Raw genomic sequence first — 111,822 nt, 5'->3', positions numbered from 1 at the left:
ATGCAAGGCCCGGTCCGCCGGGCGGGCTATCCTTGTGTGCGGGCGGCTAACCTTTGCATTCGGCGCCAAGCGCCCGTATCTTGCCCGGCTTGCCTGTCACGCAGCCAATTTCGAGGTTCCTGCAATGAGTTTGAGCGAAGCGCGTTTTCATGATCTGGTCGACGCGACCCAACAGGCCCTGGAAGACCTGTTCGACGAGAGCGATCTGGACCTGGACATGGAGAATTCCGCCGGCGTCCTCACCATCAAATTCGACAATGGCAGCCAGCTGATCTTCAGCCGCCAGGAGCCGCTGCGTCAGTTGTGGCTGGCCGACCGCTCCGGTGGCTTCCACTTCGACTACGACGAAGAGAGCGGCAAATGGGTGTGCGAGAAGAGCGAAGAATTGCTCGGCGAGATGCTCGAGCGCATCGTCTGGGAGCGGGCCGGCGAGAAGCTGGACTTCGACGAGATCTGACATGACTGCCCCAGCCCGGCCGCCCAAGCCGCTTTACAGCAATGTCAGCCCCGCAGTGCCATCGCCGTGCATCAGCGTCTGCCGGCTGGACGAACAGCGCGTGTGCACCGGTTGCCACCGCCACGTCGAGCATATCCGCGAGTGGCGCTCGGCCGATGACGAGCGGCGCAGGCAAATCTGCCGCGAAGCCGAGGCCCTGCGCGCACGGGCTTGAGTATTTGCCCCGCTGTGGTAGTGTCAGGTTGTGCGTCGCCGACGCAAAAGCATCGACAAACCCCGCCCCTGGGCGGGGTTTTGCTTTATCTGCCCATAGCAAAATGCCTGTTCAATGGAGTCTGACTGGATCATGAGCACCAAGCCTTCCCTCATCCTCACCCGATTGGACGTACAGCGTCTCGAGCGCCTGATCGACAGCCTCGACGAAAGTACCCCGGGTGTGCTCGCCCTGCAGGACGAGCTGGACCGCGCCGAGCAGGTTGTCGGCCATGAGGAGGTACCGGCCGGCGTGGTGACCATGAATTCGCGTGTGCACTGCCGAGAAGAGGCCAGTGGCAAGGACTATCACTTGACCCTGGTTTATCCGAAGGATGCCGGTGGCGAAGGCAAGGTCTCGATCCTGGCGCCGATTGGTTGCGCGCTGCTGGGCTTGTCGGTAGGCGAGCAGATCGACTGGCCAGCGCCGGGTGGCAAGACGCTGAAGCTGAAACTGCTGGATGTGGAGTACCAACCGGAAGCCGCGGGTGACTTCGACCTCTGATTGATTGGCGTCTTCTCAAGGCTCCGGGGATGCCCGCACCTGGAACAGCCCATCATTGAGCGCCTGTTCCAGTTCGCGCTTGTAGCGCAGGTACAGGACGGTCGAGCCCTGTTCGTCATCGAGCAGCTCGGACAAATCCAGATCAGTGATGTAGCAGTGATAGTGCCCGGCGCTGCGGCGTTGGCTGAGAATCTCACGGGCGACGACTGTGTACAGCTCGTCGCCGTGATCCAGCTGCGAAAATTCCTGCTGGTTGCAATACAGCGTGACATGCACGCCATCGCCCGTACCTGCCTGAAGAATGGCCTGCACTTCATAGTACGGCTGTGGGCTGCTGTCGCTGGGGTTCGGCCGAGGCTCGATGCTGCGCGCCTTGCCTGGGCCTGAGGGCAGCAGCTGGGCATACTCGATGAGCAGCGGCGCTTGCTGCACGCTGTCGAGCGGCATGCGGGCGTCATGGCGCATCAGTACCGATCGTAAAAACCGCTGCAGCGGCAGCAGCAGGTGGTTTTCATCGTGCAGAGGCAGTCGTTGCTGCCACAAGGCATTGTATTCATCCAGCACATACAGGTCGGCCCAGCCGTCGAGCAGGCGGTAGAACACTTGAATGCAGCCGGGGCGGCCCTGTTCCAGCACCAGCGGTAGGTCGTGGTCCTGCAGGGCGTTGCCATCCAGGTGCAATGGGCTGTAGGCGCTGCGTTCCTCGCTCAGGTAATCCAGCACCGCGTCGTGATCCGCCAGCGTCGCCAGGCTCACCTGGCCGGGGAGCAACTCCAGCACATGGGTGTATTGCGCCACCTGCAGCAGGTAGCGGTGGTTCTGGCGCTGGTCGATCAGCAGTTGTACGGTGTCGAAAATTTCTTCGACCCGCTGGCTGATGGCCTGGGCGCGATTGTGGCAATTGCAGCGCACTCGCACGCGCGGGCGGTGGCTGCGCTGGCCGAGGCTGTTGAGGAAATCGCGCAGGCAGCGCAGCAGAGCGTGCTCGCCGTCATAGCGTTGCACCAGCACCTCGTTCCAACTGTTGAGGGTGACTTGGTCGAGGGTCAGCACCAGGTTCTCGCGCACGCCGGCATAACTCAGCGAGTCGGTGCGCTCGGTGGTCATCAGGATGTTCAGATCGCGATGGTGGCGCAGTGGGTCGACGCCGACGTTGACCAGTAACAGGATCTCGTCGGCCACGCTCGGCTGCAGCAGGCGTACTTCGCTGACGGTTTCCAGCGGCAAGGGGATGCTCTGCTGCAGGCTACCGATCAGGTTGAACAGCTCGAATTCGCTCAGGTCGCTGTCACCTGGGTGCAGCGCCAGGCGCGTGGTGTTGTCGATGACACCGTTGCGGTGGGCCCAGGTCAGCAGTTCGAGCAGCTCGCGGCAGCGCTTGATCGGGCTGAAGTGCTCCCACTCGTGCACCCCCAGATTGCCGTTGTACAGGCCCCAGTGGTAGCTGCCGGGCTCCTTGCGGTTGGGCGACTGGACCAAGGTCAGGGTATCTTCGGCGAGGTCCGGGGCAATGCCTGGGTTGATCACCTCGATCTTGCCGGCGCGGCGCTCGAAGGCTGCGTACAGGCGCCGACCCAGCACATTCAGGTCGCGTTGGTCGGCGCGGCTGCTGGCATTCTGGTTTTGCGCGAACTGACTGAGGAAGCGGTAGCTGTGATTGAGTTCGGCCACCAGCTCGCGGCGCTCCAGTGCAACCTGGCGCACCTTCCACTGGCTGCGGCTATCGAGCAAGGCCAGCTGGCGCTCGTCCCAGCCCCACTCGTCGGTCAGGCGCTGCAGCAGGCTGCGCTGCCAGCCGCTGTTGCGCGCGCGGTCGAGGCCGCCGAGCCGCTTGTTGACCTTCAGATACAGGCTGCGCCTCACCAGCTCCAGACGCGCGGTCTCGCCGCGTTGCTGCAGGTAGTGCTCGATGCGCCGGTAGACCATCACATAAGGGTCAAGCGTGTCGAGGTCGAGATGGTTGGCGAACACTGCCTGCTTGTAGTCCAGGCTCAGGCAGCGCACGGCCGGGTGTTCGCTGGCGTAGACCTCGGTCAGCAGCAGCTTGAGCAATGACTTGTAAGGCGAGTCGATACCTTTGTACAGCTGCCACAGCCCGGCACCGACGAATTCGCCGGGTGGGATGTAGGCCATGTTGCCCAGGTCGAGGGCGTCGGTGCTGCGGATGAAGCGCTTGGACAGCAGGGTTTCGGTATAGCGCTGGTAGTTGCGCTCTTCATAGACCGGCACCAGCCACCACAGCGGCGTGCGCCCGGCCAGCCAGATGGCGGTGCGGTAGAACTCGTCGAGCAGCAAATAGTGCTGGGTGGTGCCGCAATCGTCGGAGCTGAGTTGGCTATCGCGCAAGCCTTGGGCAAAGTTTTGCGGGTCGATCAGGAAGCAGTGCACTTCGGCGCCCAGACTGGCCGCCCAGGTTTCCAGCAGCTGGCATTTGCGTCTCAGCTCCCCCTGCTGGCTTTCATCCAGGCCCGGGGCGTGGCAGACCCACAGGTCCATGTCGCTCTGTTCGGCCTGGGCCAGCGAGCCCAGGCTACCCATCAGGAACAGGCCGTGGATCGGGCGATTGGGGTTGCCGAGGCGGGTTTTATAGGTAAATGAACGGGCCAGCCGCTGGCCTTCGGCGACAAGGTCAGCATCGGGCTCGAAACCCGACACGCCGGCCGGCGTGCTGCCGGAGACGTAGCCGGGTAGCAGCGGGTGGTTGACGTGGAACAGCAGCGGCAGGAGAGTCAGCACTTGTTGTTGACGGGTCGATAACCCGTCCATGGCGCGCTGCAGCCTGCCTGCGTTCAGGCGCAGAAAGCGCGCACGCAGATTCGCCAGCACCTTGCGGTCGATGCCTTCGTCGAGGTCCGGGCGGATTTCGTGGTTCATTGCGCACTCAGGGCAGGCAGGGGAGCTGTGGCGAGTTTAGCCTGAGTGGTGCAGTCGGATAAGCGGCAAATGGGTTTTTGACGTCAATTTTTCAGCGGCTGTGCCGGCCTCTTCGCGGGCAAGCCCGCTCCCACAGGTACTGCGCTGTTCTTGAAGGTAGCGCAAGTCTTGTGGGAGCGGGCTTGCCCGCGAAGAGGCCGGTACAGACTTATGCAGGCTGTGGGGACTTGAGGATGGTCAGCAACAGCTGCACGCTTTGCGCCGCATCATTCCCGAGGCTGGTGAGGTAGCCGCCATCGGGCTGGTCGGTGAGCTCTTTTTCATGAAGGCGCTTGGCGGCGGCGATCATGGCGGGGGAAGCATTGCTGCCAACTTTGATGCCTTCCTGGTGGCTGTCCAGGTTGAACAGGGCAAGCACTTCCAGTTCGGCGATCAGTTCGGGGGTGAAGGACATGGCGACTCCTGACTTCCAGACAAGGATGGCGGCACCGCCAGCGGTGCCTGATCCTGGAGTGTAGTCGGGTTATTCGACCTCGCCTTGATCTGCCTCAGGTGGCAGCTCGGGCAGCGCGCGCAAGGCGTTTTCGTACCACTCGGTATCGAATGCGCGGTCTTCTTCGAGCAGTTTGTCGATCTCGATGGCCAGCACGTGGGCCATGAGGTTGAGGATGTCTTCGCGCTCGTAGCCGACCAGCGTCAGCTTGTTGAAGGTGGCCTTGGCTGCCGGCGGCTCGCCGCTTTCGATCTGGTTCTCGATGGCTTGGGTCAGCGTCGCCTCGGCGAAGGCTTCGTCGTCGTTGTCGATGTCGGTGGGCTCGCTCATGGCGCTACTCCTGTGGTGGGACGCACAGTTTGCCACGCTCGCGCCGGCAATGCCCGGTCATCGAGCCGGTGCATGACGCTGGCCATGCGCAGGTACAGAGGCTATAAAAGCCCGGCCATCCCCTTACGGCCTGGAGGCTGTTACCCATGCTCAAGCTTCACGGATTCTCGGTCAGCAACTACTACAACATGGTCAAGCTGGCCCTGCTTGAAAAAGGCCTGCCGTTCGAAGAGGTCACCTTTTACGGTGGCCAGGCGCCGCAGGCGCTGGAAGTCAGCCCGCGCGGCAAGGTGCCGGTGCTGGAGACCGAGCACGGTTTTCTCAGCGAGACCAGCGTGATTCTCGACTACATCGAGCAGACCTGTGGTGGCAAGGCGCTGCTGCCGGCCGACCCGTTCCAGCAGGCCAAGGTGCGCGAGCTGCTCAAGGAGATCGAGCTGTACATCGAGCTGCCGGCACGTACCTGCTATGCCGAGTCGTTCTTCGGCGCGGCGGTGGAGCCGTTGATCAAGGAGCGTGCGCGCACCGAGTTGCTGGCGGGGTTTGCCACGCTCAAGCGCAACGGCCGTTTTGCACCTTACGTGGCGGGTGATGAACTGACCATAGCCGACCTGATGTTCTGCTTCTCGGTCGATCTGGCCTACGCCGTGGGCAAGAAAGTGCTGAACATCGACTTCCTGGCGGATTTCCCTGAAGCGAAAGCGTTGCTCGAGTTGCTGGGGAAAAACCCGCACATGGCGCGAGTCGTAGCGGACAAGGAGGCGGCGATGCCGGCCTTCATGGAGTTGATTCGCAGCGGCAAGCGCTGAAGAAGGGAGAGGAGGGCTGCATTACAGCCCTCCAATGGCGGTCAGCGCGAAGCCAGTAGCGCCTTGCCGCGAACGACAGCAGCTCTGACTTGCGCTGGCGCCGTACCACCAATGTGGTCACGGGCATTCACCGAACCTTCCAGGGTCAGCACGGCGAACACGTCCTGCTCGATCTGGTCGCTGAACTGGCGCAGCTCGTCCAGGCTCATTTCGGCCAGGTCCTTGCCGGTGTCGACGCCATACTTCACGGCGTGGCCGACGATCTCGTGGCAATCACGGAACGGCAGGCCGCGGCGCACCAGGTAATCGGCCAGATCCGTGGCGGTGGAGAAGCCGCGCAGGGCAGCTTCGCGCATGATCGCGTGCTTGGGCTTGATGGCCGGGATCATGTCGGCGAAGGCGCGCAGCGAGTCGCGCAGGGTATCGGCGGCGTCGAACAGCGGTTCCTTGTCTTCCTGGTTGTCCTTGTTGTAGGCCAGTGGTTGGCCTTTCATCAGGGTCAGCAGGCCGGTCAGGGCGCCGAACACGCGGCCGGTCTTGCCACGCACCAGCTCTGGGACGTCCGGATTCTTCTTTTGCGGCATGATCGAGCTGCCGGTGCAGAAACGGTCAGGCAGGTCGATGAACTGGAACTGCGCGCTGGTCCACAGCACCAGCTCTTCGGAGAAGCGCGACAGGTGCATCATCGCCACGCTGGCGGCGGCGCAGAATTCGATGGCGAAATCACGGTCCGAAACGCCGTCCAGCGAGTTGCCGCCCACGGCCTCGAAGCCCAGCAGCTTGCAGGTCAGCTCGCGGTCGATCGGGTAGGTGGTGCCGGCCAGTGCGGCGCTGCCCAGGGGCATGCGGTTGGCGCGCTTGCGGCAGTCGACCAAGCGCTCGTAGTCGCGGCTGAGCATTTCGAACCAGGCCAGCAGGTGGTGGCCGAAGGTGACTGGCTGGGCGGTCTGCAAGTGGGTGAAGCCCGGCATGATGGTCTCGGCTTCACGCTCGGCCTGTTCCAGCAGGCCCTGCTGCAGGCGGGTGATCTCGGCGAGGATCAGGTCGATCTCGTCGCGCAGCCACAGGCGGATATCGGTGGCCACCTGGTCGTTGCGGCTGCGGCCGGTGTGCAGTTTTTTGCCGGTGATGCCGATGCGGTCGGTCAGGCGTGCTTCGATGTTCATGTGCACGTCTTCGAGGTCGACGCGCCAGTCGAAATTGCCGGCTTCGATTTCACCCTGGATGGTGGTCAGGCCGTCGATGATGGTGTCGCGCTCGCCGACGCTGAGAACGCCAACCTGCGCCAGCATGGTGGCGTGGGCGATCGAACCCATGATGTCGTGGCGGTACAGGCGCTTGTCGAAATCGACCGAGGCGGTGAAGCGGGCGACGAAGGCGTCGACGGGTTCACTGAAGCGGCCGCCCCAGGACTGATTGGTCTTGTCGGTGCTCATGGATTCACTCGTTGGAGGCGTGATCGAAAAAGTGGCGCCGATAATAGCAGGCTTGAGCCTGTCGCCGAAGGACGCCGGTCGAGAGAAATCGTCAGCAAACCTTGGCCGGGGCGGGCGAAGACGATATTCACCGATTGAACGGCAGTGTTCCACGGACCGTCTACAGTTGGACAAAGGACTGGCAGCGAATCTGCCGGCTCAGTGAATCTTTGGCCTTCGCATCGGTCTAGAGCGTGACCGCAGTGTCGCTCGACCTGCATCTGTCTACGCTATACCTGTGCGAGACTCACTCAGGAATCCAGAGCAATTATGAATGTCCTGATCGTTGATGACGAATCCCAAGCCCGTGAACGCCTGTCGCGGCTATTCGGGGACCTGGAGGGGTACACCGTGCTGGAGCCCAGCGCCACCAACGGCGAGGAGGCCCTGGCTTTGATCGATAGCCTGAAGCCCGATGTGGTCCTGCTGGACATCGGCATGCCGGGCCTCGATGGCCTGCAGGTGGCGGCACGCCTGTGCGAGCGCGAGGCGCCGCCGACGGTGGTGTTCTGCACCGGCGACGACGAGTACGGCGCCGAGGCGTTCAAGGACAGCACCCTCAGCCATGTAACCAAACCGATCCAGCCGCAAGGCCTGCGCGACGCCCTGCGCAAGGCCGAAAAACCCAACCGCGCCCAGCTGGCGGCGCTGACCCGGCCTGGCAGCGAAGGCGGTGGCCCGCGCAGCCATATCAGCGCGCGGACCCGCAAGGGCATCGAGTTGATCCCGTTGCCCCAGGTGATCTATTTCATTGCCGACCATAAATACGTGACCTTGCGCCACGAAGCCGGGGAAGTGCTGCTCGATGAGCCGCTCAAGGCCCTGGAAGATGAGTTTGGCGAACGTTTCGTGCGTATCCATCGCAACGCGCTGGTCGCCCGCGAACGTATCGAACGCCTGCAGCGTACGCCGCTGGGGCATTTCCAGCTGTTCCTCAAAGGCCTGGATGGTGATGCCCTGACCGTCAGCCGGCGGCATGTGGCTGGCGTGCGCAAGATGATGCAGACCCTCTGATTTTGCATGGCACGGGCTTCGCCCGTGTTCGCGGGGCAAGCCCGCTCCCACAGGTCGGGCGCTACTCTCTTTGGCAGTGGTAGACCTGAGGGAGCGGGCTTGCCCCGCGAAGAGGCCTTTCCTGCTGACCCACATCTGCTAGCGATCCCGACGGAGCTGTTATCATCGGCGGTATTCCTAAGCATCGGGGCGTTCCATGTCCACTCGCGAAATCCGCATTGCCACCCGTAAAAGTGCCTTGGCCCTGTGGCAGGCCGAATACGTCAAAGCCCGCCTCGAACAGGCGCATCCCGGTCTTCTGGTGACCTTGGTACCCATGGTCAGCCGCGGTGACAAGCTGCTCGACGCGCCGCTGGCAAAAATTGGCGGCAAGGGCCTGTTCGTCAAGGAGCTGGAAACCGCCCTGCTGGACAACGAAGCCGACATCGCCGTGCATTCGATGAAGGACGTACCTATGGACTTCCCTGAAGGCCTGGGCCTGTACTGCATCTGCGAGCGCGAAGACCCGCGTGACGCGTTCGTGTCCAACCGCTTCGCCAGCCTTGAGGCATTGCCTGCCGGCAGCATCGTCGGCACCTCCAGCCTGCGCCGCCAGGCCCAACTGCTGGCGCGTCGCCCGGACCTGGAAATCCGCTTCCTGCGCGGTAACGTCAACACGCGCCTGGCCAAGCTCGATGCCGGCGAATACGACGCCATCATCCTGGCGGCGGCGGGGCTGATTCGCTTGGGGTTCGAAGACCGTATCACCTCCAGCATCAGCGTCGACGACAGCCTTCCGGCTGGTGGCCAGGGCGCCGTAGGCATCGAATGCCGCAGCGCCGACAGCGAGATCCACGCGCTGCTGGCACCCCTGCACCATGCCGATACTGCCGACCGGGTGGTCGCCGAGCGTGCCTTGAACAAACACTTGAATGGCGGCTGCCAGGTGCCGATCGCCTGCTACGCCGTGCTCGAAGGCGAGCAGTTGTGGCTGCGTGGCCTGGTGGGCCAGCCAAGCGGCGGAACCCTGCTGGTTGCCGATGCTCGCGCCCCGCGGTCGTCCGCCGAAGCCTTGGGCGTGCAGGTGGCCGAAGACCTGCTGGGCCAAGGTGCCGAGGCCATCCTCAAGGAAGTCTATGGCGAGGCCGGGCACCCGTGAGTTCTTGGCGCCTGTTGCTGACCCGGCCTGAAGAGGACTGCGCGGCGCTGTCGCGGAGTTTGGCAGCGGCTGGCGTGGTCAGCAGTTGCCTGCCCTTGCTGACAATCGAGCCGGTCACGTTGAATGATGTGCAGCGTCGGCAGATCGCGGCATTGGGGCAGTATCAGGCGATTATCGTTGTCAGCAAACCGGCAGCCAGATTGCTACTGGACCAACAGCGGCGAGCAGGTCTGCAGGCCCCTGCAGACGGCTGGTTTACCGTAGGCGAGACAACGGCGGCGGTGCTGCAGGCCGCCGGTCTGAAGGTGACTTTCCCTACGCAAGGTGACGACAGCGAAGCCTTGCTTGCGCTACCGGGCCTGCGCGAGGCTGTCGCTGTTCCTACAGCGCGCGTCCTGATTGTCCGTGGTGTCGGAGGTCGTGAACTGCTGGCCGAGCGTCTTGCAGAGCAAGGTGCTAGTGTCGAATATCTGGAACTGTATCGTCGCTGCCTGCCGGCGTACCCGGTCGGCACGTTGATGGGCCGCATTCAAGCGGAACGCCTCAATGGCGTAGTGGTCAGCAGTGGGCAGGGTCTTGAACACCTGCAGCAGATGGCCGCCAGCGACTGGCCGCAGGTGGCGCGCCTGCCGTTGTTCGTGCCGAGCCCTCGGGTCGCCGAACTGGCCAGGGCCGCAGGGGCCCAACAGGTTGTGGATTGCCGTGGCGCGAGTGCCGCGGCCTTGCTGGCAGCCGTGCAGCGCAGCGCTGCACCTGCCTATTAAGGCGCTACGCATCAAAGCGATGCGCCCCCATGCAAAGGATGGATACGTGAGCGAAACTGTCTTGTCCCACAATGATCAGCCGTCGGCGCAGGAGCCGGCGCAGCCTGTCACCCCCCCACCCGCCAAACGTTCCGGCACCGGCCTGGCCTTGCTGGCGCTATTGGTCGGCGCGGCCGGGGTCGCCGTGGGGGGGTGGGGTGTCTGGCAGGTACGGCATCTGCAGGGCAGTGAGCTGAGCCAGGGCGAGCATCTCGAAGCGCTGAACCAGCGTGCCGCGGCCCTGCAGCAGCGTGAACAGCAGATCAGCGCCCAACTGGCCACGCTGCCGGCAGCCAGCGAACTGGAAGACCGTCGCCGCCTGGTGGCGCAGCTGCAGGGTGACCAGCAACGCCTCAGCCAGCGCCTGGAAACCGTGCTGGGCGAAAGCCGCAAGGAGTGGCGTCTGGCCGAGGCCGAGCACCTGCTGCGCCTTGCTACGCTGCGGCTATCGGCCCTGCAGGACATTACCAGTGCCAAAGCGCTGGTCGAAGGTGCCGACGAGATTCTGCGCGAGCAGAGCGACCCTGGTTCTTTCGCCGCCCGCGAGCAGCTGGCGCGCAGCTTGGCCACGCTCAACAGCACCCAGCAACCGGACCGTACCGGCTTGTACCTGAAGCTGGCCGCTCAGCGTGAACTGGTGCAGCAGCTCAGTGCCCAATCCCCCGAATTCGACAGCAATGCCGACGCGCTCGGTGCGCTGACCGCCGATGGCGACGCCGCCAGCCGCTTGTCCCAGTGGTGGGCAGAGATCTCCAAGTACTTCCAGATCGACTTCGACGCCGACGACAATGTACGGCCATTGCTGGCGGGGCAGTCGCTCAACCAGCTGCGCCTGGCCCTCAGCCTGACCATCGAGCAAGCCCAATGGGCGGCACTCAATGGCGAGGCCAAGGTCTACAACCAGGCGCTGGATGATGCGCGCAGCGTGCTACTGGCCAACTTCAACGCGGACAACCCACAGAGCAAGGCGATGCTCGACAGCCTCAACGCGCTGGCCGAGCAGCCGGTGTCGGTGGTAACCCCCGACCTGAGCGAAAGCCTGGCTGCGGTGCAGGCGTATATCCAGCGTCGCCACCTGCCTGCCGAGGGTGAAGGGGGCAAGCCATGAAGCGTGTCTACCTGCTTGCCGTCGTGGCAATCGTGGTTGCTGCTGCGCTGGGCATCGCGGTGGCCAAGCACAGCGGCTATGTGCTGATTTCCTACGGTAGCTTCCGCTACCAATCCGGGCTGTGGGCGGCGCTTGCAGCGCTGGTTGCCGTGGTAGTGCTGTTGTGGCTGCTGCGTTACCTGGTTGGCCTGGTGCTGACCTCCAGCGGCGTGGTCAACCCATGGTCGCGACGTAACCGCAGCCGGCGCATCCGCATCGCCATCGAGCAAGGCCAGCTGGATCTCGCCGAAGGTCGCTGGGCCAGCGCCCAGCGTCATCTGCACCGCGCGGCCGAGGCTGAGCGCCAGCCGTTGTTGTACTACCTTGGTGCTGCGCGTGCCGCCAATGAACAGGGGCGTGCCGAAGACAGTGACAACCTGCTGGAGCGAGCGCTGGAGCGCCAGCCCCAGGCGGAGCTGGCGATCGCCCTGACTCACGCGCAGTTGCAGATGGACCGCGGCGAAAGCGAGGGGGCCCTGGAAACCCTGCTGGCCATGCAGGAACGGCACCCGCACAACACTCAGGTGTTGCGCCTGTTGCAGCGCCTGTATCTTGAACGTGGCGACTGGTCGGCGCTGATCCGCCTGCTGCCCGATCTGCGCAAAGGCAAGGTGTTGCCGGCTGCAGAGCTGGCTGCCTTGGAGCAGCGCGCATGGGGCCAGAATCTGGGCCTCGCGGCGACCCGTGGTGACGATGATCAGAGCGCCCGTCAGGCGCTGGAGCGCGCCTGGCAGCAGTTGACCACGGCGCAGCGTCAAGAGCCGCGACTGGTGCTGGCCTATGCCGAGCAATTGCGGCAGGTAGGTGCCCAGGGTGAAGCTGAACAGGTGCTGCGCACCGCCCTCAAGCGTGAATACGAAAGCCATCTTGCACGCCTGTACGGCCTGGTGCGTGGCGATGATCCCGCTCGCCAGCTGCAAACCGCCGAAGGCTGGCTCAAGGCGCATCCGCAAGACCCCAGCTTGCTGCTTACGCTTGGTCGCCTGAGCTTGCAGAACCGCCTGTGGGGCAAGGCCCGCGACTACCTGGAAAGCAGCCTGCGCATGGAGCGCAATCCGGAAGCCTGCGCAGAGCTGGCCCGGCTGTTGGCCGGATTGGGCGAAACCGAGCGCAGCAACCAATTGTTCCAGGAAGGCCTCGGCCTGCTGGACGAGCGTTTGTTGGCTCTGCCGCTACCAGAGGGGGTGCGGGCCTGAACAAATCGTGAGCCCGCACTGGCTGCGGGCTCACGGTCATTGGTGTCTTATCCCGCATTGCACGTTCTTTCTGCAGTCGCTTTCATAAGAAATTTCCTACTGCCCGAGAAGAAGTTTCTAAGGCCACGCGGTGACATCTCTCTGCTGTCGCGCCTTGAAACAAAGCCTGCGTTTCCTCTACCGTTTCAAGCCAATTCATTTACCCTTGGACGTTCACCGCCCATGTTGCCGGCCCGCCTGCGCACGTTCTTTCTCCCTGCCTGCCTTGCCTCGTTGGCGGTGCTGATCGCGTCCTTCTATCTGGAAATCAGCCTGGGTTTGGTGCCGTGTCTGCTGTGCTTCAGCCAGCGCTTTTTGCTGGGCGTGTACGCAATGATCTGCCTGTGCGCGACCTTGCACGCACCCGGCACGATCGGGGCACTTCGGTATGGGCGGGCGGCCGTGGCCTGCGCGGCTGCTGGCGCCTTGCTGGCGGCCAGGCATGTGTGGTTGCAGGGGGCGGTCGGAGGCGGCCACGCCTGCCCGGCCTCGTTGCGCCAGGTGATGGAAGGCTCATGGAGCGAAGCTGCCCGGCAACTGGTACTCGGCGGCCCTGACTGCAGGTCATTGACCTGGAGTTTTCTTGATCTGACCTTGCCCGAATGGAGCCTGCTGGTCTTTCTGTTGCTTGCCGCGCTGCCCTTGACCTGCCAGCTGGCGTATCGTTTCCGCACCCTTGGCAAAGCTTGACCCACCGCAAGCGTTGGTCGATAGCACGACCAGTGGTGGTGCGGCAGGGTATTAAACACTTGTATGAACTTTGTCGGCTGCGTACCTTGATGGTCAGCACGTGCAGGAATAATCTCCCAGCACGCATACCGAAAATACAACTGCTCGATGCCGTCCTGCTGATGTCACCTTCGTGCTGCACGGTCGTGGTGCGAGGTGCAGCGGCATCTACCCAGAAGGGAAGAGATCGCCATGCTCGATAGTTGTCAGAACGCCCAGGAACGCTGGGGTGGGGTTCACAAGCTGATCGACCGCTGGCTCAAGGAGCGAGAGGAGCTGGTGCAGGCTTTTCGTTCCTTGCGCGATGCCAAGCCGGCGTTTGCGGACAAGGACAAGAACCGTGATTTTTGCGCGGTGCTGGTCGACTACGTGTCAGCCTGGCATTTCGAAGTCAGCGAGCAACTGGTGACCGAGGCCAAGGCGTTCGGTGACGAAAAAGCGCTGAAGCTGGCCGAAGAGATCACCCCGCGCATCAATGACATCACTCAGATTGCGTTGGCCTTCAACGATCACTGCGAAAAGGGCGAGTGCAAAGACACCGAACGTTTCGCCGAGAAGCTGGGCAAGCTGGGCAGCCTGCTGCATGAACGCTTCGAACTCGAAGACTGCCTGATCGAGGTGCTGCATAACGCGCACAAGGAAGAAGACGCGGTCGAGGCGTAAGGTTCGACGTCAGTCGCCGACCGCCAGCAGCTCGATTTCGAACACCAGTGGCGTGTAGGGCGCGATCAGGTCACCTGCGCCCTCTGCGCCGTAGGCTTGTGCCGAGGGGATCACCAGGCGCCATTTGGCTCCGGCCTTCATGTGCGGCAATGCCACCCGCCAGCCTTCGATCACCGAATTCAAGCTGAACCACTGCGGCTGCTGGTTCTGGTCGAACACGGTGCCATCCGGCAGCTTGCCCACATAGCGAACCTGGACCTTGCCATTGGCCTTGGGCGGCGCGCCGTTACCACTTTTCAGTTCACTGTAGAGCACGCCTTCAGCCAGCTCGTGCACGCCCGCGCGGGCCCGTTCATTGGCCATGAAGCGCGCTTCCACGCCCTGTAGCCTGGTCACTTCGGCTTGCTCGGCAGCCTTGCTGGCCTGTTCATCGTGCTGCTGGAGGATGGCCTGCATACGCGCCTGGTCGAGTTTCAACGGTTGATTCTGATAGGCCTGACGCAGGCCTTCGACCAGTGCGTCCAATTGCAATCCCGGCACCTCCTGGCGCAGGCGCTCACCGAGGCTGGCGCCCAGGCTGTAGGCCAGGTCGTGATCGTTGGCGGGTGGCGTTTCGCCGGCGGCAAATGCCACAGGAGTCATCAGGCTCAGGCCGAGAATAAAGTAACGAGGCATGCTCAACTCCAAGCTCAAGTAAATATCGGCAACGATTTGTTAAGCAACTACACTTGCACGGAGCTGCAAGATAACAACTTTGCCCAGGCATGCAACGCGGCGCTGATGAGACTGTCAACATGCCCTAGCGGCGGTAGCAGCAGAAGCATAGTATGAGCCGCAATCTCGTCAGCCAGGAGGTAAACCATGTCGGCCAAGAAGAAGCCAGTTAGTACGCCGTTACACCTGCTCCAGCAACTTTCGGGCAGCCTGCTCGAACACTTGGAAGATGCCTGCTCGCAAGCGCTGGCTGATGCTGAAAAACTGCTGGCCAAGTTGGAAAAGCAGCGCGGCAAGACCCAGGAGAAACTGCACACCGGGCGCCTGAAGTTGCAGGACGCGGCCAAGGCAGGCAAAGCCAAGGCGCAAGGTAAAGCGCAGAAATCCATCGGTGAACTTGAGTCGTTGCTCGACTCGCTCAAAGATCGTCAGACGCAAACCCGCACCTATATTCAGCAACTCAAACGCGATGCTCAGGACAGCCTGAAACTTGCCCAAGGTGTTGGCAAAGTGCGCGAGGCCGCGGGCAAGGCACTGGATCAGCGTGCGGTGGCCGCCAAGTCGGCTAAATCGGCTGCTGGAAAAGCCCCTGCCAGAACTGCCGCCAAGCCTGCTGCAAAGGCACCAGCGAAGACTGCAGCCGTCAAGGCTCCAGCTCGCGCCGCAGCGGCCAAGCCTGCTGCCGCCAAGGCGCCTGCCAGGGCTGCCGCCAAGCCTGCAGCGAAGCCAGCTGCTGCGAAGGCTCCGGCAAGAACTGCTGCGGCCAAGCCAGCTGCCAAACCTGCTGCTGCCAAAGCACCGGCCAAAGCCGCCGCCAAGCCAGCCGCCGCCAAGGCGCCGGCTAGAACTGCCGCCGCGAAGCCTGCTGCCAAGCCAGCCGCAGCTAAAGCGCCCGCCAGGACGACTGCCGCCAAGCCAGCAGCTGCCAAGGCTCCGGCCAAGCCTGCGGCTAAACCTGCCGCCAAGCCTGCGGCCAAGCCAGCTGCCAAAGTCCCTGCGAAACCCGCCGCCGCCAAACCGGTTGCCAGCAAGCCTGCCGCACCTTCGGCCAGCCCAGCGGTGACCAACTCGGCTACACCGGTAGCTCCTGCGGCCCCGGCGAGCACCCCGGCTCAGACGCCGTCTTCGGCCTCCTGAAGCCCTGCGGCCGCGACGCGCAGCTGCTCCAGCGCGTCGTGGCCACGGGCCTGGTCGGGCGCCAGCCAGGCCAGCCAGTCATCTACAGGCTCACGCGAGCCCGTAGACCATTGTTGCGTGCAGGCCTCGAGCCGTTGCAGCAGTTGTTTTTCAGCCTGCAGTTCCAAGCCTTTCAGCTGTTCACGCAACGCCGCCAATTGCGGGTCGTGCTGCGCCTGGGTTCGCCATTGCTGGCGCAAGCTGCGTAGCGGCGTGACCACCTGCTTTTGCCAGGGCTCGGCGATCGCTTGCATGGCCTGAACGCGCTCGGCGTTCGGCGCAACCCCACGCCTTTGCAACCAGGTCGCGCACAGCAGCAGGCAAACATCGCCACCCAGCGCCTGCACGCTCAGGCAAGCTTCTTCAATACCCGGCCGGGCATACAAGGCCAGCGCGTGATTCCACAGGTCGGTGTGCATGATTCGACTTACGCTCCGGGTCGAGGAAGCTGGTAGACTCCGCGACCATCATGATCAGACTATCCAACCTCACTTTACAGCGTGGTCCGCAGCGCTTGCTAGAAGGCGCCGAGATGACCCTGCACGCCGGCCACAAAGCCGGCCTGATCGGTGCCAACGGCGCCGGAAAATCCAGCCTGTTCGCCTTGCTGCGCGGTGAGCTGTCGCCCGACTCCGGCGACTGCCAGCTACCCGGCGATTGGCGCATCGCCCACATGCGCCAGGAGGTCGACACCCTCGATCGTCTGGCAGTGGACTACGTGCTCGATGGCGACGCGCGCCTGCGCAAGGTTCAGGCCGAACTCGCTTTGGCCGAGACGGCCCACGACGGCACCGCCCTGGCACGCCTGCACAGTGAGCTGGAAAGCGCCGACGGCTATACCGCCGACGCCCGCGCGCGCAAGTTGCTGGCTGGCCTTGGCTTTACCAACGAGCAGATGGACCGCCGCGTCGGCGACTTCTCCGGTGGTTGGCGGATGCGCCTGAACCTGGCCCAGGCGCTGATGTGCCCGTCCGACCTGCTGCTGCTCGACGAGCCGACCAACCACCTGGACCTCGATGCGATCCTGTGGCTGGAAGACTGGCTCAAAGGTTACCCAGGCACATTGCTGCTGATTTCCCACGACCGTGATTTCCTCGATGCCGTGGTCGACCACGTGCTGCACGTCGAGCAACGCAAGCTCAACCTGTACAAGGGCGGCTACAGCGCCTTCGAACGCACCCGTGCCGAGCGCCTGGCGCAGCAGCAGCAAGCCTACGAGAAGCAGCAGGCCCAGCGGGCGCACATGGAAAAGTACATCGCCCGCTTCAAGGCGCAAGCGACCAAGGCCCGCCAGGCGCAGAGCCGGATCAAGGCCCTGGAGCGCATGGAAGAGCTGTCGGCGGCGCATGTCGATTCGCCATTCGACTTCGTCTTCCGCGAGTCGCAGAAAATCTCCAGCCCGCTGCTGAGCCTGTCCGAAGGCTGCCTGGGCTATGGCGACAAGGCGATCCTCGACAAGGTCAAGCTGCAACTGGTGCCGGGTGCCCGTATTGGCTTGCTTGGCCCTAACGGCGCCGGCAAGTCGACCCTGATCAAGAATCTCGCAGGTGAGCTCGAGCCGCTGTCCGGCCGGCTGGTACGCGGCGAGAACCTGGCCGTTGGCTACTTCGCCCAGCATCAGCTCGATTCGCTGGACGACAAGGCCAGCCCGCTGCTGCACCTGCAGCGCATCGCTCCGACCGAACGCGAGCAGACCTTGCGCGATTTCCTTGGCGGTTTCGACTTCCATGGCAACCGCGTCGACGAGCCGGTGGTGAACTTCTCCGGGGGTGAGAAGGCCCGCCTGGCCTTGGCGCTGATCGCCTGGGAGCGGCCGAACCTGTTGCTGCTCGACGAACCGACCAACCACCTGGACCTTGAGATGCGCCTGGCGCTGACCATGGCATTGCAGGAGTTCGCCGGTGCCGTCGTGGTGGTCTCCCACGACCGCCATCTGCTCAAAAGCACCACCGACGATTTCCTGCTGGTGGCCGATGGCAAGGTCGAGCCGTTCGATGGCGACCTGGACGACTACAGCCGGTGGCTGGTCGAGTACCGCCAGCGCAGCGCGCCGGTGAGCAACGCCCCGGTCAACCCGGACAAGACCGACAAAAAGGCCCAGCGCCAGGCCGCCGCGGCCTTGCGTCAGCAACTGGCACCGCACAAGAAGGCTGCCGACAAGCTCGAAGCCGAGCTCAACCAGGTGCATGCGCAACTGGCCGAGATTGAAACCGCGTTGGGCGACAGTGGGCTGTACGAGGCGGCGCGCAAGGATGAACTGCGTGACCTTCTAGCGCGGCAGACCAAGCTCAAGCAGCGTGAAGGCGAGCTTGAGGAAGGCTGGATGGAGGCGTTGGAGACTCTGGAAAGCATGCAGGCTGAGCTGGAAGCATTGTCCTGATTTGATGTTGCCAGTGCCGGCCCTTTCGCGGGGCAAGCCCGCTCCCACAAAAGTACAGTGCATACCGTTCAATGTGGGAGCGGGCTTGCCCCGCGAAAGGGCCGGCACTGGCAACAAAAATCTCCCAGAATTTACTGGTCATTTTTTCGCCACTCCCTTAGCTTAACGTTTTGCAACATTTGTTCGAGCGAGGTGTGTGATGTCGATGGAAGTGTGGTTGGGCTTCTTTGCCGCGTGTTGGGTGATCAGCCTTTCACCTGGAGCCGGGGCGATTGCCTCGATGTCCAGCGGCCTGCAGTACGGTTTCTGGCGCGGCTATTGGAATGCGCTAGGCCTGCAGATTGGCCTGATCGTGCAGATCGCCATCATCGCCGCCGGTGTCGGCGCTGTCCTTGCGGCATCCGCCACCGCCTTCACCCTGATCAAATGGTTCGGTGTCGCTTACCTGGTCTACCTGGCCTACAAACAATGGCGCGCGTTACCGATGGACATGACCGAAGATTCCGCGGTGCGGCCGATCGGCAAGCCGCTGAGCCTGGTGTTCCGTGGCTTTCTGGTCAACGTCAGCAACCCCAAGGCCCTGGTGTTCATGCTGGCGGTGCTGCCGCAGTTCCTCAACCCGCATGCGCCGCTGCTGCCGCAGTATGTGGCGATCACGGTGACCATGATCAGCGTCGACATGCTGGTGATGGCGGGCTACACCGGCTTGGCTGCGCGGGTGCTGCGCATGCTGCGTACGCCCAAGCAGCAGAAGCGTTTGAACCGTACCTTCGCCGGGCTGTTCATTGGCGCGGCGACTTTCCTCGCCACCTTGCGCCGCGCGCCAGTCTGATTCACTGCAGGGGCCTCATCCAGGCCCCTGTCACTTGTCCCTGTCCATCATCCCCTTGAGCAGATCCAGCGGCATCGGAAACACGATGGTCGAGCTCTTGTCCCCGGCAATCGAGCCCAGCGTCTGCATATAGCGCAGCTGCATGGCCCCCGGCTCTTTACTGAGCATCTGCGCGGCCTGCATCAGCTTTTCCGACGCCTGCAATTCGCCTTCGGCATGGATCACCTTGGCCCTGCGTTCGCGCTCGGCCTCGGCCTGGCGGGCGATGGCGCGGACCATCGATTCGTTGAGGTCGACGTGCTTGATCTCGACGTTGGCGACTTTGATCCCCCAGGCATCGGTCTGTGCGTCCAGCACCTGGCGGATGTCCAGGTTCAGCTGTTCACGCTCGGCCAGCAGCTCGTCCAGTTCGTGCTTGCCCAGCACAGCGCGCAGGGTGGTCTGGGCCAGCTGGCTGGTGGCGACCAGAAAGTCCTCGACCTGGATGATCGCCTTTTGCGGATCGAGCACACGAAAATACAGCACCGCATTGACCTTCACCGAGACGTTGTCGCGGGTGATCACGTCCTGCGGCGGCACGTCCAGCACCACGGTGCGCAGGTCGACCCTGACCATCTGCTGGATCACCGGGATCAGCAAGATCAGCCCCGGCCCCTTGACCTGCCAGAAGCGCCCCAGCTGGAACACCACGCCGCGCTCGTACTCACGCAAGATACGAAACGCCGACAACAACAGCACGCCCAGCAGCATCAGCAGGGCGCCGAAACCCAGTTGCACGAACATCGTCAGTCTCCTTGCACGGTAGGGGCGGCAGCGCTCACTTCCAGCATCACGCCATGCCGCGCGGTGACCCGCACGTTCTGGCCAAGCTGCAGCGGCGTGGTGCACTGCACCTGCCATTGTTCGCCCTGGGCCTGTACCGAGCCGCAGAACGGGTTACCTGCATCCACCTGGGTGACGCTGACCAGGCTGCCGACCAGGCCGGCATCGCCGCTGACCAGCGCGCGCTTGCGCGCCTTCAGGGCCATGCCCAGCACGCCGCCGATCAACACCGCCGAGACCAGCGCCAGGGTGGCGATTAGCGCCAGGGGTATGCCGAAGCCGGGGGCGTCGGTGTCGATCAGGATCACCGCACCTACCACGAACGCGACAATTCCGCCAAAGCCGACCACGCCAAAGCTGGGCAGAAACGCCTCGGCGATCATGAAAGCGATACCCAGCAGGACCAGCGCCATGCCAGCGAAACTCACCGGCAGCAGTTGCAGAGCATACAGCGCCAGCAACAGGCAGATGCCACCGACCACACCACCCACCCCTGAGCCTGGGTTCATGAACTCGAACAGCAGGCCATACACGCCGATCATGATCAGGATCAGCGCCACGCTAGGGTTGGTGATCACCGCCAGCAGGCGCGTGCGCCAGTCCGGCAGGTGCTCGACCACGCTGGCGTCGCGGGTTTGCAGCAGGCGCGGCTGGTCTGCGGCGAGCAGCGTCTTGCCGTCGAGCTGGCGCAGCAGTTCCGGCAGGTCATTGGCCTGCAGATCGATCACCTTCTGCTTGAGCGCTTCACTGGCCGACAGGCTGACCGCCTCGCGCACGGCCTTTTCCGCCCAGTCGGCGTTGCGCCCGCGCAACTGCGCCAGGCCACGGATATACGCTGCGGCATCGTTGACCTGTTTGCGTGCGAGGGTCTCGTCATCGCTGCCGGGTTTCGCCGGACCATCCTTGGGCGCGCCACCGACCTGCACCGGCGTGGCCGCGCCGAGGTTGGTCCCGGGGGCCATGGCCGCGACGTGGCTGGCGTAGAGGATGTAGGTGCCGGCGCTGGCGGCTCGTGCGCCGCTGGGGGCAACGAAACTGGCCACCGGCACAGGGCTGGCGAGAATCGCCTTGATGATCTGGCGCATGGCGCTGTCCAGCCCGCCCGGCGTGTCCATGCGGATCACCACCAGTTGCGCACCCTGATCCCGCGCCTGGTCCAGGCCACGCAGCACGTAGTCGGCGCTGGCCGGGCCGATGGCATCGTCGATGCTCAGTACCCAGACTGCGCCAGGCGCGGCCTGGCTGCCCGGCGCGAGGCCTAGCATCAGCACCAGCAACCACCAGCGCCAGCAGCGAGCGATCACCTGTCGTCACCTTGTTCGCCTCTATCTCCGAAGTTTAGTCATGCCTGCCCGGGCACGGCCTAAAATTGGAGAGGGGGGCGAAACCGGAGGTGCATCATGCGAATGGCCAAGACCCTGCAGCAGCGCCTGGACCAGGCCAACTGCGATTACGACATCATTCCCCATCCCCACTCGGCGACTAGCCTTGAGTCGGCGCGCACCGCAGGTGTGCCAGCCGAGCGGGTGGCCAAGTCGGTCATGCTCGACGATCGTCATGGCAACTACATCATGGCGGTGCTACCGGCCAACCGGCACTTGGACATGAGCAAGGTGCGCATGACCGGCGCCTGGCAAATGACCCGTGAAAGTGGCCTGCCGAGCCTGTTCGGTGATTGCGAGCGCGGCGCCATTCCGGCAATGGGTGACGCTTACCAGATAAAGATGCTGCTCGATTCGAGTCTTACCCGCCAGGGCGATGTCTACCTGGAGGCGGGTGACCACGATCACCTGATCCACATGAGCATGGAGCAGTACCTGAAACTGGTACCGCAAGCCGAAGTACGCGAGCTGTGCTGATGTTCTCAAACCCATGCCGGGCCGGCGTCGTGGACGGCCTGCCCGGCACACAGGAGGAATCATGGAAGCACCGACCCATCCGTTTTCCGAGCTGTTCAAGCAGTTGGGCTTGCCCGACGATCCGCAGAGTATCGACCAGTTCATTACCAGCCATTCACCGCTGAAAAACGAAATCAAACTGGTGGATGCGCCGTTCTGGACCGACGCTCAGCGTGCATTTCTCAAGGAAAGCATCATTGAAGATGCCGATTGGGCGGTGCCCTTCGATCAACTCAACGAAGCGCTGCGCCGCCCCCGAAAATAAAGCGCCGAGCGGCACCTGACGAGTGTTGGGCCGTTGCTATGCTCAGGAAAACAATAAGGGGATAGGCGCCATGAAAGATCCCTACGCATCAGGTTTCTGGTGCTCCGTGACGATCCTGGGCACGCTGACGGCCGGCTACTTCTACGGCATCCGCCATACGCACCAGATGAACCAGGCCGTGCAGTTCCTCTACGCCGCTGCCGCCGTTACTGCGGCGGTGGCGTTGCTGGGGCTGACGTGGATTGCCTGGCAGCAGCTGCACCTGAACAAGCGTGAGGTGATCCAGGGGCGAACGTTGCTCACCATCTGGAATACCAAGGTCGCGCTGCGCCGGGTGGAAACGGTGTTCGACCGCTATTTCTGGGGCAGTTACTGGCATTCAGGGCGGACCTTCGAGGAGGTCATGGGCGAGCTCAAGGGCACGCCGCTGGAGCAGAGCCTGGAGGCGCTGAAACGCCAATGCCGGACGCTCGACCGCGAAGTCCACGACCATCATCACCACTGGCTGGCCAATGCCCGCGACCTGTCCAGCGTGGCCACAGCCATGGCCCGCGAGCGCTATCAGCTGGATTTGTGTGAGCCATCGAGCACCGGCCATGGCAATACGGCCGTGCTTAACCGGGACTTGGAAGTGCTGGTGTATACCTGGTCGGCGCGCCTGCGCAGCTTCGACCATCAACTGGACGAGCTGGAGCGCGCCTACCACTGAGGCGAGATCATTCGCCGCGGATGTATTGCTCCAATTGCTGAATCAGGTTGGCCTGTTCGGCGATAGTTTCCTTGACCAGGTCACCGATCGACAGCAGGCCCAGCAACTCGCCATTGCTGACTACCGGCAAGTGACGCAGGTGGCGGTTGGTCATCAGGTTCATGCAGTACTCGAGGTTCTGCTTGGGTTCCACCGTGACCACCGGCGCGCTCATGATTTCCCGCACTGGCGTGGCCGCCGAAGAACGGCCCTTGAGCACCAGCTTGCGCGCATAGTCACGCTCACTGACGATCCCCACCACTTTGCCGTCCTCTACCACGGGCAGCGCACCGATGTTTTTTTCTGCCAGCTTTTTCAGGGCCTCCAATACCGACTCATCAGGGCCGATGGTGTGCACGGTCTGATGGTGCAGCTTGGTCTTGAGGATTTGTTCGACGTTCTTCATACAGGCCTCTGCGGGTGGAAAAGTCGGGCTCTTGGAGTAAATAAAGCATCCAGCACGACGCTCTGCACGGCAATGCAGGAAACGGCATGGAGGCGATTGAAAAACGTCATGGGCGATCGTCTCCGTCGGCCTCTTCGCGGCTAAAGCCGCTCCCACAGGGCAGGTGAAAACCCCAGTGGGAGCGGCTTTAGACGCGAAGAGGCCGGCACAGCTGGCTCAAAGCTTCGGCATTTGCCCAATCCGCGCAACCATCTCGCTCACCACCTGCAAGTCCAGCATGAACTGCTCCACGGTCTTGAACTCGTTATCGTTGTGCCCGGTGTATTTCACATCCGGCATCGCCAGGCCGAACTGCACGCCGTTGGGCAGGTCGTGCACCGAGGTGGCGCCGGCAGAGGTGCCGAAGGCGTGCTCCATGCCCAGGTTCTCGCTGGCCACATCGAGCAGCGCCTTGACCCATTCGCCCTCGGGGTTGCGGTACATCGGCTCGTCGAGGCTGTAGTCGAAGGCGACCGAGGTGTGGCTCTGGCGGGTCCATTGACCCAGCTTGTCGGCCAGTTCGTCCTTGATCGTGGCCAGCGGCTTGCCTTTGGGAATGCGCAGGTTGACTGCCAGCTTGAGGCCTTTTTCATCCACGCCGACAAAGGTCGGTGAAGCGGTCAGTGGGCCCATGAATTCATCCTTGAAGTCCACGCCTAGCTTCTTGCCCAGGTAATCCAGGCCCCAGTTGTCGGCGGTGTAGCGGGCGGCATCGGTGAAGTGGTTGTGCTTGAGCGGCACCTGCTGGCCGAGGCCGTTTATGAAGCCAAGCATGCGCGCCACTGGGTTGACCCCGGATTCCGGCTCGGAGGAGTGGGCCGATACCCCTGTCACGGTGAGCAGTACGTGTTTGCCATCGACCTTGGCCGCAATGCTGAAATCGCCGCCATTGTCCTTCACGTACTTGGCGCCGGCTTGTTCGAGCTGCTCGGCCAACCGTTCCGGGTTGTCGCTGACCAGGGTCGCCACCGAGGTGGTGGGGATCTGGTTGGTCGCCAGGCCGCCGGTGAGGTTGATGATCTCCGCGCCTTTGCCGCTGCCTGGGCGCTTGCTGAAGCTGGCCATGACCGTGCCGTAGCCTTTCTCGGCAATTACCACCGGGTAGCCGCCATCGAGCGCCAGGTTGTAGGCGGGGGTGGGATTGCGTTCGAAGTAATAGGGGATGGCATCACCGCTGGTTTCTTCCGTGGTGTCGATCAGCAATTTGAACTGCCGGGCCAATGGCAGGTTTTCGTCTTTCGCCACCTTCAGCGCGTACAACGCGACGACGATGCCGTTCTTGTCGTCTTCGGTGCCACGGCCGTACATGCGGTCGCCGACCAGGGTGACCTTGAAGGGGTCGAGTTTGGTGCCGTCGGCCAATTTCCAATTGTCTGGATTGACCGGCACCACGTCGGCGTGGGCATGAATGCCGACCACGTCTTTGCCGGCGCCCAGCGAGATCTCGTAGACACGGTTGTCGACGTTGCGGAAAGCCAGACCAAAGCCCTCGGCCAGCGCCTTGATCTTGTCGGCGATCTTCAGGAACTCGGGGTTCTCGTGCTGCGGCAAGCCGTCGACGCTGAAGGTGGGAATAGCCACCAGTTCGCGCAGGGTTTCGGTGGCAGCCTTGCCATATTTGATGCGGGTGTAGAGGCCAAGCAGGCGGTTGATTTCATTTTGTTGCTCGGCGTTCAGCTGCTTGCCGGCGAGGTAGGCGTCGAGGGTTGCGCCAAGGTTGTCGGCCTTGGCCTGCTCGCTGTCTTTGAGTTTGCCGAGGAACTGCTTGAAGTCGCTTGGGTCGGTGCCATCGAAGGCTTTGACGATGGCGGCGGACTGCTGTTGGGTGAGGTTGGCCTGAGCGGGCTGAGTGAACAGGCCGATGCTGGCCAGCAGCAAGGTGGTTGCGGTGAGTTTTTTCAGAGGCATGGAGGCGCGCATTCCTTCGCGAATCATTGTTATGGGATACCCGTCGAGAAAACGGGAAGGTGCCCACGCTAACACCAATGACCCATGGCACGGGAGTGCCAGAAATGCGATATGTCGCACAAACGAAAAAGCCCCGGGCACAGGCCCAGGGCTTTTTGATATGGCGCACTCGGCGGGATTCGAACCCACGACCCCTGCCTTCGGAGGGCAGTACTCTATCCAGCTGAGCTACGAGTGCAACGCGCACGCATGATACCCATCTGATCCGGTGGCGTCCATCGCCTTGATCTGTGGCCCTTTTTCCTCTGCTATTGGCGGGCCCTTTCGCGGCTGAAGCCGCTCCCACAGAGATAGCACTAATCCAGTGGGAGCGGCTTTAGCCGCGAAGAGGCCGGCACAGGCGAAAAACGCATCTATCCATATGCAATAAAGGTATTTACACGCCAGTTCTTATGCCCGCTATTATCTGGTCACAACTTGTTATAACAAGTCCCCACTCAGCGAAGAGACCCATGGCCGAACTCCTCCCCCTGTCCCCGGTACCGCTCTATACCCAGCTCAAGGAACTGCTGCGCGAACGCATCCTCGACGGTGCCTACGCACCACACAGCCGCATGCCTTCTGAAAGCGAACTGGGCAAGGCGTTCGACGTCAGCCGCATCACCGTGCGCCAGGCCTTGGGCGACCTGCAGAAGGAAGGGCTGATCTTCAAGATTCATGGCAAGGGCACCTTCGTCGCCAAGCCCAAGGCGTTCCAGAACGTCAGCACGCTGCAGGGCCTGGCCGAGTCGATGACGCAGATGGGCTACGAAGTGCTCAACCGCCTGCGCAGCTTGCGCCATGTACCGGCCAATGCGCTGGTGGCGGCGCGGCTGCAGGTCGAGGAGGGCAGCCTGGTCACCGAGATCCGTCGGGTGCGCCTGATCAACCGTGAGCCGGTGTCGCTGGAAATCACCTGGTTGCCCAAGGCCGTCGGCGAAAAGCTGGAAAAGGCCGACCTGGTCACCCGCGACATCTTCCTGTTGCTGGAAAACGACTGCGGTATCGCCCTCGGCCATGCCGACCTGGCCATCGACGCGGTGCTGGCCGACAGCGACCTGACCCAGGCGCTGGATGTGGAGGAGGGCTCGCCGATCATGCGCATCGAGCGCCTCACCCATGCCGCTGACGGCACGCCGCTGGACTTCGAACACCTCTATTACCGCGGCGATGCCTTCCAGTACCGCCTGCGCATCGACCGCCAGAAGGGGGGCAAGGCATGAGCATCGAGACTCAGGACTACGACATCATCGTCATCGGCGGCGGCACCGCCGGGCCGATGGCGGCGATCAAGGCCAAGGAGCAGGACAAAAGCCTGCGCGTGCTGCTGCTGGACAAGGCCAACGTCAAGCGCAGCGGCGCCATCAGCATGGGCATGGACGGCCTGAACAACGCAATCATCCCCGGCCACGCCACGCCCGAGCAGTACACCAAGGAAATCACCGTAGCCAACGATGGCATCGTCAATCAGGCCGCCGTGTATGCCTACGCCACGCACAGTTTCGAAACCCTCGAACAGCTCGACCGCTGGGGCGTGAAGTTCGAAAAGGACGAGACCGGCGACTACGCGGTGAAGAAGGTCCATCACATGGGCGCCTACGTGTTGCCCATGCCCGAAGGCCATGACATCAAGAAGGTGCTCTACCGCCAGCTCAAGCGCGCCCGGGTCGAGATCAGCAACCGCATGGTCTGCACCCGCGTGCTGCTCGATGGTGAAGGGGCGGCGGCCGGTGTGCTGGGTTTCGATTGCCGTAGCGGCGAGTTCCGCGTGGTCCGCGCCAAGGCCGTGATCCTCGCCTGCGGTGCCGCCGGGCGCCTCGGCCTGCCGTCGTCGGGCTACCTGATGGGCACCTATGAAAACCCGACCAACGCTGGCGATGGCTATGCCATGGCCTACCACGCGGGTGCCGAGCTGGCCAACCTGGAGTGCTTCCAGATCAACCCGCTGATCAAGGATTACAACGGCCCGGCCTGCGCCTACGTGACCGGCCCGCTCGGCGGGTATACCGCCAACAGCAAGGGCGAGCGCTTCATCGAGTGCGACTACTGGAGTGGGCAGATGATGTGGGAGTTCCACCAGGAACTCGAAGGCGGCAATGGGCCGGTATTCCTCAAGCTCGACCACCTGGCCGAGGAAACCATCCAGAACATCGAAGAGATTCTGCACAGCAACGAGCGCCCCAGCCGTGGCCAGTTCCATGCCGGACGCGGCACCGACTACCGCCAGCACATGGTCGAGATGCACATTTCCGAGATCGGTTTCTGCTCCGGGCATTCGGCCTCGGGGGTTTGGGTCAACGAGAAGGCCGAGACCAGCGTCAAAGGCCTGTATGCCGCAGGGGACATGGCTGCAGTGCCGCACAACTACATGCTCGGCGCCTTCGCCTACGGCTGGTTCGCCGGTGTGAACGCGGCGCACTACGTGGCCGGGCGCGAGCTGGCCGAGGTCGATGTCGCTCAGGTCGAGCGCGAACGTGAGCGTGTATTCGCGCCGTTGCACCGTGAGCACGGCCTGCCGCCAGCGCAGGTCGAGTACAAGCTGCGGCGCATGGTCAACGACTACCTGCAACCGCCCAAGGTGACCAAGAAGATGGAGATCGGCCTGACGCGTTTCGCCGAAATCGAGCGCGACCTTGCGCAGATGAAGGCCAACAACCCTCACGAGCTGATGCGCGCGATGGAGGTAACGGTGATCCGCGACTGCGCCGAAATGGCCGCTCGCGCGTCGCTGTTCCGCGAAGAAAGCCGCTGGGGCCTGTACCACCACCGGGTCGACTTCCCCGAGCGCAACGATGGCGACTGGTTCTGCCATTGCCACCTGAAGAAGGGCGAAAACGGAGCGATGACCAGCTTCAAGAAAGCCGTCGAACCCTACCTGATCGCCCTGGATGCCGAGGAGCAGACCGCCTACGACCGCCTGCGGGTAAAGGCGGATGCAGCATAGGCAACATCAAACCCTGTGGGAGCGGGCTTGCCCCGCGAACACCGGCGCAGCCGGTGCCATACACCGTGGTGTTTTCTTCGCGGGGCAAGCCCGCTCCCACAGGGCATTGTGCAAGCTTCTAGATAAAGTGCGCCTATGAAGGCCCGAGGAAACCGTGAAATGGCCTACCAGCCGCAAGAAATCTTCTTCCGCAGCAGCGCCCCGGTGACCATCGACGAAGACAAGTGCATCGCCGAAAAAGGCTGCACGGTGTGCGTCGAGGTCTGCCCCATGGACTTGCTGGCCATCAACCCGGCCACGCAGAAGGCCTACATGGCCTTCGACGAGTGCTGGTACTGCATGCCCTGCGAGAAGGATTGCCCCACCGGTGCGGTGAAGGTCGACATCCCGTACCTGCTGCGCTGAACCACGCCTGCCATCCGGCCAACCACCGGACGCCCACCTGCAATGCCCCTCGTTTCCCACCACCCAAGCCCGGTGGCGGAGACGACCTCAATACCTATAACGATTCGAGGGGAACACCCATGCGCCTTGTAGCAACCGTGGCCGGCCTCGTGCTGGCAATCACTGGCCTGAACGCCAGCGCCGAAACCATTCGTATCGCCATCGGCACCCAGGACACCACCATCAACTGCGCCACAGGTGGGCTGCTGATCCGTGAGCTGGGCCTGCTGGAGAAGTACCTGCCGCATGACGGCAAGTACAAGGATGCGCAGTACCAGATCGAATGGAAGAACTTCACCAGCGGCGCGCCGCTGACCAACGAGATGGTCGCCGGCAAGCTCGACTTCGGCGCCATGGCCGACTTCCCTGGCTCGTTCAACGGCGTCGCCCACCTGGATGCCGGCAAGCGCAGCCTGTTCATCAGTGTGCTGTCGGGCAGCGTGCAGGGCAGCGGCAACGGCATCGTCGTACCCGCCACTTCCGCCGTGCAGTCGCTGAGCGAACTCAAGGGCAAGACCATCTCCGTGCCGTTCGCCTCCACGGCCCACGGCATGCTGCTGCGCGCTGTCGCCGCGCAAGGCTGGGACCCGCAGAAAGACGTGAGGATCATCGCCCAGGCCCCCGAGATTGCAGGCTCCGCCTTGCGCAGCAACCGCATCGAGGCGCACGCCGACTTCGTCCCATTCGCCGAGCTGTTCCCCAACCGGGGCTTCGCCCGCAAGATCTACGATGGCGCCCAGGCCAACGCGCCAACCTTCCACGGCGCGTTGGTGGATGCCGAGTACGCGAGCAAATACCCCGAAGTGGTCACCGCCTACCTGCGTGCAAGCCTTGAGGCCGACCGCCTGATCGCCGCCGAGCCGGAGAAGTACAGCGAGCTGATCGAGAAGGTCACCGGCATCGAAGCCGAGGTCAATTACCTGTTCCACGGCCCACTGGGCCTGCAGACCCGCGACCTGACCTGGAAGCCTGAGTATCGCCAGGCCGTCGCCACCTCCATCGACACCCTCAAGCTGCTGAAAAAGACTGACCGCGGGCTCGATACCCGCCAGTTCATCGATGACCAGTACATCCGCGCCGCCTTCAAACAGGCGGGTGTGGATTACGACAAGGCGCTGAAGAATTATGACCCGCTGCCGCTCAAGGCCGTGGATGCGCTGACCGGCAAACCGATCACCGATTTCAGCCGCCTGGCGCAGATCTGGGTGCGCGGTGAAGACAAGGTGCGCCATTACGCATCACCCGAGGCCGCGCTCGGTGCCTTGGCTCAGCTGGAGCAAGAGGGCAAGGACATCCGCGCCATCTACGCCCAGGCTGCCGACAGCGGCATCAAGTTGCTGGCCAACCAGGCCTGGTTCGTGCGCAACGGCAAGGGCGAACTGGCCGCTTTCCTGCTCAAGGACCAGGCCGAGCAGTACGCCAAGGCCCATGGCGGTGAAGCGCTGGACTTCGTCAGCGCCAACCAGAAGCTGGTCGCCCAGCGCTGACCGGGAGGCATCGTCATGACTCGCAAACGCTGGTCCGTGCGCCTGGCATCGTTGCTCGCCTGCCTGCTGTTCTGGCAGGTGGCTGCCGCTGCCAAGCTCGACTTTGGCCTGTTCACCTTCACCTACGTACCGACGCCCAGAGCGGTCTTGGAGGCGGCCTGGCAGTTGCTCTCTTCCAGTACCTTGCTCGCGCATCTGGGCAGCAGCCTGTCGCGGGTGTTTGCCGGTTATGGCGTCGCGGCATTGTTCGGCGTGGCCCTGGGGCTGCTGATCGGCCGTTCGAAATGGGCCGAAGACACCCTTATGCCGCCACTTGAGGTGCTGCGGCCGATCCCGGCGGTGGCCTGGATCCCGTTGGCAATCCTGATGTTCCCCTCGTCGGAGCTGTCGATGGTGTTCATCACCTTCACCGGCGCGCTGTTCCCGATCCTGCTCAACACCGTGCACGGCGTGGAGGCGGTCGACCCGCGCCTGATCGCCTCGGCACGCAGCCTGGGGGCGGGGCGCTGGGCGATCCTGCGTGAGGTGGTGATGCCCGGCGCGCTGCCGAGCATCGTCACCGGCCTTGCCATCGGCATGGGCACTTCCTGGTTCTGCCTGGTCACCGCCGAGATGATCTCTGGGCAGTTCGGCATCGGCTATTACACCTGGGAGTCGTACACCTTGCAGAACTACCCGGACATCATCGTCGGCATGTTGCTGATTGGCGTGCTGGGCATGGGCAGCAGCGCCCTGGTCAAGCACCTCGGCGCATTGGCCACTCCGTGGTACCGCACGCGGAGGGCTGCCTGATGACGAGTTATCAACAGACCCCGGAGCCTGGGCGAATCGAAGGGCGTGGCCTGTCGATACGCCTGGGGCAGGGCGCCGATGCGTTCGAGGCGGTGCAGCGCCTGGACTTTGCCGTCGCCCCTGGTGAGTTCGTATGCATCCTCGGGCCTTCCGGCTGTGGCAAGTCGACCTTGCTCGGCGCCCTGGCCGGGCATCTGGTCCCCAGCACGGGTCAACTGACCGTGGACGGCCAGGCCATTCACGGCCCATCGCCGCAGCGCGGCATGGTGTTCCAGCATCACACCTTGCTGCCATGGCGCCGCGTGCTCGACAACGTCGCCTTTGGCCTGAAGATGCAAGGCTTGGGCAAGGCCGAGCGGCAGCGCCAGGCGCGTGAAATGCTGCAGTTGGTTGGCCTCGCCGACTTCGCCGGGCGCTGGCCGAGCCAGCTGTCCGGCGGCATGCAGCAGCGCGCCGAGATCGCCCGAGTGCTGATCAACCACCCGCGCCTGCTACTGATGGACGAACCCTTCGGCGCCCTCGATGCACAAACCCGCGCGCGGATGCAGGAGCTGCTGCTGGATATCTGGGCACGCATCCGCACCACCGTGGTGTTCGTCACCCACGACATCGATGAAGCCTTGTTCCTGGCTGACCGCATTCTGGTGATGAGCCCGCGCCCCGGGCGCTTCATCGAGGACCTGCGCCTGGACTTCCCCCGCCCGCGCCGCGCCAGCTTGCTGACCAGCCCGGCTTTCACCCATCTCAAGCGTCACTGCCTGGCCTTGCTGCGCCACGAGGAAGGCCGCGAACTGCCGCGCCTGACACCACTGGGGCTGCCGGACACTGACCACCCTCCGCTACGGATCGCGCTATGACTGAACGAAAAACCGACAACCCCGATATCCTTGCTCTGCTGCCGCGTCTCGAAGCCGCCGACCCGGGCGTGCGCCGCATCGCCCTGATCGAGCTGGCGGACTTGGAGGACCCGGATGGCTTGCCGTGGCTGACCGATGCACTGCTGGTGGACACGGCCGACGAAGTCCGCAGTGAGGCCGCGCGGCTGCTCGAAGCCTGGGAAGAACCCGAGGTGGTGCAAGCGCTGTGCGCAGCGTTGGCCGACACCGCCGAGCCGGTGCGCCTGGCCGCCGCGCAGAGCCTGAGCGAACTCAAGAGCCTCGAAACCGGGCAGTTGATCCTGCCCTGGGTCAAGCACGCCGATGCGTTCGTGCGCGCCAGCGCCCTGCGAGCGTTGCGCGAGCTGCGCCTGGAAGATGCCGCCGCACCGGCGCTGCTGGCACTGGCGGATGACGATGCGGCCGTGCGCCGCGAGGCGGTGGGCATACTTGGCTGGCTCAAGCACCAACCGGCATTGCCGGCATTGGCAAGGCTGGCGCAGGCCGAGCCGGATACTGAAGTGCGCCGCGCTGCCATCGGCGCACTGGGTCTTGCGCGTGACAATGCGGTGCTGCCTGCACTGGTATCGGCGTTGAAGGATGACGCTTGGCAAGTGCGCGAAGAAGCCGCGACTACCCTGGGTAAAGTAGGCCAGGGACAGGCCGGCCCGGCGCTGGTGGAAGCCTTGGCCGACGGTTTCTGGCAGGTACGTCTGCGTGCGGCGCGCGCGTTGGGGCGCCTGCGCTATGCCCCAGCACTCGACGCGCTCGGCGAACTGCTCGGGCATGGCATTGCCAACCTGCGCAAGGAAGCGGCACTGGCTTTGGGTGAACTGGGCCAGGCGCGTGCGTTGCCGGTGCTGCAGGCTGCCGAGGTAGACAGCGACCCTGAGGTGCGCAAGGCGGTGCGCATTGCCCTGGCGCAATTGCGCGGGGTGGCGTGATGAATGCGCCGGGGGCAATCCGCAACCTGCGTGGGGCAGGGCAGCTGGTGCTGCAATGGGAGGATGGCGAGCACAGCATCAGCCATGCCCGCCTGCGCGGTGCCTGCCCATGTTCACAATGCCGGGCGGCGCGGGCGCTGGGCGCTATTGCGGTAGTGGACGCTGATGTACGCATCGAACGGATCGAGTCGCAGGGTTACGGCGTGCAGTTGGTGTTCAGCGACGGGCATGAGCGGGGGATTTATCCCTGGACATACCTCGGGGCCTTGATGGCCAGTGAGGACTCTTCGCGGGCAAGCCCGCTCCCACAGGGATCACGCTGAACCCTGTGGGAGCGGGCTTGCCCGCGAATAGGGTCACAGGGCAATCAGCTCCGGCCGCAAACCTTCGACACGCCGAACCGGCGGCTGATAGCCGCCATCCCCGGTGATCTGATGCAACACTTTTTCACGCAACCCATGCAACGCCACTCCCGTGCGCAGCCTTGGGTGCGGCAGGTCGATCTCGACCACCGCCTTGATCCTTCCTGGCCGCGGCTCCAGCACCACTACCCGATCCGCCAGGTACGTCGCTTCCTCGGCATCGTGGGTCACCAGCAAGGTTGTGATGCCCGCCCGTTCGCGGATCGCCAGCAGTTCGTCTTGCAATTGCTGGCGGGTCAATGCATCCAGCGCGCCGAACGGCTCGTCCAGCAGCAGAATGCGCGGGCTCGCCACCAGCCCACGGGCAATAGCAACGCGCTGGGCCATGCCACCGGACAGTTGGTGGGGGTAAGCCGACTCGAAGCCAACCAGCCCCACCAGCAGCACGAACTCATGCACGCGACGGGCGCGTTCACCTTGCGTCAGCTGCTCATTGACCAGGCCCAGCGCAATGTTCTGTTCCACCGTCAGCCACGGGAACAGGCGATGCTCCTGGAACACGATGCCACGCTCGCCACCGATGCCGCTTACGGCCTGGCCATCGATGCGGATACTGCCGCTGTAGTCGGTGTCCAGCCCGACCAGCAGGCGCAGCAGGGTGGACTTGCCGCAACCGGAGGCACCGACGATGGCGATGAACTCACCCTCGTTGATCGCCAGGTTGAAGTTGCGGATGGCTTCGAGGGGCTGGCCATCGACGCTGAAGACCTTGCCCACGCCTTCGAAGCTGACCAGCGCGGGCGTGGTGTCGGGTTGGTTGGCTGCCAGCAGGTGCGATGTGTTGAAAGCGTTCATGCGGTTCTCCAGCGCGTGGCGCGCGATTCGAGGCGTTGTCCGAGGGTGCCGAGCAGGGCGCCGACCAGGCCGATCAGCAGCATGGCGGCCATGACCTGGTCCATGCGAAACAGCTGCTGCGCGCCGATCATCAGGCTGGCGATGCCGCCGTCCGATGGCATGAAGTATTCCGCGCCGATGGTGCCCAGCCAGGCATAGATCAGCGATAGGCGCAGGCCGGCGAAAATCGCCGGAGCCGCGCCGGGCAGCACCAGCAGGCGCAGGCGCTGCCACAGGTTCAGGCGCAGGGTGCGGGCGGCTTCGCCCAGTTGCGGCGAGAGGCTGGCAATGCCGCGTTGGGTGGCAATCAGCAGCGGAAAGAAGGCCGCCAAGGCAACGAACACGTTCTTGGCACCTTCGCCAAGGCCGAACCAGGCGGTCAGCAGCGGCACCCAGGCGAACAGCGCTACCTGGCGCAAGGCCGAGAGGCTGGGGCCCACTACGCGTTCGGCGGAGTGAGACAGGCCCAGCAGCAGGCCGGTCAGCAGCCCCGCGCCCCCACCGAGCACAAGGCCGGTGAGGGTGCGTTGCAGGCTCAGCAGCATGGCCTGCGGCAGCGAGCCGTCGGCCAGTCCGGCGAACAGCGTGTGCACCACGCCCAAAGGCGAGGTCAGAATGTTCTGGTCGACCCAGCCAAGGCTGCTGCTGGCCTGCCACAGCGCCAACAGTGCTGCTGGCAGCAACAGGCTCTGCCAGCCCTTGGGCACGGGGCCGCGCTGCTGTTCGCCGGTAGCCGGTTGTGGCCAGTACACCAGGCGTTTTTCCAACAGCGAAAAGCCGCGTTCCATCAGCGCGCCAACCAGGCCGATGACCAGGATGCACAGCAGCACCAGGTCGAGCATGAACAGCTGCCGGCCCCATACCATCAGGTAACCGATGCCCTCACTCGAGGCCAGCAGCTCCACGGCCAGCAACGAAGTCCAGCCGGTGGCCAGGGCCAGGCGCACGCCGGTGAGGAACGCGGGCAGGGCCGCCGGCAGCAACAGGCGCAGGAACAGCAGGTGACGCGGCAGGCGCAAAGCCGCAGCGGCTTCACGCAGCTTGGGCTGGGCATCGCGGACACCGACCAAGGTATGCAGGGTGACCGGCACCACCACGGCTTTGACCAGCACCACCAGCTTGAGCAGCTCACCGATGCCGAAAAACAGCATGAACAGCGGAATCCAGGCGAGGGTGGGGATCTGTGCAAGTGCCACGAAGGTTGGCAGCACCAAGGTTTGCGCAGTGCGCGAAGTCCCCAGCCAGGTCCCCAGCAGCAAGCCGCTGGCGATCCCGGCCAGCAATCCCCAGAACAGCCGTTGCAGACTTATCCACAAGTGTCCCCAAAGCTCGCCGGTGCCAAACTCCAGCGCGCTCTGCCACACCAGCGAAGGCGCCGGCAGAATCTGCTCGCTCATCCAGTGCTGCCGACTGGCCACAATCCAAAGCAGCACAATCAGCACCGGCAACAGCCAAGGCAGGAGGGCAACGCGGCCCTTGTGGGAGCGGCCTTGCGCCGCGAATGGGCCGCGCAGCGGCCCCCCCCGATCCCTGCTCAGTACTCCATTCATCGGCCGTCCCTCAAAGTGTTTCCAGGTTATGCACTTATGGAATTAAAAATTCTCATCTGTGGCTTTCAAGAGATAAGAGCATGCGCGCCCCTCATGCGGAAGCCTCCCGCCGTTGCGTTTTCCTCATATTTTCCATGCGTATTCCGCAACCCGCCCGGCGAGCCGCGCAGCGTGTGATTTATGTCTTTTGGTTACTAAAAAATGAAGTTTTGATCTTTGTAGGTTCTAACCAGACCTGCCTAGCTTCTGGCCAAAGCGCCGGCCATCGCCGGTGGCAGCCTGCCAAGGAGCCTTGCCATGAACACCCCGCTGCGTCACCTGATTACCGCCCTCGGGCTGGTCGGTTTCTTCGCCCTCAGCGCCCAGGCTGCCGAATCGGCCAAGCCCGAGAGCATCCGTATCGCTGTACCCGACCTCAGCGCCGGCAGCAAGCACAGTGCCGGCGGCGTGGTCGATGTGCTGCGCGATCAGCAATTGCTGGAAAAGGAGTTCGCCAAAGACGGCATCCGCATCGACTGGCATTTCTTCAAGGGCGCCGGCCCCGTGGTCAACGAAGCGCTGGCCAACGGCCAGGCCGACTTCGCCTACCTCGGTGACCTGGCGGCAATCGTCGGCAAGGCCAATGGCCTCGACACCCGGGTGCTGTCTGCCGGCGTGCGTGGGGTGAAAAGCTACCTGGGCGTGGTGCCGGGCTCTGGCATCAAGACCCTGCACGACCTCAGGGGCAAGCGCGTGGCGGTGTTCCGTGGCACCGCCAACCAGCTGTCGTTCGCCAGCGCATTGGCCAGCCAAGGGCTGTCCGAGCGCGACCTGAAAGTGATCAACCTGGATTTCAACGCCGCCAACGCCGCGCTGGCCGCCAAGCAGATAGACGCCACCTGGGGCCTGTCCAACCTGCTGTCGCTGCGTGAGCGCGGCCTGGTCGAGTTGCCGGTCAACTCGCGTGATCTGAAAGGCGCCGGCAGCACCCAGGCGGTGCTTCTGGGAACCGGTGAATTCATCCGCCAGTACCCCGAGCTGGTGCAGCGATTGGTCAACGCTCAGGAGCGCGCTACTAGCTGGCTGCGCGACGAGCACAACCGCGATGCCTTCGTCGACCTGGTGGCGAACAACGCCAGCTGGCCGCGCAGCATCCTCAGCGACGACCTGGCCAAAGAAGACCTCGCCCACTACTTCGACCCGCGCCTGGACGCCGACTTCCTCGCCCAGTTGCAGCAAGGCGTCGACCTGGCCGCGCGCGAGCGCCTGATCCGCAAAGGCTTCCAGGTTGCTGACTGGATCGAGCCGCGTTTTCTCGACGCCGCCCTGAAGCAGGAACACGCCGTACAAGCCGCCCGCTGAATCTCAACCCCCGACAATCACCGCAAGGACCATGACCATGAGCAACGCAGCACTGGCCACCGCACCGCAAGCCCTCGAACTCGATATCCACCCTGTCGCAGGCCGCATCGGCGCTGAGATTCGCGGGGTGAAATTGTCCCCCGATCTGGATGCCGCGACGATCGAAGCTATCCAGGCTGCCCTGGTGCAGCACAAGGTGATCTTCTTCCGTGGCCAGTCCCACCTGGATGACCAAAGCCAGGAAGGCTTCGCCAAGCTGCTCGGCGAGCCGGTCGCCCACCCCACCGTACCGGTGGTCGACGGCACCAGCTATCTGCTGCAGCTCGATGGCGCCGAAGGCCAGCGGGCCAACTCGTGGCACACCGACGTGACTTTCGTCGATGCCTACCCCAAGGCCTCGATCCTGCGCAGCGTGGTCGCCCCGGCTTCCGGTGGCGATACCGTGTGGGCCAACACGGCGGCGGCGTACCAGGAACTGCCCGAACCGCTGCGTGAACTGGCCGACAAACTGTGGGCGGTGCACAGCAACGAATACGACTACGCCAGCATCAAGCCGGATGTCGACGCGGCCAAACTCGAACGTTACCGCAAGGTGTTCACCTCGACGGTGTACGAAACCGAGCACCCGGTGGTGCGGGTGCACCCGGTCAGCGGTGAGCGGGCGTTGCAGCTGGGGCATTTCGTCAAGCGCATCAAGGGCTACTCGCTGGCCGATTCGCAGCACCTGTTCGCGGTGCTGCAAGGGCATGTGACGCGCCTGGAGAACACCGTGCGCTGGCGCTGGGAGGCGGGGGATGTGGCGATCTGGGATAACCGCGCGACGCAGCATTATGCGGTGGATGACTACGGTACTCAGCCACGGGTGGTGCGCCGGGTGACGTTGGCGGGTGAGGTGCCGGTGGGTGTGGATGGCCAGCTGAGCCGGACTACCCGCAAGGGCTAAGGCCAGCAGAGGACCTTGTGGGAGCGGGCTTGCCCGCGAATACGATGGTGAATTCCCCAACGCATTCGCGGGCAAGCCCGCTCCCACAGGTTCGGTGATCAGCTTCCAGATCCGTGTTTGAAATCTCAGGTCTCGGCATCACAAGCAATCAACTGCCTGACCATCCCCTGCGCCAACGGCGACAACCCGTACCCCACCCGGCTCACCACCCCATAGCGGGTATAGAACGATTCTTCCTGCTCCGCCGCCAGGTGCGCCAGCTGCAGCGCCACCAACCCCTGCCCCGACTGATACGGCCGCAGATTGGCACTGCAGGCGATGCCGATGGTGTCCGAGTGCAGCACCACGTTGAGCAGCGCATAGCCGTGCTCGCATTCCACCGTCGGCAGAAAATCCTGTCTTCCGCTGAGGTCGCTGAGGATCTTGCGGATGTTCGGCGGGCGGAAGGTGGTCGCCAGTGGGTAATCGAAAACATCCCGGGCATTCACCTGGTCGCGCTCGGTCAGTGGGTGCCCGGCGCGGCAGCAGAAATGCCAGCGCTGCGGTGCCAGCTTATGCACGCGGTAGTCCGGGTCGGACTCGAACTGGCGGGTGTCGGCGACGAAGAATTCGATTTCCTCGGCCATCAGCTTGCGGTTCAGCGCTTGCCAGTTATCTACCTGAAAACAGGTGCGCGCCGCCGGGTATTCGGCGACGAAGCGCGCCACCGCCCGAGGCACCAGGCCGCCCGCGGGGGCCGGGCCGGAGCCGAAGCGCACCACGCCGGTGGTGGCGCCGTTGAACTGGTGGATTTCGTTGACCAGGTTATGCGCGCCGTGCACCAGCCGCCGCGAATGCTCCAGCACCAGAAGGCCCTGGCGGGTGGGGGCCAGCTCTTTGCTGGCGCGGTCGACCAGGCGGCAGCCGATGTTGTGCTCCAGGGTCTGGATGCTGCGGCTGAACGCCGATTGCGACAGGTTCACCGCCGCCGCAGCAGCGACAAAACTGCGGTGTTCGACAAGAGCGATGAAGTGGCGAAGCTGACGGAGGTCGATATGCATTTTCTACATGAAAATCTTCGGTCGAATGCAATTGATGAAGAGGGTGAGCCCCCTTATAAAGGGTGTTACTTATTCCACAAAATATGAATTACACATATTTATATCTCTTAAAAGAATATAAGCCCACCTGACCGCGATTCGGTTCCGCTAACGGAAATGCTCGCCAGGGCCAATGCCTCAAGGAGCATTTGCATGACCCGACTTTCCCGTTGGCCTGCACGCGCGTCGCGTTTCACCTTGCAACCCTTGGCTGCCGGCGTGCTGCTGGCCGCTGCCAATGGCAGTTATGCCGAAGAACCGACCAGCACCGCGCCTGCCGTGGAACAGGAAGCCAAGCTCGGCACCGTCACTGTCAATGCCCGCCGCCGCGAGGAAACCGCGCAAAGCGTGCCCACGCCGATCAGCGTGCTGAACAGCGAAACCCTGGAAACCCAGCGCATCTATCGTGTGCAGGACCTGCAGCAACTGGTGCCCAGCACCAACGTGGCCTATGTGCATGCCCGCCAGTCGAGCATCTCGATCCGTGGCCTGGGCAACAACCCGGCCAGCGATGGCCTGGAAGGCAGCGTCGGTATCTACCTCGACAACGTCTACCTCGGCCGCCCCGGCATGGCGGTGTTCGACCTGCTCGATGTCGAGCAACTGGAAGTGCTGCGTGGCCCGCAGGGCACGCTGTTCGGCAAGAACACCACGGCCGGGGTGCTGAACATCACCACGCGCAAGCCGACCTTCCACCGCGAGGGCAGCATTCAGCAATCCATCGGCGAAGACGGCTACCTGCAGACCCAGGGCAGTTTCTCCGGGCCGATCAGCGAGACCCTGGCCGGACGCATCAGCGCCTACCGCACTGAAGACGACGGCTATGTGAAGAACATCCACAACGGCGATGACCTCAACGGCGGCAAGCGCCAGGGCTTTCGCACCCAGTTGCTGTTCCAGCCGAGCGAAACCTTCAACCTGCGCTGGATCGGCGAGTACAACGAAGAGGACTCCAGCAACGGCATTCTCAGCCTGTACAGCACCGGGCCGACCATCAATGGCATCAACCGCTACGAGAGCCTGGCCGCCCAAGCCGGCGCCACGCTGGTGTCGGGCAAGGACCGCAAGGTCAACTTCGACGCCGACCAGCAGGTGACGGTGTTCCAGGGCGGTACCTCGGTGGAGGCCAACTGGACCCTGCCCAACGACTTCACCCTGACGTCGATCACCGCCTACCGCTGGTGGGATTTCACCCCGCGCAACGACGATGGCCTCGACGTGCCGGTGTTCTACAGCGCTGGTGTGTCAGTGCGCGACAAGCAGTACTCGCAGGAGATCCGCCTGGCATCGCCCACCGGAGGCGCCTTCGACTACGTGCTCGGCGCGTACTACTTCAAACAGGACTTGGACAACACTTCCTTCACTTACTATGGCCCGCAGGCGGACGTCTGGAACCTCACCCCGGCCGGTGCCCTGAACAACGTCAACACGATCGGCGACGGCCACATCGATACCGACAGCTATGCGCTGTTTGCCCAGGGCACCTGGCACGTCACCGACCGCCTCGACTTCACCGCCGGTATCCGCGGCACCTATGAAGAGAAGAGCGCCTGGGTAACCCGCGATGCGCCAAGCGGCGGCGCGGCGGTGACTGGAGCGGCGGCAGCGGCACGCCAGGGCAGGGTGGGCGCCTACGATTCCGGCGACCTCAACCAGTACAGCTTCAGCCCTTCCGGCCTGCTCGGCCTGAGCTACCGCTTCAACGAGCAGTTGCTGGGCTATGCCACTCTGACCCACGGCGAAAAGTCCGGCGGCATCAACCTCACCGTCGGCGCGGCGCCACGGCTTGGCACCGACTCGCTGCTGGTTGGCACCGAGCGGGTCAACAACGCCGAAGTCGGCCTCAAGAGCACCCTGTTCGACGACCGCCTGCAGCTCAACGCCAACCTGTTCTGGGCCGAAGTGCATGGCTACCAGGCCAACGTCTACGACCAGATCAACCGCGTACAGTACCTGGCCAACGCCGGCCAGGTGCGCTCGCGGGGCCTGGAGTTCGAAGCCACGGCACTGCCGATTCGCGGCCTGACGGTCAACTTCAACGGCTCATGGAACGATGTGCGCTACACCGAATACGACGATGCGCCATGCCCGCCTGAGGTGAGCCTGGCCAATGCCACCGCCACTTGCGATTTGTCCGGCCACCAGGTGGTCGGCGCCTCCAAGTACATCGCCAACCTCAACACCCAGTACAAGTGGCAGGCCACCGAGCACGTCGAGCCTTACGTCACTGCCAGCTACGCCTTCCGCTCGAAAGCGGTCGGCACCATCGACGATTCCGATTACGGCCAGATCCCCAGCTACGCGCTGGTCAACCTCTCCGCCGGCGTGCGCCTGGACCAGGGCGACGGCGTGGTCGACCTGTCGCTGTGGGTGAAAAACGCCGGCGACAAGACCTATTTCACCAGCCTGTGGAACTCCGCCAACGGTGGTTATGCCGGCGTGCTCGGTACCCCGCGCACCTTCGGCGCCACCGCCCGTTACGACTTCTGAGCACAAGGAGCTTTGCCATGAATGCCAAGACCGAAACCCCTGCACTGCCTGAAGGCGCCTGCCTGACTGCCAAGGTCCCCGAGCGTGATGAAGCGCTGCTCGGTGATGTGGTGGTCAACCCGTACCGCCTGGCACCGCTGACCGCGATCATCCGTGACGGCGGGCGTACTTTGAGTGCGGCCCACGTGCGCGTGCTGGGCCGCGGCGAGCGCGGGGTGGATATCAACTACGACGTGTCCGACCGCTCGCTGTGGACCTACGGCGGCATCCCGGTGTTCGGGCTGTATCCGGACTACGTCAACCAGGTGGAAGTGACCTACAAGCTGGACGGCGAGCGCATTCGCGAGCGCTACCATATCTACGCGCCGGCCGTGCGTCTGCCGGTGGTGGCGAAACAGACTGCCGCGTTGCCGGAAGTCGAGCCGATCAAGGTTGCGGCGGGCTTCGAAAACCGCCTGTACCTCTTCAACCACCTGCAGGGTGATATCCCGGGTGCGCGTGCCTTCAAGTGGAACGGCCTGGGCGGCGCGGCAGAGTGGGACCAGGTCGGCAACAACTGGATATCCGATAGCAACGGCGACGTGCGCTGGTACCTGGATATCGAGCAGATCCACGATTCCAACCGCCGCGACGGCCTGGGCGGCACCATGGGCTTCCAGCAGACCCGCGACGGCAAGTTGATCTGGGGCCAGGGCCAGACTTACTCCAAGTACGACCTGCTGGGCCGGCGCATCTGGCAGCGCAGCCTGCCGGACAAGTTCGCCGACTTTTCCCACGAGATCCGCGAAACGAGCAATGGCACCTACCTGCTGCGCGTGGGTACCAGCGACTACCGCCGCCCGGATGGCAAGCGTGTGCGCTCGATCCGTGACCACATCATCGAGGTCAACGAAGCTGGCGACGTGCTGGACTTCTGGGACCTGAATCAGATTCTCGACCCGTATCGCGGCGACTTGCTGGAAACCCTCGGCAAGGCCGCCATCCAGCTACCGCCGGGCGTACAGAAACAGGATGAGCGCCTGGCCAACGAGCTGGCCGAAGGCGACCTGCCGTTCGGTGATACCCCAGGTGTCGGCACCGGGCGTAACTGGGCGCACGTCAATGCCATCGACTACGATGCCGATGACGACAGCATTATCGTTTCAGCGCGCCATCAAGGTGTGGCCAAGATTGGCCGTGACAAGGTGGTGAAGTGGATTCTCGCCTCGCCACAGGGCTGGCCGCAGCGGCTGCAGGACAAAGTGCTCAAGCCGGTTGCGGGTGAGGGCTTTGATTGGTCGTGGACTCAGCACACCGCCTGGCTGACCGGTAAAGGCACACTGACTGTGTTCGACAATGGCTGGGGGCGTGACTTTGCTCCGACCAAGTTGAGTGGCAATTACAGCCGTGCCGTGGAGTACAAAATCGACGAGGCCAAGGGTACGGTCGAGCAGGTCTGGGAGTACGGCAAGGAGCGTGGCGACGAGTGGTATAGCCCGGTGACGTCGGTGGTGGCTTATCGGCCGGAGACCGATACCCAGTTCATCTATTCGGCATCGGTGAATTTCCTGACGCCTGAGAAGCTCACGACCACTGTGTTGAATGAGGTTCGGCGGGGGACGCAGGAGGTGTTGGTGGAATTGAAGGTGCATAGCCGACAGCCGGGTTCCGTTGGCTATCGAGCCTTGGTGATCGATCTGGCCAAGGCATTCTGATTCACACTTTTTTCAACTCATTCGTCTAACCTGTACCGGCCTCTTCGCGGGCAAGCCCGCTCCCACTGAATCCTGCACCTTCTGAAGGCTGTGGGGTACCTGTGGGAGCGGGCTTGCCCGCGAAGAGGCCAGTTGTCATTGTGCAAAATCCTTAAATTCTGCCGGCCTGTTCAACCATTCGTTCTTTTTTTCGAACAGCCTATTGTCCTACACCCCAGCAGCCGCTTAGCATTCGTTTGAGATTTCAAACGCTCGATGCCCTGCCTTGGGCGCTTTTCAACAATCAACAATTCGGGAAGCCGACATGCAGCTCAAAGACGCTCAGTTGTTCCGCCAGCAAGCCTTCATCAACGGTGAGTGGCTGGATGCGGACAGCGGCCAGACCATCAATGTGACCAACCCGGCCACTGGTGAAGTCATCGGTACCGTGCCGAAGATGGGCACCGCGGAAACCCGCCGCGCCATCGAAGCCGCCGACAAGGCCCTGCCGGCCTGGCGTGCACTGACCGCCAAAGAGCGCTCGAACAAGCTGCGTCGCTGGTTCGAACTGATGATCGAGAACCAGGACGACCTGGCTCGCCTGATGACCACCGAGCAAGGCAAGCCACTGGCCGAAGCCAAGGGCGAAATCGCCTACGCCGCCTCGTTCATCGAGTGGTTCGCCGAAGAAGCCAAGCGCGTGTACGGCGACACCATCCCAGGCCACCAGCCAGACAAGCGCCTGATCGTCATCAAGCAGCCAATCGGCGTTACCGCGGCCATCACCCCGTGGAACTTCCCGGCCGCGATGATCACCCGTAAAGCCGGCCCGGCCCTGGCCGCTGGCTGCACCATGGTGCTCAAGCCCGCTTCGCAAACCCCGTACTCCGCCCTGGCCCTGGTCGAGCTGGCTACCCGTGCCGGCATCCCGGCTGGCGTGCTGAGCGTCGTCACCGGCAGCGCTGGCGAAGTCGGCGGCGAGCTGACCGGCAACTCCCTGGTACGCAAGCTGTCCTTCACCGGCTCGACCGAAATCGGTCGCCAGCTGATGGAAGAATGCGCCAAGGACATCAAGAAAGTTTCCCTGGAGCTGGGTGGCAACGCCCCGTTCATCGTGTTCGACGATGCCGACCTGGACAAGGCGGTCGAAGGCGCGATCATCTCCAAGTACCGCAACAACGGCCAGACCTGCGTCTGCGCCAACCGTATCTACGTGCAGGACGGCGTCTACGACGCGTTCGCCGAGAAGCTGGCCGCCGCAGTGGCCAAGCTGAAGATCGGTAACGGCCTGGAAGATGGCACCACCACTGGCCCGCTGATCGACGGCAAAGCTGTCGCCAAGGTTCAGGAACACATCGAAGACGCCGTCTCCAAAGGCGCCAAGGTGCTCTCCGGTGGCAAGATCATCGAAGGCAACTTCTTCGAGCCGACCATCCTGGTCGACGTGCCGAAGACTGCCGCTGTCGCCAAAGAAGAGACCTTCGGCCCACTGGCGCCGCTGTTCCGCTTCAAAGACGAAGCCGAAGTCATCGCCATGTCCAACGACACCGAGTTCGGCCTGGCCTCGTACTTCTACGCCCGTGACATGAGCCGTGTGTTCCGTGTCGCCGAGGCGCTGGAATACGGCATGGTGGGTATCAACACCGGCCTGATCTCCAACGAAGTCGCGCCGTTCGGCGGCATCAAGGCCTCGGGCCTGGGCCGTGAAGGTTCCAAATACGGTATCGAGGACTACCTCGAAATCAAATACCTGTGCATCAGCGTTTGATCGCACGGTAAAGGTTTTACCTCTGCCAGCGGGGCGCGAGAGCGACGTCTCGCTGGCCTTTTTGACATAGCAATACCTGGTGGCCAGGGCGTTCACGGCAGTCGATCAACGAATACTGTTCGCGAGCACTCCCCAGCCACCCCCGAATAAAAGCGCCGCTGATCGGTGCAAATGAGGGCATTATGAGCAAGACCAACGAATCCTTGATGCAACGTCGTATCGCCGCCGTCCCACGTGGCGTTGGCCAGATCCACCCGATCTTCGTTGAAAGCGCGAAGAACTCGACCGTGATCGACGTTGAAGGCCGCGAACTGATCGACTTCGCCGGCGGCATCGCAGTATTGAACACCGGCCACCTGCACCCGAAAGTGGTTGCAGCCGTGCAAGAGCAGCTGACCAAAGTCAGCCACACCTGCTTCCAGGTGTTGGCCTACGAACCCTACGTAGAGCTGTGCGAAAAAATCAACAAGCTGGTCCCAGGCGACTTCGAGAAGAAGACCCTGCTGGTCACCTCCGGCTCCGAAGCCGTTGAAAACGCCGTGAAGATCGCCCGTGCCGCCACTGGCCGCGCTGGCGTGATCGCCTTCACCGGCGGCTACCACGGCCGTACCATGATGACCCTGGGCCTGACCGGCAAGGTCGTGCCGTACTCCGCTGGCATGGGCCTGATGCCAGGCGGCATCTTCCGCGCCCTGTTCCCGAGCGAGCTGCACGGTGTCAGCGTTGACGACGCCATTGCCTCGGTCGAGCGCATCTTCAAGAACGACGCCGAGCCGCGCGACATCGCCGCGATCATCCTCGAGCCAGTACAAGGCGAAGGCGGCTTCCTGCCAGCGCCGAAAGAGCTGATGAAGCGCCTGCGCGAGCTGTGCGACAAGCACGGTATCCTGCTGATCGCCGACGAAGTGCAGACCGGCGCTGGCCGTACCGGCACCTTCTTCGCCATGGAGCAGATGGGCGTCGCGCCTGACCTGACCACCTTCGCCAAGTCCATCGCTGGCGGTTTCCCGCTGGCCGGCGTGTGCGGCAAGGCCGAGTACATGGACGCCATCGCCCCAGGCGGCCTGGGCGGCACCTACGCCGGTTCGCCGATCGCCTGCGCTGCGGCACTGGCCGTCATCCAGGTGTTCGAGGAAGAGAAACTGCTGGACCGCAGCAAAGCTGTTGGTGAGCGCCTGACCGCTGGCCTGCGTCAGATCCAGGAAAAGCACCCGATCATCGGCGACGTCCGTGGTCTGGGCTCGATGATCGCTGTGGAAGTCTTCGAAAAAGGCACCCACACCCCGAACGCCGCCGCCGTTGCTCAAGTAGTAGCCAAGGCACGCGACAAGGGTCTGATCCTGCTGTCCTGCGGCACCTACGGCAACGTCCTGCGTATCCTGGTTCCGCTGACCGCCGAAGACGCACTGCTGGACAAAGGCCTGGCCATCATCGAAGAGTGCTTCGCTGAACTCGGTTGATGTGACGCGCTTCATAAAAAAACCCGCCTAGGCGGGTTTTTTTTGTGCCCAACAAAGGCCTGTGGCGCTATGGTTGTTGCAGGACTTGCCTTGGAAGCTGCAACGGATTTGCGTGTCAGGGATATTCAGGAGTTGGCCATGAACGCTGCAGACCCCACCCCACCTAGCATACTGATTGCCGAAGGTGACCCCTGGGTACGCGACATGCTGCGTGAGATGCTGCTCAGCGTGCGCTGCGATGCCCGGCTGCAAGTGTGCGCCGATGGCTCGGAGGCGCTCTCTGCGTTGGCCAGCAAGCCCGACCTGATCATCGCCGCCCGCGAGCTGACCGGCGTCGATGGCCTTGACCTGCTGCGCAAGGTGCGCGCCAAGGGGCCTGGGTTGCCGTTCATCCTCATGAGCAATCGCAGTGACAGCGCCAGCGTGCGCGAGGCACTGCCACTGCACCCCACGGCTTACCTGAGCAAGCCGCTGAATCTGGAAAACCTGCGCAAGCGCCTGGAAGAGCTGCTGCTGGCTGTGGGCGAGCAGATCGCCTGCCCGGTACCGCCGCTGCAGCCAGGTGCCAGCTTGCCCGCTTTCCTTGAGCAGCGCCGCGCCACTGCCGATGGCGGGCCGTTGTTCGCCGATGTACAGGTAGCGATCAAACGTGCGCTCAATCCCCAGGGGTTGAACCTCAAGGTGCTCGAAGAAGAGGTGCGCAACGACCCGCAGGTGACGGCTGTGTTGATCGCTGCCGCAAACAGCGCGGCTTTGCATCGTGACGCGCCGGTGCAGACATTGCTGCAGGCGCTGAACAAGTTGGGCAGCACGCAGAGCATGAACCTGATCCTAGGGCTCACCCTCAAGCGCAGCGCACGCCTGACCGACCCTTTGCTGGCACAGCATGCGGCGCATTTCTGGAACCTCTCACTGCATACCGCCGAATACGCGCGGTCACTGGCGCGCAAGCTCGAACTGGATGAAGAACGTTGTTATTGCGCCGGGCTGCTGCACTGCCTGGGCGACCTGGCAGTGCTGCGTTGCCTGCAGGAATGGCGGCTGGCCGGTGGTGAGTTGGATGAAGGGCAGGTGCAGACGTCGCTCAAAGAATTTGGCGCGGCTTTCGGCTCGGCGCTACGCACTCGCTGGCGCTTGCCGCTTAGCCTGCGGGAGCTGATTGCGGCGATCTACCAATTGGGTGGCGGGGTCTATTCGCGGGAGATTCTGGCGATGAACCTGGCTGGGCAACTGGCGCGATTGCCGGCGGATCAGGGGTTGGAAAAAGTCGCCGACAACAAGACCGCGCGCTTGCTCAAGGTAGGGCTGCCGGAGCTGAGCCGGTTGCGCAAGGTGGAGAATCCTGAGGTTAAGCCGCAGGAGGAGGCCAAGGCTGAGGTCATTGAGATCAGGGATGAAGAGCCGCCGGTTGCGGAGTCAGAAGCCTCCTCATAGGAACCTTGTGGGAGCGGGCTTGCCCCGCGAAGAGAGCACTGCAGTGCAGGGCACCGGCTTCGCCGGTGTTCGCGGGGCAAGCCCGCTCCCACAAAAGCTCACTCGTCAGCTGCTGACAATCTGATTCTTCCCCTGCCGCTTGGCCCGGTACATCGCTTCATCAGCCCTGGCAAACAGGCTGTCCAGCGACTCATCCGTATCGCCAAGCCCGGTCACTCCTTGGCTTACCGTCACCCCATACACTTGCTCAGCATGGCTGAAACTCAGCCGCTGGATCTCGCGCTGCAGGCGTTCGGCAATCTGCTCTGCAACTTGCGCGGTGCAGCCCGGGAACACCGCCGCAAACTCTTCGCCACCAATGCGCCCGAACAGGTCGCCCCGCCGTAGCACGGCTTTACCGGCGTCGGCGATGCGTTGCAGAACCTGATCGCCTTCCTGGTGGCCGTAGCTGTCGTTGATCTGCTTGAAGTCGTCGATGTCCAGCAGCAGGAAGGCCATCGGGGTGCCCTCTTCACGGGCGTTGTCGAAGGCCTGTTGGGCGCATTCGAAGAAGTGCCGGCGGTTGCTGCTCTGGGTCAGCACGTCGGTGGTCGCCAGGCGCTGCAGTTCGCCTTCGAGCTGCTTCTTTTCGGTGATGTCCTCGGCAATACCGACGATGATCACTCGGTCGCCTTCGCGCTGCTGGTTGATGTAGCACTTGTCACTCAGCCAGCGCATCTGCCCGCTGGCGTTGATGATGCGGTATTCGCGGTCTTCCACGGCGCCTTTGACCAGCACCTGGGTAAGGCTGCGTTCGGCGTAATCCAGGTCGTCGGGGTAGATGCTGTCGCGCCACTCGTTGAAGTCGGCCAACACCTGGCTGGCCGGGCGGCCGAAGATGCGCTCGTAGGCGGGGCTGACGTAGAGCACCTGGCGGGTTTCCCAGTCGAAGGCCCAAAGCACCGCATTGACGCTGTCGAGCAACGAGCTGTAGAGCTGTTCACGTTCGCTCAGCCGTGCGACTTCGCCCTGAGCATGCAGCAAGGCCAGCAAGGTTTGCGCGGCTTCAGGAGGGGCGTTGCCGGGCAATGATGAATGGATGTTCTTGGCCATGTGCACGGAGCGTTTCTCGACAGGTGAGCGTGCGGCCACAGACCGGCCCGCCACGCGGGCGATGTGCGGAATTTGAGTGGTTTTTCAGGGGGTAAGTTCCAGCGGGCACGCCCCATTGCAGGGCGTGCCGATCAACGGCGGTCAGGCGCCGGTGGGGCGCAGGGAATAGGTTTTCAGCTGCGCGGCAAAATCATGCAGGGCATGGATGCCGCTGGCTTCGGCTTCGTGCACCCAGTCTTTCATGGCGGCGAGCATGTCGTGGCCATTGGCGCTGGTGCGGGCCCAGATCTGCTGCAGCGCCAAACGTTTCTCGTAAATGGTCTTCAACGCCTGGCTTTGTGCGAGCAGCGACTCGATGCGCACATGGTGGCGATCTTCGAGCAGGCTGGTTTCCCGCGACAGCAGGCGCTTGGCGCGGCGGAAACGGTGGCTCACCGAGGCATCGAGCTTGGCCAGCTCCTGTTTGACCAGCGGGCCGATCACCAGCTTGCGGTACTGGGCCATGATCTGGAAGCGGTTGTTGAGGATCGCCATGGCGGTGTCCATGTCCAGATTGGCTTTGCCTTCGACGCGGTGGGCGATGGGCGCCACACGTTGCACCTTGGCCAGGCGCAGCAGGCAGAGCAGGCGTATCCAGGCCCAACCCATGTCGAACTCCCAGCGTTTGACCGACAGCTTGGCGGAGTTGGGGTAGGTGTGGTGGTTGTTGTGCAGTTCTTCGCCGCCGATGACGATGCCCCACGGCACGAGGTTGGTGGCGGCATCGCGGCATTCGAAGTTGCGATAGCCCACCGCATGGCCCAGGCCGTTGACCACACCGGCGGCCCAGAACGGAATCCACATCATCTGCACCGCCCAGATGGTGATGCCGATGGTGCCGAACAGCAGCAGGTCGATCACTGCCATCAAGGCGATGCCACCCAGCCTGTAGCGCGAGTACAGGTTGCGCTCGATCCAGTCTTCCGGGCAGTTCTTGCCATAGATGCGCAGGGTTTCCGGGTTGCGCGCCTCTTCGCGGTACAGCTCGGCGCCTTTGCGCAGCACCGTGCTCAAGCCTTTGTGCACCGGGCTGTGCGGGTCGTCAGGGGTTTCGCACTTGGCGTGGTGCTTGCGGTGAATGGCGGTCCACTCGCGGGTGTTCTGCGCCGTGGTCAGCCACAGCCAGAAGCGGAAGAAATGCTTGAGCGCGCCGTTGAGCTCCAGCGCACGGTGGGCGGAGTAGCGGTGCAGGTAGATGGTGACGCTGACGATGGTCACGTGAGTCATCAGCAGGGTAACGCCAACCAGTTGCCAGGCCGACAAGTCGAGCAGACCGTTGTACCACATAGGTGTCAGAACCCTCGAAGACACAGGGGAAGGTTGTGATTATCCCTTGGCGAGGAAATAAAACCAGTCAGCCTTTCAGATAGGACGTCACGGCATGTTTCTGCCCCTATAATGCCCCATCTTTTTTCATGGGCTTTCCCCCCCGACATGATGTCTGTTTCAGTTCGTGACGCCTTGCGCAGGGCTGCTGCTCGGCTGCTCAATCTTTTCGGTAGGAGTGCGCAGCAGCGTAGAGAGGACCAGGAGCGGCTGCGCATGGCGGCGGCGGTGTTCGATTGCACCCTGGAAGGGGTGCTGGTCACCGACCGCCAGGGGCTGATCGTGCACGTCAACCGTGCCTTCATGCGCATCACCGGCTACCAGCAGGACGAAGTGCTCGGCCAGCGCCCGAGCAAGTTCAAATCAGGCCGCCACGGTGTGCCGTTCTATCAACGGATCTACGCCACGCTGGCCGAGAAGGGCGAGTGGAGCGGAGAAATCTGGAACCGCCGCAAGAGCGGTGAAATCTATCCGCAATGGCAGACGATTCGTGCCATACGCGATGATAACGACGAGTTGAGCCATTACGTGGCGGTGTTCAGCGACATCAGCGCGATCAAGCATACCGAGCAGGAGCTGGCGTTCCTGGCCCATCACGACCCACTCACCAACCTGCCCAACCGCTTGCTGTTCAACGACCGGGTCGAGCAGGCCCTGGCGTCGGCTCAAGCCAACAAGCGCGGGTGCGCCCTGTTGCTGCTGGACCTCGATCATTTTCAAAGCATCAACGATGGGCTTGGCCATACTGTCGGTGACCAGTTGCTCAAACTGGCGGGCGAGCGCTTGGCTCAGGTGTTGGGCAACGGCGTGACCCTGGCGCGCCTGGGCGGTGATGAGTTCGGAGTGCTGGCCGAAAATTGCCAGCAAGTCGGCCAGGCCGGCAAGCTGGCGCAGGCGCTGATCGAGCGCATGGGTGAACCGTTCGAATTCGACGGGCATCGGTTGTTCATCAGTGTAAGCGTCGGCATCAGCTTGTTCCCCAGCGATGCGCTGAGCGCCGAGCAGCTGCTGCGCAACGCCGACGCGGCGCTGTTCAAGGCCAAGCACAATGGCCGCGCATGCTATGCGTTGTACACCGAAGAGCTGACGGCGCACGCCCAGCAGCGGGTGGAGACCGCCGGTGAATTGCGCCACGCGTTGGCCCATGAGGAATTGCGGGTGTTCTTCCAACCGGTTTTCGATCTGTTCACCTCGAAGATGGTCGGGGTGGAGGCGCTGGTGCGCTGGCAACATCCTCTGCGCGGCCTGGTGCCGCCGAGCGAGTTCATCCCCATCGCCGAGCGTACCGGGCTGATTGCCGAAATCGATGCCTGGGTGCTGCGCGAGGCGTGCCGGCAGATGGTTCGCTGGCAGGCCGATGGGCGCACGCTGGCATTTGTCGCGGTGAACATTTCCAGCCGGCTGTTCGGTCAGCGCGAGCTGTACCGGCAGGTGGCCCAGGTGCTGCTCGAAACTGGCCTGGCGCCGGAGTTGCTGGAACTGGAGGTGACTGAGAGTGCGGTGATGGAAGACCCGGAGGTGGCGCTGGAGCAGTTGCACCGCTTGCGTGAGCTGGGCCTGAGCCTGGCCATCGATGACTTTGGCACGGGGTATTCGTCGCTGCTGCGACTCAAGCGTCTGCCGGTGCAGAAGCTGAAGATCGACCAGGGCTTCGTCGCCGGGTTGCCGATGGATGACGACGACATCGCCATCGTGCGGGTGATCATTGCCCTGGCGCACAGCATGGGTATGCAGGTGCATGCCGAGGGCATCGAGCAGGCGGAGCAGGCCAGGTTTCTGCTGGAGCAGCAGTGCCAGCTGGGGCAGGGGTACTGGTTTGGGCGGCCGGTGCCGGCTGGGGAGTTGTGCTGGGGTTGAGGGTCTGTTGGCCAATTCTCCTACCCAGTCAGATCAATGTCTCAGCTTATCGCTCATATCGCGGATTACGCCATGTACGATACGTCTGACGAGTCTGCATTCTCCAGCGTTCCAGGTCTGCGTGTGCTGTTCCAGTAGCGCCTTGGCAGCATCCTCCACGCCCGGTACAAGCTCATCAATGATCCTGTTACCGAGGGGGGCACGGACGCCGATGGCTTCGCCAAGGCTGAGAACGCTTGCCCTGGTAACCTCATCATGGGTCCTGATGCCCTCTGGTTTCCAGACCAGCTCTGCCTCCAACCATGGTGCAGCGGACTCACCATAGACGGCAGTGCAGAGAAGGTCATAGTGCGGTGCCAGGTGATAGGCATCCGGGCGAGCGAAGAAAGAAAGATTCTTCAGGTGGGCATCATTGTTTCCAACCAGGATGTTGAAGACCAGCCATCTGAACAACTGCATTCGCGTCTGGGCCACATTACGGACCAGGCCGAGAATCGCTTGCAAAGTTTCCGTGGTCGCTTGTTGATACTTGAAACTTTTGTCCAGTGTGAGCAGTTGACAGGCGTCCAGCACGTGCAACCGTTCGAGTTGATCGTTCATCGGCGACCGGTCAAAGCGTTCGATCAGATAGGCCGCCTCGGGTACGCGGCGAATGCTGACATCGGGTACTTCAAGCCCCACTGACCGGGCAAGGTTCATCACAAACCATTCGTTCACGACCGTAGCATCGTAAAGATCGCGTTGAGGGTGATCGGGTTTGAGAATATGCGTCGAAGGCGTGTTGCCCATGGGCTCGAATAGCGCCTCGCCTTCCACGACGATTGCAAGTTTGTGTTGTGCTCCTGCCAGAGACATGCGCTTAGGTGCGCCAGTGGTCAGCGCGATCCTCGGAAGGTTGCGTATGCGCTCACTCAGTTGCGCATTTGTCAGAGGCTGCAGCCCACTCGCTTGTAGGTGCTGGGCAGCAGGCAGCAAGGTAATTGCACCCGCTGATTCAGCACCGTAGTAACCGAGCAAGCCAAAGGCGTCGGCAAATTCGATTTTAGCGTCGCTCGCCAACAAGGATCGGGCCTGTTCCTCTGGAAGCAGGTTGTCAAAAAACCACTGCACGGGGCGCAGCGATGAGCCATCGACAAGCGTTCCCTTGCTCCTGGGGAGCGAGGGCGACAGGTCATAGGCGTCAGCGTTGGCGATCCACTCAGGTGAATACTCGAGGCTCCAGACCCCTGCATCATCACACAGGGTCGCCACGTGATGGCTGTTGATTTTAATATCCAAAGTTCTCATCGGTCGGGGGCATCCACGTAAAGGCGTATGCCGAGCTCTTGCAAAACCTGCAGGACGCTGGCAACCGAGACGCTACCTTTGCCTCGTTCGATGTCCCTGAGCAAGACATGGCTTTTGCCAACGATCATTGCCAGATCCGTTTGAGTTATATCTTGGCGTTTGCGCACTTGGCGAACCGCTGCCCCCAGGTCACTGGGGGTCCGAACCTGAATGAGCGTGTTCATGGCTGACGTGGACCGATCTAAAAGATACTTTCGATTATGGCCACGAATCGGAAAATTACAAATAATACTAAGGTTTCGTTTAGTTTTTGATAGCTGACAGACTATTTGCCGAAAAATCGAAACCATAGTTTCGAAAATATGGATTTGTCTTGGATCGATTTCGAAATCTCAGCAATGCTTTAGTTCTGCTAGCCAATTTGAGGAGGAAGTGGGACTCGAATCACCGCTTGTTAAATCCTTTCGCCAACCGATCCCCACCCACCTGAATCACCGCCACCAACCCCACCAGCATGGCAATCACGGTCAGCATGATCTGGCTGTCGAACCGCTGATACCCATACCGATAGGCAATATCCCCCAACCCCCCGGCCCCGATCGCCCCGGCCATGGCCGAGGAGTTGATCAGCGTCACTAGTGTGATGGTGAACCCGCCAACGATCCCCGGCAATGCCTCCGGCAACAGCACATGCCAGACGATGTGCCAACGCCGGCAACCCATGGCCTGTGCGGCCTCCACCAAACCATGGTCGACCTCGCGCAAGCTCACTTCGGCAATCCGTGCGAAGAACGGCGTGGCGGCGATGGTCAGCGGCACCACGGCGGCCCACACGCCATAGGTGGTGCCGACCACCAGGCGGGTGAACGGGATCAGCGCGACCATCAGGATCAGGAACGGAATCGAGCGGAACAGGTTGACGAAGGCGCCGAGCACGCGGTTCAGCAGCGGCGCCTCGAAGATGCCGCGCTTGTCGCTGGTGACCAGCAGCACCGCCATCGGCACGCCCACCAGCAGCGCGATCAGCGACGACACGCCGACCATCAGCAAGGTGTCGAGCAAGCCTTCGAGCAAGCGATCAAACCACATGGCCCAGTACCTCCACGTCTTCGGCCCAGCGACGGGCGCGTTCCAGCAATTGATGGGTGTCGTGCGGCGAACCCTGAATCGACAGGATCAGCTGGCCGAGCGCATGCTCGCCGATGGTCTCCACGCCGCCTTGCAGCAGCCGTACACGCCCGCCCAGGTCACTGAACAGGTCGGACAACGCTGGTTCCCCGAGCACGCTCAGCTTGAGTACCACCGCACTGTCGCGGCCCACCGGACTGGCCCGCAGGTTTGCCTGCAAAGCCGCAGGCAGCTTGGCCTGCAAGGGCACCAGCAAGGTGCGGGTGACGTCATGCCGGGGCGAGCCGAACACCCGCCACACCTCACCCTGCTCGACCACTTCGCCGCGCTCCAATACCACCACGCGGTGGCAGATATCGCGGATCACTGCCATCTCGTGAGTAATCAGCACCACAGTCAGGCCCAGGCGCTGGTTGATGTCGCGCAGCAGTTCGAGAATCGACGCGGTGGTTTCCGGGTCCAGCGCCGAGGTAGCTTCGTCGCACAGCAGGATTTCGGGGTCATGCACCAGCGCCCGAGCGATGCCGACGCGCTGCTTCTGCCCGCCCGACAGTTGTGCCGGGTATACATGGTGCTTTTCCTGCAGGCCGACCAGCTCCAGCAACGCGCTGACCTTGCGCTGGCGCTCGGCCTTGGCCACGCCGGCCACCTTCAGTGGCAGCTCGACGTTCTGCCACACGGTCTTGGCCGACATCAGGTTGAAATGCTGGAAGATCATGCCGATGCGCCGGCGCAGCGCCACCAGGCGGTCTTCATCGAATGGCGCGATGTCCACCTGGTCGATCAGCACCCGGCCCTGGCTGGGTTGCTCCAGGCGATTGATAGTGCGCAGCAGTGACGATTTGCCGGCGCCGCTGCGGCCGATGATGCCGAAGATCTCGCCACGGCGGATATTCAGGTCGATGCCTTGCAGTGCCGGCTGCGCCTGGCCCGGGTAGGTCTTGCCGAGGCCGACGAAGCGCACATGGGCTTGGTTGACCTCCGGACGCAAGGCCTGCTCCCGGGCCGGTGGCGGCGCGGTATGAGCGGTGGGCGCCTCGACGGCGCTGGCCTGGCTCATGTCAGCCTTCCCAACCGGCTTGGTAGAGGCTGCCGTGGGCCTTGTTCAGCGCTTCGCGCACGGCGGGCGAATGCTGGTAGATGTCGACGAACTTGGCCAGGCGCGGGTCGTCCTTGCTTTGGGGGCGGATCACGAACTGGATCACGTACTCCTTGTTTTCCAGGCCGTCGAACAGCAGCGCCGACGTGGCATCGAAGGTCTTGGCCAGGCGGATGTAGGCCGGGTAGCCCTGCACCAGGTCGGCGTCGTCATAGGCGCGTACCAGTTGTACGGCCTCGACCTGGAGGATCTTCAGCTTCTTCGGGTTGGCGACGATGTCATCCTCGGTGGCCTTGTAACCGACACCCGGTTTCAGCGTGATCAGCCCGGCTTTGGCCAGCAGCTGCAGGCCCCGGCCACTGTTGATCGGGTCGTTGGCGATGGCCACGCTGGCGCCTTCGGGCAGTTCGGCGAAGCTTTTGTACTTCTTCGAATAGAGGCCGACATTGTTGATGATGCCGGGAGCGAACGGCACCAGGTTGAAGCCGGCGGCGGCCTTGGCGTTTTCCAGGAAGGGGATGTGCTGGAAGTAGTTCACGTCGATGTCGCCGCTGTTGAGGCTGACATTGGGGGCGATCCAGTCACTGAACTCGATCAGCTTCACCTCCAGGCCTTGCTTGTGGGCTTCCTCCACTGCGGCTTCCAGAGGGATGGCGAAGGCGGCGGTGGTGCCGATCTTCAGCGGCTCGGCAGCGCATGCGCCGCTGACCAGGCCGAGGGTGAGGGCGATGGCCGCGACGGGCCGGAACAGTTTCTCAAGCATGCTGCGCAACTCCAGTCGGGGCAGGGGTAGAGGTGTGGCGATAGGTCGAGCCGGGATGGTCAGCCGGCAGGTGTGGGTGGTCGCTGTGGAACAGCTTTTCGCGCAGGGTGCCTTCGGCGTAGGCGGTCTTGTAGCGGCCACGCTGTTGCAGGTGCGGGATGACCAGGTCGATGAAGTCTTCGAAGCTTTCCGGGGTAACGGTGCGGGTCAGGTTGAAGCCGTCGAGGCCGGTTTCGTCGATCCAGGCGATCAACTGTTCGGCAACCTGCTCGGGCGCGCCGATAAGGGTCACGTAGCGCCCGCCGAGGGCGTGTTGCTCCAGCAGGCGACGGCGGGTCCAGGCGTTTTCCTGCAGTTGGCGGGTGGCCGACTGGATGGCGTTGCCCTTGCTGGCGCCGATCGGCTCGTCCAGGTCATAAGCGGCAAAGTCGATGCCAGTGGAGGCGGCGAAGTGCGCCACGCCTGCTTCCGGGCTGGCATGGCGCAGATACTCGGCGTACTTGGCCTGGGCCTGCTGCTCGGTGGGCGCGACGATGACCGTGATGCCCATGAACACTTTGACCGCCTGGGGATCGCGGCCGGCCGCCTGGGCGGCAGCGCGCACCTTGTCGACCTGGGCGCGGGTGGCGGCTTTGTCCTGGCCGCTGATGAACACGCATTCGGCATGGTTGCCGGCGAAACCCAGGCCGCGTGGCGAGCTGCCGGCCTGGAACAGCACTGGGGTGCGCTGCGGCGAGGGTTCGCACAGGTGGTAACCCTCGACCTTGTAGAACTCGCCGTGGTGCTGGACCTTGCGTACTTTATCCGGCTCGGCGTACACCCGCCGCTCGCGGTCAGCGACCACCGCATCATCGGCCCAACTGCCTTCAAGCAGCTTGTACAGCACCTGCAGGTACTCATCGGCCTGGTCGTAGCGGCGGTCATGCTCAGGCTGCTGCTCCAACCCCATGGCGCGGGCGGCGCTGTCGAGGTAGCCGGTGACGATGTTCCAGCCAACCCGGCCGTTGCTCAGGTGGTCGAGCGTGGACAGGCGCCGGGCGAACAGGTACGGCGCCTCGTAGGTGAGGTTGGCGGTGAGGCCGAAGCCTAAGTGGCGGGTGACGGCGGCCATGGCCGAGACCAGCAGCAGCGGGTCATTGACCGGCAGCTGGATCGACTCTTTCAGGGTCACGTCCAGCGACTGACCGTAGACGTCGTAGGTGCCGACGATATCGGCGATGAACAGGCCGTCGAACAGCCCACGTTCCAGCAATCGCGCCAGGTCGGTCCAGTAGCTGAGGTTCTTGTACTGGGTCGAGGTGTCGCGTGGATGCGTCCACAGGCCATGGTTGATATGCCCGATGCAGTTCATATTGAAGGCATTGAGGAGGATTTGCTTAGGCATCAGATGGTCCCCCGGCGCGGTGGGTTTTCAGCGTTGAGGTAGTAGTTGCCGATAGCGTGGTATTTCCAGCGCACGGGGTCGTGCAGGGTGTGCACGCGGGCATTGCGCCAGTGGCGGTCGAGGTTGTGCTCAGCCAGGGTGGCCTGGCTGCCGGCCAGTTCGAACAGCGTGGTGCCGGCGGCGAGGGAGATCTCGGTGCTGATCGCGCGGGCTTCGGCGACGGCGATGGAGGCGGCGGCGACGGTATCAGCGTTGCTGTCGGCCTGGGCGTGGTCGAGGTAAGCCCCTGCGCGTTCGAGCAATGCCTCGGCGGCGTGCAGGCGAATCGTCAGATGGCCGAAACTCTTCAGGGTTAGCGGGTCTTCGCTGGCCTTGTCCAGGCCGGAGTCGACCCAAGGCCGGCTTCGTGTGCGCACGAAGTGCAGGGCATCTTCATAGGCGGCGCGGGCGATGCCGGTGTCGATGGCGGCGTGGAGGATCTGCGCCAGCGGGCCGACTGGGGTGGGGCGCTCGAAGGCCGACTGGAACGGCACCACGTCTTCGGCACGGACAAACACGTTGTCGAACACCACCGAACCGCTGCCGGTGGTGCGCTGACCGAAGCCGCTCCAGTCGTCGATCACCTGCAGGCCTTGGCTGTCGGCGGGGATGAAGGCCAGCTGCTGAACACCTTGCTCATCGACCACCGAGGTCGGGATACGCTGGGCGTAGAGGGCGCCGGTGGCGTAGAACTTGCGGCCGTTGATGCGGTAGCCATCGCCTTCGCGGGTTAGCCGGGTAGTGCGGTCGTGGGCTGTCTTGGTGCCGAGTTCGGCGAGGGCGTTGCCGAAGCGTTGGCCGGCCAGGACTTCGCTGTATAGGCGTTGCTGTTGTTCGGGGCTGCCGTTTACTCGCAGGACCTCCAGGGCGTAGAAGTGGTTCTGCGGGATCTGGCCGAGGGAAGCATCTGCTTGCGCGATGCGGGCGATGACCTTGGCCAGGGTAACGTTGGATACGCCAGCGCCGCCGAAGGCCTTGGGCACGCTGATGGCCCACAGGCCGGAGCGGGTGAACAGCTCCAGTTCGGCATGCGGCAGGCGCCGTTCGCGGTCGCGCAGGGCGCTGTCCCGGTGCAGTTGCTGGGCGATTTCTTCGGCGATGGCCAGGGCTTGGGTGTCGCTGGTGATTACGCTTGTTGTCATGGTGTTCTCCGGGCCGCTGGGGCCGCTTCGCGGCCCATTCGCGGGCGGTCCGACGTCTCGGCAAGCCCGCTCCCACAGGTACAGCTTTAATCTCAGGTTTGTGAGATCTCTGTGGGAGCGGGCTTGCCCCGCGAATGGGCCCCAATGGCCAAAATTCAAATCCAGGAATGCCGCGCAGGCAGGGTGCCGTTCAGGTAATAAGCGCCGACCGCGTGGTACTTCCAGCGCACCGGGTCGTGGAGCGTGTGCACCCGGGCATTGCGCCAGTGGCGGTCGAGGTTGAACTCGGCCAGGGTGGCGCGGCTGCCGGCCAGTTCGAACAGCTTCTCGCTGGCCTGCAGCGAGATCTCGGTGGTCAACACTTTGGCTTCGGCCACTGCGATCGAGGCCCGCGCGGCGGCGGCAGCATCGATCGGCCCGGCATTGACCTCGTCGAGCACTCGCGCAGCCTTTTGCAGCAGGGCTTGGGCTGCATGCAGTTCGAGTTTCAAGCGACCGATGTCGGCAATCACGTAGGGGTCGTCACTGGCGCGCTCGACATTGGCGTCGATCCAAGGGCGCGACTTTTCCCGCACGAAGCGGATGGCATCGTCAATGGCCGCTTCGGCAATACCGGCATCGATGGCTGCCTGGATCAGCTGCGAGCCGGCGCCCTGGATATTTGGCGTATCTCGCTGGCGCCAGTTGTCGATCACCAGGTCCGCATCGACCGGCACCTGATCCAGCAGCACCGTGCCGCTGGCGGTAGTGCGCTGGCCGAAACCGGACCAGTCATCGACGATGCGCAGCCCAGGCGCGCCGCGACGGACGAAGGCCAGGCGCTGACGGCCCTGGTCATCCAGCGCCTTGACCGCGACCCAGTGGGCGAACAGCGCGCCGGTGGAGTAGAACTTTTCGCCGCTGATGCGATAGCCGTCGCCCTCGCGGGTGATCCTGGCCTTGAGCGTCAGAGTGTCCTTGGTGCCTCGCTCTGGCCCGGCGTTGCCGATGCGCCAGCCGTCGAGCACGCTGCGGAAGATCAGCGCCTGCTGCGCCTCGGTGGCGGTCAGGCGCAGCAGTTGCAGCAGGCCGAACTGGTTCTGCGGGATCTGCCCCAGGGCCGGGTCGGCGGCGCTGATCAGGCGGAATACTTCGGCGATGGTGTCGAACGACACGTCGGGGCCGCCGTGGGCCTTGGGCACGCTGATGCTGCCCAGGCCGCTGCGGGTGAATTGTTCGATTTCTGCCCAGGGCAGCTTGCGTTGCTGGTCGCGGCGAGAAGCTTGCTCGCGGGCACTCTCGGCAAGTTCACGGGCCGCTTGCAGGGCTTCGGCGTCGTTGCGCAGAACCTTGGCCGGCAGCAGCAGGGGCGAGCTGTCGAGGTCGCTGTGGAATGGGATTTTTGGCAGGGTGGACATCAGAACCGAACCTCACAAAGTGGATGCGTCGCTTCAGTTGATGGCGACAACGCTTGTGGTCCGGTGGTCCGGTTTATATACCCTAAAGGCTTATCAAAAGTTTATGAACTAACCTTTTGGAATATATATAGAAGTGGGGATTTTGGTTGGATGTGCCGGCCTCTTCGCGGGTTTACTCGGATGCCGCAGTCCCGAGAAACTTGCGCAAGAACTGCCGGGTCCGCTCTTCCTTGGGGCTGGCAAACAACGCCTTGGCCTCGCCCTGCTCGACGATGACCCCCTTGTCGAAGAAGATCACCCGGTTCGCCACATCACGCGCAAAACTCATCTCGTGGGTGACGATGATCATGGTGCGCTTCTCATCGGCCAGGCCGCGGATGGTCGCCAGCACCTCGCCGACCAGCTCCGGGTCGAGCGCCGAGGTGGGTTCGTCGAACAGGATCACCTCAGGCTCCATGGCCAATGCCCGGGCGATGGCCACGCGTTGCTGCTGGCCGCCCGACAGGCGCCGGGGGTAGGTGTCTTCCTTGCCGGCCAGGCCAACCTTGGCCAGCAACTTGCGGCCTAGCTCGATGGCCTGTGCGCGTGGCGTCTTCTTGACCACCACCGGCCCTTCGATGACGTTCTCCAGCGCGGTGCGGTGGGGGAACAGGTTGAAGCTCTGGAACACGAACCCGGCCTGCTGACGCAAACGGCGGATAGCGCTCTGCTGGGCGCCGAGCGGGCGGTTGGCATCGATGCTGATGGCGCCGATCTGGATGCGCCCGGCATCGGGCGTTTCCAGCAGGTTGAGGCAGCGCAGGAAGGTGGTCTTGCCCGAGCCGCTGGGGCCGATGATGGCCACCACTTCGCCGGGTTGCACGGTCAAGTCGATGCCGTTGAGCACGGTCTGGCCCTTGAACTGCTTGGTCAGGCCTTCTACTACGATCATCTTCAGTGCTCCTGGTCGTGCTGGTTGACCCGCGCTTCCATGCGGTTCTGGAAGTGCGCGAGGATGCTGCAGAGGATCCAGTAGACCACCGCAACCGCCAGGTACATGGTGAACACTTCGAACGTGCGTGCGGTAATCAGCTGCGCCTGGCGGAACAGCTCGGGCACCTGGATGGTCGCCGCCAGGGCGGTGTCCTTGACCAGCGAGATGAAGCTGTTGCCCAGCGGCGGCAGCGCAGTGCGCAGGGCTTGCGGCAGGATCGCCCGGCGCATGGCCTGGGTCCGGGTCATGCCGATGCTGGCGGCGGCTTCCCACTGGCCACGGTCGATCGAGGAGATCGCCGCGCGCAGGATTTCGCAGATGTACGCGGCCATGTTCAATGACAGGCCGATCAGCGAGGCCGGGATCGGGTCAAGCTCGATACCGATCTGCGGCATGCCGAAGTAGATCACGAACAGCTGCACCAGCAGCGGCGTGCCGCGGAAGAACGACACATAGATACGTGCCAGCCAGTTCAGCGGCAGGATCTTCGACAGCCGCATCAGCGCCAGGGCAAAGCCCAGCACCAGGCCGAAGAACATGCCGCCGACACTCAGCAGCACTGTGTAGCCCGCGCCCTTGAGCAGGAAGGGCGCGGAATCGACAACGAGTTGCAGGCTTTCAGCGATCATTTGGTGACATCGGCACCGAAGTATTTCTCGGACAGCTTGGCCAGCGTGCCATCAGCCTTGAGCTTGTCGATGGCCTTGTTCAGCGCATCCAGCAGTTCAGGTTCGCCTTTGCGCAGGGCCACACCGCTTTCCAGGCGCGAGAAGGCGTCGCCGGCCAGCTGGGTGTCCTTGGCTTTTTGCGCGTACTCCAGCGCGGCCAGGCGGTCGATCAGGATGGCGTCGATGCGGCCGTTGCGCAGGTCGGCAAACTTGCTCGGGTCGTCTTCATAGGTGCGTACTTCGGCTTTCGGCACATCCTGCTTCACCCACTGCTCGTAGTTGGTGCCCAGGCCCACGCCGACCTTCTTGCCGGCAAGGTCTTGCGCGCCTTTGATATTCAACTGCTCGGCTTTCTTCTTCAGCACCAGCGCCTGGATGCCGGAGACGGTGTAGGGCTCGGTGAAGTCGTACTTCTTCTTGCGCTCTTCGGAGATGGTCACCTGGTTGACCACCACGTCCAGACGCTTGGACTCCAGTGCGGCAAGGATGCCATCCCACTTGGTCGGCTGGATCTTGGCTTTGACCCCCAGTTCCTTGGCCAGCAATTCCGACAGCTCCACTTCGAAACCGGCCAGCTTGCCGTTTTCGTCCTGGAAGCTGAACGGTGGATAAGTGCCTTCGAGGCCGACGTTGATCACGCCCTTTTCCTGGATGGTCTTCAACTGCTCGCCGGCAAAGGCCTGGCTGAACAGCCCGGTGCCCAGCAGGATGGCCAGGCTGGCATTGAGAAGTGGTTTGGCGAATTTCGACATGTCAGGCCCCGCGCTTGTTGTGGAAGTGGTGGGTGGCGACTATAGAGTTGGCTTTATAGGCCAGGAAATAATAAAAACTTATGTTCTTATGCGTATTTTGCTTTTTGCCATGCACAGGCTGCATTGAGGGTAGCGCAGCTTATGCCCGACTTAGCGCAGGATGGAATAAAGCGTTGTTTTTTCCAAGGGGCGGATTTGCCGTAAAGTGGTTTGCAAAATATCTGATAGGCCTGTCAGGAGATTACCGTGAGCGAACACCCCTCATCCGCGCATTGGCAGTTGCACAGCATCGTCAGCGACCTGCGCAGCGCCCGCGAGCAGTGGCGCAGCCGCAATGGCCGCAGCATTGGCGAACAGGGCGGGCGCGAATTGCCATCGCGCGAGGCCATGCGGCATATCCTCGAACAGCTATGCGGTGCGCTGTTCCCGATGCGCCTAGGGCCGGTCGATTTGCGCGAGGAGAGCGAGGACTTCTACGTTGGCCACACCCTCGATGCGGCGCTGACCGCGCTGCTGGCCCAGGCGCGACTGGAGCTGCGTTACGCCGCCCGGCAGAGCAAGGCTGACCTGGCCGCGGTCGACGGCCAGGCGCTGCGCCTGATCCAGGATTTTGCCGCCGCCTTGCCAGGGCTGCGGGTGTTGCTCGATACCGACGTGTTGGCCGCCTACCACGGTGACCCGGCGGCGCGCAGCGTCGATGAAGTGCTGCTGTGCTACCCGGGGATTCTGGCGATCATCCACCACCGCCTGGCCCACCACCTGTACCAGGCCGGCTTGCCGCTGCTGGCGCGGATCAGTTCGGAGCTGGCGCATTCTGCCACCGGCATCGACATCCACCCGGGCGCGCAGATCGGGCCGAGCTTCTTCATCGACCACGGGACCGGCGTGGTGATCGGCGAGACCGCGATCATCGGTGAGCGTGTGCGCATCTACCAGGCCGTAACCCTGGGGGCCAAGCGCTTCCCGAGCGACGAGTCGGGCACGCTGCACAAAGGCCTGGCGCGGCACCCGATCGTCGAAGATGACGTGGTGATCTACGCGGGGGCGACCATCCTGGGAAGGATTACCATCGGCAAGGGCTCGACCATTGGCGGCAATGTGTGGCTGACCCGCAGCGTGCCGGCAGAAAGCAACATCACCCAGGCCAATCTACAGTTGGATTGCCAGGACAAGAATTGAGCTATTGGCTGTGCCGGCCCTTTCGCGGGACAAGCCCGCTCCCACAGGGTCGGTACAGGCACCGATCAGCACCCCGGTTCGCATCAAATCCCTATCCATGTTTAACTTGAACGCTTGTTCAACGAAAAAACGCTGGTCCGCTGCCGGTGTTCAACAGGAGGATTCCTTTGCTGAACCCGTTCAACCCGAACCTCACGTCCTTCGACGAGGTGCATGAAGCATGAGTGCACCGACCCCTGCCAACAGTAAAATCCGCATGAACCCTCCGGTGTTCTACTTTGCGGCAAGTTTCATTCTCCTCTTTGGCCTCGTGGTCATCGCCCAACCGCAAGCAGCCGGCGAATGGTTGCTGGCGGCGCAGAACTGGGCGGCCAACACGGTCGGCTGGTACTACATGCTGGCCATGACTCTTTACCTGGTCTTCGTGGTGGTCACCGCCTTGTCGGGTTACGGCAAGATCAAGCTCGGTGCCGACCACGACGAGCCCGAGTTCAGCTACCTGTCGTGGGCCGGCATGCTGTTCGCGGCCGGCATCAGCATCACGCTGTTCTTCTTCTGCGTCTCCGAACCGCTCACCCACATGCTCCAGCCGCCCCAGGGCGAAGCCGGCACGGCCGAGGCCGGGCGCCAGGCGATGCAGATCCTGTTCCTGCACTGGGGCCTGCATGGCTGGGGCGTGTTCGCCTTCGTCGGCATGGCCCTGGCCTATTTCGCCTATCGCCACAACCTGCCGCTGGCTCTGCGTTCAGCGCTGTATCCGCTGATCGGCAAGCGCATCAACGGGCCGATCGGTTATGCGGTGGACGGCTTCGGCATCATCGCCACGGTGTTCGGCCTGGGCGCCGACATGGGCTTCGGCGTGCTGCACCTGAACGCCGGCCTCGACTACCTGTTCGGCATCAGCCACAGCCAGTGGGTGCAGGTCATCCTCATCGCCTTGATGATGGGCGCTGCTGTTGCAGTAGCGGTCGCCGGGGTGGAGAAGGGCGTGCGGGTGATGAGCGACATCAACCTGTTCCTGGCCTGCGCGCTGCTGCTGTTCGTGTTGTTCGCAGGGCCGACACAACACCTGTTCAACACCTTGATCCAGAACCTTGGCGATTACCTCGGGGCCTTGCCGCGCAAGAGTTTCGACGTGTACGCCTATGGCGAAAACCGCGACTGGCTGGGCGGCTGGACGGTGTTCTACTGGGCCTGGTGGATAGCCTGGGCGCCGTTCGTGGGGCTGTTCATCGCGCGTATTTCGCGGGGCCGGACCATCCGTGAATTCGTCTTCGGCGTGCTGCTGATCCCGCTGGGCTTTACCTTGGCGTGGATGTCGATTTTCGGCAACAGCGCGCTGGACCAGGTGATCAACCACGGTATGACCGCGCTTGGCCAGTCGGCCCTGGACGACCCGTCGATGAGCCTGTACCTGCTGCTGGAAACCTACCCATGGAGCAAGACGGTCATCGCGGTGACGGTGTTCATCAGCTTCGTGTTCTTCGTTACCTCGGCCGATTCTGGCACGGTGGTGCTGTCGACCTTGTCGGCCAAGGACGGCGGCCCTGACGAAGACGGCCCGAACTGGCTGCGCATTTTCTGGGGCGCGATGACCGCGCTGATCACCAGCAGCCTGCTGTTCGCCGGTAGCATCGATTCGCTCAAGTCCGCGGTGGTGCTGACTTCGCTGCCGTTCTCGCTGATCTTGCTGTGCATGATGTGGGGGCTGCACAAAGCCTTCTACCTGGAATCGCAGCGGCAGATCGCGCAGATGCATTCGCTGGCACCCTTCGCGCAGTCGCGCCGGGGCCGTGGTGGCTGGCGCCAGCGCCTGAGCCAGGCCGTGCACTTCCCGTCGCGGGATGAGGTGTACCGCTTCATGGACGACGTGGTGCGCCCGGCGATTGCCGAGGTGCGCGAAGTGTTCGAACAGAAGGGCCTGGTGCTGGTGACCCAGGACGATCCGAGCCATGACAACGTCAGCTTGAAGGTTGGGCATGGCGAGGAGCAACCCTTCATCTACCAGGTGCAGATGCGCGGTTACTTCACGCCGTCGTTCGCATTGGGTGGGTTGGGCACGCAGGAGTTGAAGAACCGCCGTTATTACCGGGCGGAGGTGCACCTGAGCGAAGGCAGCCAGAATTACGACCTGGTGGGCTATAGCAAGGAGCAGATCATCAACGACATCCTCGACCAGTACGAGCGGCATATGCAGTATTTGCATCTGGTCCGTTAGTAGCCTGTACCGGCCTCTGTGGGAGCGGGCTTGCCCCGCGAAGCTAACACCGCGGTGTATGGCACCGGCTTTGCCGGTGTTCGCGGGACAAGCCCGCTCCCACACAGACCGTGCTTTCTTCAGAACGGCGCATCACCAAGAATGGTCGCCCGATGCATCACCCGCCGGTTCGGCCGGTAATCATCCACCGCAAAATGCTGGGTCACGCGGTTGTCCCAGAACGCCACGTCGTTCTCCTGCCAGCGCCAGCGAATGCTGAACTCGGGCCGCGTGGCATGGGCGAACAGCAGCTTCAACAGCGCTTCGCTCTCCAGTTCGCTCAGTTCGTTGATCCGCGTAGTGAACCCTTCGTTGACGAACAGCGCCTTGCGCCCGCTCACCGGGTGGGTACGCACTACCGGGTGCGACAGCGGCGGGTTGTTGCGCCGGGTCGCTTCCCAGCGTGCGAGTTCTTCCGGCGTGGTACCGAAGCGCTCCAAGGGGAACGACTTGGTGAAGTCGTGGGTGGCGGTCAGGCCATCGAGCATTGCGCGCAGCGGTGCCGACAGCGCTTCAAAAGCTGCAATCCCGCTGGCCCACAAAGTATCGCCGCCATAGGCCGGCAACTGCTTGGCACTGAGTACCGCGCCTAGCGCCGGGGTCGGCAGGAAGGTCACGTCGGTGTGCCACACGGCGTTGTCACGCACGTCGGTCACCGCCGTGTCGAGAATCAGTACCTGCGGGGTATCCGGCACGTTGGGGTAGATCGGGTGGATGTGCAGGTCGCCGAAACGTGCGGCAAATCGGGCTTGCTGCTCGGGGTTGATTGGCTGGTCGCGGAAGAACAGCACCTGGTGCTTGAGCAACGCCTGCTCGATGGCATCGCGCTGTTCGGCAGTGATTTCGCGGCTGATATCCACGCCGCTGATGTGCGCGCCGAGGGCCGGGCTGAGGGGGGATACGGTCAGGCTCATGTCTTTTCTCGTCTCAGTGGCTTTGGCCGTGCCAAGGCACCAGCTTGCGTTGCAGGGCCCGCAGGCCCATCTCCAGGGCGAAGGCGATCAGGGCGATCAGCAAGATGCCCAGCACCACCACATCGGTGACCAGGAACTGCGCCGCCGACTGCACCATGAAACCCAGGCCGCTGGTGGCGGCTATCAGCTCGGCGGCGACCAGAGTCGACCAGCCGACGCCAAGGCCAATGCGGATGCCGGTAAGGATGTCGGGCAGGGCGCTGGGCAGGATCACGTGGCGGATCAGTTGCGCCTTGCTGGCACCCAGCGACTGCGCGGCGCGCAGCTTGGTCGGGTCGACCGTGCGCACGCCGGTGGCGGTGGCGATGGCGATCGGGGCGAAGATCGCCAGGTAGATCAGCAGCACTTTGGACAACTCGCCGATGCCGCACCAGATCACGATCAGCGGCAGGTAGGCCAGTGGCGGGATCGGCCGGTAGAACTCGATCAGCGGGTCGAGGATGCCGCGGGCCACGCGGTTGTAGCCGATGGCGATGCCGACCGGGATGGCGGTCAGGGTCGCGGCGACCAGCGCCAGGCCGATGCGGCCCAGGCTCGCGCCCAGGTGCTGCCATAGGCTGGCGTCCATATAGCCCTGGGTCAGCAACGTCCAGGCCCTGGCGAGGATATCGCCGGGCGCGGGCAGGAACAGCGGCTCGATCCAACCGGCGGCGGTCACCAGCCACCACACCAGCAGCAGGCTGGCCAGGGTCAGGGTGCTGATCCAGCGGGTGGACAACTGGCGACGTGCCGTTACCACAGGCCGGGTTGCACTGTTTTGCTTGCCGGCGACCGGCAGATCCAGGCTGCTCATGCGCGCTCCTGCAGGCTTTGGCGTTGGGAGAAGACACGTGCCAGCACATGCTCGCGGGTTTCGATGAAGCGTGGGTCGGACTTGATCGCCCGGGCCGATTCGCCTGCGGCGTAGCGCTGGCCGAAGTCCAGCTGCAGGCGCTCGACCACGCGGCCGGGATTGGGCGCCAACAGCACCAGTTCGGTGGCGAGGAATACGGCCTCTTCGATGTCGTGGGTGATCAGCAACACCGGCTTGGCGGTGCGCTGCCAGACCTGCAGCAACAGCTCCTGCATCTGTTCGCGGGTGAAGGCGTCGAGGGCACCGAACGGCTCGTCCATCAGCAGTACCCGTGGGTCGGCCGCCAGTGCACGGGCCAGGCCGACGCGCTGCTTCTGGCCACCGGACAATTGCCAGATGCGCCGCTCGGCAAAGCCTTCCAGGTCGACCAGCGCCAACATCTCGCGGGCCTTGGCCTCGCGCTCGGCACGTGGCACGCCGGCCAGCTCCAGGCCGAAGGCGACATTGCCCAGCACGTTCTGCCAGGGCAACAGGGCGTCGTCCTGGAACACCACGCCGCGCTCGGCACCGGGGCCTTCAACGGGCACGCCGTCGAGGGTGATGCGCCCACCGCTCGGGGCGACGAAGCCGGCGATCAAATTCAACAGCGAGGTCTTGCCACTGCCGGACGGCCCGAGGGCCACCAGCAGCTGGCGTGGCCCCAGGCTCAGATTGATGTCGGCCAGCACCGGGGTGCTGGCGCCAGGGTACTGTGCGCTGATGCGCTCCAGTTCAAGCAAGGCCATGACGGGCTCCGGATCAGGTATTCAGTTAGGCAGGAACTTGGCGCTGACGTACGGCGAATAGTCCGGCAGCACCGCATCGACCTTGCCTTGCTGCTTGAGGAAGGTGGCGGTGTCGGTCAGGGCCTGGGTGGTTGGGGCGCCGAGGGCGTTGGCCTGGTCGGCGGCCAGGGGGTAGACGTTGCCTTCCAGCAGCACCGGGATGTCGCTGGCCTTGGCGCCGGACAGCTTGACCAGCTTGTCGACGTTGGCCTTGTCGGCCAGCCAGGCTTTCGGGTCTTTGCGGTAGTCGGCGTAGGCGTCGAGGGTGACCTTGGCGAAGGCCTTCACCACCTCGGGATGCTTGTCGGCGAAGTCCTTGCGCACGATCCAGGCGTCGAAGGTCGGAGCGCCTTTGGTGGCCAGTTCGCCGGAGGTGATCAGCACCTTGCCATTCTCCTTGGCCACGCCCAGGGCCGGGTCCCAGACGTAGGTGGCGTCGATGTCACCGCGCTTCCAGGCGGCGATGATCGCCGGTGGCGCGAGGTTGAGAATCTGTACTTTGGAAGGGTCGATGTTCCAGCTCTTCAGCGCGGCCAGCAGGCTGTAATGGCCGGTGGAAACGAAGGGTACGGCGACTTTCTTGCCGATCAGGTCTTGCGGCGTCTTGATGCTGTCGCGGGCTACCAGCGCTTCACCGGCGCCGATCTGGGTGGCGATCAGGAAGGTTTCGACCGGCAACTTGCGGGTGGCGGCAGCGGCCAGCGGGCTCGAGCCGAGGTAACCGATCTGCACGTCACCGCTGGCCACGGCGGTGATCACGTCGGCGCCGTTATCGAACTTGCGCCAGTCGATGCTGGCCTTGCTGGCTTTTTCGTAGTCGCCATCGACCTGGGCCACCTTGGCCGGGTCGACGGTGGTCTGGTAGGCCACCGTCAGGTCGGCGGCCTGGGCAAACCAGCTGGTGCCGGCGAGGGTCAGGGCAGCGAACAGGCGCAGGGGAGCATGCGGGATCATGGTTGAACCTCTCGTCAGGCAATCGATGTGATGGATGGCAAGAAGACTAGATGATCTAAGAATGACGAAATAAATAACTTTTTAGAATTAGCTTAGGAGCCAAATGCTTTAAGCCGTGTACGTTGATGACGCTCAATGGCGAAACGCGAAACCCCTGCTAGGCTTCATCGGCTTTACAGAACGTTACGGAATAAGGTTATGAGCAAACGTTTGCAAATAACCTAAAGCTATCAAACGAGGGTGCCGATACAGCTTTTGGTAGTAATGGTTCCGACCATATTCCGTAAAAATCTTACAAATTCATACAACGGTCATTTTGGATTTATAGGATTGTCATTATCCTGTAGCGCAGGTGGCCTTAGACCAAAGTCGTGAAATGTTCGGTAACGATTGACTTACCGGTCACGCTTTGGGACTAAATCGCCAATCCACGGTGAGCGGGGCACAAGATCCCGCCGCCAGAGATACACAAAAATTAGAACGTAGAGGAGCAAAACATGTACAAGTCCAGCCTGGCTCTGGCCGTGGCACTGGGGGTTCTCGCCCAACAAGCAGGCGCTGCCGGTTTCGTAGAAGACAGCAAACTGTCGCTCAGCTCGCGCACCATGTACTTCAACAACGACAACCGTGAAGCGCACGCTACCGGCACTGCCGAGCGTCCGGATCAGCGTGAATCCGGTCAAGGCTTCAAGCTCGATTACATCTCCGGCTTCACCGAAGGCACCGTCGGCTTCGGCGTAGATGCCCAGGCCCTGTGGGGTATCCACCTGGACGGTGGCGAGGGTTACCACAAGAGCGGTTTCTTCCCGGATGACGGCAAAGGCTCGGCTGCCCAGTGGGCACGCTTCGGCGCCAACGCCAAGGCTCGCTTCTCCAAGACCGAAGCTCACTTCGGTAGCGCCCTGGCTCCTAACCTGCCAATCCTCGTTTCCAACGACGGTCGTCTGCTGCCACAAACCTTCGAAGGTGGCACCATCCAGTCGAAGGAAATCGACAACCTGACCATCAACGCCGGTCAGCTGACCCACGCCATGGGTCGTGCTTCGAGCAACCGCACCGGCCTGTCGGTCGCCGGTTCCAATGCCGAAAGCAACAAGTTCCGCTACGGCGGCCTGGACTACAAGCTCACTCCAGACCTGACCCTGCAGTACTACTACTCGAACCTGGAAGACTTCTACAAGCAGCACTTCCTGGGTGCGACCCACGTCTTCAAGATCGCTGACAACCAGTCGTTCAAGACCGACCTGCGCTACTTCGACAGCAGCAGCGACGGCAAGAACGGCAACGACAGCGCTTACAACTTCAACAACAACGGTGGCTACGCCAAGAACACCGGCGAGGTCGACAACAAGACCTGGTCCGCCATGTTCACCTATACCCTGGGTGGCCATGCGTTGATGCTCGGTCATCAGCAGATCGGCGACGACGGCGGCTTCGTGTGGCTGAACCAGGGCAACCTGACCAACGACAGCGGCACTTCGGAAGGCGCTGGCGGTTCCAGCTTCTACCTGTTCACCGACAGCATGATCAACCAGTTCGCCCGTGCCGGTGAGAACACCACCTTCGGTCAATACTCGTACGACTTCGCTGCGCTGGGTGTACCAGGCCTGAAAGCTTCGGTTGCCTACCTGCGTGGTGACGATATCCGTAACAAATCGGGTAACGGCACCTACAACGAATGGGAGCGCGACGCTCGCGTCGACTACACCATCCAGGAAGGCACCCTCAAAGGCCTGGGCTTCAGCCTGCGTCAGGGCGTCTACCGTGGTGCCGGCGAAAGCAGCGCCGACCAGGACCAAGCTCGCTTCATCGTGAACTACACTTACAGCTTCCTGTAAGCCGTAGCCACAGAGAAAGCCTCGCCTAGTGCGAGGCTTTTTTGTGCCTGCAGATTTGTATGCTATTCGGTTATAAATAAATCAGTATTTATTCTTTTTGTTTTTAATCGGATGCAGGCACATTGAACCCCACAAGGCCAGAACACAGCACAGGAGCCGCACCCCATGAGTCTCAAACTCGGCGATATCGCCCCCGACTTCGAACAGGATTCCAGCGCCGGCAAGATCCGCTTCCACGAATGGCTCGGCAACAGCTGGGGTGTGCTTTTCTCCCATCCGGCGGACTTCACCCCGGTGTGCACCACCGAGCTGGGCCTGACCGCCAAGCTCAAGGACGATTTCGCCAAGCGCGGGGTCAAGGCCATCGCCCTGTCGGTGGACCCGGTCGACTCGCACCACAAGTGGATCGATGACATCAACGAGACCCAGAACACCGTGGTCAACTTCCCGATCATCGCCGACGCCGACCGCAAGGTGTCCGACCTGTACGACCTGATCCACCCGAACGCCAGCGACACCCTGACCGTGCGCTCGCTGTTCGTGATCGACCCGAACAAGAAGGTGCGCCTGACCATCACCTATCCGGCCAGTACTGGGCGCAACTTCAACGAGATTCTGCGGGTGATCGATTCGCTGCAGCTGACCGACAACCACAAGGTCGCCACGCCAGGTAACTGGCAAGACGGTGACGAGGTGGTGATCGTGCCTTCGTTGAAAGATGAGGAAGAGATCAAGCAGCGCTTTCCGAAAGGTTACCGCGCGGTGAAACCGTATCTGCGCCTGACCCCGCAACCCAACCGTTAAGTATCCTCGTTGCATTGCTCTTAGCCATAGCAGGGATTTTCAGGCCGTTTCGACGGCCCTTTTTTATGGGCGTGTGAATGCAAAGTGCTTGTCGGGGGATGTTTAGGGCCTATTAGATCGAGCGCCGCCCGCGCGGCGCTCGATCTCAAAGTCCATGAGGGATTCAAACTAATAAATTCCAAAAACGCATAAACAAATAAATAAATATGATTTCTAGATATATGTAGACACTGCTACTGTCACCCCATCACCCAGCATCACCCCCACCTTACTAGCCCGTCAACGAGGCAGCAGGTGCAACCCGAACCCCAATCGCACAGGAGAGCGCCATGCGCACAGTCTTCTTGCGTCGTGGTCTGGTCGCCCTGTTTGCGGCGGCTGTGTCCTTCGGCGCCATCACCCAAGCCCAGGCCGAAAGCCTGCGTATCGGTTATCAGAAATACGGCACCCTGGTGCTGCTCAAGGCCAAGGGCACGTTGGAGAAGCGCCTGGCCGAACAGGGCATCCAGGTGCAGTGGACCGAATTCCCCGGCGGCCCGCAGCTGCTCGAAGGCCTGAACGTCGGCTCCATCGATTTCGGCGTTACCGGCGAAACCCCGCCCGTATTCGCCCAGGCTGCCGGCGCCGACCTGCTCTACGTCGCCTACGAGCCGCCAGCGCCGCACAGTGAAGCGATCCTCGTGCCGAAAGGCTCGGCGATCCAGTCGGTGAAAGAGCTCAAAGGCAAGAAAGTCGCCCTCAACAAAGGCTCGAACGTTCACTACCTGCTGGTCCGCGCCCTTGAAGACGCGGGCCTGAAGTACAGCGACATCCAGCCGGTCTATCTGCCCCCAGCCGATGCCCGCGCCGCTTTCGAGCGTGGCAGCGTCGATGCCTGGGTGATCTGGGACCCCTACCAGGCCGCTGCCGAGCAGCAGCTGCAGGCGCGCACCCTGCGTGACGGCAAGGACCTGGTCGACAACCACCAGTTCTACCTGGCCACCCGCAACTACGCGACCCAGCACCCGGCAGTGATCAACACCCTGATCGAAGAAGTGCGCGCGGTCGGCGAATGGTCCCAGGCCCAGCCGCAGCAGGTCACCGACCAGGTCGCGCCGCTGCTCGGCCTGCCGGCCGACATCACCCTCACCGCGGTCAAGCGCCAAGGCTACGGTGCCGCGCCGCTGACCCCCGAGGTGGTGGCCGCCCAACAGAAAATCGCCGACACCTTCCAGGCGCTCAAGCTGATCCCCAAGCCGCTGAGCATCAAGGACGTGATCTGGACACCCCCGGCCAAGGTCGCTAGCGCGCCTTGATTGAAATGCCTGTGCCGGGGCGCCGCGTGGCCCCCGCCACCCTTGAGGAGACAACTCCAATGAGCCTTAACATTTTCTGGTTCCTCCCCACCCACGGTGACGGCAAGTACCTGGGCACCTCCGACGGCGCCCGTGCGGTCGATCACGGCTACCTGCAGCAGATCGCCCAGGCCGCCGACCGCCTTGGCTTCGGTGGGGTGCTGATCCCGACCGGGCGTTCCTGCGAGGATTCCTGGCTGGTGGCGGCGTCGCTGATCCCGGTCACCCAGCACCTGAAATTCCTCGTCGCCCTGCGACCCGGCATCATTTCGCCGACCGTGGCAGCCCGCCAGGCAGCAACGCTGGATCGCCTGTCCAACGGCCGTGCGCTGTTCAACCTGGTGACCGGTGGCGACCCGGACGAACTGGCCGGTGACGGCCTGCACCTGAACCACCAGGAACGCTACGAAGCCTCGGTCGAGTTCACCCGCATCTGGCGCAAGGTGCTGGAAGGGGAAAATGTCGACTACGACGGCAAGCACATCCAGGTGAAGGGCGCCAAGCTGCTCTACCCACCGATCCAACAACCGCGCCCGCCGCTGTACTTCGGCGGTTCGTCCGAAGCGGCACAAGACCTGGCCGCCGAGCAGGTCGAGTTGTACCTGACCTGGGGCGAACCACCGGCGGCCGTTGCCGAGAAGATCGCCCAGGTGCGCGAAAAAGCCGCCGCTCAAGGCCGCGAAGTGCGCTTCGGCATCCGCCTGCATGTGATCGTCCGGGAAACCAACGAAGAGGCCTGGGCCGCTGCCGACCGCCTGATCTCGCACCTGGACGATGACACCATCGCCCGTGCCCAGGCTTCGCTGGCGCGTTTCGATTCGGTGGGCCAGCAGCGCATGGCGGCCCTGCACGGCGGCAACCGCGACAACCTGGAAGTCAGCCCTAACCTGTGGGCGGGCGTCGGCCTGGTTCGTGGTGGTGCCGGTACTGCGCTGGTTGGCGATGGCCCGACGGTCGCAGCGCGGGTCAAGGAATATGCCGATCTGGGCATCGATACTTTCATCTTCTCGGGTTATCCACACCTGGAAGAGTCCTACCGCGTGGCCGAACTGTTGTTCCCGCACCTGGATGTGCAGCGCCCGGAGCAACCGAAAACGGGTGGCTACGTGAGCCCGTTCGGCGAGATGGTGGCCAACGACATCCTGCCCAAGTCCGTGTCGCAGAGCTGAGGGGCGGGCCATGAGTCGTGCAACTTCCTCCACCCTGACCCAGCGCCTGGCGCCGTGGGCGCTGCCGGTGCTGCTGCTGGCGGTGTGGCAACTGGCGGTCAGCGCGGGCTGGCTGTCGACGCGCATCCTGCCAGCACCGAGCGCGGTGGTCAGCGCCGGCGTCGAGCTGGTGCGCAGCGGCGAAATCTGGACCCACCTGGCCATCAGCGGCTGGCGTGCGGGGCTGGGCTTCGTGATCGGTGGCAGCATCGGCCTGGTGCTGGGCTTCATCACCGGACTGTCGAAGTGGGGTGAACGCCTGCTCGACAGCTCGGTGCAGATGATCCGCAATGTGCCGCACCTGGCGCTGATCCCATTGGTGATTCTGTGGTTCGGCATCGACGAGTCGGCGAAGATCTTCCTGGTCGCGCTGGGTACGTTGTTCCCGATCTACCTGAATACCTACCACGGCATCCGCAACGTAGACCCGGCACTGGTGGAAATGGCACGTAGTTACGGCCTGTCCGGCTTCGGCTTGTTCCGTCAGGTGATCCTGCCGGGGGCACTGCCCTCGATCCTGGTCGGGGTGCGCTTCGCCCTGGGCTTCATGTGGCTGACGCTGATCGTCGCCGAGACCATTTCCGCCAACTCCGGCATCGGCTACCTGGCCATGAATGCCCGTGAGTTCCTGCAAACCGATGTGGTGGTCTTGGCCATCGTCCTGTACGCCGTGCTCGGCAAACTCGCCGACCTTGCCGCGCGCGGCCTGGAACGCGTGTGGCTGCGCTGGCACCCGGCCTATCAGGTTGCCAGGAAGGAGGGTGCATGACCGTGCTCAAAGAACAGCCGCCACGCCTGCTGCGTGGCATCCCGCTGGCCGCCAACGGCTTGCGCAAGACCTTTGGCCAGCGCGAAGTGTTGAAGGGCATCGAGCTGCACATCCCGGCCGGCCAGTTCGTCGCCATCGTCGGCCGCAGCGGCTGCGGCAAGAGCACCTTGCTGCGCCTGCTGGCCGGGCTCGACAAGCCCAGCGCGGGTGAGCTGCTCGCCGGAGCCGCGCCGCTGGCCGAGGCTCGCGAAGAAACCCGTCTGATGTTCCAGGACGCACGCCTGCTGCCGTGGAAGAAGGTGATCGACAACGTCGGCCTTGGCCTGAACGGTGACTGGCGTCAACGTGCGCTGGACGCGCTGGAAGCGGTCGGCCTGGCGGACCGCGCCAATGAATGGCCGGCGGCGCTGTCCGGTGGCCAGAAGCAGCGCGTGGCCCTGGCCCGTGCGCTGATCCACCAGCCGCGCCTGTTGCTGCTGGATGAGCCGCTGGGTGCGCTGGATGCCTTGACCCGTATCGAGATGCAACAACTGATCGAGCGCCTGTGGCGTCAGCATGGTTTCACCGTGCTGCTGGTCACCCATGACGTCAGCGAGGCGGTGGCCGTGGCTGATCGGGTGATCCTGATCGAGGACGGCGAGGTCGGGCTCGACCTTACTGTCGACCTGACAAGGCCCAGGGCGCGTGGTTCGCATCGCCTGGCCGCGTTGGAAAGCGAAGTGCTCAACCGTGTTCTGTCGGTACCGGGCACTGCGCCCGAGCCGGACCCTGTAGCCCCTCTGCCCACGCAACTGCGTTGGGCGCACTGAACCCCAAACGCATAGAGAAGGAATCAAGCCATGACCATCAAAGCCATCAACGTCCGCAACCAGTTCAAAGGCACCGTGAAGGAAATCCTCGAAGGCCCGGTATTGTCGGAAATCGACGTGCAGACCGCCTCCGGTATCGTCACTTCGGTGATCACCACCCGCTCGGTGAAAGAGCTGGAGCTGCAGGTTGGCAGCGAGGTGATTGCCTTCGTCAAGTCGACTGAAGTGTCCATCGCCAAGCTGTGATTGGGGCTATGAAGGGGGCTGCTCTGCAGCCCTTCGCGGGCAAGCCCGCTCCCACAGATACCCCGTAGGTTTCAGGCCCTGCAGGGTACCTGTGGGAGCGGGCTTGCCCGCGAAGGGCCGCAGCGCGGCTCCAAGGATTTCAACCCGAGCGCTTGGCGAGGAACGGCGGCAAATACAGCCCCAGATACGCCTCGAACACCCGCTTGCCTTCCTCGGCCATGCGCGGGGTGATCGCCTCATGCAACTGCACCGAGCGCGCGTACACCCGGTCGCTCAGCTCCATGGCCAACGCGAACACATCCACATCCGCAGGCATTAACGGCAACCTGAAGTGCTGATCGAAGAGTGTGTGCATCAGCTCGCCCAACTCCATGTCGTGCTGCCGGTCGGCCTGCACCACTTCGCTCAGGCCATGCTGTGCCAGGATCAGCTGACGCGCGGCGGCATCGCCGTTGTAGATGTCGAGCATGCGCTGCTCGATCAACCTTGAGAGATCATGCCAGGTAGCCAGCGCATTGCTGTCGATCGGTGCGCTCAGTGCTTCGCGGAATGCCCGGTGCACATCGGCCGTCAGGGCTTCCAGCAATGCCGGAACGCTGGCGAAGAAGTGATACACCGACGACGGCGGTATCTGCGCCCGCTCGGCCACGCTGTAGATCGACAAACCTGCCACCCCTTGCTCGGCCAACAGCTCGCGTGCCGCCGCCAGGATCGTTTCGATCCTGGCCTGGCTGCTGGCGCGCGGCTTGCGCGGGGTGGCAGTGCGGGTCATCAGTTGCTGATTGCCAGGATGCTGGCTTGGTACGCGCCGACGAACAGGTCGAAGTCGCCGACTTCTTGCTGCTCCAGGCGCGATTGCTCTGCCAGCGATTCACGGGCCAGGGTTTCGTAGGCTTGCTGGCGTTCAGCGGGTAGCGGCTGCTCGCGGAACGTCTCCGCGTGCAGGCGGCTCTGACGCAGCGAGAATTGGATGAAGCTTTCATCGTGCTCGGCCATGCGTGCCAGTACTTGGGCTGAAGGCGTCAGCGAGGCGTCATCGACTTTGGCTTGTTGCGCCTCTAGGGCCTTGGCATGTTCATCGCCGCCTTGGGCACGGTCGAGCAGCTCGGCCAACTGGCCGATACGCGTGATCAGATCGGTGGCCCAGGTTCTCAGGGCAACCGGCTGGCCGTCATGGTGCAGCTCCAGGCCTGGGCGACGGCCTTCCTTGACCACGGTCAGGAAGTTGTCGGTGCACTGCCCGCATTCGCCGTTGTCCAGCTGCGGGCTGTCTTCCAGCGCGCAGAACAACAGGAACGCGTCGAGGAAACGGGCCTCGGTCAGGTCGATACCCACCGGCAGGAACGGGTTGATGTCCAGGCAGCGCACCTCAACGTACTGCACGCCGCGCGAGGTCAGGGCCTGGATCGGCCGCTCACCGGTATAGGTGACGCGCTTGGGCCGGATGTTCGAGTAGTACTCGTTCTCGATCTGCAGGATGTTGGTGTTCAGCTGTACCCACTCGCCATCCACGTGCGTGCCGACTTCTACGTAGGGCGGGTAGGGCGTGCCCACCGCCTTGCGCAGGCTGTCGGTGTAGCTGGCCAGGTTGTTGTAGCAGGGCGTGAGGCCGGCCTGGGCGTTGCTCTGGTAGCCCAGGTCGCTCATGCGCAGGCTGGTGGCATACGGCAGGAACAGGGTTTCGGCGTCCAGCTCTTCGAGCTGGTGCGGGCGGCCGCGCAGGAAGCCTTTGTCCAGCGCCGGCGAAGCACCGAACAGGTACATCAGCAGCCAGCTGTAACGGCGGAAGTTGCGGATCAGCGCGATGTAGGCCGAGGACTGGTAATCGCGGTCATCTTCGCTGTTGCCTTCGGCTTCGCGCAGCAGTGGCCACAGCGCTTCGGGCAGCGAGAAGTTGTAGTGAATGCCGGCGATGCATTGCATGGTTCGCCCGTAACGCAGGGCCAGGCCTTTGCGGTACACGTGCTTGAGCTTGCCGATGTTCGATGTGCCGTACTCGGCGATCGGGATGTCTTCCTCGGCCGGCAATGTGCACGGCATCGAAGGGCTCCACAGGTATTCGTCAGCGAGCTTGCTGTAGACGAAACGGTGGGTTTCTTCGAGGTTCTCGAGCACCTTGGCCGGGTCGGGCAGGGCCGGGGTGATGAATTCGAGCAGCGACTCGGAATAATCGGTGGTGATCTGCTCGTTGGTCAGCGCCGAACCCAGGGTTTCAGGATGCGGGGTCTGGGCCAGGCGACCTTCGTCGGTCACGCGCAGGCATTCGCGCTCAATACCGTGCAGGCACTGCTTGAGCAGGGGAAGATTGGCGCCGAGCAGGCTCAGGCGGCGGTTGAGGAGGTCGCTCAAGATGGATTCCTTCACGCATCAGTCGCCCCAATATGGGGGTAGAGTTGACGGTCTACAAGGGTAGGAAGAAAGGAACTGGCGTTGTCGCCTGGTTTACGCGGTTCCGGCAGTGCCAGCGCACTGCCGGAAAATACCGCAGATACCGCTTGGTGAGCTAGAGAACCGCGAAGGTTCCCTGCGCTTTCGCCACCAGTTTGTCGCCTTGGACTACGTCGGCGTCGACCACCAGGGTGCGGCGTCCGGCATGCAGCACCCGGGCCGTGCACACTACCTCACCGTCGCTGACCGCACGCATGTAGTTGATCTTGCATTCGATGGTCACGCTCTGCTGGTCGAAGCCATGGCTGGCCGAACAGGCCAGGCCCATGGCGATGTCCACCAGGCTGAAGATGGCCCCGCCATGCAGCTTCTGACCGCGGTTGCGCAGGTGCGGCTCGAGCGCCAGAGCCACCTCGGCAACGCCTTCGTCCAGGCGTTGCACGCGGCAGCCCAGGAGCTGGCTGTAGGCGCTTTGCACCAGCTCCTTGGGGATCTCCATCACTTCTTCTTCAGCTGCTTGGCGTTGGCGAACAGCGAAGCCATGGCGTTGTTGGCCGGGGCTGCGGTAGCAGTTTCGCGCGGGCGTTGGGCCTGCGGCTGGCGGTTGCCGCCGTTGCCACGGTTACCGCCACGGTTGCCTTCGACCTTCTCGCCCGGGGTGTCGCTCATGCGCATGGACAGGCCGACGCGTTTGCGCGGGATGTCCACTTCCATGACCTTGACCTTGACCACGTCACCGGCCTTGACCGCTTCGCGCGGGTCTTTGATGAACTTCTCCGACAGCGCCGAAATGTGTACCAGGCCGTCCTGATGCACGCCGATGTCGACGAACGCGCCGAAGTTGGTCACGTTGGTGACCACGCCTTCGAGGATCATGCCAGGCTCCAGGTCCTTGAGGTCTTCGACGCCGTCCTGGAAGGTGGCGGTCTTGAACTCGGGGCGTGGGTCACGGCCGGGCTTGTCCAGCTCTTGCAGGATGTCGGTGACAGTCGGCAGGCCGAAGCTCTCGTCGGTGAACTTCTTCGGGTCGAGGCGCTTGAGGAAGCTGCTGTCGCCGATCAGCGAGCGAATATCGCGATCAGTGTCGGCGGCTATGCGTTTTACCAGCGCATAGGCTTCGGGGTGGACAGCGGAAGCATCCAGCGGGTTGTCGCCGTTCATCACCCGTAGGAAGCCGGCAGCCTGCTCGTAGGTTTTTTCACCGAGGCGGCTGACTTTCTTCAACGCGGCGCGGGTGGCGAATGGGCCATTGGCGTCGCGGTGGGCAACGATGTTCTGCGCCAGGGTCGCATTGAGGCCGGAGATGCGGGTCAGCAGCGCCACGGAGGCGGTGTTGACGTCCACGCCCACGGCGTTCACGCAGTCCTCGACCACGGCGTCCAGGCCGCGCGCGAGCTTCAGCTGGGACACGTCGTGCTGGTACTGGCCGACACCGATGGATTTCGGGTCGATCTTGACCAGCTCGGCCAGCGGGTCCTGAAGACGGCGGGCGATGGACACGGCGCCACGGATCGACACATCCAGGTCAGGGAATTCGCGGGCTGCCAGTTCCGATGCCGAATACACCGAAGCACCGGCTTCGGAAACCATGATCTTGGTGATCTTCAGTGCTGGGTACTTTTTGACCAGCTCCGCCACCAGCTTGTCGCTCTCGCGGCTGGCAGTACCGTTGCCGATGGCGATCAGCTCTACCGAGTGCTTGGCACACAGAGCGGCGAGGATGGAAATGGTGCGGTCCCAGTCGTTTTTCGGGGCATGCGGGTAGACCGTGGTGTAGTCCAGCAGCTTGCCGGTGGCATCGACCACCGCCACCTTGCAGCCGGTGCGCAGGCCCGGGTCGAAGCCCAGCGTGGCGCGCGGGCCGGCCGGTGCGGCCAGCAGCAGGTCATGCAGGTTGTGGGCGAACACGTTGATCGCCTCGCCTTCGGCGTTGTCACGCAGCTCGCCGAACAGGTCGGTTTCCAGGTGGGTGTAGAGCTTGACCTTCCAGGTCCAGCGCACCACTTCCCCCAGCCACTTGTCGGCCGGGCGGTTGCGGTTTTCCACGCCGAAGTGGCCGCCGATCATCACTTCGCAGGGGTGCAGGGTGCCTGGCAGTTCTTCACCAACCTTCAGCGAGGCACTCAGCACGCCTTCGTTCCGGCCACGGAAGATGGCCAGGGCGCGGTGTGACGGCGCGTTGCGCAGCAGTTCGTCATGGGCGAAATAGTCGCGGAACTTGGCACCTTCCTCTTCCTTGCCGGCGACCACGCGGGCGCTGAGCACCGCCTCCTGCTTGAGGAAGTTGCGCAGCTTGTCGAGCAGGGCGGCGTCTTCGGCGAAGCGCTCCATGAGGATGTACTTGGCGCCTTCCAGCGCGGCCTTGACGTCGGCTACGCCTTTTTCTGCATCGACGAAGCGCGCGGCTTCGGTTTCCGGCGCCAGTTGCGGGTCGTTGAACAGGCCGTCGGCCAGTTCGCCGAGACCGGCTTCCAGGGCGATCTGGCCCTTGGTGCGGCGCTTCTGCTTGTACGGCAGGTAAAGGTCTTCAAGGCGGGTCTTGGTGTCGGCCAGCTTGATTTCGCGCGCCAGCTCCGGGGTCAGCTTGCCCTGCTCGTCGATGCTGGAGAGGATGCTGGCGCGGCGCTCGTCGAGTTCGCGCAGGTAGCGCAGACGCTCTTCCAAGTGGCGCAACTGAGTGTCGTCCAGGCTGCCGGTCACTTCCTTGCGGTAACGGGCGATGAAGGGCACGGTCGAGCCTTCGTCCAACAGGCCCACGGCCGCCTCGACCTGCTGAGGGCGTACGCCCAGTTCCTCGGCGATACGGCTGTTGATGCTGTCCATGTAAACCACCTGACATATTGTGAATACGGGGCTGCAAGGCGCGTGTCTGGCCCGGCGGCGCTGGATGAAAGCCGCGCATTATACCCATCGAAGACGGCTTGCGGTGATGGCGCCAGGCCAGCCGAGCAGGTGCCGAACTGGCGTCGGGGGAAAAATCTGCTAACAATGCTCACGGTACGCGTGGCAATGGCTACGCCATAATGCGCGGCGATACCAGAGGAGTTATTCATGACCGGCACCCCGAACACCGCTGAAGGTGACAAGATTCTCATCGTCGACGACGATCCCGGGCTCAGCAGCCTGTTGGAACGTTTCTTCACCAGCAAAGGCTATCGCGCCCGCGCGGTGCCCAACACCGAACAGATGGACCGCCTGCTGCAGCGCGAGGTGTTCAACTTGGTGGTGCTCGACCTGATGCTGCCGGGCGAAGATGGCCTGTCCGCGTGCAAGCGCCTGCGTCAGCAGAACAACCAGATCCCGATCATCATGCTCACCGCCAAGGGCGACGAACTCAGCCGCATCAAAGGGCTGGAGCTGGGCGCTGACGACTACCTGGGCAAGCCTTTCAACCCCGACGAGCTGATGGCCCGCGTCAAGGCCGTGCTGCGCCGCCAGGCGCCGAGCGTGCCGGGTGCCCCGGGCAGCGAGGACGAGTCGGTCACCTTCGGTGACTACGAACTGTCGCTGGCTACCCGTGAGCTCAAGCGCGGTGAAGAAGTGCATATGCTCACCACCGGTGAGTTCGCCGTGCTCAAGGCGCTGGTCATGCACGCCCGCGAACCGCTGACCCGTGACAAGCTGATGAACCTGGCCCGTGGCCGCGAGTGGGACGCCCTGGAGCGCTCCATCGACGTGCAGATCTCGCGCCTGCGCCGCATGATCGAGCCGGACCCGTCCAAGCCACGGTATATCCAGACTGTGTGGGGCGTGGGTTACGTCTTCGTGCCGGACGGTAACGCCGGTAAATGAAGCCTCTTCATCGATGAAAACACCGCTCTGGTTTCCACAAAGCTTCTTCGCCCGCACCCTGTGGCTGGTGCTGATCGTTGTCCTGTTCTCCAAGGCGTTGACCCTGGTCTACCTGCTGATGAACGAGGACGTGCTGGTCGATCGGCAGTACAGCCATGGTGTCGCGTTGACGCTGCGTGCCTATTGGGCGGCCGATGAAGAAAACCGCGACAAGATCGCCGAGGCCGCAGGCCTGATCCGGGTGACCGGTGCAGGCGTGCCCGAAGGCGAGCAACATTGGCCCTATAGCGAAATCTACCAACGGCAGATGCAGGCCGAACTGGGCGATGACACTGAAGTGCGCTTGCGCATCCATGCCCCGCCGGCGCTGTGGGTCAATGCACCCAGCCTTGGCCCCGGTTGGCTGAAAGTACCGCTTTATCCACACCCACTGCGCGGCCAGAAAATCTGGAACGTACTGGGTTGGTTCCTGGCCATCGGCCTGTTGTCCACCGCGTCGGCGTGGATCTTTGTGCGTCAGCTCAACCAGCCCCTCAAGCGCCTGGTGTTCGCGGCCCGTCAATTGGGCCAGGGGCGCAGCGTGCGGCTGCCGATCAGTGATACGCCGAGCGAGATGACCGAGGTGTATCGCGCTTTCAACCAGATGGCTGAGGATGTCGAGCAGGCCGGGCGGGAGCGCGAACTGATGCTTGCCGGTGTATCCCACGATCTGCGTACACCGCTGACGCGCCTGCGGCTGTCGTTGTCCCTGCTGGACAGCGACAACGACCTGAGCGATGACATGGTTCGCGATATCGAGGACATGGATGCGATCCTCGATCAGTTCCTGGCCTTCATTCGCGATGGCCGCGACGAGCCGGTGGAGGAGGTCGATCTGGCCGATCTGGTACGCGAGGTAGTGGCGCCGTACAACCAGCCGGAACAACGCGTGCGCCTGTGTCTGGAGCCGATTCCGCCGTTTCCGGTGCGGCGGGTATCGCTCAAGCGCATGCTTGGCAACCTGATTGGCAATGCCCTGCATCATGCGGGGAAAGGTGTCGAGGTGGCCGCCTATGTATCGGGCGATGAGAGCGCGCCTTACGTGGTGCTCAGTGTCCTGGACCGGGGTACCGGGATCGACGAGTCGGAGCTTGAGACCATCTTCAACCCGTTCATCCGTGGCGACCGCGCCCGGGGTGGCAAGGGCACCGGGCTGGGGTTGGCGATCGTCAAGCGTATCGCGGCGCAACATGGCGGCAATGTGGAGTTGCGCAATAGGTCCGGCGGCGGGATCGAGGCGCGGGTGAGGTTGCCGTTGGGGCTTTTGTTGCCGCGTAATGCTGTTTGATTGTGTCGGCCTCTTCGCGGTTGTAGGAGCGGATTCATCCGCGATGAGGCCGGCATGTTCAACATCAACCTTTCCCTTTGGTCCGCGTCTGATTCGGCCCGCCATTCTTTTCCAGATGCTCGATGATCATCCCGGCCACGTCCTTGCTGGTGGTCACTTCAATCCCTTCCAGGCCCGGCGAGGAGTTCACCTCCATCACCAAAGGCCCATGATTTGACCGCAAGATATCCACACCCGCCACACTCAGCCCCATCACCTTGGCCGCACGAATGGCAGTGATCCGCTCCTCCGGCGTGATCTTGATCAGACTGGCGACACCGCCCCGGTGCAGGTTGGAACGGAACTCGCCCGGCTTGGCCTGGCGCTTCATGGAAGCGATCACCTTGTCGCCCACCACGAAGCAGCGAATGTCGGCACCGCCCGCTTCCTTGATGTACTCCTGAACCATGATGTTCTGCTTGAGGCCCATGAACGCCTCGATCACCGACTCGGCCGCCTGGGTGGTTTCGCACAGCACCACACCGATACCCTGGGTGCCTTCGAGCACCTTGATCACCAGCGGCGCGCCATTGACCATCTGAATCAGGTCGGGGATATCGTCCGGCGAGTGGGCGAAGCCGGTAATCGGCAGGCCGATGCCACGTCGCGACAGCAGCTGCAACGAGCGCAGCTTGTCGCGGGAACGGGCGATGGCCACCGACTCGTTGAGCGGATAGACCCCCATCATCTCGAACTGGCGCAATACCGCGCAGCCGTAAAAGGTCACCGAGGCACCAATCCTCGGAATCACCGCATCGAAGCCCTCCAGCGGTTTGCCACGGTAATGGATCTGCGGCTTGTGGCTGGCGATGTTCATGTAGGCCCGCAGGGTATCGATCACCACCATTTCGTGGCCACGCTGGGTGCCGGCCTCGACCAGGCGGCGGGTGGAATACAGACGCGGATTGCGCGACAGCACAGCGATCTTCATGCAGCACCTGTGACAGGGGTAAGGGTGGCCGGAAAGGCCGGTTTGTCTTGCACGTATTTAAGCCCGGGGTTGACCACCAACTGACCATGGACGAGCGCCTTGGATCCGAGCAACAGGCGATAGCGCATGCTTTTGCGGCAGGCCAGGGTGAATTCGACTTGCCATACACGGTCACCGAGGGCCAGCGGTGTACGGATCACATAGCGGGTCTGGGCATGGCCGTTGGAGCTCTTGATGGTTTTCATGGTGACCAGCGGCGCTTCGCAGCGGCGGTGGCGCAGTTGCACGATCGAGCCCAGGTGAGCGGTAAAGCGCACCCACGGCTGACCGTCGCGCTCGAACGGCTCCACCTCGGTGGCATGCAGGCTGGAGGTACTGGCGCCGGTGTCGATCTTGGCGCGCAGGCCCGCCACGCCGAGGTCGGGCAGGGCGACCCACTCGCGCAGGCCGATCACAGTCAGATGGTCAAATGTCTTCACTAAGCACACCCTGGGGATAAGGTGGTGAACTTTAAGCACGGCGGGGACTTTTTGCATCCGTCAGTTACGGTAGTACAGTTCGGTTAAAGACAGAATTCGAGGTAATGGGATGGCACACAAAGCCGAAGAAGACGACAAGGTCCGCTTGGACAAATGGTTATGGGCGGCGCGGTTCTACAAGACCCGTGCACTGGCCAAGGCTGCTATCGAGAGCGGCAAGGTGCATTGCCGGGGCGAGCGCTGCAAGCCGGGCAAGGAGCCTCGGGTAGGTGATGAATTCGTCCTGCGCACCGGCTTCGATGAGCGCACGGTGGTGGTGAAGGCGCTGTCGGTGGTGCGCCGTGGGGCACCCGAAGCGCAGACGCTGTATGAAGAAACCGAGGAAAGCCTGCGCCGCCGTGAGCAGGCAGCAGCGATGCGCAAGGCGGGGACGATGGGGGTGACCACCGATGGCCGGCCGAACAAGAAGCAGCGGCGGCAGATTCACCAACTGCACGGTAGTTTCGAGTGATAGGGGGCCGCTTCGCGCCCCATTCGCGGGACAAGCCCGCTCCCACCTAGACCGCGCAGGCCAGCTTTTTTGTGGGAGCGGGCTTGCCCCGCGAATGGGGCGCAAAGCGCCCCCGGGGATCTAGCGAATTATCGCCAGCCGCCCGACCAACGGTAGCTTGGCTACGATCCCGAACAAGGGCGCCGTCCAGCGCATCAGCAGAGTGCTGCCTTTCGCCGCCAGCGGCGTATGGCAGCTCCAGCCCACTGCCAGCACTGCCATCAGCAAACCTCCGATGTAGTCATCCTGGCCCCAGTGCGCCCCCGCCACCAGACGCGGCAGCATGAACAGCAACGCCAGCCCCCAGATCACCAGGTGTTGCACCAGGCGGCGGCTGAACAGGCTCATGAACAGCGCCCAGATCAGCAGCACCGAGGCATGATCGCCCGGGAAGCTCTTGCTGGAACGGTCTTTCAGTTCCCAGGCTTTTTCCAGGTTCGGGTAGTAGTCGCTGAGGTGCACGACGTTGTCGAACACCATGGACGGGCTATCGTGTTGCCAACCCATTGCGTCCACCCACTTGGAAAACAGCGCGCGAACCACCACTAAGAGGATAAGCGTGACCAGGAAGCCAAAGAAGGCTTCTCGCACCTGGCTGGCTTTGAACACCCAATCACCGCGGATCAGCACGGTCAGCAGGATCAGGCCGACGACGATGTCGAAGGGTCGCAGGCTGCCGACGGTCCAGATAGAGCGCCATAGGGTGTTGTCGGCCAATGGCGCATTGAGGCTGTGGAACAGCCACTCGTCGAATGTCAGGCACAAGATCTGGCCAAAAGGCCATAACCAGAAACACAGTAGAGCTATCGGCAGCACGGTGCAGGCTGCCAATGGGCCCCAGGACCACTTGGCTTGGAACAGTGGTCGATTGTCCATAAAATACCTCTATTGCAATCAGGAGTCGGAGCGCCTTGTGAGCGCTCTGTCACGGGGCTTTGGTAACTTCCGAAACCTCGTGTAACCATTTTGTCATCATTTCTAGATAGCCAAAACCTATGAGCGATTTGCCGGATACCGATTTCACCCAACGTTTCATCTTCGACGACCGCGACGTGCGCGGCGAGTGGGTGTCTCTCGATGACAGCTACGCCGCGGTGCTGGCGCGTCACGAGTACCCGCAACCCGTGCAGGCACTACTTGGTGAACTGATGGCCGCCACCTCGTTGCTGGTCGGTGCGATGAAGTTCGACGGCTTGCTGATTCTGCAGGCGCGTTCGGCTGGCCCGATTCCGATGCTGATGGTGGAGTGTTCCAGCGAGCGTGACATCCGTGGCATGGCGCGCTACGAAGCGGAGCAGATTCCTGCTGATGCCACCCTGGCCCAGTTGATGCCCGACGGCCATCTGACGCTGACCATCGACCCGATCAAGGGCCAACGCTATCAGGGCACCGTCGACCTCGACGGCGCCAACCTGTCGGAATGCTTCACCAACTACTTCGTGCAGTCGCAGCAGACCAATACCCGTTTCTGGCTCAACGCCGAAGGCGGCAAGGCGCGTGGTCTGCTGTTGCAGCAGCTGCCGCGTGATCGTCAGCCTGACGATGAAGAGCGCGAAGACAGCTGGCAGCATGTGATCGCCCTGGCCAAGACCCTCAAGTCCGAAGAGTGGGAAGAAGACAACGAAACCCTGCTGCATCGCCTCTACCACGAAGACGCCGTGCGCCTGTTCGACATTCAGCCGCTGCGCTTCAAATGCAGCTGCTCCCGCGAACGTTCCGGCAATGCGCTGGTCAGTTTGGGCGAACATGATGCCAAGTCGCTGGTTGAAGAGTGTGGCGGCAAGGTGGAGATCGATTGCCAGTTCTGCAACCAGCGCTATTTCTTCGATGCCAGCGATGTGGCGCAACTGTTTGCCGGTGGTGGCACCGACGCGGCGTCAGAAACTCGCCACTGAAACGTTTAATTGCAGGTAAATCTCCTGTCGAATTGCGCAAAAGCGCGGTTACGACAGGAGGGGCCTACTTTTTTTGGGCGTTTCTGGCATAATCCGGCCACTTTTTTCGCTGTAGTAGTTTTTTCGAGACAACTACAAAACGTTTGGAGCACTCGGCCTCGGGCCGGATGGGGTATCTCATGACGCAAGCCAACAACACCGTGTACACCGACCTGAGCGTCGATGAGCTGGTTAAAGAAGCGCTGTCCCGCGGTGAAGGCGTGCTGGCCGATACTGGCGCACTGGTCGTCGAAACCGGCCACCGTACTGGCCGTTCGCCGGCTGACCGTTTCATCGTCGAAGAACCGTCCACCCAGGACCAGATTGGCTGGGGCCCGATCAACCGCAAGTTCCCGGCCGACAAGTTCGATGCCCTGTGGGACCGCGTCGAGGCGTTCAACAACGCCCAGGATCACTTCGTTTCCTACGTTCACGTAGGGGCTGCTGCCGACCACTACCTGGCAGTGAAGATGACCACCCAGACTGCCTGGCAGAACCTGTTCGGTCGCTGCCTGTTCATCAATCCGGCGCAGTACAATCCGGCCGGTCGCGATGAGTGGCAGGTGCTGAACGTCGCCAACTTCGAGTGCGTACCCGAGCGTGACGGCACCAACTCCGATGGCTGCGTGATCATCAACTTCGCCCAGAAGAAGGTGCTGATCGCTGGCATGCGTTACGCCGGCGAAATGAAGAAAGCCATGTTCTCGGTGCAGAACTTCCTGCTTCCAGCTGCCGACGTGCTGCCGATGCACTGCGCTGCCAACATCGGCGAAGCAGGCGATGTCACCCTGTTCTTCGGCCTGTCGGGCACCGGCAAGACCACCCTGTCGGCCGACGAAAGCCGTTACCTGATCGGTGACGACGAGCACGGCTGGGGCGAAGGCGTCGTCTTCAACATCGAAGGCGGTTGCTATGCCAAGTGCATCGACCTGTCGGAGAAGAACGAGCCGGTCATCTGGAAAGCCATCAAGCATGGCGCCGTGCTGGAAAACGTCGTCATCAACGATGCCAAGCACGCCGACTACACCGATGTCAGCCTGACCCAGAACAGCCGCGCCGCCTACCCGCTGGAGCACGTTGCCAAGGTCTCCGAGAAGAACCTGGGCGGTGAGCCGAACGCGGTCATCTTCCTGACCTGCGACCTGACCGGCGTATTGCCGCCAGTGTCGATCCTGAACAACGAGCAGGCGGCCTACCACTTCCTGTCCGGCTACACCGCGCTGGTCGGTTCCACCGAAATGGGTTCGGGGGGCGGCATCAAGTCGACCTTCTCCACCTGCTTCGGCGCACCGTTCTTCCCGCGCCCGGCTGGCGTCTACGCCGAGCTGCTGATCAAGCGCATCAAGGCCTTCGGCTCCAAAGTCTACCTGGTCAACACCGGCTGGACCGGCGGTGGCTACGGCGTTGGCAAGCGCTTCAGCATCCCGACCACCCGTGGCGTGATCGCTGCCATCCAGAGCGGTGCTCTGGTCGGCGCCGAAACCGAACACCTGGACATCATCAACCTGGACGTGCCGAAGGCCGTTCCAGGCGTCGAAACCGAGCTGCTCAACCCACGCAACACCTGGGCTGACAAAGCGGCCTACGACGAAGCGGCCAAAGGCCTGGCCAAGCTGTTCACCGAAAACTTCACCAAGTTCGACGTGTCCGACGCCATCAAGGCGGCTGGCCCGCAGCAGTAAGCTGTCGCTGGTTGCACCGAGAAAGCCGCCCATTTGGGCGGCTTTCTCGTTCAAGGCCATTGCTGTCTTGCATGCAGAATACGGATGATCTCTACGTCGTCGCCCACTATCCGATAAACCATCACATAGTTCGGACGGATGACGATTTCACGCGTTCCTGGGTACCTTCCCGGCTTGTAGATCGATGGGCTCCGAGCAGCACGTCGAGCTTTTTCTGCAAAGCTTTCGTCGAGTGAGATCGCCGCCGCCGGGTTGTCCTGTGCAATGTGGTCCATGATGCGCAGGCGATCTTTGCGTGCCATGTCACGCCACACCAGGCGCATCAGCGGATTTTGGCTTTGAGTTCGCTTCGGCGGGCAGCGAACAGTCGCTCTGCTTCCTCATCCTCCATGGGCCGCGCAGGGTCTTCCAAGCTCGCTTCTACCTGATCGACAAACCATGCATCGTACGCCGCCGCTTCATGGGCTCGTTTCAGGGCTTGTGCACGATCAGGGCGCTGGTAGGTGCTCATCTGGCCGGGATCAAACGCTGAGGTGTCCACCTCGAAATGGTCGATGCCCATCTCGAGCAGGTAGCTCACCAGCGTTTCGAATTTCTTGAATAGCCGTACGTTGCCGCTGCGCTGGGCAATCAGCACGTGCTCTTGATGATTGACGTCGACCTGGATCGCCCAGCCGCCTGGCTGGCCGACAATATGGGTGGCGTTGATTCGTCCGTTTTCCACCATGCGGCTCAAGTTCGCATGATCTAATTGATGGGTAGGCATCGGGGCATTTCTCGGTTTCATCGGGATGAACCATGTTATGCAATCTATAGTAGATTGCGACTATAGTCCTTCCTGTCTTGCTGTGGGAAGTTTCCTCACGGTGACGCCAATTGTGGATATCTCATGACCGAATCCCTCAACCGCAACGCCTTCTCCCATTTCCACCCCATCCTCACCCGCCCGCAGGACAACGACCACAATGGCCACATCGCCGGTGCCACCGTGCACGGCTTCTTCGAAACCGCGATCCAGGCCTTTCTCGTCGAGCAAGCCGAGTTCGACCTGCGTGAAGGCGAACTGGCGGCATTCGTGGTCAGTTCAGCGGCGGACTTCTTCGCCTTACCGGGCTTCCCGGATGTGCTGGAGGTTGGCCTGGGCGTGACGCGCCTGGCGGGGAGCACGGTGGAGTACCGGTTGGCGCTGTATCGCCCAGGCGAAGTGGATGCCTGTGCGGCGGGGACGGTGGTGCAGGTGTTCATCGAACGAGCAAGCGGCCGACCGGTGCCGCTGCCGGAGGCGCTGCAGGTCATTCTCGCCGGTCTGCAACTCGAACAGCAGGCATAAAAAAGCCCCGCCGATGAGGGCGGGGCTTTTGCACAACCTGGGCGTTGGCCCGAGGTATCAGTCGCGCCAGTGGCGCTTGTGCTTGCGGTGGCCATAATGACGGCCGCGGTCATAGTGACGACGGTCGTCGTAGCCACGACGGTAGCGGCGATCGTCATGACGCTCGTCGTCATCGGCCTTGTTGCCCAGGTAGTTGCCCAGCGCGCCACCGGCACCGCCGCCTGCGGCTGCACCAATGTAGCTGCCGGTGGTGCCGCCCACCGAGCGACCGACCACGTTACCGCCCGCAGCGCCCAGCGCACCACCGATAGCGGCCTCGCCACGCTGGCGCTTGTCGGCACCCAGGGCACCGCCGGCTGCGCCGCCCAGGCCGGCACCAATGGCGCCGCCGGTGCTACCGCCGATGGAGTTGCCCACTACGGAGCCGAGTACCCCACCCAATGCGCCGCCAATGCCGGCCTCGGTATTGCCGCCTGCCATGGCAACGCCGCTGAGCAAGCTGAAAGACAACAACAGAATCGAGGAGTACTTCTTCATCAAGAGAGCCTCATAGGGATGACGAGGGCGAATTTGAGGCTCTGCGATGCGCCTTGCAACGGAAATCCGACGAGTAGCACGAATTGTACACAATTCTCTAAGTTACTGTATTTGCTATGAAACTTAATCGATTTTCGCGTGTCTGAGGTTATTGTGACAAAGCCCTGAACCCTTGCGGAACAGGGCTTTTTCGTTTTCGCCCGTTATACGATCCGGCCGTCGTCGCGCGCCCGTTCCAGCTTGATGGCGACGAATTTGGAGGTTGGCGTATGGCTGCCCTCACCGATGCTTTCCAGCGGAATCAGCGGATTTACTTCCGGGTAATAGGCCGCCGCCTGCCCAGCCGGGATATCGAAGGCCAGTAGGGTGAAACCCTGCACCCGGCGCTCATGTTCATCGCCCCACAACGACACGATGTCGACCTTCTGCCCCGGCTGGAAGCCCAGGCGGATGATGTCGGCTTCATTGACGAACAGCACGTCACGCTGGCCGCGTACACCACGGTAGCGGTCGTCCAGGCCGTAAATGGTGGTGTTGTACTGATCGTGCGAGCGCATCGACTGCATGATCAGGTCCGGCACCTGGCCGCTGGCGCGCACGCGCTGGTCGAGCAGGGTGTCGGGCAGCAGGTTGGCCTTGAAATTGGCGCGGCCGCTGGTGGTCTTCCACTGGCGGCTGCCGGCGCTGTTGCCCAGATAGAAGCCGCCGGGGTGGCTCAAGCGCTGGTTGAAGCCGGCGAAGCCGGCGATGGTGTCGCCGATCAGGTCACGAATACGGCTGTAGTCCGCGACCAACCAGTGCCAGTCAACCGGGCGTTTGCCCAGCGTGGCGGCGGCGATGCCGGCGACTACTGCCGGCTCCGAACGCATCTGCTTGGACAGCGGTTTTAGCTGGCCGTTGGAGGCGTGGACCATGCTGAACGAGTCTTCCACCGTGACCGCCTGCGGGCCGTCGGCCTGCAGGTCGATGTCGGTGCGGCCCAGGCAGGGCAGAATCAGCGCCTGCTTGCCGTGGATCAGGTGGCTGCGGTTGAGCTTGGTGCTGATGTGCACGGTCAGTTCGCAGTTGCGCAAAGCTTTTGCTGTGCGCTCGCTGTCCGGGGTCGCCTGGGCAAAGTTGCCGCCCAGGCCGATGAACACCTTGGCGCGACCATCGAGCATGGCGTGGATCGCCTCGACGGTGTTGTGGCCATTGTGTCGCGGTACGCGGAAGCCAAAGCGCTTTTCGATGGCATCGAGCAGCGCCACCGGCGGGCGCTCGTTGATGCCCATGGTGCGGTCGCCCTGCACGTTGCTGTGGCCACGCACCGGGCACAGGCCGGCGCCGGGTACGCCGATGTTGCCGCGCAGCATCTGCAGGTTGACGATTTCCTGAATGGTCGGCACCGAATGGCGGTGTTGAGTAATGCCCATCGCCCAGCACATGATCACCCGCTTGCTGCGGCAGTACATGCGTGCGGCCAGTTCGATGTCGGCCAGCGCCAGGCCGGATTGTTCCTGGATGTGCTGCCACGAGGTAGCGTCCACCGCCGCCAGGTATTCATCGACGCCGTGACCATGCTCGGCAATGAACACGTGGTCGAAGATCGCCGGCTCGCCCTTGGCCTGTGCCTCGCGCTCCCACTGCAAGACGAACTTGGCCATGCCACGCAGCATCGCCATGTCGCCGCCCAGCGCCGGGCGGAAGAACGCGGTGTTGGTCGGGCGGTCGCTGTTGGTCAGCATTTCCAGCGGGTTCTGCGGGTGCTGGAAGCGCTCAAGGCCACGCTCCTTGAGCGGGTTGACGCACACCACCTGGGCGCCGCGCTTCACCGCATCGCGCAGCGGGTCGAGCATGCGCGGGTGGTTGGTGCCGGGGTTCTGGCCCCAGACGAAAATCGCGTCGGCATGCTCGAAGTCGTCGAAGGTGACCGTGCCTTTGCCCACGCCGACGCTCTGGCCCAGCGCCACACCGCTGGCCTCGTGGCACATGTTCGAGCAATCGGGGAAGTTGTTGGTGCCGAACGCGCGAACGAACAGTTGGTACAAGTACGCCGCCTCGTTGCTGGCGCGGCCCGAGGTGTAGAACTCGGCCTGGTCGGGCGTGGCGAGTGCGTTCAGCTCACGGGCAATCAGGGCGAAGGCATCGTCCCAGGCAATCGGCTGGTAGCGGTCGCTGGCCGGGTCGTAGACCATCGGCTCGGTCAGCCGGCCCTGGTATTCGAGCCAGTAGTCGCTCTGCTGAAGCAGCGCGCTGACGCTGTAGCGCGCGAAGAAGGCCGCATCGACGCGGCGCTTGGTGGCTTCCCAGTTGACTGCCTTGGCGCCGTTCTCGCAGAACTTGACCATGCCGCTTTCGGGCGAGTCGCCCCAGGCGCAGCCTGGGCAGTCGAAGCCGCCGTTCTGGTTGGTCTTGAGCAGGGCGCGGAGGTTTTTCAGCGCGTTGTCGCTGCCGACCCAGGCCTTGGCCACGCTGCGCAGCGCACCCCAACCGCCGGCAGGGCCGTGGTAGGGCTTGTAGCGAGGGGTGGAGGCGGGGGCATTGTCGGGAAGAGGCTGGTACGAGGTCACGGCTGGTTCGACTCCGCCGCTGGGCTGTAGACCCGCGGTGCACTGTGTTTGGGCAGATGAATGAGGTTGAGGTTGTGCTTGCGCGCCCACTGCAGGGCGAGGCCGGTGGGCGCCGAGAGGCTGACCAGAGTCTGGATGCCGGCGCGCAGGACCTTCTGGATCAGCTCCAGGCTGCAACGGCTGGTGACGATGGCCAGGCCGCCTTCTGTCGCGATGTTCTGGCGCAGCAGAGCGCCGATGACTTTATCCAGCGCGTTATGCCGGCCGATGTCTTCGCGGCCCAGCAAGATTTCGCCCTGGGCGTTCATGAACAGCGCCGCGTGCACGGCACCGCAGTGCTGGCCCAGAGGCTGGAAGACACCGATGCGTTCACGCAGGCCGGCCAGCCACTGCACAGGTGGCAATGGCGCGCCAGGCAGTTCGGCCAGATCCGGCAGCGCCTGCTCCAGGGCTTCGACGCCACACAGGCCACAGCCACTGGTGCCGGCCAACTGGCGGCGCTGGTTCTTCAGGTTCCAGAACGCGCGGCTGGAAATCTCCAGGTCGGCGTACATCGCCGAGCCGCTACCAGACAGTTTCAGGTCGTAGATTTCCGCTGTGCCTTCGACAATGCCGCTGCCAACGCTGAAGCCGACTGCAAAGTCTTCGAGATCGGTGGGGCTGACCAGCATCACAGCCTGGTTGAGGCCGTTGTAGGCGATGGCCAGGGCGACTTCCTCGGCCAGCGGCGTGCTGGCGCGTGCGGTGTCGTTGAGCTGGACGTAGTCGTAGGTGTTGCTGGCGGCAGGCATGGCCAAAGGCGTGGCGGCCGCGCAGACCGGAGGCTTGTTCATTCGGCTGACTACCGGCGGCTATTTGATAGCACCCAGCCTAGGCCCACGCGCCGGCCACGTCTAATCGCTAGGGTCTATGCCTTGATAGACCGCGTCGATTGGTCGCAGTGGGGCGGGAGGGGCAATCCTGGCCTAGACTCCTTTCTCCGAGGTTTTCAGTCAACAAGGAGCGCGCTATGAGCCTGTTCAGTTTCGTGAAGGAAGCCGGCGAGAAGTTGATCGACCTGCTGACCCCTGGCAATGCCAATGCTGAAGAGCAGTTGAAGAAGCACGTGGAGAGTGTCGGCCTGGGCAACCCGAATATCACCGCCACGGTAGAGGGTGACAAGATCATCCTCAAGGGCGAGGTGTCCAGCCAGGAGGAGAAAGAGAAGATCATCCTGGCGGCGGGCAACATCAATGGCGTTGCGAGCGTCGATGACCAGATCACCGTGACCGGGCCGGTTGCCGTTGCGGCGCAGTTTGTCACCGTGGTGAAGGGTGACACGCTCAGTGCCATCTCCTTGAAGGTTTATGGCAACGCCAACCAGTACAACAAGATCTTCGAGGCTAACAAGCCGATGCTCAAGCACCCGGACAAGATCTACCCGGGGCAGGTTTTGCGCATTCCCGAATAATATCTATTGCCTGACCCGGCCTCTTCGCGGGGCAAGCCCGCTCCCACAATGGTCCTGGCAACACCCACCATTGTGGGAGCGGGCTTGCCCCGCGAAAGGGCCATTACAGGCCCTGCAGTAATTCCCGGTAATCCTCGACCGCCGCAAACTCCTGGGTATCCCGAGGCGCCGCCTGGCTGTCCGGCTGGCGCACCGCCAGAAGATGCCCCACGCCATATCGCTGCGCACTGCGCAGAATCGCCAGCGTGTCATCGATGAACAGACTCCGCGCTGGCACAAACCCGATATCCGCCTGCAGCGCATCCCAGAACTGCGGACTCTCCTTCGGGTAGCCATAATCATGCGAACTGATCAGCCGTTCGAAATACGGCGCCAGTTCCACCCGCTCCAGCTTCAGCGACAGCGAATCACGGTGGGCATTGGTGATCATCACCACCCGCTTGCCCGCCTGGCGGATCGCTGCAAGGAAGGTATCGGCATCGGGCCGTAAGGCGATCAGGTCGGCGATCTCGCGCTTGAGCTCGCGAATCGGCAGGTTCAGCTCGCGGCTCCAGAAGTCCAGGCAATACCAGTTGAGGGTGCCGGCATTGCGCTCGAACAGCGGTTGCAGCTCAAGTTCCGCCATGGCCCGGCTCACGCCATGCAGCTCGGCGTAGCGCTGGGGCAGGTGCTCCAGCCAGAAGCGGTTGTCGTAGTGCAGGTCGAGCAGGGTGCCGTCCATGTCCAGCAGGACGGTATCGATGGCGGACCAGGGAAGAACAGGCATGGGAAACTCTCGTTCAGTCGGCAAGCCACGGTATAGTAACCCGTTCACGCCAAGGAGCCGCCCCATGCGCCAGAAACCCACCGTCCTCAGCCGCGAAATCGTCGCCAGCAGCCGCCTGTTCCGCGTCGAGGCCGTACAGTTGCGTTTCAGCAATGGCACCGAGCGTACCTATGAGCGCCTGGTCGGTCGTGGCAACGGTTATGGTGCGGTGATGATCGTCGCCATGCTAGATGCTGAACACGCGGTGCTGGTCGAGGAATATTGCGGCGGTACCGACGAGTACGAGCTGTCGCTGCCCAAGGGCCTGATCGAACCGGGCGAAGACGTGCTGGCGGCAGCTGACCGGGAACTCAAGGAAGAGGCCGGCTTTGGCGCACGTCAGCTGGAACACCTGACCGAGCTGTCGCTGTCGCCGGGCTACATGAGCCAGAAGATCCAGGTGGTGCTGGCAACCGACTTGTACGAAGAGCGTCTGGAGGGCGATGAACCCGAGCCGATGCGAGTCGACAAGGTCAACCTGCGCGAGCTTTCGGCGCTGGCCATGCACCCTCAGTTCACCGAAGGGCGGGCGCTGGCGGCGCTGTACCTGGCACGTGACCTGATGATTCAGCGGGGGCTGCTCGACGTATGAACGACCAGCAATTGATGCACGAAGTGGTGAAACTGGCCGGCCTGGCGGGCCAGGCGATCCTGCCGTTCTGGCGCGCCGATGTGGCGGTGACCAACAAGGCCGACGATTCGCCAGTGACCGCCGCCGACCTGGCCGCGCATCGGGTCATTGCCGAGGGCCTGCAGGCCCTGGCGCCTGAGATCCCGGTGTTGTCCGAGGAAGACTGCAATATCCCCCTGGCCGAACGCCAGGGCTGGCAGCGCTGGTGGCTGGTCGATCCGCTCGACGGGACCAAGGAATTCATCGCCGGTAGCGAAGAGTTCACCGTCAATATCGCCTTGATCGAGAACGGTGACGTGGTGTTTGGCGTGGTGTCGATGCCGACCAGTGGGCGCTGCTACTTCGGTGGCCGCGGCTTGGGCGCCTGGCGCGCAGAGACGGACGGCCAGGCCGAACCGATCCAGGTTCGTAACGCTCCGCCTGCCGATGGCCGCTTCACCGTGGTGGCCAGCCGTCGCCATTCCAGCCCGCAGCAGGAAGCGTTGCTGGCTGGTCTTGGCGCTGCGGTTGGCGAGCTGGAACTGGCCAATATCGGCAGTTCGCTGAAATTCTGCCTGCTGGCCGAAGGCAGCGCCGACTGCTACCCGCGTCTGGCGCCGACCTCGCAGTGGGATACCGCTGCCGCCCAAGGTGTGCTGGAAGGCGCGGGTGGTGAAGTGATCGGGGTGGATGGGCTGGCGTTCCGTTATCCGGCTCGCGATTCGCTGCTCAACCCATTCTTCCTGGCGTTGCCCAAGAATGCAGGTTGGCGCCCGACGTTCCTGAAGCTTATCTAAGCGCCTGCGCAATACCCCTGTGGGAGCGGGCTTGCCCCGCGAACACCGGCGAAGCCGGTGCCATCCACCGAGGCGCCTGCTTCGCGGGGCAAGCCCGCTCCCACAGGTTATTGATGTAACACGTACTGCCCGCTGAACCGGACGGCGGGCTCGTCGCTGTCGACGTTACTCACGGTAGTTTCCAGCGTCAGCCGCGCACGGCCCCGGCGCTGGTACATCGTCACGAAACGTTCCCAGGTTTTGTCCTCCGGCGCTGCACAGCGTGCCACCGCCGTGCCGGTCACCGGCAACGGGTAGCTGATCTGGCCTTCCTGGATGACGATATGCCCGTCATCGATGCCCAGCTCGCGCAGGCGCAGGTGCAGCCAGCCCCAGCCCACCAGCACGGCGGCGCAGTACAGGCTGCCGCCAAACATGGTGTTCTTGTGATTGACGTTGGCGGCCAGCGGCAACTGCAGGCGCAGGCTCATGCCTTGCCAATCGATGACTTCCAGGCCCATCTCGCGGGTGAGGGGAATATCGCTGTGCAGCACCGACTGCAGGTACTGGCTATCGCTGTTCATGGCGGTTGTCCTCGTGGTCATCTTGTCCGCTGTTGCCGCCGTCGAAGTTGAGGCCGTGCTTGCGCAGTTTGTCATGCAGCGTCTTGCGCGGCACTCCAAGTGCCTCGGCCAGGCTGCGCATGGAGCTGTGCGGCTGGGCCAGTTCGGCGGCGATCAACGAGCGTTCGAACTGCTCGACCTGTTCACTGAGATTGCCCAGCGATATCGGCGCCGAAGGGGCAGCCGCAGCAGGTGCCTGACTATCCAGGGCCAGTTCCAGGCCCAGGGCGAAGCGTTCGGCGGCGTTCTGCAGTTCACGCACATTGCCAGGCCAATTGTGGCGCAACAGCATGGCCCGTTGCGCCGGCTGCAGGCTGTGCACTGGCAGGCCGTGGCGCTCGCTGGCGGTGTCGGCGAAATGCTGGAACAGCACCAGGATGTCGTCACCGCGTTCGCGCAGCGGCGGGATGCGCAATGGCGCGACGTTCAGGCGGTAATAAAGGTCGGCCCGGAAGCGGCCCTGGTCGGCGGAGGTGCGCAAGTCTTCCTTGGTCGCGGCGATGATGCGGATGTCCAGCGGGATCAACTGATTGCCACCCAGGCGCTCGACCACCCGTTCCTGCAGCAGGCGCAGCAGTTTTACCTGCACGTCCAGGCTCATGCTCTCGATTTCGTCGAGGAACAGCGTGCCGCCGTTGGCGAACTCGAACTTGCCGATGCGGCGCTTCTGCGCGCCGGTGAAGGCCCCGGGTTCATGGCCGAACAGTTCGCTTTCGACCACCGACTCGGCCAGCGCCCCGGCATTGATGGCCACGAACGGGCCGTCGCGGCGGCTGGACAGGTCGTGCAGGGCGCGGGCAACTACTTCCTTGCCGGCGCCGGTCTCCCCGAGGATCAGCACGTCGGCGCGGGTGCCGGCCAGTGCGCCGATCTGCTCGCGCAGGCGCTGCATGGCAGGCGAATGGCCGACCAGGCGGGTGGCCAACTGCTGGCGATCGCTCAGAGCCAGGCGCAGGCTGCGGTTGTCCAGCACCAGCCGGCGCAAGGCCAAGGCGCGGCGCACGCTGTCGAGCAGGGCATCGGTGGCGAAAGGTTTTTCCAGGAAATCGTAGGCCCCTGCGCGCATGGCTTGTACTGCCAGCGGCACATCGCCGTGGCCGGTGATCAGCAGCACCGGCAGTTCGTTGTCGCGGCCATGCAGTTGCTCGAGCAGTTGCAGGCCGTCGATGCCGGGCATGCGGATATCGCTGACAACCACGCCGGGCCAGTCGGGCTCGATGCGCTCGGCCAGGCCCTGGGCGTCGGCCAGGGCGACGACCTTGAGACCGGCGAGGTCGAGGGTTTGGCTCAGGGCCTGGCGCAGGTGTGGGTCATCGTCCACCAGCAGGACCTGGGCCTGGCTGTCGATGTAAGGCTCGGGGGTCATGCCGAAGGGTCCTCTGAAGGTTGCAGGTTGGCGCCAGGCGTGGCCACGCGCAGTTGCAAGGTAAGCAGGGCGCCACCTTCCGGGTGGTTGGCCAGCAGCAGTTCGCCACCCAGCGCACGCATCAGGCTTTCGCAGATGGCCAGGCCCAGGCCGAGGCCCTGGGTGCGGGTCTTGGTGGTGAAGAATGGCTCCTTGGCATGCTCCAGGGCCTGGCGGCTGAAGCCCGGGCCGTTGTCGCGGATGAACAGATAGACGTAGTCATCGCGTTTTTCGGCACTGAGCCACAGGCGGCGCGGGTTGGCCTTTTCGGTCAAGGCATCGAGGGCGTTGGCCAGCAGGTTGCCGAGCACCTGGCGCAGGCGGGTTTCGCCGGCCTGCACCCACAGGGTGGCATCGGGCAGGTCGCGGATCAGCTCCACCGCCATGGCCCGGCGGCGCTTGGCCAGCAGGGCCAGGGCGTCGTCCAGCGCAGGCTGCAGCGCCACGCTTTCCGGCGCGTGGCGATCGCGGCGGGCGAAGGCGCGCAGGTGGGCGATGATCGAGGCCATGCGCCCGGTCAGTTCGCCGATCAGCTTGAGGTTGCCGCGGGCATCTTCGGTACGTTGGTGGTCGAGCAGGACCTCGGCGTTTTCTGCGTAGCTGCGGATCGCCGCCAATGGTTGGTTGAGTTCGTGACTGATGCTCGCCGACATGGTGCCGAGCACCGACAGCTTGCCGGCCTGCACCAGTTCGTCCTGGGCACGAACCAGCTCCTGCTGGGCGTTCTCGCGCTCCAGCACCGCGCTCTTGAGCCGGGTATTCAGGCCTTCGAGGTCGGCGGTGCGCTGCACTACGCGGTTTTCCAGCTCCTGGCGACCGCGGGCTTCGAAGTCGATGCGGTCGATGTAGTGCCGGCGCCGTTGCATCACCAGGCCGGCCAACAACATCAGCACCAGCAGCGCACCGCCGCCGATGGCCATGACTGTCTGCACCGAGCGGTCGACCAGTGAGCGCGGGGCGAGGATGCTGACTTGCCAGCCGGTCTCCTTGATGTCGCGGGTCTGGGCCAGCCAGGCATCCTGGTTGAGTACGAGTGGCTGCGGCGCCTGGGTCGGGTAGGGCTGGATGGCGATGATCGCCTGGCGCTCGGCATCGGTCAGCTCGCGGGTGGCGCGGAAGCGCCAGTCCGGCCGCGAGGTGAGGATGACCACCCCATTGTGGTCGGTCAGCAGCAGCTGCTCGGGCGTGCGGCCCCAGAGGGTTTCGGTGTGGTCGAGGTCGACCTTGACCACCAGCACACCGACGATGCGCTCGCGGTCGCGCACGGCGGCGGCAAAAAAGTAGCCGCGCTTGGCCGAAGTGGTGCCCTGGCCGAAGAAGCGCCCAAGTTGCCCAGCCATGGCTTCATTGAAGTACGGGCGGAAGGCGAAGTTGCGGCCGACGAAGCTGTCGCGCTTGTCCCAGTTGGAGGCGGCCAGGGTATTGCCGCTGATATCCATCAGGTACATCACCTCGGCACCAGTCTGGTGGACGATGTCCTTCAGCAGGCGGTTGGCGTTGGTCACCGCTTCGAGCTTGAACGGGTCGTCCAGCACGCCGCGCAGCGCCGGCAGGTCGCCGAGGATCTGCGGCAGGGTCTCGTAGCGATGCAACGTGCCGAGCAGGTTGGCCACGTACAGGTCGAGGGTCTGGCGATTCTGCGAGGCCAGCTCATCCTGGTAATAGCGTTCGGCAAGATGATGCAGCGGCCACAACAAGGGGGCCAGGCACAGGGCCAGCAGGGCCAGGCTGCGCCAGCGGGGACGGCGAGGGTGCGTGGGTTTTGCGATCATTGCGAAAATGCGCCAGTGGAGTCTGGCGCAATTATGCGCTACTTGAGGCAGGCGATCCTCATGGGAACAGGTCGGCGTCTTTCAGCAGGGCGCCGGCCTGGTCCTTGGCCGACAGCAGCGGCGCTTCCACGCCCCAGTCGATGGCCAGTTGCGGATCGTCCCAGCGGATGCAGCGCTCGGCGGCGGGGTTGTAGTAGTCGGTGGTCTTATAGAGGAAGTCGGCCGACTCGCTCAGCACCACAAAACCATGGGCGAACCCTGGCGGAATCCAGAACTGACGGTGGTCTGCCGCGCACAGGCGGGTCGCGACCCAGCGGCCAAACGTGGGTGAACTGCGGCGAATATCCACGGCAACGTCGAGCACTTCACCCTGGGTTACCCGCACCAGTTTCCCCTGCGGGTTGTCGATCTGGTAGTGCAGGCCACGGAGTACGCCGCGCTGTGAGCGAGAGTGGTTGTCCTGAACGAAGCGGGCGTCAAAACCGGTTTGCCTGGCGAATTCGCGGGCATTGAAGCTTTCGAAGAAAAAGCCGCGATCGTCGCCGAAAATTTTCGGTTCGATGATCAGTACATCAGGGATGTCGGTTGCAATTATGTTCATGGTGATTATCTGACCCGTGTACTCAGGGGACCGTACCAGTCTCGTTGAATTTAGCCCGCCTTGGCCTGTTGCAGCCTAGATTGCCCTCATGACTGCGCACGGACGCACGAACATCATTTCATCTTTGCCACTTGTTTATCGGCCGTGGCAGTGGCGAGATAAGCGAAAAGTAAAAGAGGTTTCATCTTCATGCCCCTGCGCACCCTGATCCAGCGTTCCAGCCTGCCCAGCCCGTCGCTCAGCGAAGCCCAGGCGCACGCCTTGCTGCAGGGCCATTACGACCTGGCCGGCAGCCTGTCTGCGTTGGGCAGTCAGCAGGACCTCAACTTCCGTTTGGACACCGGGCAAGCGCGGTTCGTGCTCAAGGTCTGCCATGGCAGCTATGCCCAAGTGGAGCTGGAGGCGCAGCATGCGGCGCTGGCGTACCTGCGTGAGCGCGGGTTGCCGGTGCCTGCGGTGCGCACGGCCCGGGAAGGCCAGGATTTGCTGGCGCTGGACATCGACGGCCAACCGCTGCGCGCACGCCTGCTGAATTATATCGAGGGGCAGCCGCTGACACGCCTCAAGCACATGCAACCCCGGTTGATGGCCGAACTGGGCGCGCTCTGCGCCCGCATCGACCAGGCCCTGGCCGATTTCGACCACCCAGGCCTGGTGCGCACTCTGCAATGGGATCCGCAGCATGCCCAGGCGCTGATCGAGCATCTGTCACCCGTGTTGCAGGATGCCGGCCAGCGTGCCCGCATCGAGCAGGCCACCCGCCTGGCTGCTGAAAAGCTTGCACCGTTGGTCGGGCAACTGCCCTGCCAGGCCGTGCACCTGGACATCACCGACGATAACGCGGTCTGGGCCCGCGATGCCGAACGCGAATGGCAACTGCAAGGCGTCATCGATTTCGGCGACTTGCTACGCACCTGGCGCATTGCCGACCTGTCGGTGACCTGCGCGGCGCTGCTGCACCATGCCGAAGGCGACCCGCTGCGCATCTTGCCGGCGGTGCGCGCCTATCAGGCCGTCAACCCGCTGAGCGAGGCCGAACTGCGCGCCCTTTGGCCGCTGGTACTGAACCGTGCCGCCGTGCTGGTACTGAGCAGCCAACAGCAATTGGCAGTGGACCCTGGCAATCAGTACACCCGCGACAACATCGCCCACGAGTGGGAAATCTTCGACACCGCTACCGCCGTGCCTTTCGCCCTGATGGAAGCCGCCATTCTGCAGGCTGCGGGACTCGAACCGTGCGCGCCTGACCTGGCTTACGCTGCACCGCTGCTCCCTGACTTGGCTGGGCAAGGGGTGGCTCGGGTCGATCTGGGCGTGCTCAGCAGGCACTGCGAAGCTGGAAACTGGGAGCAACCGGGCTTCGATCAGCGCGTGCTGACCACGCAACCGGCGCCAGCGTGCAGCCTGCATGGGCAATACCGCCTGTCCCAAACGCACATCGACCGTCCCGAAGAGCCGGCCACTTGCGCCTTGGGCGTAGAGTTGCACGTACCTAACGGCACAACGCTGCAAGCACCTCAGGCAGGTATCTGGCAGCGCCAGGGCGATGGTCGCGGATGCTTGCGTACGGCCCAATGGACGTTGTGGCTCAGTGGTCTGGAAGACGCACCGGCAGACGGCCAGTCCTTGACCAAGGGCCAGACGTTGGGCAGCAGCTGTGGCTTCCTCAGTGTTCAGCTTTGCCTGGACGACGCTATCCAGCCACCGTTCTTTGCCACGCCTTCCCACGCTGCCGCCTGGCTGGCGCTGTGCCCGTCGCCGGCAGCACTGCTGGGCTTGGACTGCGACGCCGAGCCGCTGGCCGACCCGCAGGCCCTGCTGGCCCGTCGTGACGCCAGCTTCGCCCGTTCGCAGAAGCACTACTACGCGCAGCCGCCGCACATCGAACGCGGCTGGCGCAATTACTTGTTCGACATGCAGGGCCGTGCCTACCTCGACATGCTCAACAACGTCGCGGTGCTCGGCCATGGCCATCCGCGCATGGTGGCCGAGTCGGCGCGCCAATGGTCGTTGCTCAACACCAACTCGCGTTTCCATTACGCCGCCATCGCTGAATTCTCCGAACGCCTGCTCGAACTGGCACCGGCGGGTTTCGACCGGGTATTTCTGGTCAACAGCGGCACCGAGGCCAACGACCTGGCGATCCGCCTGGCCTGGGCCTACAGCGGCGGGCGCGACCTGCTCAGCGTGCTGGAGGCCTACCATGGCTGGTCGGTGGCCACCGATGCGATTTCCACCTCGATCGCCGACAACCCGCAAGCCCTGGAAACCCGGCCGGACTGGGTGCACCCGGTCGAGGCCCCGAACACCTTCCGCGGCCGCTACCGGGGCGCCGACAGCGCTGGCGACTACCTGCGCGACGTCGATGCCAAACTGGCCGACCTCGATGCCCGTGGCCGTCAGCTGGCCGGCATGATCTGTGAGCCGGTGTATGGCAATGCCGGTGGTATTTCGCTGCCGCCGGGCTACCTGCAGGATGCCTACGCCAAGGTGCGTGCGCGCGGCGGTGTGTGCATCGCCGACGAAGTGCAGGTCGGCTACGGCCGCTTGGGCGAATACTTCTGGGGCTTCGAGGAACAGAGCGTGGTGCCCGACATCATCACCATGGCCAAGGGTATGGGCAACGGTCAGCCACTGGGCGCGGTGATCACCCGCCGTGAGATTGCCGAAGCACTGGAAGCGCAGGGTTACTTCTTCTCTTCCGCAGGCGGCAGCCCGGTCAGTTGCCGTATCGGCATGGCAGTGCTGGATGTGATGGAAGACGAGGGGCTGTGGCAGAACACCCGTGAAACCGGGCGCTACTTCAAGGGCCGCCTGCAGGCGTTGGTAGATAAACATCCGCTGGCCGGTGCCGCCCATGGTTCGGGCTTCTATCTGGGGCTGGAGCTGGTGCGTGACCGCGAGACGCTGGAGCCTGCTACCGAAGAAACCATGACATTGTGCAACCGCTTGCGCGATCTGGGCATTTTCATGCAGCCGACCGGCGACTACCTCAATATCCTCAAGATCAAGCCGCCGATGTGTACCACAAAAGCCAGTGTGGACTACTTTGTGAACAGCGTGGATCGGATTCTGTCCGAAGACCTGTAAGCATCAGGAATGCCGTGCATGCCGATTGTTATCGGCTTGTGCGGCATTTTTATTGACCGTTCGTATGTATCAAGCTTTTAAAGCCGATATATATCGGTTATAAATCCAGCATTCCATTGACCATCGGCCTAGGGCCTTTGCAGAGGTTACCCATGAAAACCCTCAACTCCACCCCCCGCGCCGACGGTTTCCACATGCCCGCCGAATGGGCACCGCAAAGCCAGGTGTGGATGGTCTGGCCAGAGCGTGCAGACAACTGGCGCCTGGGTGGCAAGCCTGCCCAGGCGGCCCATGTGACCTTGGCCAAGGCCATTGCCCGTTTCGAGCCAGTCACCGTGGCGGTTTCCGCCGGCCAGTACGAAAACGCCCGTCGCCAGCTCGACCTGCCGAACATCCGTGTGGTGGAAATCAGCAACGATGACGCCTGGGTGCGTGACACCGGCCCGACCTTCGTGATCAACGACGCGGGCGAAGTACGCGGTGTGGACTGGGGCTTCAACGCCTGGGGTGGTTTCGACGGCGGCCTTTATGCGCCATGGAACCGCGACGAGGAACTGGCGGCCAAGGTCATGGAAATGGAGCGCTGCCAGCGCTACCACACCGAAGGCTTCGTGCTCGAAGGCGGCTCGATCCACGTGGACGGTGAGGGCACCCTGATCACCACCGAAGAGTGCCTGCTCAACCACAACCGCAACCCGCACCTGAACCGCGAGCAGATCGAAGAGATCCTGCGTGAGCACCTGGCTGTCGAGACCATCGTCTGGCTGCCGGACGGCCTGTACAACGACGAAACCGATGGCCACGTCGACAACTTCTGCTGTTACGTCAGCCCAGGCGAAGTGTTACTGGCCTGGACCGATGATTCCAACGACCCCAACTACAAGCGCTGCCATGCCGCCTACGAGGTGCTGAAAAACACCCGTGACGCCAAGGGCCGCGAGTTCGTGGTGCACAAGATGCCGATCCCGGGCCCGCTGTTCGCCACTGAGGAAGAGTGCGCCGGTGTCGATCACGTGGCCGGTAGCCAGGAGCGCGACCCGTCGGTACGCCTGGCCGGGTCCTATGTGAACTTCCTGATCGTCAACGGCGGCATCATCGCACCAAGCTTCAACGACCCAGCGGATGCCCAGGCTAGAGCGATCCTGGCCAAGGTCTTCCCGGACCATGAGGTGGTGATGATCCCGGGCCGTGAGCTGCTGCTGGGTGGGGGCAACATTCACTGCCTGACCCAACAGCAACCGGCACCGGTCAAGCGCTGAGACTACGCCGTTCAACGAGGCCCGTCAGATGACGGGCCTTTTTTTTGCGGCGATGTCCGGTACGCCGAAATGGCATATGTTTTGTATTGATTTCAGGGAGTTACTTGGACAGGTCGGTCATGCCGTTCTGTAACAATCGCGAAGTAGATTAGCCGCTCACGGGCACCAGGAGTACGTGTAGACATGAATGCAGCAAGTGAGACGGCATTGCGCCCATCGGCAGTGAATCACCAATCGCTCAGAACTTTGACGCAGTGGTTGAAACACCATGGAAGCAAACGGGTCAGGACGACCGACCCACGACGTCTGCTTGACGGCCGCTATCCCCAAGGCCTGATCAGCGATGCAGAGCTGGAAGCGCTGCTGGGAGTTTGGCACTGATAGGTATCAGTGCTGGCCCCTTCGCGGGCAAGCCCGCTCCCACAGGTATCCCACAGCTCTCAGGCTCAGTGAGGTACTTGTGGGAGCGGGCTTGCCCGCGAAGAGGCCAGTACAGCCAGCAAAAAAATCAGAAGCTGTAAGTCCCTGTAACCACCAAGCTACGCGGATCACCAATCTGAATCTGCGCCGCACTGGTCGCCGAACTGTAATACGTCTTGTCGGTAATATTGCTCAGTGCCGCCCGCACATCCCAGTCATGGGTACGGAACCCCGCCAACGCATCCCAGCGCCCATAACCCGGCATCACCGTGGTGTTCTGGTTGTCGGCATAGCGCTCACCCACCAACGTCAACCCGGTCTCGGCGTACCAGCCAAGCTCTGGCTTCCAGGTCACGAACAGGCTGCCGTTGCGCTTGGCCACATCGTTGATGCGGTTGCCTTCCAGGCCGTTGTTGTCCTTGACGATGGTTGCATCCTGCAAGCCGATACCCCCACGCACATACCAATTGCCGACGATGTTGCCGGTGGCGGTCAGCTCGATCCCGCGTGAGCGCTGCAGCCCGCTCAGCAGGGTGATTTCCGGGTTGTTTGGGTCACGTGTGCGGCGGTTGTACAGCTCAAGTTCATAAATGGCGAAGGTGGTGGTCAGACGCTCGTCGAACCAGTCGCTCTTGACCCCGATTTCCTTCTGCCGGGTCAGCTCGGGGCCGGTGTCGTTGGTGTTCCCCGGCGCGCCTGGGGTGATGCCGATCAGGCCGCCGCCGACGGGCGAGAAGGTCTTGCTCCACGACGCATAGAACGAATGGTCGCGCCACGGCGTATAGACCACGCCCAGGCGCGGGCTGGTGGTGTTGCTGTCCTGCTTCTCGGACAGGTTGCGCACCTTGTTGGTGGTTTCCACCTCGAACTGGTCGAAGCGCACCCCGGCCAGAATCTGCCATTGATCGTTGAGGCGGATTTGGTCCTGCAGGTACAGGCCACGGCTGTCGACCACCGTGTGGTTGTCGCTCGATACGACCATGCGGCCAGTGTGCTGCAGGTCGCGATTCGGGTTGTTCAGGTCCAGGCTCGGGACCGGGCGGCCACCGGCTGAGACGGCAGCGGCGGTATACAGCGTCGGGTCGCGACGCTGGTTGCCGAATTCCAGGCCCAGCAGCAGTTTGTGTTCCAGGCCCCAGGTGGCGAAGTCGCCTTCGGCTTCCAGGTTGTTGAACAGGTTGCGGGTGTTCAGGTCCTGTTGCCAGCGTTGGCGGGTGACCGTGTTGTTGCTGGCGTTGTAACCGGTCAGGTAGGTGTTGTCGAACTCGCTGTCGAGCTTGAACAGGCCGAGAGTGTGGCGCAGCTGCCAGGTGTCGTTGAGCTGGTAGTTCAGGCGCGAGCGCAACGATTGTGCGCGATCGTCGATGAAGTCGCGCTGAGTGTCGCCATAGGTGGTGCTGCGGCCGACATCGGCCGGGCGCCCATTGACCCCGGGGATGCCGCGGTCGGGGGTGCGGTTGTAGCGGCTGTACTCGTATTGCACCAGCCAGTTCAGGTCGGGTGTGAGCTGCCAGCTCATCGACGGGGCGAACAGCTGGCGGCTGCCATCGATGCCATCGCGGAAGCTGTTGTTGTCCTGGTTACCCATGTTCAGGCGCAGGCTGACGGTGTCGCTGGGGTCGGCGCTGAGGTCGGCATACAGGCTGCGCAGGTCTTCGCTGCCCCCCTGGGCTTCGATGGACGAGCGGCGGCCTTTTTCCGGTGCCTTGCTCACCCGGTTGACGATGCCGCCCTGGCTGCCACGGCCATACAGCACGGCGGCCGGGCCCTTGAGTACTTCGACCCGCTCGATGTTGTGCAGGTCGCGAATGTACTGGCTGTCGTCGCGGATGCCATCGAGGTAGAAGTCGTTGCTGGCTTCGAAACCGCGGATGCGCACGCTGTCGAAGCGTGTGTCCGCGCCGCTGCTGACGTTGGGGATACCTTCGAGTGCCTTGCCCAGCGAGTCGCTGCCGTAGTCCAGGACATTGCGGGTCTTCACCGTGTCGATGGCCTGGGGCACGTAGCGCACAGGGGTGGAGGTGCGTGTTGCGGTGCTGACCTCCTTGACCCGTGGGTTGTCTTCTTCGCGCTCGCTGTCGGCGGTAACCGACAGTTCAGGCAGGGTAGTGGAGGCGGCACTGGCCAGGCTGGCGCTGAACAGCAGCGACAGGCCTAGCGTAAGGGGTGAAAGTCGGCAGGGGGCAGGCATGGAGACATCCGGACCTAAGGCAGGTGAAAAAGAGGTGCGAATGGTAATGCTTGCTATTTGCTGTTGCTTGGGTATTTGTAAAGACTCGTCTTTACATAGGTAACACTTTGTAAATAGTCATTTGGCATTGGGTCGCGTCCGGGAAATTATCCGGTGCGTCAGATCGACACATCTGACAAAAGACAAAATCCCCACTGATGGCGGGGAGGGGCATGAAAATGCCCTTCACCTGCCGGTTATTTTGGTTATATCGACCTGCATTTCACGACTTTTTGACATTTGTAATCGCACACGGCTAGGATTCGGCCAACGCCTGATGGCCATGACCTGGCCATGCTGCTGCACAAGGCCCGCCACGCAACCCTCGGCGGCCTTTCAGTTGGATCCGCATAGCGTCGAACCTACGAAGGGGCGTTGGTTCCTGGCGTCATATTGCAGAGCGTTTTTGATTAAGAAATAAGGAAAAGAACAACATGTTGAAAACCAGGATCAGCCTGGTCGCCCTGGCGATGATCGCCGCGACCCAGGCACAGGCCAACGAGCAGGCCGACAGCAAGGGCTTCATCGAAGACAGCCACGCAAACGTTTTGCTGCGTAACGCTTACATCAACCGTGACAAGAAGCACGGCACCGACGACCAGATCGAGTGGGGCCAGGCGGCCATCGCCAACTTCTCCTCTGGTTTCACCCAGGGCACCGTCGGTGTCGGCGTTGACGCCTTCGGCCTGTACGCTGTGCGTCTGGATGGCGGCAAGGGCCACAACGGCGGCGCCGGTGTCGACTTCTTCAAACCGGGCAACACCAAGAACGCTGACGGCAACGCCAGCGGCCCGCACGACCTGGCCCGCGCTGGTGCAGCCGTGAAGTTCCGCATCTCCAACACCGTGCTCAAGTACGGTGACCAGATGCCTGCACTGCCAGTGCTGAATTACGACGACGGTCGTCTGCTGCCAGAAAGCTTCACCGGCACCCTGATCACCTCCAAGGAAATCGAAGGCCTGGAGCTGAACGCCGGCCGCTTCACCCAGGAAGCGCGCAAGAGCGCCGAGCGTCGTGACGGTGGCGGCCTGAAGTCGATCAACGTCTTCGGCGGCAGCTACAAGTTCACCGACAACTTCACCGCTTCGCTGTACACCGCAGACAACGAAGACGTGATGAAGAAGCACTACCTGGGCTTGAACTACGTCTTCCCGATCGCCAGTGACCAGTCGCTGACCCTGGACTTCAACGGCTACAAGTCGGACATCGACAAGCAGTACGTCCAGTCCGCCAAGCTCAACGGCGACTCCAACACCATCTGGAGCCTGGCGGCGACCTACGCCTACGGTGCGCACTCGTTCACCCTGGCGCACCAGCGCAGCACCGGCAGCACCGGCTACAACTACGGCTGGTACCAGAACGAAGGCGGCGTGGGTGACGGTGGTTCGACCATCTTCCTGGCCAACTCCTACTGGTCCGACTTCAACGCCGAAGACGAGCGTTCGTGGCAGCTGGGCTACGGCCTGGACTTCGGTGCTTACGGCATCCCTGGCTTGACCTACAAGCTGGCCTACGTGGTGGGTGACAACATCAACACCCGCAGCGTCGACAGCCCGCAAGGCTTCGGCGAAGGTAAAGAGCGCGAGATCTTCAACCAGATCCGTTACGTCGTTCAGGAAGGCCCGGCCAAAGACCTGTCGATCAAGCTGCGCAGCTCGTTCCTTCGCACCAACAACGCTGTACAGCAGAACGGCTACAACGACGACGGCAACGAAGTCCGCGTATTCGTCGAGTACCCGATCAGCATCTTCTGATACTGATCCCGTGTACCGAACAGCCCCGGCCTAAGCCGGGGTTGTTTCTTTTCGGCGTAACGCTGGCGCTGGTATCGGCTTCATGGGTCCATCGCAGGAAGGACGAATGGTTCGGCGAGCGCTCAGGACAGTTCGAAATACCATTCAAGAAAAGCGTTGAAGTCCGGCCATTGAGGCGTTACCTCTCCCGCCAGAAATTGCTCCAGCAAAGGGCCAGCCTCCAGCTCGAGCACTTCCCCGGTGCTGCGGTTGTAGAAGAACCCACGCTCGCTCTGGAAATCGTCCAGAGGCAAGTATTGCTCTGGCAGTCCCATTTCATGTGTCGCCCTGATCGTATCTTCGTAGCTGGAGTAAGTCAGGAACCAGCCGACCTGGAACATTTCGACGTTCTGACTGCGAAATGTCGGGCAATCCTCGACGTGCAGGAAGAAGCGCATGAAGTCGGAGTCCGGCGCTACACCAAGGTCCAGCAAGGGTTGCCGGTAGTCCTCGATGGGGGCATCGAACCACCAGCCTTTGGTTTTGCAGTGTGCGATCAGTTTATGGGAAAGCATGCCGGACTCCATGTCATGTGGCTGTATTGGCCGAGGGGTTGCGCGGCAATAATACGCTGCCGCCACGGGTGCGGCGTGCTCACATGGTTCGATCCCCTGTGGGAACAACTGTCTTCCACAAAACTTAAAAAGGTGCGCGATCCCTGTGGGAGTGGCGGTGCGGCGATCCGACTTGTCCCGCGAACACAGGCGTAGCCCGTGCCATACACCGCAGCGCCTGCATCGCGGATAAATCCGCTCCTACCGGCGAAATGCCTCAGACGGCGTGCAATCCCTGTGGGAGCAACTGTCTTCCACAAAACTTAAAAAGCTGCGCGGATTGAGCTGTGGGAGCGGCTTCAGCCGCGAACACGGGCGTAGCCCGTGCCA

General features: G+C 63.0%; 103 protein-coding genes and 1 tRNA gene. 54 read left to right on the top strand and 50 right to left on the bottom strand.

Annotated elements, in window-relative coordinates:
* Window positions 1-124 precede the first annotated feature (124 nt).
* From cyaY to rnk, 3 genes are all read left to right on the top strand, one after another.
* Complete coding sequence (cyaY, locus tag ACIPZF_RS16955) at window positions 125-457, top strand: iron donor protein CyaY (protein ID WP_023378111.1); 333 nt, start codon at window positions 125-127, stop codon at window positions 455-457.
* Window position 458: 1 nt separating this feature from the next.
* A complete protein-coding gene (locus ACIPZF_RS16950; RefSeq protein WP_400801425.1) occupies window positions 459-671 on the top strand; it encodes a DUF1289 domain-containing protein in 213 nt (70 codons plus the stop codon).
* A gap of 132 nt (window positions 672-803) precedes the next feature.
* Complete coding sequence (rnk, locus tag ACIPZF_RS16945) at window positions 804-1,214, top strand: nucleoside diphosphate kinase regulator (RefSeq protein ID WP_400801423.1); 411 nt, start codon at window positions 804-806, stop codon at window positions 1,212-1,214.
* A gap of 15 nt (window positions 1,215-1,229) precedes the next feature.
* Here rnk and ACIPZF_RS16940 read toward each other — a convergent pair whose 3' ends face one another.
* The 3 genes from ACIPZF_RS16940 to ACIPZF_RS16930 all read right to left on the bottom strand — a co-directional run bounded on the left by ACIPZF_RS16940 (window position 1,230) and on the right by ACIPZF_RS16930 (window position 4,911).
* On the bottom strand, window positions 1,230-4,088 hold the full coding sequence (locus ACIPZF_RS16940; RefSeq protein WP_400801421.1) for a class I adenylate cyclase: 2,859 nt from the start codon (window positions 4,086-4,088) through the stop codon (window positions 1,230-1,232).
* Between the two features lie 208 nt (window positions 4,089-4,296).
* Window positions 4,297-4,542: a TIGR02647 family protein gene (locus ACIPZF_RS16935; protein ID WP_400801419.1), complete on the bottom strand. Its 246-nt coding sequence runs from the start codon at window positions 4,540-4,542 to the stop codon at window positions 4,297-4,299.
* A 69-nt stretch (window positions 4,543-4,611) separates the two neighbouring features.
* The gene (locus ACIPZF_RS16930; protein WP_400801418.1) at window positions 4,612-4,911 is read right to left on the bottom strand and encodes a hypothetical protein; all 300 of its coding nucleotides are present in this window, start codon (window positions 4,909-4,911) and stop codon (window positions 4,612-4,614) included.
* A gap of 146 nt (window positions 4,912-5,057) precedes the next feature.
* Between ACIPZF_RS16930 and ACIPZF_RS16925 the strand changes: the two genes are divergently transcribed.
* Window positions 5,058-5,720 carry a glutathione S-transferase gene (locus ACIPZF_RS16925; RefSeq protein WP_400801416.1) on the top strand — a complete coding sequence of 221 codons (663 nt, stop codon included), beginning with the start codon at window positions 5,058-5,060 and terminating at the stop codon, window positions 5,718-5,720.
* Window positions 5,721-5,761: 41 nt separating this feature from the next.
* Here the strand turns inward: ACIPZF_RS16925 and argH are convergent, their stop codons facing one another.
* The gene (gene argH / locus ACIPZF_RS16920) at window positions 5,762-7,156 is read right to left on the bottom strand and encodes an argininosuccinate lyase (RefSeq protein ID WP_400801414.1); all 1,395 of its coding nucleotides are present in this window, start codon (window positions 7,154-7,156) and stop codon (window positions 5,762-5,764) included.
* A gap of 309 nt (window positions 7,157-7,465) precedes the next feature.
* Here argH and ACIPZF_RS16915 point away from each other — a divergent pair, with 309 nt between their 5' ends.
* From ACIPZF_RS16915 to rsd, 7 genes are all read left to right on the top strand, one after another.
* Window positions 7,466-8,209: a LytR/AlgR family response regulator transcription factor gene (locus tag ACIPZF_RS16915; RefSeq protein ID WP_400801412.1), complete on the top strand. Its 744-nt coding sequence runs from the start codon at window positions 7,466-7,468 to the stop codon at window positions 8,207-8,209.
* A 196-nt stretch (window positions 8,210-8,405) separates the two neighbouring features.
* Entirely contained in the window at window positions 8,406-9,347 is a 942-nt protein-coding gene (hemC, locus tag ACIPZF_RS16910; RefSeq protein ID WP_400801410.1) for a hydroxymethylbilane synthase, read from the top strand.
* A complete protein-coding gene (locus ACIPZF_RS16905) occupies window positions 9,344-10,111 on the top strand; it encodes a uroporphyrinogen-III synthase (protein WP_400801408.1) in 768 nt (255 codons plus the stop codon). The genes hemC and ACIPZF_RS16905 overlap by 4 nt, the downstream gene beginning before the upstream one ends.
* A 46-nt stretch (window positions 10,112-10,157) precedes the next feature.
* Window positions 10,158-11,258, top strand: a complete 1,101-nt coding sequence (locus ACIPZF_RS16900; protein ID WP_400801407.1) for a uroporphyrinogen-III C-methyltransferase — start codon at window positions 10,158-10,160, stop codon at window positions 11,256-11,258.
* Entirely contained in the window at window positions 11,255-12,493 is a 1,239-nt protein-coding gene (locus ACIPZF_RS16895) for a heme biosynthesis protein HemY (RefSeq protein ID WP_400801406.1), read from the top strand. Before ACIPZF_RS16900 ends, ACIPZF_RS16895 begins: the two co-directional genes overlap by 4 nt.
* Window positions 12,494-12,715: 222 nt before the next feature.
* Entirely contained in the window at window positions 12,716-13,222 is a 507-nt protein-coding gene (locus tag ACIPZF_RS16890; protein WP_400801405.1) for a disulfide bond formation protein B, read from the top strand.
* Between the two features lie 231 nt (window positions 13,223-13,453).
* On the top strand, window positions 13,454-13,924 hold the full coding sequence (rsd, locus tag ACIPZF_RS16885) for a sigma D regulator (RefSeq protein WP_400801404.1): 471 nt from the start codon (window positions 13,454-13,456) through the stop codon (window positions 13,922-13,924).
* 9 nt (window positions 13,925-13,933) lie between these two features.
* Here rsd and ACIPZF_RS16880 read toward each other — a convergent pair whose 3' ends face one another.
* Complete coding sequence (locus ACIPZF_RS16880) at window positions 13,934-14,599, bottom strand: FKBP-type peptidyl-prolyl cis-trans isomerase (RefSeq protein ID WP_400801403.1); 666 nt, start codon at window positions 14,597-14,599, stop codon at window positions 13,934-13,936.
* A gap of 186 nt (window positions 14,600-14,785) precedes the next feature.
* Between ACIPZF_RS16880 and ACIPZF_RS16875 the strand changes: the two genes are divergently transcribed.
* The gene (locus ACIPZF_RS16875) at window positions 14,786-15,775 is read left to right on the top strand and encodes an AlgP family protein (protein ID WP_400801402.1); all 990 of its coding nucleotides are present in this window, start codon (window positions 14,786-14,788) and stop codon (window positions 15,773-15,775) included.
* Here the strand turns inward: ACIPZF_RS16875 and ACIPZF_RS16870 are convergent.
* On the bottom strand, window positions 15,751-16,233 hold the full coding sequence (locus ACIPZF_RS16870) for a TIGR02444 family protein (RefSeq protein ID WP_400801400.1): 483 nt from the start codon (window positions 16,231-16,233) through the stop codon (window positions 15,751-15,753). The genes ACIPZF_RS16875 and ACIPZF_RS16870 overlap by 25 nt on opposite strands.
* A 50-nt stretch (window positions 16,234-16,283) precedes the next feature.
* Between ACIPZF_RS16870 and ACIPZF_RS16865 the strand changes: the two genes are divergently transcribed.
* Complete coding sequence (locus tag ACIPZF_RS16865; protein ID WP_400801399.1) at window positions 16,284-18,194, top strand: ATP-binding cassette domain-containing protein; 1,911 nt, start codon at window positions 16,284-16,286, stop codon at window positions 18,192-18,194.
* A 199-nt stretch (window positions 18,195-18,393) separates the two neighbouring features.
* Window positions 18,394-19,026 carry a LysE family transporter gene (locus ACIPZF_RS16860; RefSeq protein ID WP_400801397.1) on the top strand — a complete coding sequence of 211 codons (633 nt, stop codon included), beginning with the start codon at window positions 18,394-18,396 and terminating at the stop codon, window positions 19,024-19,026.
* Window positions 19,027-19,056: 30 nt separating this feature from the next.
* On the opposite strand, the gene ACIPZF_RS16855 is transcribed toward ACIPZF_RS16860, so the two are convergent.
* Window positions 19,057-19,809, bottom strand: coding sequence for a slipin family protein (locus ACIPZF_RS16855; RefSeq protein ID WP_400801395.1), 753 nt, complete (start codon window positions 19,807-19,809; stop codon window positions 19,057-19,059).
* 2 nt (window positions 19,810-19,811) lie between these two features.
* A complete protein-coding gene (locus ACIPZF_RS16850; protein ID WP_400801393.1) occupies window positions 19,812-21,152 on the bottom strand; it encodes a nodulation protein NfeD in 1,341 nt (446 codons plus the stop codon).
* Window positions 21,153-21,248: 96 nt separating this feature from the next.
* On the opposite strand from ACIPZF_RS16850, the gene ACIPZF_RS16845 reads away from it, so the two are divergent.
* From ACIPZF_RS16845 to ACIPZF_RS16835, 3 genes are all read left to right on the top strand, one after another.
* Complete coding sequence (locus ACIPZF_RS16845) at window positions 21,249-21,707, top strand: aminoacyl-tRNA deacylase (RefSeq protein WP_400801391.1); 459 nt, start codon at window positions 21,249-21,251, stop codon at window positions 21,705-21,707.
* 61 nt (window positions 21,708-21,768) lie between these two features.
* The gene (locus tag ACIPZF_RS16840; RefSeq protein ID WP_400801389.1) at window positions 21,769-22,011 is read left to right on the top strand and encodes a DUF2789 domain-containing protein; all 243 of its coding nucleotides are present in this window, start codon (window positions 21,769-21,771) and stop codon (window positions 22,009-22,011) included.
* Between the two features lie 70 nt (window positions 22,012-22,081).
* Window positions 22,082-22,720 (top strand): NADH:ubiquinone oxidoreductase subunit N, encoded by a 639-nt coding sequence (locus tag ACIPZF_RS16835; RefSeq protein WP_400801387.1) that lies wholly within the window; start codon window positions 22,082-22,084, stop codon window positions 22,718-22,720.
* Window positions 22,721-22,727: 7 nt separating this feature from the next.
* Here ACIPZF_RS16835 and ACIPZF_RS16830 read toward each other — a convergent pair whose 3' ends face one another.
* The 3 genes from ACIPZF_RS16830 to ACIPZF_RS16820 form a co-directional block, all read right to left on the bottom strand.
* Window positions 22,728-23,165, bottom strand: a complete 438-nt coding sequence (locus tag ACIPZF_RS16830; RefSeq protein WP_400801385.1) for a CBS domain-containing protein — start codon at window positions 23,163-23,165, stop codon at window positions 22,728-22,730.
* A gap of 216 nt (window positions 23,166-23,381) precedes the next feature.
* Complete coding sequence (locus ACIPZF_RS16825; RefSeq protein WP_400801383.1) at window positions 23,382-25,112, bottom strand: dipeptidase; 1,731 nt, start codon at window positions 25,110-25,112, stop codon at window positions 23,382-23,384.
* Between the two features lie 161 nt (window positions 25,113-25,273).
* A tRNA-Arg gene (locus ACIPZF_RS16820) sits at window positions 25,274-25,350 on the bottom strand.
* A gap of 274 nt (window positions 25,351-25,624) precedes the next feature.
* Between ACIPZF_RS16820 and ACIPZF_RS16815 the strand changes: the two genes are divergently transcribed.
* The 8 genes from ACIPZF_RS16815 (at window position 25,625) to ACIPZF_RS16780 (ending at window position 32,960) form a co-directional block, all read left to right on the top strand.
* A complete protein-coding gene (locus ACIPZF_RS16815) occupies window positions 25,625-26,374 on the top strand; it encodes a GntR family transcriptional regulator (RefSeq protein WP_400801381.1) in 750 nt (249 codons plus the stop codon).
* Complete coding sequence (locus ACIPZF_RS16810; RefSeq protein ID WP_400801379.1) at window positions 26,371-28,095, top strand: fumarate reductase/succinate dehydrogenase flavoprotein subunit; 1,725 nt, start codon at window positions 26,371-26,373, stop codon at window positions 28,093-28,095. The genes ACIPZF_RS16815 and ACIPZF_RS16810 overlap by 4 nt, the downstream gene beginning before the upstream one ends.
* A gap of 159 nt (window positions 28,096-28,254) precedes the next feature.
* Window positions 28,255-28,500, top strand: coding sequence for a ferredoxin family protein (locus ACIPZF_RS16805; RefSeq protein ID WP_008096634.1), 246 nt, complete (start codon window positions 28,255-28,257; stop codon window positions 28,498-28,500).
* A gap of 119 nt (window positions 28,501-28,619) precedes the next feature.
* A complete protein-coding gene (locus tag ACIPZF_RS16800; RefSeq protein WP_400801377.1) occupies window positions 28,620-30,026 on the top strand; it encodes an ABC transporter substrate-binding protein in 1,407 nt (468 codons plus the stop codon).
* A 15-nt stretch (window positions 30,027-30,041) separates the two neighbouring features.
* Window positions 30,042-30,818 (top strand): ABC transporter permease, encoded by a 777-nt coding sequence (locus ACIPZF_RS16795; RefSeq protein ID WP_400801375.1) that lies wholly within the window; start codon window positions 30,042-30,044, stop codon window positions 30,816-30,818.
* Window positions 30,818-31,675 (top strand): ABC transporter ATP-binding protein, encoded by an 858-nt coding sequence (locus tag ACIPZF_RS16790; protein WP_400801373.1) that lies wholly within the window; start codon window positions 30,818-30,820, stop codon window positions 31,673-31,675. Before ACIPZF_RS16795 ends, ACIPZF_RS16790 begins: the two co-directional genes overlap by 1 nt.
* Entirely contained in the window at window positions 31,672-32,637 is a 966-nt protein-coding gene (locus ACIPZF_RS16785) for a HEAT repeat domain-containing protein (RefSeq protein ID WP_400801371.1), read from the top strand. The genes ACIPZF_RS16790 and ACIPZF_RS16785 overlap by 4 nt, the downstream gene beginning before the upstream one ends.
* Window positions 32,637-32,960, top strand: coding sequence for a DUF971 domain-containing protein (locus ACIPZF_RS16780; RefSeq protein WP_400801369.1), 324 nt, complete (start codon window positions 32,637-32,639; stop codon window positions 32,958-32,960). Before ACIPZF_RS16785 ends, ACIPZF_RS16780 begins: the two co-directional genes overlap by 1 nt.
* 33 nt (window positions 32,961-32,993) lie before the next feature.
* On the opposite strand, the gene ACIPZF_RS16775 is transcribed toward ACIPZF_RS16780, so the two are convergent.
* Together ACIPZF_RS16775 and ACIPZF_RS16770 are read right to left on the bottom strand one after the other, a co-directional pair.
* Window positions 32,994-33,854 (bottom strand): ABC transporter ATP-binding protein, encoded by an 861-nt coding sequence (locus ACIPZF_RS16775; protein WP_400801368.1) that lies wholly within the window; start codon window positions 33,852-33,854, stop codon window positions 32,994-32,996.
* The gene (locus ACIPZF_RS16770) at window positions 33,851-35,443 is read right to left on the bottom strand and encodes an ABC transporter permease (protein WP_400801366.1); all 1,593 of its coding nucleotides are present in this window, start codon (window positions 35,441-35,443) and stop codon (window positions 33,851-33,853) included. The genes ACIPZF_RS16775 and ACIPZF_RS16770 overlap by 4 nt, the downstream gene beginning before the upstream one ends.
* Before the next feature lie 297 nt (window positions 35,444-35,740).
* Here ACIPZF_RS16770 and ACIPZF_RS16765 point away from each other — a divergent pair, with 297 nt between their 5' ends.
* Together ACIPZF_RS16765 and ACIPZF_RS16760 are read left to right on the top strand one after the other, a co-directional pair.
* Window positions 35,741-36,784 (top strand): ABC transporter substrate-binding protein, encoded by a 1,044-nt coding sequence (locus tag ACIPZF_RS16765; RefSeq protein ID WP_400801364.1) that lies wholly within the window; start codon window positions 35,741-35,743, stop codon window positions 36,782-36,784.
* Between the two features lie 37 nt (window positions 36,785-36,821).
* On the top strand, window positions 36,822-37,727 hold the full coding sequence (locus ACIPZF_RS16760) for a TauD/TfdA dioxygenase family protein (protein ID WP_400801362.1): 906 nt from the start codon (window positions 36,822-36,824) through the stop codon (window positions 37,725-37,727).
* Between the two features lie 125 nt (window positions 37,728-37,852).
* Here the strand turns inward: ACIPZF_RS16760 and ACIPZF_RS16755 are convergent, their stop codons facing one another.
* Complete coding sequence (locus ACIPZF_RS16755) at window positions 37,853-38,767, bottom strand: LysR family transcriptional regulator (protein ID WP_400801361.1); 915 nt, start codon at window positions 38,765-38,767, stop codon at window positions 37,853-37,855.
* Between the two features lie 192 nt (window positions 38,768-38,959).
* Here ACIPZF_RS16755 and ACIPZF_RS16750 point away from each other — a divergent pair, with 192 nt between their 5' ends.
* The 5 genes from ACIPZF_RS16750 (at window position 38,960) to ACIPZF_RS16730 (ending at window position 47,631) form a co-directional block, all read left to right on the top strand.
* On the top strand, window positions 38,960-41,296 hold the full coding sequence (locus ACIPZF_RS16750) for a TonB-dependent receptor (RefSeq protein WP_400801359.1): 2,337 nt from the start codon (window positions 38,960-38,962) through the stop codon (window positions 41,294-41,296).
* 17 nt (window positions 41,297-41,313) lie between these two features.
* Window positions 41,314-42,990, top strand: coding sequence for an aryl-sulfate sulfotransferase (locus ACIPZF_RS16745; RefSeq protein WP_400801357.1), 1,677 nt, complete (start codon window positions 41,314-41,316; stop codon window positions 42,988-42,990).
* Between the two features lie 304 nt (window positions 42,991-43,294).
* Window positions 43,295-44,737 (top strand): NADP-dependent succinate-semialdehyde dehydrogenase, encoded by a 1,443-nt coding sequence (gene gabD / locus ACIPZF_RS16740; RefSeq protein ID WP_400801355.1) that lies wholly within the window; start codon window positions 43,295-43,297, stop codon window positions 44,735-44,737.
* Window positions 44,738-44,919: 182 nt separating this feature from the next.
* Window positions 44,920-46,197 (top strand): 4-aminobutyrate--2-oxoglutarate transaminase, encoded by a 1,278-nt coding sequence (gene gabT, locus ACIPZF_RS16735; protein ID WP_400801353.1) that lies wholly within the window; start codon window positions 44,920-44,922, stop codon window positions 46,195-46,197.
* A gap of 138 nt (window positions 46,198-46,335) precedes the next feature.
* Entirely contained in the window at window positions 46,336-47,631 is a 1,296-nt protein-coding gene (locus ACIPZF_RS16730) for an HDOD domain-containing protein (RefSeq protein ID WP_400801351.1), read from the top strand.
* A 105-nt stretch (window positions 47,632-47,736) separates the two neighbouring features.
* Here the strand turns inward: ACIPZF_RS16730 and ACIPZF_RS16725 are convergent, their stop codons facing one another.
* Window positions 47,737-48,723, bottom strand: a complete 987-nt coding sequence (locus ACIPZF_RS16725; RefSeq protein WP_400801349.1) for a GGDEF domain-containing protein — start codon at window positions 48,721-48,723, stop codon at window positions 47,737-47,739.
* Window positions 48,724-48,864: 141 nt separating this feature from the next.
* On the bottom strand, window positions 48,865-50,049 hold the full coding sequence (gene desA / locus ACIPZF_RS16720; protein WP_400801347.1) for a delta-9 fatty acid desaturase DesA: 1,185 nt from the start codon (window positions 50,047-50,049) through the stop codon (window positions 48,865-48,867).
* A 147-nt stretch (window positions 50,050-50,196) separates the two neighbouring features.
* Here desA and dibA point away from each other — a divergent pair, with 147 nt between their 5' ends.
* Window positions 50,197-51,945 carry a phosphodiesterase DibA gene (gene dibA, locus ACIPZF_RS16715; RefSeq protein WP_400801345.1) on the top strand — a complete coding sequence of 583 codons (1,749 nt, stop codon included), beginning with the start codon at window positions 50,197-50,199 and terminating at the stop codon, window positions 51,943-51,945.
* 33 nt (window positions 51,946-51,978) lie between these two features.
* Here the strand turns inward: dibA and ACIPZF_RS16710 are convergent, their stop codons facing one another.
* From ACIPZF_RS16710 to tcyJ, 11 genes are all read right to left on the bottom strand, one after another.
* Window positions 51,979-53,232, bottom strand: a complete 1,254-nt coding sequence (locus tag ACIPZF_RS16710) for a HipA domain-containing protein (protein WP_400801344.1) — start codon at window positions 53,230-53,232, stop codon at window positions 51,979-51,981.
* Window positions 53,229-53,456 (bottom strand): helix-turn-helix domain-containing protein, encoded by a 228-nt coding sequence (locus tag ACIPZF_RS16705; protein WP_400801342.1) that lies wholly within the window; start codon window positions 53,454-53,456, stop codon window positions 53,229-53,231. Before ACIPZF_RS16705 ends, ACIPZF_RS16710 begins: the two co-directional genes overlap by 4 nt.
* A gap of 220 nt (window positions 53,457-53,676) precedes the next feature.
* The gene (locus tag ACIPZF_RS16700) at window positions 53,677-54,321 is read right to left on the bottom strand and encodes a methionine ABC transporter permease (protein ID WP_400801340.1); all 645 of its coding nucleotides are present in this window, start codon (window positions 54,319-54,321) and stop codon (window positions 53,677-53,679) included.
* Window positions 54,311-55,420, bottom strand: a complete 1,110-nt coding sequence (locus ACIPZF_RS16695; RefSeq protein ID WP_400801339.1) for a methionine ABC transporter ATP-binding protein — start codon at window positions 55,418-55,420, stop codon at window positions 54,311-54,313. The genes ACIPZF_RS16700 and ACIPZF_RS16695 overlap by 11 nt, the downstream gene beginning before the upstream one ends.
* Window position 55,421: 1 nt before the next feature.
* The gene (locus ACIPZF_RS16690; protein ID WP_400801337.1) at window positions 55,422-56,222 is read right to left on the bottom strand and encodes a MetQ/NlpA family ABC transporter substrate-binding protein; all 801 of its coding nucleotides are present in this window, start codon (window positions 56,220-56,222) and stop codon (window positions 55,422-55,424) included.
* Entirely contained in the window at window positions 56,215-57,606 is a 1,392-nt protein-coding gene (locus tag ACIPZF_RS16685; RefSeq protein ID WP_400801336.1) for an LLM class flavin-dependent oxidoreductase, read from the bottom strand. The genes ACIPZF_RS16690 and ACIPZF_RS16685 overlap by 8 nt, the downstream gene beginning before the upstream one ends.
* A complete protein-coding gene (locus ACIPZF_RS16680) occupies window positions 57,606-58,787 on the bottom strand; it encodes an SfnB family sulfur acquisition oxidoreductase (protein WP_400801334.1) in 1,182 nt (393 codons plus the stop codon). Before ACIPZF_RS16680 ends, ACIPZF_RS16685 begins: the two co-directional genes overlap by 1 nt.
* Before the next feature lie 155 nt (window positions 58,788-58,942).
* Window positions 58,943-60,184 (bottom strand): SfnB family sulfur acquisition oxidoreductase, encoded by a 1,242-nt coding sequence (locus tag ACIPZF_RS16675; RefSeq protein ID WP_400801332.1) that lies wholly within the window; start codon window positions 60,182-60,184, stop codon window positions 58,943-58,945.
* 172 nt (window positions 60,185-60,356) lie between these two features.
* On the bottom strand, window positions 60,357-61,115 hold the full coding sequence (gene tcyN, locus ACIPZF_RS16670; RefSeq protein WP_400801330.1) for an L-cystine ABC transporter ATP-binding protein TcyN: 759 nt from the start codon (window positions 61,113-61,115) through the stop codon (window positions 60,357-60,359).
* A gap of 2 nt (window positions 61,116-61,117) precedes the next feature.
* Entirely contained in the window at window positions 61,118-61,786 is a 669-nt protein-coding gene (gene tcyL / locus ACIPZF_RS16665; protein ID WP_400801328.1) for a cystine ABC transporter permease, read from the bottom strand.
* Complete coding sequence (gene tcyJ / locus ACIPZF_RS16660; protein WP_400801326.1) at window positions 61,783-62,577, bottom strand: cystine ABC transporter substrate-binding protein; 795 nt, start codon at window positions 62,575-62,577, stop codon at window positions 61,783-61,785. Before tcyJ ends, tcyL begins: the two co-directional genes overlap by 4 nt.
* A 246-nt stretch (window positions 62,578-62,823) precedes the next feature.
* On the opposite strand from tcyJ, the gene epsC reads away from it, so the two are divergent.
* The gene (gene epsC, locus ACIPZF_RS16655; protein ID WP_400801324.1) at window positions 62,824-63,756 is read left to right on the top strand and encodes a serine O-acetyltransferase EpsC; all 933 of its coding nucleotides are present in this window, start codon (window positions 62,824-62,826) and stop codon (window positions 63,754-63,756) included.
* A 220-nt stretch (window positions 63,757-63,976) separates the two neighbouring features.
* Window positions 63,977-65,974, top strand: a complete 1,998-nt coding sequence (gene betT / locus ACIPZF_RS16650; protein WP_400801322.1) for a choline transporter BetT — start codon at window positions 63,977-63,979, stop codon at window positions 65,972-65,974.
* A gap of 119 nt (window positions 65,975-66,093) precedes the next feature.
* On the opposite strand, the gene tauD is transcribed toward betT, so the two are convergent.
* The 4 genes from tauD to tauA are packed head-to-tail and all read right to left on the bottom strand — an operon-like array spanning window position 66,094 to window position 69,558.
* On the bottom strand, window positions 66,094-66,927 hold the full coding sequence (gene tauD / locus ACIPZF_RS16645) for a taurine dioxygenase (protein WP_400801321.1): 834 nt from the start codon (window positions 66,925-66,927) through the stop codon (window positions 66,094-66,096).
* A gap of 13 nt (window positions 66,928-66,940) precedes the next feature.
* The gene (gene tauC / locus ACIPZF_RS16640) at window positions 66,941-67,780 is read right to left on the bottom strand and encodes a taurine ABC transporter permease TauC (protein WP_400801320.1); all 840 of its coding nucleotides are present in this window, start codon (window positions 67,778-67,780) and stop codon (window positions 66,941-66,943) included.
* A complete protein-coding gene (gene tauB, locus ACIPZF_RS16635) occupies window positions 67,777-68,565 on the bottom strand; it encodes a taurine ABC transporter ATP-binding subunit (RefSeq protein WP_400801318.1) in 789 nt (262 codons plus the stop codon). Before tauB ends, tauC begins: the two co-directional genes overlap by 4 nt.
* Before the next feature lie 21 nt (window positions 68,566-68,586).
* Window positions 68,587-69,558 (bottom strand): taurine ABC transporter substrate-binding protein, encoded by a 972-nt coding sequence (gene tauA / locus ACIPZF_RS16630; protein ID WP_400801316.1) that lies wholly within the window; start codon window positions 69,556-69,558, stop codon window positions 68,587-68,589.
* A 497-nt stretch (window positions 69,559-70,055) separates the two neighbouring features.
* Between tauA and ACIPZF_RS16625 the strand changes: the two genes are divergently transcribed.
* The 7 genes from ACIPZF_RS16625 to ACIPZF_RS16595 all read left to right on the top strand — a co-directional run bounded on the left by ACIPZF_RS16625 (window position 70,056) and on the right by ACIPZF_RS16595 (window position 76,566).
* Window positions 70,056-71,396, top strand: coding sequence for an OprD family outer membrane porin (locus tag ACIPZF_RS16625; RefSeq protein WP_400801314.1), 1,341 nt, complete (start codon window positions 70,056-70,058; stop codon window positions 71,394-71,396).
* A gap of 165 nt (window positions 71,397-71,561) precedes the next feature.
* Window positions 71,562-72,200 (top strand): peroxiredoxin, encoded by a 639-nt coding sequence (locus tag ACIPZF_RS16620; protein WP_400801312.1) that lies wholly within the window; start codon window positions 71,562-71,564, stop codon window positions 72,198-72,200.
* 329 nt (window positions 72,201-72,529) lie between these two features.
* Window positions 72,530-73,495 carry a sulfonate ABC transporter substrate-binding protein gene (locus ACIPZF_RS16615; RefSeq protein ID WP_400801310.1) on the top strand — a complete coding sequence of 322 codons (966 nt, stop codon included), beginning with the start codon at window positions 72,530-72,532 and terminating at the stop codon, window positions 73,493-73,495.
* A 59-nt stretch (window positions 73,496-73,554) separates the two neighbouring features.
* Window positions 73,555-74,703 (top strand): FMNH2-dependent alkanesulfonate monooxygenase, encoded by a 1,149-nt coding sequence (gene ssuD, locus ACIPZF_RS16610; protein WP_306380399.1) that lies wholly within the window; start codon window positions 73,555-73,557, stop codon window positions 74,701-74,703.
* Window positions 74,704-74,713: 10 nt separating this feature from the next.
* Window positions 74,714-75,511 (top strand): aliphatic sulfonate ABC transporter permease SsuC, encoded by a 798-nt coding sequence (gene ssuC / locus ACIPZF_RS16605; RefSeq protein ID WP_400801308.1) that lies wholly within the window; start codon window positions 74,714-74,716, stop codon window positions 75,509-75,511.
* Window positions 75,508-76,320, top strand: coding sequence for an aliphatic sulfonates ABC transporter ATP-binding protein (ssuB, locus tag ACIPZF_RS16600; RefSeq protein ID WP_400801306.1), 813 nt, complete (start codon window positions 75,508-75,510; stop codon window positions 76,318-76,320). The genes ssuC and ssuB overlap by 4 nt, the downstream gene beginning before the upstream one ends.
* A gap of 30 nt (window positions 76,321-76,350) precedes the next feature.
* Window positions 76,351-76,566 carry a molybdopterin-binding protein gene (locus tag ACIPZF_RS16595; protein ID WP_008095172.1) on the top strand — a complete coding sequence of 72 codons (216 nt, stop codon included), beginning with the start codon at window positions 76,351-76,353 and terminating at the stop codon, window positions 76,564-76,566.
* A 139-nt stretch (window positions 76,567-76,705) separates the two neighbouring features.
* On the opposite strand, the gene ACIPZF_RS16590 is transcribed toward ACIPZF_RS16595, so the two are convergent.
* From ACIPZF_RS16590 to ACIPZF_RS16575, 4 genes are all read right to left on the bottom strand, one after another.
* Window positions 76,706-77,338 carry a TetR/AcrR family transcriptional regulator gene (locus ACIPZF_RS16590; RefSeq protein WP_400801304.1) on the bottom strand — a complete coding sequence of 211 codons (633 nt, stop codon included), beginning with the start codon at window positions 77,336-77,338 and terminating at the stop codon, window positions 76,706-76,708.
* The gene (gshA, locus tag ACIPZF_RS16585; protein ID WP_400801302.1) at window positions 77,338-78,915 is read right to left on the bottom strand and encodes a glutamate--cysteine ligase; all 1,578 of its coding nucleotides are present in this window, start codon (window positions 78,913-78,915) and stop codon (window positions 77,338-77,340) included. The genes ACIPZF_RS16590 and gshA overlap by 1 nt, the downstream gene beginning before the upstream one ends.
* Before the next feature lie 154 nt (window positions 78,916-79,069).
* Window positions 79,070-79,453 (bottom strand): PaaI family thioesterase, encoded by a 384-nt coding sequence (locus ACIPZF_RS16580; RefSeq protein ID WP_400801301.1) that lies wholly within the window; start codon window positions 79,451-79,453, stop codon window positions 79,070-79,072.
* Window positions 79,453-81,777 (bottom strand): Tex family protein, encoded by a 2,325-nt coding sequence (locus ACIPZF_RS16575; protein ID WP_400801299.1) that lies wholly within the window; start codon window positions 81,775-81,777, stop codon window positions 79,453-79,455. The genes ACIPZF_RS16580 and ACIPZF_RS16575 overlap by 1 nt, the downstream gene beginning before the upstream one ends.
* A gap of 228 nt (window positions 81,778-82,005) precedes the next feature.
* Here ACIPZF_RS16575 and ompR point away from each other — a divergent pair, with 228 nt between their 5' ends.
* A complete protein-coding gene (gene ompR / locus ACIPZF_RS16570) occupies window positions 82,006-82,746 on the top strand; it encodes a two-component system response regulator OmpR (protein WP_025337331.1) in 741 nt (246 codons plus the stop codon).
* Between the two features lie 13 nt (window positions 82,747-82,759).
* The gene (locus ACIPZF_RS16565) at window positions 82,760-84,073 is read left to right on the top strand and encodes an ATP-binding protein (RefSeq protein WP_400801297.1); all 1,314 of its coding nucleotides are present in this window, start codon (window positions 82,760-82,762) and stop codon (window positions 84,071-84,073) included.
* A 64-nt stretch (window positions 84,074-84,137) separates the two neighbouring features.
* Here ACIPZF_RS16565 and rimK read toward each other — a convergent pair whose 3' ends face one another.
* Together rimK and ACIPZF_RS16555 are read right to left on the bottom strand one after the other, a co-directional pair.
* The gene (gene rimK, locus ACIPZF_RS16560) at window positions 84,138-85,043 is read right to left on the bottom strand and encodes a 30S ribosomal protein S6--L-glutamate ligase (protein WP_119137413.1); all 906 of its coding nucleotides are present in this window, start codon (window positions 85,041-85,043) and stop codon (window positions 84,138-84,140) included.
* On the bottom strand, window positions 85,040-85,522 hold the full coding sequence (locus tag ACIPZF_RS16555) for an ATP-dependent zinc protease (protein WP_400801296.1): 483 nt from the start codon (window positions 85,520-85,522) through the stop codon (window positions 85,040-85,042). The genes rimK and ACIPZF_RS16555 overlap by 4 nt, the downstream gene beginning before the upstream one ends.
* Before the next feature lie 109 nt (window positions 85,523-85,631).
* On the opposite strand from ACIPZF_RS16555, the gene ACIPZF_RS16550 reads away from it, so the two are divergent.
* Complete coding sequence (locus tag ACIPZF_RS16550) at window positions 85,632-86,033, top strand: RNA-binding S4 domain-containing protein (protein ID WP_400801295.1); 402 nt, start codon at window positions 85,632-85,634, stop codon at window positions 86,031-86,033.
* Window positions 86,034-86,153: 120 nt separating this feature from the next.
* Here ACIPZF_RS16550 and ACIPZF_RS16545 read toward each other — a convergent pair whose 3' ends face one another.
* Window positions 86,154-86,948 (bottom strand): phosphatase PAP2 family protein, encoded by a 795-nt coding sequence (locus ACIPZF_RS16545; protein ID WP_400801293.1) that lies wholly within the window; start codon window positions 86,946-86,948, stop codon window positions 86,154-86,156.
* Between the two features lie 119 nt (window positions 86,949-87,067).
* Here ACIPZF_RS16545 and hslO point away from each other — a divergent pair, with 119 nt between their 5' ends.
* The gene (gene hslO, locus ACIPZF_RS16540; protein WP_400801292.1) at window positions 87,068-87,967 is read left to right on the top strand and encodes an Hsp33 family molecular chaperone HslO; all 900 of its coding nucleotides are present in this window, start codon (window positions 87,068-87,070) and stop codon (window positions 87,965-87,967) included.
* Between the two features lie 179 nt (window positions 87,968-88,146).
* Window positions 88,147-89,688, top strand: coding sequence for a phosphoenolpyruvate carboxykinase (locus ACIPZF_RS16535; protein ID WP_400801291.1), 1,542 nt, complete (start codon window positions 88,147-88,149; stop codon window positions 89,686-89,688).
* Between the two features lie 50 nt (window positions 89,689-89,738).
* Here the strand turns inward: ACIPZF_RS16535 and ACIPZF_RS16530 are convergent, their stop codons facing one another.
* Both ACIPZF_RS16530 and ACIPZF_RS16525 read right to left on the bottom strand, forming a co-directional pair.
* A complete protein-coding gene (locus ACIPZF_RS16530; protein ID WP_400801289.1) occupies window positions 89,739-90,011 on the bottom strand; it encodes a type II toxin-antitoxin system RelE/ParE family toxin in 273 nt (90 codons plus the stop codon).
* Window positions 90,011-90,454 (bottom strand): hypothetical protein, encoded by a 444-nt coding sequence (locus ACIPZF_RS16525; protein WP_400801287.1) that lies wholly within the window; start codon window positions 90,452-90,454, stop codon window positions 90,011-90,013. Before ACIPZF_RS16525 ends, ACIPZF_RS16530 begins: the two co-directional genes overlap by 1 nt.
* Before the next feature lie 123 nt (window positions 90,455-90,577).
* On the opposite strand from ACIPZF_RS16525, the gene ACIPZF_RS16520 reads away from it, so the two are divergent.
* Window positions 90,578-91,018 carry an acyl-CoA thioesterase gene (locus ACIPZF_RS16520; protein WP_400801285.1) on the top strand — a complete coding sequence of 147 codons (441 nt, stop codon included), beginning with the start codon at window positions 90,578-90,580 and terminating at the stop codon, window positions 91,016-91,018.
* A 57-nt stretch (window positions 91,019-91,075) separates the two neighbouring features.
* Here the strand turns inward: ACIPZF_RS16520 and ACIPZF_RS16515 are convergent, their stop codons facing one another.
* The 3 genes from ACIPZF_RS16515 to fdhD form a co-directional block, all read right to left on the bottom strand.
* Entirely contained in the window at window positions 91,076-91,555 is a 480-nt protein-coding gene (locus tag ACIPZF_RS16515) for a glycine zipper domain-containing protein (protein WP_400801283.1), read from the bottom strand.
* Between the two features lie 203 nt (window positions 91,556-91,758).
* Window positions 91,759-94,104, bottom strand: a complete 2,346-nt coding sequence (locus ACIPZF_RS16510) for an FdhF/YdeP family oxidoreductase (RefSeq protein WP_400801281.1) — start codon at window positions 94,102-94,104, stop codon at window positions 91,759-91,761.
* The gene (gene fdhD, locus ACIPZF_RS16505) at window positions 94,101-94,937 is read right to left on the bottom strand and encodes a formate dehydrogenase accessory sulfurtransferase FdhD (protein WP_400801280.1); all 837 of its coding nucleotides are present in this window, start codon (window positions 94,935-94,937) and stop codon (window positions 94,101-94,103) included. The genes ACIPZF_RS16510 and fdhD overlap by 4 nt, the downstream gene beginning before the upstream one ends.
* A gap of 176 nt (window positions 94,938-95,113) precedes the next feature.
* On the opposite strand from fdhD, the gene lysM reads away from it, so the two are divergent.
* Entirely contained in the window at window positions 95,114-95,554 is a 441-nt protein-coding gene (lysM, locus tag ACIPZF_RS16500; RefSeq protein WP_400801278.1) for a peptidoglycan-binding protein LysM, read from the top strand.
* Window positions 95,555-95,657: 103 nt separating this feature from the next.
* Here the strand turns inward: lysM and yrfG are convergent, their stop codons facing one another.
* Complete coding sequence (gene yrfG / locus ACIPZF_RS16495; protein WP_400801276.1) at window positions 95,658-96,320, bottom strand: GMP/IMP nucleotidase; 663 nt, start codon at window positions 96,318-96,320, stop codon at window positions 95,658-95,660.
* Window positions 96,321-96,384: 64 nt separating this feature from the next.
* Between yrfG and nudE the strand changes: the two genes are divergently transcribed.
* Both nudE and cysQ read left to right on the top strand, forming a co-directional pair.
* Window positions 96,385-96,951, top strand: a complete 567-nt coding sequence (gene nudE / locus ACIPZF_RS16490; protein ID WP_400801275.1) for an ADP compounds hydrolase NudE — start codon at window positions 96,385-96,387, stop codon at window positions 96,949-96,951.
* Complete coding sequence (gene cysQ, locus ACIPZF_RS16485) at window positions 96,948-97,766, top strand: 3'(2'),5'-bisphosphate nucleotidase CysQ (RefSeq protein WP_400801273.1); 819 nt, start codon at window positions 96,948-96,950, stop codon at window positions 97,764-97,766. The genes nudE and cysQ overlap by 4 nt, the downstream gene beginning before the upstream one ends.
* A 107-nt stretch (window positions 97,767-97,873) precedes the next feature.
* On the opposite strand, the gene ACIPZF_RS16480 is transcribed toward cysQ, so the two are convergent.
* Genes ACIPZF_RS16480 through rfbC form a run of 4 tightly spaced genes read right to left on the bottom strand, consistent with a single transcriptional unit; the run spans window position 97,874 to window position 102,146 of the window.
* Entirely contained in the window at window positions 97,874-98,329 is a 456-nt protein-coding gene (locus tag ACIPZF_RS16480) for a YiiD C-terminal domain-containing protein (RefSeq protein WP_400801272.1), read from the bottom strand.
* On the bottom strand, window positions 98,316-99,734 hold the full coding sequence (locus tag ACIPZF_RS16475) for a sigma-54-dependent transcriptional regulator (protein ID WP_400801270.1): 1,419 nt from the start codon (window positions 99,732-99,734) through the stop codon (window positions 98,316-98,318). Before ACIPZF_RS16475 ends, ACIPZF_RS16480 begins: the two co-directional genes overlap by 14 nt.
* Window positions 99,731-101,545 carry an ATP-binding protein gene (locus ACIPZF_RS16470; protein ID WP_400801268.1) on the bottom strand — a complete coding sequence of 605 codons (1,815 nt, stop codon included), beginning with the start codon at window positions 101,543-101,545 and terminating at the stop codon, window positions 99,731-99,733. Before ACIPZF_RS16470 ends, ACIPZF_RS16475 begins: the two co-directional genes overlap by 4 nt.
* Window positions 101,546-101,603: 58 nt before the next feature.
* Window positions 101,604-102,146 carry a dTDP-4-dehydrorhamnose 3,5-epimerase gene (rfbC, locus tag ACIPZF_RS16465; protein ID WP_400801266.1) on the bottom strand — a complete coding sequence of 181 codons (543 nt, stop codon included), beginning with the start codon at window positions 102,144-102,146 and terminating at the stop codon, window positions 101,604-101,606.
* 189 nt (window positions 102,147-102,335) lie between these two features.
* On the opposite strand from rfbC, the gene ACIPZF_RS16460 reads away from it, so the two are divergent.
* Together ACIPZF_RS16460 and aguA are read left to right on the top strand one after the other, a co-directional pair.
* A complete protein-coding gene (locus ACIPZF_RS16460) occupies window positions 102,336-105,236 on the top strand; it encodes an aminotransferase (RefSeq protein WP_400801265.1) in 2,901 nt (966 codons plus the stop codon).
* 152 nt (window positions 105,237-105,388) lie between these two features.
* Window positions 105,389-106,495, top strand: coding sequence for an agmatine deiminase (gene aguA / locus ACIPZF_RS16455; RefSeq protein WP_400801263.1), 1,107 nt, complete (start codon window positions 105,389-105,391; stop codon window positions 106,493-106,495).
* Between the two features lie 508 nt (window positions 106,496-107,003).
* Here aguA and ACIPZF_RS16450 read toward each other — a convergent pair.
* Window positions 107,004-109,106 carry a TonB-dependent receptor gene (locus ACIPZF_RS16450; RefSeq protein WP_400801261.1) on the bottom strand — a complete coding sequence of 701 codons (2,103 nt, stop codon included), beginning with the start codon at window positions 109,104-109,106 and terminating at the stop codon, window positions 107,004-107,006.
* 473 nt (window positions 109,107-109,579) lie between these two features.
* On the opposite strand from ACIPZF_RS16450, the gene ACIPZF_RS16445 reads away from it, so the two are divergent.
* Window positions 109,580-110,899, top strand: coding sequence for an OprD family porin (locus ACIPZF_RS16445; RefSeq protein WP_400801259.1), 1,320 nt, complete (start codon window positions 109,580-109,582; stop codon window positions 110,897-110,899).
* Window positions 110,900-111,021: 122 nt separating this feature from the next.
* Here the strand turns inward: ACIPZF_RS16445 and ACIPZF_RS16440 are convergent, their stop codons facing one another.
* Window positions 111,022-111,453: a hypothetical protein gene (locus tag ACIPZF_RS16440; RefSeq protein ID WP_400801257.1), complete on the bottom strand. Its 432-nt coding sequence runs from the start codon at window positions 111,451-111,453 to the stop codon at window positions 111,022-111,024.
* Window positions 111,454-111,822: the final 369 nt, after the last annotated feature.

The organism is Pseudomonas sp. NPDC089752 (genome assembly GCF_044748725.1).
Lineage (GTDB): Bacteria > Pseudomonadota > Gammaproteobacteria > Pseudomonadales > Pseudomonadaceae > Aquipseudomonas.
The sequence above is the reverse complement of the archived record's forward strand: the minus strand, read 5'-3'. Positions and strand labels throughout refer to the sequence as shown.

Bases quoted from the DNA above. Each gene is read 5' to 3' on its own strand.
- cyaY (WP_023378111.1), top strand. From the start codon at position 125: ATGAGTTTGAGCGAAGCGCGTTTTCATGATCTGGTCGACGCGACCCAA.
- ACIPZF_RS16950 (WP_400801425.1), top strand. From the start codon at position 459: ATGACTGCCCCAGCCCGGCCGCCCAAGCCGCTTTACAGCAATGTCAGC.
- rnk (WP_400801423.1), top strand. From the start codon at position 804: ATGAGCACCAAGCCTTCCCTCATCCTCACCCGATTGGACGTACAGCGT.
- ACIPZF_RS16940 (WP_400801421.1), bottom strand. From the start codon at position 4,088: ATGAACCACGAAATCCGCCCGGACCTCGACGAAGGCATCGACCGCAAG.
- ACIPZF_RS16935 (WP_400801419.1), bottom strand. From the start codon at position 4,542: ATGTCCTTCACCCCCGAACTGATCGCCGAACTGGAAGTGCTTGCCCTG.
- ACIPZF_RS16930 (WP_400801418.1), bottom strand. From the start codon at position 4,911: ATGAGCGAGCCCACCGACATCGACAACGACGACGAAGCCTTCGCCGAG.
- ACIPZF_RS16925 (WP_400801416.1), top strand. From the start codon at position 5,058: ATGCTCAAGCTTCACGGATTCTCGGTCAGCAACTACTACAACATGGTC.
- argH (WP_400801414.1), bottom strand. From the start codon at position 7,156: ATGAGCACCGACAAGACCAATCAGTCCTGGGGCGGCCGCTTCAGTGAA.
- ACIPZF_RS16915 (WP_400801412.1), top strand. From the start codon at position 7,466: ATGAATGTCCTGATCGTTGATGACGAATCCCAAGCCCGTGAACGCCTG.
- hemC (WP_400801410.1), top strand. From the start codon at position 8,406: ATGTCCACTCGCGAAATCCGCATTGCCACCCGTAAAAGTGCCTTGGCC.
- ACIPZF_RS16895 (WP_400801406.1), top strand. From the start codon at position 11,255: ATGAAGCGTGTCTACCTGCTTGCCGTCGTGGCAATCGTGGTTGCTGCT.
- ACIPZF_RS16890 (WP_400801405.1), top strand. From the start codon at position 12,716: ATGTTGCCGGCCCGCCTGCGCACGTTCTTTCTCCCTGCCTGCCTTGCC.
- rsd (WP_400801404.1), top strand. From the start codon at position 13,454: ATGCTCGATAGTTGTCAGAACGCCCAGGAACGCTGGGGTGGGGTTCAC.
- ACIPZF_RS16880 (WP_400801403.1), bottom strand. From the start codon at position 14,599: ATGCCTCGTTACTTTATTCTCGGCCTGAGCCTGATGACTCCTGTGGCA.
- ACIPZF_RS16875 (WP_400801402.1), top strand. From the start codon at position 14,786: ATGTCGGCCAAGAAGAAGCCAGTTAGTACGCCGTTACACCTGCTCCAG.
- ACIPZF_RS16870 (WP_400801400.1), bottom strand. From the start codon at position 16,233: ATGCACACCGACCTGTGGAATCACGCGCTGGCCTTGTATGCCCGGCCG.
- ACIPZF_RS16865 (WP_400801399.1), top strand. From the start codon at position 16,284: ATGATCAGACTATCCAACCTCACTTTACAGCGTGGTCCGCAGCGCTTG.
- ACIPZF_RS16860 (WP_400801397.1), top strand. From the start codon at position 18,394: ATGTCGATGGAAGTGTGGTTGGGCTTCTTTGCCGCGTGTTGGGTGATC.
- ACIPZF_RS16855 (WP_400801395.1), bottom strand. From the start codon at position 19,809: ATGTTCGTGCAACTGGGTTTCGGCGCCCTGCTGATGCTGCTGGGCGTG.
- ACIPZF_RS16845 (WP_400801391.1), top strand. From the start codon at position 21,249: ATGCGAATGGCCAAGACCCTGCAGCAGCGCCTGGACCAGGCCAACTGC.
- ACIPZF_RS16840 (WP_400801389.1), top strand. From the start codon at position 21,769: ATGGAAGCACCGACCCATCCGTTTTCCGAGCTGTTCAAGCAGTTGGGC.
- ACIPZF_RS16835 (WP_400801387.1), top strand. From the start codon at position 22,082: ATGAAAGATCCCTACGCATCAGGTTTCTGGTGCTCCGTGACGATCCTG.
- ACIPZF_RS16830 (WP_400801385.1), bottom strand. From the start codon at position 23,165: ATGAAGAACGTCGAACAAATCCTCAAGACCAAGCTGCACCATCAGACC.
- ACIPZF_RS16825 (WP_400801383.1), bottom strand. From the start codon at position 25,112: ATGCCTCTGAAAAAACTCACCGCAACCACCTTGCTGCTGGCCAGCATC.
- ACIPZF_RS16815 (WP_400801381.1), top strand. From the start codon at position 25,625: ATGGCCGAACTCCTCCCCCTGTCCCCGGTACCGCTCTATACCCAGCTC.
- ACIPZF_RS16810 (WP_400801379.1), top strand. From the start codon at position 26,371: ATGAGCATCGAGACTCAGGACTACGACATCATCGTCATCGGCGGCGGC.
- ACIPZF_RS16805 (WP_008096634.1), top strand. From the start codon at position 28,255: ATGGCCTACCAGCCGCAAGAAATCTTCTTCCGCAGCAGCGCCCCGGTG.
- ACIPZF_RS16800 (WP_400801377.1), top strand. From the start codon at position 28,620: ATGCGCCTTGTAGCAACCGTGGCCGGCCTCGTGCTGGCAATCACTGGC.
- ACIPZF_RS16795 (WP_400801375.1), top strand. From the start codon at position 30,042: ATGACTCGCAAACGCTGGTCCGTGCGCCTGGCATCGTTGCTCGCCTGC.
- ACIPZF_RS16790 (WP_400801373.1), top strand. From the start codon at position 30,818: ATGACGAGTTATCAACAGACCCCGGAGCCTGGGCGAATCGAAGGGCGT.
- ACIPZF_RS16785 (WP_400801371.1), top strand. From the start codon at position 31,672: ATGACTGAACGAAAAACCGACAACCCCGATATCCTTGCTCTGCTGCCG.
- ACIPZF_RS16780 (WP_400801369.1), top strand. From the start codon at position 32,637: ATGAATGCGCCGGGGGCAATCCGCAACCTGCGTGGGGCAGGGCAGCTG.
- ACIPZF_RS16775 (WP_400801368.1), bottom strand. From the start codon at position 33,854: ATGAACGCTTTCAACACATCGCACCTGCTGGCAGCCAACCAACCCGAC.
- ACIPZF_RS16770 (WP_400801366.1), bottom strand. From the start codon at position 35,443: ATGAATGGAGTACTGAGCAGGGATCGGGGGGGGCCGCTGCGCGGCCCA.
- ACIPZF_RS16765 (WP_400801364.1), top strand. From the start codon at position 35,741: ATGAACACCCCGCTGCGTCACCTGATTACCGCCCTCGGGCTGGTCGGT.
- ACIPZF_RS16760 (WP_400801362.1), top strand. From the start codon at position 36,822: ATGAGCAACGCAGCACTGGCCACCGCACCGCAAGCCCTCGAACTCGAT.
- ACIPZF_RS16755 (WP_400801361.1), bottom strand. From the start codon at position 38,767: ATGCATATCGACCTCCGTCAGCTTCGCCACTTCATCGCTCTTGTCGAA.
- ACIPZF_RS16750 (WP_400801359.1), top strand. From the start codon at position 38,960: ATGACCCGACTTTCCCGTTGGCCTGCACGCGCGTCGCGTTTCACCTTG.
- ACIPZF_RS16745 (WP_400801357.1), top strand. From the start codon at position 41,314: ATGAATGCCAAGACCGAAACCCCTGCACTGCCTGAAGGCGCCTGCCTG.
- gabD (WP_400801355.1), top strand. From the start codon at position 43,295: ATGCAGCTCAAAGACGCTCAGTTGTTCCGCCAGCAAGCCTTCATCAAC.
- gabT (WP_400801353.1), top strand. From the start codon at position 44,920: ATGAGCAAGACCAACGAATCCTTGATGCAACGTCGTATCGCCGCCGTC.
- ACIPZF_RS16730 (WP_400801351.1), top strand. From the start codon at position 46,336: ATGAACGCTGCAGACCCCACCCCACCTAGCATACTGATTGCCGAAGGT.
- ACIPZF_RS16725 (WP_400801349.1), bottom strand. From the start codon at position 48,723: ATGGCCAAGAACATCCATTCATCATTGCCCGGCAACGCCCCTCCTGAA.
- desA (WP_400801347.1), bottom strand. From the start codon at position 50,049: ATGTGGTACAACGGTCTGCTCGACTTGTCGGCCTGGCAACTGGTTGGC.
- dibA (WP_400801345.1), top strand. From the start codon at position 50,197: ATGATGTCTGTTTCAGTTCGTGACGCCTTGCGCAGGGCTGCTGCTCGG.
- ACIPZF_RS16710 (WP_400801344.1), bottom strand. From the start codon at position 53,232: ATGAGAACTTTGGATATTAAAATCAACAGCCATCACGTGGCGACCCTG.
- ACIPZF_RS16705 (WP_400801342.1), bottom strand. From the start codon at position 53,456: ATGAACACGCTCATTCAGGTTCGGACCCCCAGTGACCTGGGGGCAGCG.
- ACIPZF_RS16700 (WP_400801340.1), bottom strand. From the start codon at position 54,321: ATGTGGTTTGATCGCTTGCTCGAAGGCTTGCTCGACACCTTGCTGATG.
- ACIPZF_RS16695 (WP_400801339.1), bottom strand. From the start codon at position 55,420: ATGAGCCAGGCCAGCGCCGTCGAGGCGCCCACCGCTCATACCGCGCCG.
- ACIPZF_RS16690 (WP_400801337.1), bottom strand. From the start codon at position 56,222: ATGCTTGAGAAACTGTTCCGGCCCGTCGCGGCCATCGCCCTCACCCTC.
- ACIPZF_RS16685 (WP_400801336.1), bottom strand. From the start codon at position 57,606: ATGCCTAAGCAAATCCTCCTCAATGCCTTCAATATGAACTGCATCGGG.
- ACIPZF_RS16680 (WP_400801334.1), bottom strand. From the start codon at position 58,787: ATGACAACAAGCGTAATCACCAGCGACACCCAAGCCCTGGCCATCGCC.
- ACIPZF_RS16675 (WP_400801332.1), bottom strand. From the start codon at position 60,184: ATGTCCACCCTGCCAAAAATCCCATTCCACAGCGACCTCGACAGCTCG.
- tcyN (WP_400801330.1), bottom strand. From the start codon at position 61,115: ATGATCGTAGTAGAAGGCCTGACCAAGCAGTTCAAGGGCCAGACCGTG.
- tcyL (WP_400801328.1), bottom strand. From the start codon at position 61,786: ATGATCGCTGAAAGCCTGCAACTCGTTGTCGATTCCGCGCCCTTCCTG.
- tcyJ (WP_400801326.1), bottom strand. From the start codon at position 62,577: ATGTCGAAATTCGCCAAACCACTTCTCAATGCCAGCCTGGCCATCCTG.
- betT (WP_400801322.1), top strand. From the start codon at position 63,977: ATGAGTGCACCGACCCCTGCCAACAGTAAAATCCGCATGAACCCTCCG.
- tauD (WP_400801321.1), bottom strand. From the start codon at position 66,927: ATGAGCCTGACCGTATCCCCCCTCAGCCCGGCCCTCGGCGCGCACATC.
- tauC (WP_400801320.1), bottom strand. From the start codon at position 67,780: ATGAGCAGCCTGGATCTGCCGGTCGCCGGCAAGCAAAACAGTGCAACC.
- tauB (WP_400801318.1), bottom strand. From the start codon at position 68,565: ATGGCCTTGCTTGAACTGGAGCGCATCAGCGCACAGTACCCTGGCGCC.
- tauA (WP_400801316.1), bottom strand. From the start codon at position 69,558: ATGATCCCGCATGCTCCCCTGCGCCTGTTCGCTGCCCTGACCCTCGCC.
- ACIPZF_RS16625 (WP_400801314.1), top strand. From the start codon at position 70,056: ATGTACAAGTCCAGCCTGGCTCTGGCCGTGGCACTGGGGGTTCTCGCC.
- ACIPZF_RS16620 (WP_400801312.1), top strand. From the start codon at position 71,562: ATGAGTCTCAAACTCGGCGATATCGCCCCCGACTTCGAACAGGATTCC.
- ACIPZF_RS16615 (WP_400801310.1), top strand. From the start codon at position 72,530: ATGCGCACAGTCTTCTTGCGTCGTGGTCTGGTCGCCCTGTTTGCGGCG.
- ssuD (WP_306380399.1), top strand. From the start codon at position 73,555: ATGAGCCTTAACATTTTCTGGTTCCTCCCCACCCACGGTGACGGCAAG.
- ssuC (WP_400801308.1), top strand. From the start codon at position 74,714: ATGAGTCGTGCAACTTCCTCCACCCTGACCCAGCGCCTGGCGCCGTGG.
- ssuB (WP_400801306.1), top strand. From the start codon at position 75,508: ATGACCGTGCTCAAAGAACAGCCGCCACGCCTGCTGCGTGGCATCCCG.
- ACIPZF_RS16595 (WP_008095172.1), top strand. From the start codon at position 76,351: ATGACCATCAAAGCCATCAACGTCCGCAACCAGTTCAAAGGCACCGTG.
- ACIPZF_RS16590 (WP_400801304.1), bottom strand. From the start codon at position 77,338: ATGACCCGCACTGCCACCCCGCGCAAGCCGCGCGCCAGCAGCCAGGCC.
- ACIPZF_RS16580 (WP_400801301.1), bottom strand. From the start codon at position 79,453: ATGGAGATCCCCAAGGAGCTGGTGCAAAGCGCCTACAGCCAGCTCCTG.
- ACIPZF_RS16575 (WP_400801299.1), bottom strand. From the start codon at position 81,777: ATGGACAGCATCAACAGCCGTATCGCCGAGGAACTGGGCGTACGCCCT.
- ompR (WP_025337331.1), top strand. From the start codon at position 82,006: ATGACCGGCACCCCGAACACCGCTGAAGGTGACAAGATTCTCATCGTC.
- ACIPZF_RS16565 (WP_400801297.1), top strand. From the start codon at position 82,760: ATGAAAACACCGCTCTGGTTTCCACAAAGCTTCTTCGCCCGCACCCTG.
- rimK (WP_119137413.1), bottom strand. From the start codon at position 85,043: ATGAAGATCGCTGTGCTGTCGCGCAATCCGCGTCTGTATTCCACCCGC.
- ACIPZF_RS16550 (WP_400801295.1), top strand. From the start codon at position 85,632: ATGGCACACAAAGCCGAAGAAGACGACAAGGTCCGCTTGGACAAATGG.
- ACIPZF_RS16545 (WP_400801293.1), bottom strand. From the start codon at position 86,948: ATGGACAATCGACCACTGTTCCAAGCCAAGTGGTCCTGGGGCCCATTG.
- hslO (WP_400801292.1), top strand. From the start codon at position 87,068: ATGAGCGATTTGCCGGATACCGATTTCACCCAACGTTTCATCTTCGAC.
- ACIPZF_RS16535 (WP_400801291.1), top strand. From the start codon at position 88,147: ATGACGCAAGCCAACAACACCGTGTACACCGACCTGAGCGTCGATGAG.
- ACIPZF_RS16530 (WP_400801289.1), bottom strand. From the start codon at position 90,011: ATGCGCCTGGTGTGGCGTGACATGGCACGCAAAGATCGCCTGCGCATC.
- ACIPZF_RS16525 (WP_400801287.1), bottom strand. From the start codon at position 90,454: ATGCCTACCCATCAATTAGATCATGCGAACTTGAGCCGCATGGTGGAA.
- ACIPZF_RS16520 (WP_400801285.1), top strand. From the start codon at position 90,578: ATGACCGAATCCCTCAACCGCAACGCCTTCTCCCATTTCCACCCCATC.
- ACIPZF_RS16515 (WP_400801283.1), bottom strand. From the start codon at position 91,555: ATGAAGAAGTACTCCTCGATTCTGTTGTTGTCTTTCAGCTTGCTCAGC.
- fdhD (WP_400801280.1), bottom strand. From the start codon at position 94,937: ATGAACAAGCCTCCGGTCTGCGCGGCCGCCACGCCTTTGGCCATGCCT.
- lysM (WP_400801278.1), top strand. From the start codon at position 95,114: ATGAGCCTGTTCAGTTTCGTGAAGGAAGCCGGCGAGAAGTTGATCGAC.
- yrfG (WP_400801276.1), bottom strand. From the start codon at position 96,320: ATGCCTGTTCTTCCCTGGTCCGCCATCGATACCGTCCTGCTGGACATG.
- nudE (WP_400801275.1), top strand. From the start codon at position 96,385: ATGCGCCAGAAACCCACCGTCCTCAGCCGCGAAATCGTCGCCAGCAGC.
- cysQ (WP_400801273.1), top strand. From the start codon at position 96,948: ATGAACGACCAGCAATTGATGCACGAAGTGGTGAAACTGGCCGGCCTG.
- ACIPZF_RS16480 (WP_400801272.1), bottom strand. From the start codon at position 98,329: ATGAACAGCGATAGCCAGTACCTGCAGTCGGTGCTGCACAGCGATATT.
- ACIPZF_RS16475 (WP_400801270.1), bottom strand. From the start codon at position 99,734: ATGACCCCCGAGCCTTACATCGACAGCCAGGCCCAGGTCCTGCTGGTG.
- ACIPZF_RS16470 (WP_400801268.1), bottom strand. From the start codon at position 101,545: ATGATCGCAAAACCCACGCACCCTCGCCGTCCCCGCTGGCGCAGCCTG.
- rfbC (WP_400801266.1), bottom strand. From the start codon at position 102,146: ATGAACATAATTGCAACCGACATCCCTGATGTACTGATCATCGAACCG.
- ACIPZF_RS16460 (WP_400801265.1), top strand. From the start codon at position 102,336: ATGCCCCTGCGCACCCTGATCCAGCGTTCCAGCCTGCCCAGCCCGTCG.
- aguA (WP_400801263.1), top strand. From the start codon at position 105,389: ATGAAAACCCTCAACTCCACCCCCCGCGCCGACGGTTTCCACATGCCC.
- ACIPZF_RS16450 (WP_400801261.1), bottom strand. From the start codon at position 109,106: ATGCCTGCCCCCTGCCGACTTTCACCCCTTACGCTAGGCCTGTCGCTG.
- ACIPZF_RS16445 (WP_400801259.1), top strand. From the start codon at position 109,580: ATGTTGAAAACCAGGATCAGCCTGGTCGCCCTGGCGATGATCGCCGCG.
- ACIPZF_RS16440 (WP_400801257.1), bottom strand. From the start codon at position 111,453: ATGCTTTCCCATAAACTGATCGCACACTGCAAAACCAAAGGCTGGTGG.